The organism is Stappia sp. TSB10GB4 (assembly GCF_900185745.1).
In the GTDB taxonomy this organism is placed as follows: Bacteria; Pseudomonadota; Alphaproteobacteria; order Rhizobiales; family Stappiaceae; genus Stappia.
This window is the reverse complement of record NZ_FYAV01000030.1, coordinates 1-113,950: the sequence shown is the minus strand read 5'-3', so window position 1 is coordinate 113,950 and position 113,950 is coordinate 1. Positions and strand designations below refer to the sequence as shown.

The following is a 113,950-nucleotide window of genomic DNA, read 5'->3' as shown; positions in this document are numbered from 1 at the left end:
ATGGGCGCCGAGGCTCTGGTCGTCGTCGTTGGACCAGGCAATCGGATTGGTGCCGTAGAGGATCATCTGTTGCGCCTTCAAAGGGTCGAAGCGGGGTGAAGACTAGTCGACAAGGTTCTGTTTCTTCAGGGCATTTTCATAAGACGCACGGGCGGAGCGGACTGCATCCCGGATCGAGACCTCCGGCACCGCGACGTCCCACCAGTGGCCGCCGGCCTCGGTCGTCGCCAGCGGATCGGTGTCGATGACGATGACATGGCTGCGCTCCGACGCCCGCGCCCGCACCAAGGCTGCCTCCAGCCCGGCAATGTCGTCGACCTTCTCGGCGATGGCGCCCATCGAGGCGGCGTGGGCGGCGAAGTCGATGTCGCTCGGCACCACATGGCGGGCGGTGTCGAGCAGGTTGTTGAAGCTCTCGCCGCCGGTCGCCCGTTGCAGGCGGTTGATGCAGCCGAAACCGCGATTGTCGAGCAGCACGACAATGAGCTTCTGGCCAAGCATCACCGAGGTCGCGAGTTCGGAATTCATCATCATGTAGGAGCCGTCGCCGACCATGACGACGACCTCTCGCTCGGGCTGCGCCATCTTGGCGCCGAGCCCGCCGGCGATCTCGTAGCCCATGCAGGAGAAGCCGTATTCCATATGGTAGCCCATCGGCAGCGCGGCCTTCCAGAGCTTGTGAAGCTCGCCCGGCAGGCCGCCGGACGCGCAGAAAACCACAGCGTTTTCATCGACATGGCGCTGGACGGCGCCGATCACCTGGGCATCGCTCGGCAGCACGTTGCCGTCGGGCGGCGGGGCCGTCGCCGCATCCACGGCGGCAATCCACTCCCGCTTGAGATCGGCCGGCGGCGGCGCGAAACGCCTGTCGCCAAGCGCCCGGCTGAGGGCCTCCAGCCCGTCGCGCGCATCGGCGCACAGCGGCACTGCGCCATGCTTGGCCGCGTCATAGGGCGTGACATTAAGGCTGACGAGCTTGCGGCCCGGCCGCGCGAACAGCGACCAGGAGCCGGTCGTGAAGTCCTGGAAGCGCGTGCCGACGCCGATGACCACGTCGGCCTCGCGCGCCACCGCATTCGCCGCCGAGGAGCCGGTGACGCCGACCGACCCCAAGTTGAGCGGATGGTCCCAGGCGAGCGCCGATTTGCCGGCCTGGGTCTCGACAACCGGGATGCCATGGTCTTCAGCGAACCGGGCAAGTGCCTGATGCGCAAAGGAATAATGGACGCCGCCGCCGGCGACGACGACCGGCCGCTCGGCTACGCCGAGCAGGCGCGCCACCTCCTCCAGCTCGGCCGGGTCCGGCTGCGGCCGGCGCATCCGCCAGACCTTCGGCTCGAAAAAGCTCTCCGGCCAGTCGAAAGCCTCGGTCTGCACATCCTGGCAGAAGGCCAGAGTGACCGGGCCGCAGTCGGCCGGATCGGTCATCGTGCGGAAGGCGCGCGGCAGCGCGGTCAGCAGTTGCTCGGGCCGGGTGATGCGGTCGAAATAGCGCGAGACCGGACGGAAGCAGTCGTTGACGCTCAAGGTGCCGTCGCCGAAGTCTTCCAATTGCTGCAGCACCGGGTCGGGCGCGCGCCCTGCGAAGACGTCGCCGGGCAGGAACAGCACCGGCAGCCGGTTGACATGGGCCATCGCCGCGGCGGTCAGCATGTTGGTGGCGCCGGGGCCGATCGACGAGGTCACGGCCATCGCCCGGTGGCGGCCGAGCTGCTTGGCATAGGCGACGGCGGCATGGGCCATGCCCTGCTCGTTGTGGCCGCGCCAGGTCGGCAGCTCGTCGCGCGCGCCGTAAAGCGCTTCGCCAAGGCCGGCGACATTGCCGTGGCCGAAGATCGCCCAGACGCCGGCGATGAACGGCACCCCGTCCTCGTTCATCTGTCGGCAGAGATAGCGCACGGCGGCTTGCGCCGCCGTCAGCCGGATGGTCGTGGTCATGCCGCTCTCCCGTCTGCCGCCCTCGCCCGGTCCCAGGCCGCGCAAAGGATCTGGTATTTCGATGCCATCAGCGCGATCGCGCCCTCGTCGTCAAGCGTACCGCTCAGCCAACCCCGCGCCGCCTCGAAGAAAATGGTGCGTCCGACGGCAAAGCCCTTGACCAGCGGGAAGCGGGCGGCCTCGGCGAAGCTCGCCTCCAATTCCTCCAGCGGCGCGTCGAGGCCCAGGACGACGATGCCGCGAACATGCGGATCATTCTCGGAAATCGCCGCGCAGGTGGCCGCCCAGGCGGCGGCGGAGACGGACGGCTCCAGCTTCCACCAGTCGGGATAGACGCCGATCTCGTAGAAGCGGCGAATGAGGGCGGCGGTGGTGTCGTCGCCGACCGGCCCGACCTTCGACGGGATCACCTCCAGCAGGAATTCAAGTCCATTGGCGCGGGCCGCCCGGGCCAGCCGCAGCACCGTCGCTTCCTGACCCGTGCGCATCGCCTCGTCGTCGTCCGGATGGCAGAAGCACAGGACCTTGACCACATGGTCGGCCGGCCACTCGGCAAGGCCGGTGCCGTAATCCGGGCCGATCTCCAGCTCCAGCGGCCGGGAGCCGGGCAGTTCCACCGGACGGCCGATCCACAGGCCGGTGCCGGCGGCGGCGAACAGCGCCGCCTCGCCGAGCCGGCCGTCGCTCAGGATGCCGTAGCCGGGCCGGCCGGCCTGCACCCGGCGGGCGGCGGCAAGGCAGAGCGTCTTGAAGGCGGGAATGCGGGCCGGATCGGCGCCGAGCTCGGCGGCGAGATCCTCGAGCTGCTTGCGGTGGTCGAAGGCGAAGACGCGCATTTGCGGCCAGTCGCCCTTGCGGGTGGTCGACCAGTGGATCTGTTCCAGCTCCGCGTCCTTGCGCAGCGCCGGCACCCGCACGCCGCGCTGCAGGAAAAAGCACAGTTCTTCCCAGCTCGGATAGGACGGCGTGCAGCCGTGGCGCGAGACGGCGAGCGCGCCGCAGGCATTGGCATAGGTCAGCGCCCGCTCCCAGCCCTCGTCGCGCAGCCAGCCGCGCAAAAGGCCGGACATGAACCCATCGCCGGCGCCGAGCACGTTGAACACCTCGATGGGAAAGCCGGGGCCGGAAATGCCCTGGTCGAGGTCGCCGGGGATGGCGCCCTCGAAGGCGACGGCGCCCATCGGCCCGCGCTTGCACACCAGCGTCGCGGCGCAGACCGCCCGCACGGCACGGAGGGCTGCCAGCGTGTCGGTGCTGCCGCCGGCGATGTGGAACTCCTCCTCCGTGCCGACGATGAGGTCGAAGAGAGGAAGATGCGACTGCAGCTTGGCGGTGACGGCGCGCGATTCGATGAAGCGGCTTTCGCCGGCACCGTGCCCGGCAAGACCCCAGAGATTGGGCCGGTAGTCGATGTCGAGCGCGGTGCGGGCGCCGTTCTGGCGGGCAAGGCGCAGGGCCTTCAGCACCGCCGCCTCGGTGCGCGGGTTCGACAGATGCGTGCCGGTGACGGTGACGCAGCCGGTCTCGGCGATGAAGTCCGGGTCGATGTCGCCTTCCTCCAGCGCCATGTCGGCGCAGTTCTCGCGGTAGAAGATCAGTGGAAACTGCTCGCGGTCGCGAATGCCGAGCAGCACGAGCGCGGTCAGCCGCTCCGGATCGGTCTTGACGCCGCGCACGTCGACGCCCTCGCGCACCAGCTCCTCGCGGATGAAGCGGCCCATGTGCTCGTCGCCGACGCGGGTGATCAGCGCGGAGCGCAGGCCGAGCCGGGCGGTGCCCGCCGCCATGTTGGTGGGCGAGCCGCCGATATACTTGGCGAAGCCGCGCATGTCCTCCAGCCGGCCGCCGACCTGGGCGCCGTAGAGGTCGACCGAGGCGCGGCCGATGGTGATGACATCGAGCGGCCGCGCGTCCCGGCCCTGCTGCGAACTCATGGCAACCTCTCCCCGCCTGACCGATCCGGCCGATCGTCTCCGCACAGGTCCCGTCGTCCGACACTGGCAGAGTCAAAACGGAACATAAATTCCATTTTTGTCGTTCGCAACCGCTTTGTCGAGAGAAAGCCACGCGGCGGATAGGTGGAAAAGCGCGGACGCCGCAGGCAAGGACGGCGCGGGCGGACACCGGCCCTTGAGGTTTTCCGGTTTGTTCCCAACACCCTAAGGAGATCTTCCGATCACACTGGCGCGCCCCCGCCGGCGGCGTGGCTGCACTGGCGGATCGCCTCGGGCGGCGGCTCCGGCGAACGGGAGGATCTGGCCGGCGCACCGGTTTTCCGCTGGCAAAGACCCAGGCGACCGAGGGCACTCGCCCGATTGCACAGGCGTGCAGCGTCTTCATATGGAATTTTTGTTCCAAATCATATCGATCGGTTCCGCGCATGGTCCCGACGGCGATTTTCGTTGCATCGCAACATCAAACGTGGTCTATGCGTGGCAACGGCGTCCGCGTGGAGACACGAGCCTTTCGTGACCGGCGCCCCGACGCAACCTTCCTCCCGATCGTTGCCGACACCAAGCGCTGCTATCCGAGCGGCGGGCGACAAGGCCCGTTTCCGATGCCGGCGCCCCTCAAGGCAGCTCATCTGCGCAAGCTCCCTTCCCGACTGACACGGACCGCGACCGCGCGCCCATGATGGCGTGCCGGCGCGAGCAAGGAGTCCGCTTGACCACGTTCAACGACCTCGGCCTCGCCGAGCCGATCCTCAAGGCCCTTGTGGCCGAGGGCTATACCTCCCCGACGCCGATCCAGGCGCAGGGCATTCCCGCAATTCTGTCGGGCGCCGACGTGCTGGGCCTCGCCCAGACCGGCACCGGCAAGACCGCATCCTTCGTGCTGCCGCTGCTCCACCGCATCGTCGAGCAGGCCAGCCGGCCCGAGCCGAAGACCTGCGGCGCGCTGATTCTCGCGCCGACGCGCGAGCTCGCCGCCCAGATCGCCGACAGCATCCGCGCCTATGGGCAGAAGGTGCGCCATTCGGCCACCGTCGTCGTCGGCGGCGTCCGTCCCTTCCCGCAGGTGCGCAACATGGCGCGCGGCGTCGACATTCTCGTCGCAACGCCGGGCCGCCTGATCGACCATATGCAGGGCGGCGCCATCCGTCTCGACAAGACCACGACCGTGGTGCTGGACGAGGCCGACCACATGCTCGACCTCGGCTTCCTGCCGGCGATCCGCCAGATCCTGGCGAGCCTGCCGCGCGACCGCCAGACGGTGCTGCTGTCGGCGACCATGCCGAAGCCGATCCGCGCGCTGGCCGAGGACTTCCTGAACAACCCGCAGGAGATCGCGGTGGCTCCGGCCTCCAAGCCGATCGAACGCATCGAGCAGAAGGTTCTCCTGATCGAGCGCGACGCCAAGCGCCAGGCGCTGGTCGACGTGCTGCGCGACGACGAGATGGACCGCGCCATCGTCTTCACCCGCACCAAGCATGGCGCCGACAAGGTCACCAAGCAGTTGGAGCAGGCCGGCATCCAAGCCGCCGCGATCCATGGCAACAAGAGCCAGAGCCAGCGCCAGAAGGCGCTCGACAACTTCCGCTCCGGCCGCACGCCGGTGCTGGTGGCGACCGACATCGCCGCGCGCGGCATCGATGTCGACGGCGTGTCGCATGTCGTCAACTACGAGCTGCCGAACGTGCCGGAGGCCTATGTGCACCGCATCGGCCGCACCGCGCGCGCCGGCAAGAGCGGCATCGCCGTCTCGTTCTGCGACCGCGAGGAGCGTCCGTTCCTGCGCGACATCGAGAAGCTGATCGGCAAGGTGCTGGTCGAGCGCGAGGACGACGGCCCGGCACCGCGCAAGCAGTCGCGCGGCGGCGGCGGCCGTGGTCAGCAGCAGCAGCAGCGCCAGCCCTTCCGCCCGCGCGGCGAAGGCGGCGGCCGTGAGGACGGTCGCGGCGAGGCCCGTGGCTTCCGCGGCAATGGCAACGGCAATGGCGGTGCCCGCAAGGACAAGCCGGCCGGCCATGGCCAGCATGAGGGCCGCAGCGACGGCTTCCGTGGCGGCCAACAGCAGCGCAACGCCCGCCCGCAGGGCGCCAAGCCGCGCGACCACAGCGGCGAGCGCGGCCGTGTCCGCTCGTTCCAGCCCGCGTAACGCGGCAACGCCGAACCACGCTTGAAAACGAACGCCGGCGCGGGAACCTCCCGCGCCGGCGTTTTGCGTTTCGGCGTTTTGCGTTTCGGCAGCTTTTGGTCCAGGGGCCGCCCCTTCCCGCTTCAGTCGGCGGCGCGCACCAGTTGGGTCTGGGTGCCGAGGCCATCGATGCCGAGCGCCAGCCGGTCGCCGGCTTTCAGATAGACCGGCGACGGCTTGATGCCCATGCCGACGCCCGGCGGCGTGCCGGTGGAGATGACATCGCCCGGATGCAGGCTCATCATCTGCGACAGGTAGGAGATCACTTTCGCCACGCCGAAGATCATGGTGGCGGTAGAGCCGGTCTGCATGCGCGTGCCGTTGAGATCGAGCCACAGCGACAGCGCCTGCGGGTCGGCCACCTCGTCGCGGGTGACGAGCCAGGGCCCGAGCGGGCCGAACGTGTCGGCCGACTTGCCCTTGGTCCACTGGCCGGCGCGCTTGATCTGGAAGTCGCGCTCGGACACGTCGTTGGCAACGCAGTAACCCGCGACATGGGAGAGCGCCTCGGCCTCCGACACGTATTTGGCGTGGCGGCCGATGACGACGGCAAGCTCCACCTCCCAGTCGGTGGCGACGGAGCCGCGCGGCAGCTCAATCCCGTCGTCGGGGCCGCAGATCGCCGAGGTCGCCTTCATGAAGACGATGGGCTCGGGCGGCACGTCGAGGCCGGATTCGGCCGCATGGTCGGAATAGTTGAGGCCGATGCAGACGAACTTGCCGACCCCGCCGACGCAGGGGCCGATGCGCGCGCCCTCCTCGACCAGCGGCAGCACGGCCGGGTCGAGCGAGGCGATGCGGGCCAGCCCCTCGTCGGAAAGGGTCGCGCCGGCGATATCCTCGACATGGGCGGACAGGTCGCGGATGCGGCCTTGCGCATCGACAAGGCCGGGGCGTTCAGCGCCGGCGGGCCCGTAGCGGACGAGTTTCATCAAAGGTCTCCTCAAGTGACCGTACAAACGGCGTCGCGCGATCATAGGCGGTTGAGGAAAAACGGCAATCGCCGCACGGGCCCGATCTCAGCGGCGCTCCGGCAAGGCCTCCGGCGGGACCAACGAATAGCTGGTCGAGCGGCCGCCGCCGGGATCGCGGGTGAGGATGCCGCGGGCGACGAGGTCGATGATGTCGCGCAGCGCCGTATCGGGCGAGGTCTTCGTCAGCCTCGCCCATTTCGACGAGGTGAGCTTGCCGTCGAAGCCGTCGAGCAGCCGGTTCAGCACCTTGCGCTGGCGTTCACTGAGAGGCTCGCCGGCCAGCGTCTGCCAGAACGCCGCCTTGCGCAGCACGTCCTCGAGAATGCCGGCGGACTCATCGAGCGCGCGGTCGAGACAGGCGAGAAACCACAGCAGCCAGGGCGTGATGTCGAGGTCGCCCTTCTGGGTGCGCTCGAGGATCTCGTAATAGCCCTTGCGGTCCTGGCGGATCTGCGAGGAGAGGCTGTAGAAGCGCTGGCCGCTGCCTTCGGAGCGGGCGAGCGCCATGTCACCGATGGCGCGCGCGATGCGGCCGTTGCCGTCCTCGAAGGGATGGATGGTGACGAACCACAGATGCGCGAGCGCGGCCCGCAGGACGGGATCGAGCGGGTCCGGGCTGTCGAACCAGTCGAGAAAGGCCTCCATCTCGGACGCGATACGGGCAGCGGGCGGCGCCTCGAAATGGACCTTCTCGCGGCCGAACGGCCCGGAGACGACCTGCATCGGGCCGGCCGCCTCGTCGCGCCAGCGGCCGACGGCAATGCGCAGCATGCCACTGCGGCCCATCGGGAACAGCGCCGCGTGCCAGGCGAACAGGCGCTCGCTGGTCAGCGGCGCCTCGAACGCGCCGACCGCGTCGAGCGTCATCTCGACGACACCCTCGACAGTGCGGTCGACCGGCGGCAGGCCGCCGATATCCATGCCGAGCCGGCGGGCGATGGAGGAGCGGACCTGACTGCGCTCCAGGATCTCGCCCTCGATCTCGCTCGACTTGACGACATCGGCCGTCAGGGTCTCCAGAACCGCCTCGGCGCGCAGTGCGAAGCCGAGCGCGTCCATGCGCCCGGTGAGCCGGCCCTGCCGGTGACGGACCGCCGCCAGCGGGCCGGAGACCGAAGCATGGTCGAAGCGAAACGTTGGCCAGTCGCCGAGCTGATGGATATAGGTCGCCATTTACCGCATCCTTTGCGGCGAATATACCGCGCATTCGCCGCAACCGCAATTATTCGGCGCAAATCTTGCGGAGATAAGATCTCCTAATCACCGCAAGAGCAGGGCGTGCGGATCCCCGCACCACCCTTGCGAGTGATCGCTGCGACCTGCATTGTAGCCGGGCGAAACCCAAAGACCCCCGACAGCGACAGGGCCCCGCAGATGACCAGAGCACTCACCCACCTGATGTTTCAAGGCCATGCTCGCGCGGCACTCCGAACCTATGAGGCGGTGTTTCCGGATTTCACCATCGAAATGCTGGAACTCAACGACGAGAACACCGCTGCGGCCGGAACGGTGCGCATGGCAAAGGTATCGTTTGCCGGCCAGCGCCTCATCGTGATCGACAGCCCGATCCCGCACGACTTCGACTTCACGCCGTCCATGTCGCTGTTCGTCGAGATGGATAGCGTCGACGCACTGGACGGGGCCTTCGCCCAGCTTGCTGACGGCGGCACGGTCTTGATGCCGCCGGACAATTATGGCTTCAGCGACCGTTTCGGCTGGCTGACGGACCGGTTTGGCCTCTCCTGGCAACTGTCCCTGCCGCTATGAAGCACTCGGCCAAAGATTGCGAAGCAGCCCACCGGGCAACGCTGCCGCAGCGAGGCGGCCAAGGAGAGGGGCAGAGAGGACGGCGAAGCGGGCGGAGATGTGAGATGCCTGTTCTTGTCTTCGCAGTGTCGCTGCTGCTCGCCGCCTGCGCCTCGCCGCCGCCTGCAGACACCCATGTCTGTACCGAGACCCCGACCGGACTGGCCGAATGCCACCTGATCGAGCCGGCGCCGTAGGGCGAGATTTCCAGCCCGACGCGAACGGCAGGCGAGAAGGGTCGGCGCGTCAGCCGCGCTGGCGGCGGCCGAGATAGATCAGAAACACGCCCAGGGCGACCGGCAGAAACAGATACTCGACCGTCTCCAGGGTGAAGCGCGGAAGAACCCTGCTGCAGCCGCTGGTGTTCATCTCGCAGCCGAAGCGATCGAGAAGCCACCAGATCCCGATGGAGGCAACGATGATGCCGATGCCGATGATCCGCAGAATACGCCGCCCCATGTCCGCTCCTATGTCCGCTCGTCCTTGACCGGTGACTGACAGGCCCACCGGACCCGCGCAAGGAAGGCCGGCCCCTCCGCCGGGCCACGTCCACATCCCCAATGCGGGACCGTGCAGCAAAAGAGGCAATCCGACAAGGGGTTCGCCCAGGCGCCTGCGCCGCGCCGGCTATGCGGCCGGGCGCGGCGGGCCGATGCCGGAGGGCTCCGGCGAGGCTGGCTCCGCCGGGCCGGTGGCGAACCATGTCCGGCCGCGACCCTCGCGTTTTGCCCGGTAAAGTGCCTCGTCGGCACTGCGGATGACCGTTCTGGAGGTCAGCGCGTCGTCCGGCCACCAGGCAACGCCGATGCTGGCGCCGACAGTGGCGCTGCCGCCCTCGAAGACGATTTCCGAACAGATGCCGGCAACGATGCGCTCGCACAGCGCCAGCACCTCTCCCCGGCCGAGCCCCTCGCGCAGCAGCACGATGAACTCGTCGCCGCCGACCCGCGCGGCCATGCCGCGATCCCCGACCGCCGCCAGGATGCGACTGGCGACGGTCCGGATCACCAGATCGCCGACCGGATGGCCCCAGGTGTCGTTGACCTCCTTGAAACGGTCGAGGTCGATGCACAGGACCGCGCAGCGTTGCTGCTCGCTGTGCTGCAGCACCTGTTCGATCTCGCGTTCGAACTGCGCCCGGTTGGGCAGGCCGGTCAGGGCATCGTGATGGGCGAGAAAGCGGTTGCGCTCCTCGCTCTGCTGCAGCCGCAGAAGGCTGCTGCCGAACCGCAGGGCGACGAAGCCGAGGGCGATGGCGACCAGCAGCAGCCCCCCGGCGAGAAGCGGCAGCGCCTGGCGCCAGATCACCGATGAGGGATAGGTCCGCATCCAGGTCACGGCGATTGCATCGGCGCCCCTGCTGCGCCCGACCCGGATCCAGTCGGCATCGGCCGGCACGTCGGCTACCGGGAGAATGGCGAAATCCTGCAGACCGAGCTTGCGGCCGATCTCCGAAAGGATCGGAGCGGACAGCGGCTTGAAGGTCAGCAGAATGTTGGCGTGGCCGTCAGGCAGCAGCGCGTCGTCGTCGGGCACGATGGCCTGGGCGACGATCATGGTGAGCTGGCCGTCGACGGGACGGATATCCGACACGAAGAGCGGCTGGTGGGACCGCACCGGATTGTAAGCCACCCTGAAGCCGCCGCCGGCCGGCTGCCGGTGCGTCTTGTAGGCGTCCCGCGCGAGCGCGACCAGGTCGGCGGCCAGTTCCACATACTTCACCGCCTCCGCCTCGGCGCGGACGTCCTCCTCGAAGATCAGCAGGCGAGGATTGCCGTCCGGCCCGACGATGACCGTGGTCTGGATGCCGAAATCCTCCCAGTGCCACTCGATGATCTCGTCGCGGACGAAGTCCCAGTCGATATGCGCGATCAGCGCGCGCACCGCCTCATCCCAGTGGGAAATGCGCGCCTGATCGAACACCAAGATCTCGACCTGGCGGTCGATCTCGTTGCGCACCAGATGGCGTTCGTCCCCGGCACGGACATCGTCGGCAATGCGTCCGGCGCTGCCGAGCGTATGGGTGTTGGACAGCGCGAAGGCGATGACGACGGCCACGCAAAGGAGATAGACCGCAACCTTGAGGTTGCGTTTCCCCGTATCCAGCCAGTGCGCCATTGATGGGTTTCCCGTATTCTGCATGCGGCGACACTGGCAGGAAGACTTGAATCTTCGGCTAACCGACGTGGTTCCCGCCTCGTTAACGGCATCGCAACTGCGTCGACGTTGGAGCTTGATCTCGCGCAACGCGGGTCCTGCCTTGCTGTTCCACAATGTCGCCCGGCTGGGAAGGAACACGGCAACGGGGAGTCCAATGGGAAAGACGATGAAAGCCGCTGTGGTGCGCGCCTTCGGCGCGCCGCTCGACATTTGCGAGGTGACCAAACCGGAAGTGGCGCCCGGCAAGATCCTGGTGAAGATCGCCGCCAGCGGCGTCTGCCACACCGACCTGCACGCGGCCGAGGGCGACTGGCCGGTCAAGCCGCAGCCGCCCTTCATCCCGGGCCATGAGGGCGTCGGCACGGTCGCCGCGGTCGGGGCCGGCGTCACCAGCGTGAAGGAAGGCGACCGGGTCGGCGTGCCGTGGCTGCACACCGCCTGCGGCCATTGCCGACATTGCGTCGGCGGCTGGGAAACCCTGTGCTGCGACCAGCAGAACACCGGCTACAGCGTCAATGGCGGCTTCGCCGACTATGTGCTGGCCGATCCCAACTATGTCGGCCACCTGCCGGACGGGCTGGCCTTCGCGCCGGCCGCTCCGGTGCTGTGCGCCGGCGTCACGGTCTACAAGGGGCTGAAGGAGACCGAGGCGAAGCCCGGCCAGACCGTCGTCATCGTCGGTATCGGCGGGCTCGGCCACATGGCCGTGCAGTATGCCAAGGCGATGGGGATGCATGTCATCGCCGTCGACATTTCCGAGGAGAAGCTGGCGCTGGCCCGCGCCCTCGGCGCCGACATGGCGTTCAACGCGCTGACCGAGGATGCGGTCGCCGAAGTGCAGAAAGGTGGCGGCGCGGAAGGCGTGCTGGTGACGGCGGTGTCGCCCAAGTCGTTCAGCCAGGGCTTCGCCATGCTCGGGCGCGGCGGCACGATGAGCCTCGTTGGCCTGCCGCCCGGCGACTTCCCGCTGCCGATCTTCGACACCGTGCTGACGCGCAAGACGATCCGGGGCTCCATCGTCGGCACCCGCAACGATCTCTCCGAAGCGCTGGCCTTCGCCGCCGAAGGCAAGGTCGCCGCGCACTACTCCACGGATCGGCTGGAGAACGTCAACGCGATCTTCGACACGATGCGCGCCGGCAAGATCGACGGCCGCGTGGTGATGGAGATCTGACGAGAGCCGCTCAGCCGCGCTCCAGCGCGGTGAGCACGAAGGCGGCGCGCTCGGCGACCGGGGCTTTCGGCAGCAGCCGGGTCTCGTAGCCGAGCGCGGGCAATTCGTTCGCCAGGCGCTCGTATTCTTCGGTCGCGGTGGCAAGACCGTGCCGGCGCTCGGCATCGCCCGCGTGGATCTCCGGCCAGGGCGGCGCCAGAAACACCAGCGGGCGATAGCGGTAGCGGCGGGCGAGCGGTGCAAGCACCTTGCGCCCGGTCGCGACCTGGAAGGCCGAGGCGGCATCGATCACGCCGCGGTCGAAAAAGATCCAGTCCTCACCGCCTGGCCGGGCATGCGCGCGGCGCCAGTCGGCGACGGCCATGCGGATCGCCCGCCGGGCAAAGGCCGCAAGGTCGGTCCAGGGCAGCGCGCCGCCCTCTCCCGCCAGTTCCTCGCGGACGATGCGCCGGCCGGGTTCTTCCACCGTGCGGTGGCCGCGGCGGGCAAGCTCTTTGATCAATGTGGACTTGCCGCCGCCGGAACAGCCGGTGACGAGCACGAAACGCTGATGCATGGGAAGGCTCTCTTGGGGGAAACGGGGACGGTGCACCGCGTGCCCTGCCCCGCTCCCTGGAGCCTACATCGCGTCGTAGTCGAGCACCACCGTGTCGGAGACCGGGCGCGACTGGCAGGTGAGGACGAAGCCGGCCTCGATCTCCCAGGGCTCGAGCGAATAGTTCACCGCCATGTCGACCTCGCCGGCCTCGACCTTGGCGCGGCAGGTGCAGCACATGCCGCCCTTGCAGGAATAGGGAACCTCGACGCCGGCGCGCATCGCCGCATCGACGATGGTCTCGCCGGCGGCGACCGGAACCGTGACGCGGGCCCCGTCGATGATCAGTTCCGCGCGCGCCGCATGGGCGGTTTCGGCGGTCCTGTTCGCGGGCTTGGCCGCATGCGGGGCCGAGCCGTCGGCCGGCGTGAAGAACTCGCGGTGGATGCGCTCGCCCGCCACGCCGAGACGGGTGAGCACGGCGCTCGCCGTCTCGATCATCTCGCCCGGGCCGCAGAGGAAGACGCCGTCCGCCTCCGCCACCGGCAGCACGTGCTTGAACAGGCGCTCCAGCTTTTCCGCGTCCAGCCGGCCGGAAAGGATCTCCACGTCCTGGGTCTCGCGCGAGAGCACGTGGAACACGCCGAAGCGGGTCGGAAACAGGTCCTTCAGGTCCTCGATCTCTTCCTTGAAGATGATCGTCTGGGCGCTGCGGTTGCCGTAGAACAGGAAGAACTCGCTCTCCGGCTCGCGCGTCAGCACGGTGCGGATCATCGCCAGCACCGGGGTGATGCCGGAGCCGGCGGCGACCGCGACGAGCTGGCGCGGGCCGCCCTGATGCGCCGGCAGGACGAAACGGCCCGACGGGGTCATCACGTCGATCTCGTCGCCGGCGGCCACGTTCTCATTGGCGAACGCGGAAAAGACGCCGCCGTCGATCTTCTTCACCGCGACGCGCAACTCGCCGTCATCCTCGCCGGCGCAGATCGAATAGGACCGGCGCACTTCCTCGCCGCCGATGACGGCGCGCAGGGTGAGATACTGGCCGGCGGCGAAGCGATAGGCCTCGCGCAGGGGTTCCGGCACGTCGAAGGAAATCGACACCGCCTCGGGCGTCTCGCGCCTCACTTCGCGGACCTTCAGCGCATGAAATCGCGGCGACATGCGGTTCTCCCTCAAAAGCTTCCGGTGGCACCCGCTGCCCGCCGGACAAGACGCCAGCTCAGTGGCACTTGAAATAGTCGAACGGCTCGGCGCAGGAGCGGCAGCGCCACAGCGCCTTGCAGGCGGTGGAGCCGAACTCCGACACTTTCTCGGTATCAACCGAGCCGCAGCGCGGACAGGCGACCTCGTCGTCGCCGAACAGGGCACGGCGCGAGGCCTTACCGGCCGGCGGGGCGATGCCGTAGGCGCGCAGCTTCTCGCGCGCGTCCTCGCTCAGCCAGTCGGTGGTCCAGGCCGGCGCCAGCACGGTGTTGACCCGTACCTTGCCGAAGCCTTCCGCCATCAACGCGGTCTCGATGTCCATGGTGAAGACGGCCATCGCCGGACAACCGGTATAGGTCGGCGTGATGTCGACCTCGACCGTGCCGTCGGAGGTAATGCGCACATCGCGCAGCACGCCGAGATCGCCGATTGTCAGCACCGGGACTTCCGGGTCCGGCACCTTTGCGGCGACCTCGAAGGCACGCCGGCGGGCGCTCTCCCCCGCGATGTCGTGCAGGCGCGCGCCCATCTGCCTCACCACCTCAGGCCCGGCCAGGCCCGCTGCATGTACTGCATTTCGGACAGAAGGTGGCCGAAGCTCTCCGAATGACGGCCAGAGCGGCCGCCGGTCTGGAACCAGCCGTCGGGCGGCAGGCGCAGCGTCGCCTCGTCCAGCACCTGGCGCAAGGTGGCGTGCCACTCGTCGCGCAGGCTCGCCGGATCGACGGCGATGCCGGCTGCGACCAGCCGCTCGACCAGCCCGTCGACCTCGAACAATTCGCTCGTATAGGGCCACAGGTGATCGACGGCCGCCTGGGCGCGCTCATGGCTTTCGGTCGTGCCGTCGCCAAGGCGGATGGTCCACTCGGCGGAATGGCGCAGGTGATAGGCCGCTTCCTTCTCCGCCTTGGCGGCGATGGCGGCGAGGGTTGCGTCCTTCGAGGCCTTCAGCTCGCGCCACAGCGGCAGCATGAAGGCGGAGAAGAAGAACTGGCGCAGGATGGTCTGCGCGAAATCGCCGTTCGGTTGCTCGACCAGCAGGCAGTTGTTGAACTGGCGCTCGGGGCGCAGGAAGCAGAGCTGGTCCTCGTCGCGGCCCTCGCCTTCCACCTCGCCAGCGTAAGTGTAGAGCGCGCGTGCCTGACCGATATGGTCGAGCGCGACGTTGGCAAGGCCGATGTCCTCCTCCAGCGTCGGTGCATGGCCGCACCACTCGCCGAGACGCTGGCCGAGAATGGCCGCATCGTCGGCAAGACGCAGGGTGTAGGCGAAGAGATCGGCGGTCCGGTCGGTCGTGGTCATGGTGCCGCTCCCACTCACATGTTGCCGACTTCTTCGGGGATCTCGTAGAAGGTCGGATGCCGGTAGATCTTGGAGGCGGTCGGCTCGAACATCACGTCCTTCTCGGTCGGGTCGGAGGCGACGATCGCCGAGGACGGCACCACCCAGATGGAGACGCCCTCGCCGCGGCGGGTGTAGACGTCGCGCGCGGCCTGCAGCGCCATTTCCTCGTCGGCCGCATGCACCGAACCGCAATGGCGGTGGGCCATGCCGGTGCGCGAACGGATGAAGACTTCCCAGAGCGGCGTGTTCTTCTCGGTCATGGTTTTCTCCCTCGGGCTCGCGGGCGCATGGCCCTTGCGCAGCCTCATGTTCCTTCGGAACGTCGTTATGCCTTGCCCCCGGCGCGTGCCCCGCGCCGGGACCTCGCTCACTCGGCGGCGATGCGGGCCGCCTCGCGGCGGTTGCGGCGCTTTTCGGCATAGGCAAGGGCCGCCTCGCGCACCCAAGCGCCCTCGTCGAAGGCCTTGCGGCGGGCGGCGAGGCGCTCGCGGTTGCACGGGCCGTTGCCGGCGACGACGCGGGCGAACTCCTCCCAGTCGATCTCGCCATATTCCCAGTGGCCGGTGTCCTCGTTGAACTTCAGGTCCGGGTCGGGAAGCGTCAGGCCGAGATAATGCGCCTGCGGCACGGTCGCGTCGACGAACTTCTGGCGCAGTTCGTCATTGGTGAAGCGCTTGATCTTCCAGGCCATCGACTGGGCGGAGTGCTTGGAATCGGTGTCGGAGGGGCCGAACATCATCAGCGACGGCCACCACCAGCGGTTCAGCGCGTCCTGCACCATCTCCTTCTGCTCTTCCGACGAGCGGCACATCTCCAGCAGCAGTTCGTAGCCCTGGCGCTGGTGGAAGCTCTCTTCCTTGCACACGCGGATCATGGCGCGCGAATAGGGGCCGAAGGAGCACCGGCAGAGCGGGATCTGGTTCATGATCGCCGCGCCGTCGACCAGCCAGCCGATGGCGCCGATATCGGCCCAGGTCAGGGTCGGGTAGTTGAAGATGGAGGAGTATTTCGCCTTGCCGGACAGAAGCTGCTCGGTGAGCTCTTCGCGGGAAACACCCAGCGTCTCGGCGGCGGAATAGAGGTAGAGACCGTGGCCGCCCTCGTCCTGCACCTTGGCGAGCAGCGCCGCCTTGCGCTTCAGGGTCGGGGCGCGGGTGATCCAGTTGCCCTCGGGCAGCATGCCGACGATCTCGGAATGGGCATGCTGGGAGATCTGGCGCACCAGGGTCTTGCGATAGGCCTCCGGCATCCAGTCGTTGGGCTCGATCTTCTCTTCCGCATCGACGCGGGCCTGGAAGGCGGCGAGCAGCGCGGCGTCCTCGCTGCGCTCGTCGGACGCATCACGGGCGTTCAGGGCCTGGGTGTACATGCGATCAACCCCTCCTCGGTTGCCATGCGGGACGCGCAAGCGGCGCGCCTTATCTGCCTCGCATTATACGTGACGATATTTTTAGGTTTCAAGTATTTTTTGTCACACATTTGCGTATGCCAAACCGGTTCGCGCAAGTTGCTGATTTGACTGAATTCCAGGGCTCAGCCGGCGGAGAAGCGACGAGCCTCGCTGGCGTCGGGCGGCGGCAGCGGGCCGTCGCGGCCGCGCGCATGGGCGGCGATCCAGGCCTCGGCCGGCTTGCGCAACGCGCCGTAGAGACGGGCGGCCAGCCGGTTGGCGGCAAGGCCCGGCCAGTCGGCGGGCAGCAGCGCGGGCGGCAGCATCGGATCGCGCAGGATCAGCCGGCGATAGTCGTGGACCAGCAGGATACGGCAGACCATCGCCGTCTCCGGCGACAGCAGCGTGCGCCCCGCCCCATCCCGTCCGCTCTCCAGGGCCTCGGCCAGCGGCGCATAGCGCCGGCAGAAGGACTGATAGCGGCCGGCCAGCGGGGCAAGATCGAAGGCGCGGGCGACGAGGTCGGCATCGGAGCCGGCCAGCACGGAGGCCGCCAGCGTCACCGCACCGTCCGCCGCCCCTTGCGGAAACTCGGGCCCGTCGAGCGGTGGGCTGGCCGGGGTGCCGAGCAGGATGCCGGGCGCCAGCAAGCCGTAGCCGGCCTTGCGGGCCGCCTCGCGCAGACCGTTGCGGCCCTCCGTTTCGGACAGCACGACGAGCCGCAGCTCCACCGCCCGCCCCTCGCCCGCTTCCGGCGCAAGCCGGTAGATGCGCTGCGAAGCCGGGGTGAAGGTCGCGCGCCCGGCCGCCGACAGGGCGTAGAAGCTCAGCCGGCCCCGGCGCTCGCGCTCGACCCAGCCGTCGCGGGCAAGACGCGAGAGCGCGGCGCGCACCGCCGCCGCATCGATGCGCATCAGCCCGAGCAGATCCGACAGCGTGCCGGCCCAGACCTCGCCGCCGCGCGGGGCGACGAGATCGCCGAAGATCGTGACGATCAGCGACCAGACGCGCAGCGGCTGGGTCTCGTGCAGCCGGTCCAGCAGCGCGCCGGCGAGCGCCTCGACCTCCGCCGGAGCCTTGCCGGCCTCAGCCGGCGGCGTGGTGGGCATGCCAGTGCCAGGCGATGTCGATGCGCCGGGTGACCCAGACCTTCTCGTGCGAGGCGACATAATCGAGGAAGCGGGCGAGCGCGGCAGCGCGTCCCGGGCGGCCGACCAGACGGCAGTGCAGGCCGATATTCATCATCTTCGGCGCGCCGGCCTCGCCTTCCGCATAGAGCGTGTCGAACGTGTCCTTCAGATAGGTGAAGAACTGGTCGCCCGAGTTGAACCCCTGCGCGGTCGCGAAACGCATGTCGTTGGCATCGAGCGTATAGGGAATGACAAGATGCGGGCCGGACGGCCCTTCCACCCAATAGGGCAGATCGTCGGCATAGCTGTCGGAATCATAGAGGAAGCCGCCCTCCTCCATCACGAGGTCGCGGGTGAACTCCGACGAGCGGCCGGTGTACCAGCCGAGCGGACGCGAGCCGGTGACCTCCTCGTGGATGCGGATCGCCTCGGCCATGTGGCGCTTCTCGTCCTCGCGCGAGAAATCCTTGTAGTCGATCCACTTCAGCCCGTGCGAGGCGATCTCCCAGCCGGCCTCGTTCATGGCGGCGACCGCGTCCGGGTTGCGCTGCAGGGCGGTGGCGACACCGTAGACGGTGACCGGCATGGAGCGCTCGGTGAACATCCGCCACAGGCGCCAGAAGCCGGCGCGCGAGCCGTATTCGTAGATGGACTCCATGTTCATGTGCCGCTGGCGGTGCCAGGGGGCGGCGCCGACGATCTCCGACAGGAAGGCTTCGGAATGGCTGTCGCCATGGAGGAGGCAGTTCTCGCCGCCCTCCTCGTAGTTGATGACGAACTGGACGGCGACGTTGGCGTCGTTCGGCCACTGCGGATTGGGCGTCTCGCGTCCGTAGCCGACGAGATCACGCGGATAGGTGTCGCTCATTGGGACCGTCCGTTGCACGAGGGGATCAGGCCCGAAGCGGGCTGCTCAAGGCCGGAGGAAACCCAAAAGCGCGCGCCGATGCAAGGCTTTCGCGTCAGGAGCGGGGGCGGGCCGGCACGGATACGGGCACGGGCACCGGAGCGAGGGCCGGCTCGAGCGCGCCCTTGACGTCGAGGCGCATGCGGCGGCCGCTGTCGTCGCCCGGCTCGGAGGGCAGCGCCATGATCGCCGCGCCCATGGCGGCCGAGCACAGGGTGATCATCAGGCCCGCCAGCAGCACCAGGATCGGCAGCCAGGGCTGGTCGGAGGCCAGGATCAGGCTGCGCAGCCCGCCGGTGTCGAGCCACAACAGCCCGCCAAGAACGATGGCGGCGGCGAAAGCACCGATCAGCCAGTTGATGGCCAGGAGCCGGAAGAAGGGCTGCGCCAGCAGGCGGGAGACGCCGCCGGGCCGCCGGGAAGGTTGCATGTCTTGCATGTCGGTCATGGATCCGCACTCTCGTTCGCGGCGTAAAGGCTGTCGGGCCATCGCTCCGGCCCCTTTGCAGGCCACCGTTCCCCGAAGATGGCGCAGACGCCCGGAATGTCCACGCGGTCGACTGCCGCAGGCAGGGCTGCGCCCCGCCTTTCAAGGTCATCGGAAAAAGCTGCAGGCTACGAAAAATCCCTCACGGGCCGCTTGTGCCGCAGGGTCCGAAGCCTATATAAGGCGGAAGTATATCGATCCGATATATCCATAATCAAGAATATACCGAACCGGCACTGTCCGCAGCCAGCAGGCGCCCCCATCGGGCGAAAAACGCAAGCACGGTCGGGACGGACAGGCCATGAGAACGGAAGGACGGATCGCACCGCAAGGACCGCGACCCGCGACGGCCGGACAACAAGATCGCCCGCTTTTCGGCAGGGCGACGGGCCGCCATTCCCGGCGAGGGTGGAAGGGACCTGAGTATGAGCGTCAGAACACTGTGCCTTGCAATCCTGAATTTCGGAGACGCCACCGGCTATGAGATCCGCAAGCTCTCGACCGAAGGCAAGTACAGCTACTTCGTCGACGCCAGTTTCGGCTCGATCTATCCCGCGCTGGCGCGGCTGGAGGCCGAAGGGCTCGTCACGGTGCGCGAGGAGGCCCAGAGCGGCAAGCCCTCGCGCAAGGTCTATTCGATCACCGAGGCCGGCCGCGCCGAGTTCATCCGCGACCTCAGCCAACTGCCGGCGCCGGACATCTACCGCTCGCCGTTCCTGCTGGTCGCCATGTGCGCCGAAATGGTGGGGCCGGACGTCATCCGCAAGGCCATCGACGCGCGACTGGAGCATATGCGTGGGGATCTGGCCAAGCTCGAAGCCATTGCCGGCGAGCCCTGCGACCACCGTCCGGCAGCCCGCTTCATCCTGGAATACGGGCGCAGTTGCATGACCGAGGACATCCGCTTCCTGGAAGCGAACCGACACCGACTTGAAGACATCGCACGCGGCCTCCCTGCCCTCCCGCAGGCGGCCGAGTGACCGAAACCTCCCCGGAGATCACCGAATGAAGATCCGCTTCTCCTACGTTCTCGCGGTCGGCATCGTCGCCGGCGTCGCGGGCTGGATGTGGACGGGCACCTTTGTCGCCGGCGGCCTCGCCGATTCGCCGAATGCAACGCCGCCCCCCTCGCAGCGCGCGGAGGAAGCGGCGGCAAAGCCGTTCCGCGTCGCCGTGCGCGACATCGTCGCCGAACCGCGCCGCTCGGTCCTGGTGATCCGCGGCCGCACGGAGGCCGATGCCAAAGTCGAGGTCCGAGCGGAAACCAGCGGCCGGGTGGCCGAAAGGCGGGTCCAGGAAGGGCAGCGGATCGCCAAGGACGACGTGCTTTGCGTGCTCGACAAGGGCGCGCGCGAGGCCAAGGTGCTGGAAGCCAAGGCGCTGCTTGCCCAGGCGGAGCTCGACCACACCGCCGCGACCCAGCTCAAGGAGAAGGGCTTCACCGCCCAGACCCGCGTTGCCGCGCTGCGCGCGGCGATGGACGCCGCCAGCGCCAAGCTGGAGGAGCAGGAGCTCGAGCTGGCCCGCACGATCATCAAGGCGCCGATTTCCGGCATTGTCGAGAGCCCGATGGTCAGTGTCGGCACGGTCCTCGCCATCGGCGGCATCTGCGCCACGATCATCGACGCCGACCCGATCCTGGCGATCGGCCAGGTGTCGGAGCGCGACGTGGGCAAGCTCGAGATCGGCCAGGAGGCAGAGGTGGAACTCGTCGCGGGCGGCACAGCCACCGGCAGGATCCGCTACATCGCGCCGGCCGCCGACTCGTCCACCCGCACCTTCCGTGTCGAGATCGTCATCGACAACAAGGATGGCGCGATCCGCGACGGCATCACCGCGACTGCCAGAGTGCCGCTGCGCGAGGAACGCGCCCACCAGCTCAGCTCCGGCGTCCTGACGCTGAATGACGCCGGCACGCTCGGCATCCGCGCCGTCGACGAGGAGAACCGCGTGGTCTTCCACCCGGTGATCGTGCTCGGCGGCGACATCGACGGCCTGTGGGTCGGCGGCCTGCCCGAGCAGGTGCGGCTGATCGTGACCGGTCAGGACTACGTAACCGACGGCCAGGTGGTCGAACCGGTGACCAGCACGGCGGAGGCCACGCAATGATCTCGATGCTCGAGACTGTCCTGCGACGGCCGAAGACCGTCCTCACCCTGATGGTGGTGATGGTCGCGGCCGGCATCATGGCCTATATCGGCGTGCCGAAAGAGGCCGATCCGGACATCGACATCCCGGTGTTCTACGTGTCGATCACCCAGCAGGGCATTTCGCCCGGCGACGCGGAGCGTCTGATCGCCAGGCCGATGGAAACCTCCCTGCGCGGCCTCGACGGGCTGAAGGAGATCACCACGATCTCCGGCGAAGGCCATGTCGGCGTCCTGCTGGAGTTCAACATCGACTTCGACAAGACCAAGGCGCTCGCCGACGTCCGGGACAAGGTCGATCAGGCCAAGGCGGAGCTGCCGTCGGAAGCCGACGAGCCGACCATCACCGAAACCAACTTCGCCTTGATGCCGACGATCTTCGTCACCCTGTCGGGCGACGTGCCGGAGCGCACGCTGTACCGGCACGCGCGGCGGCTGAAGAACGACATCGAGGCGATTCCGACCGTGCTGAAGGCGGACCTTTCCGGCCATCGGGAGGAACTGCTGGAAGTCATCATCGACAGCATGAAGCTGGAATCCTACCAGGTCACCCAGCAGGAACTGCTGACCTCGCTGGCGAACAACAACCAACTGGTGCCCGCCGGCTTCCTGGACAACGGCCAGGGCCGCTTCAACGTCAAGGTTCCGGGCCTCGTCGAGACCGCGGCCGACGTCTACACCCTGCCGATCAAGCAGAGCGGCGAAGGCGTCGTGACGCTCGGCGACATCGCCGAGATCCGCCGCACCTTCAAGGATCCGACCAGCTTCACCCGCGTCAACGGTCATCCGGCGATCTCCATCGACGTGGTCAAGCGCAAGGGCACCAACATCATCGAGAACAACGCGGCGGTGCGCGCGGTCGTGGCCTCGGTCACGAAGGACTGGCCGGAGACGATCCGGATCGACTTCATCCTCGACAAGTCGGAGGACATCTACGAAATCCTCGGCTCGCTGGAGGCCTCGATCCTGACCGCCATCTTCCTGGTGATGGTGGTCATCATCTGGGCGCTCGGCATCAAATCGGCGCTGCTCGTCGGCATCGCCATTCCCGCCTCCTTCATGGTCGGTTTCCTGATCCTGCAGTCGGTGGGCATGACGGTGAACACGATGGTGATGTTCGGCCTGGTGCTGACCGTCGGCATGCTGGTCGACGGCGCCATCGTCATGGTCGAGTATGCCGACCGCAAGGTCGCCGAGGGCATGGAGGCGCAGGAGGCCTATATCCGCGCCTCGAAGCTGATGTTCTGGCCGATCGTGTCTTCGACGGCGACGACGTTGGCCGCCTTCCTGCCGATGCTGCTGTGGCCCGGCGTTGCCGGCGAGTTCATGAGCTACCTGCCGATCATGGTGATCATCGTGCTCAGCGCCTCGCTGCTGACCGCGCTGGTCTTCCTTCCCGTCACCGGCGCGGCCATGTCCGGCGCCATCTCCTGGGTCGGCCGCAATGCCGAATGGGTGATGGCCTTGCTGGTCGGGGCGGTGGTGGCCGTGCTGCTCGCCCATCCGGCGACGGCAGGCCTGCTGCCCCTGCCCTCGATGCTGGTTCTGCCGGTCGCCGCCGGCGCGGGCCTTGCGGCGGGACTTGCCGCCTATCGCGGCCTGGCGCCGCTGATCCGGCTGTCGCGCCGCCGGGCCCGGCGGATCGCGGCGGAAGAGCAGCACATGGCCCGGCTGCTGTCGGCGGGCGAGAAGTTCGACCCGCGCAAGATCCGTGGCTTCACCGGCCTCTATGTCCGGATGCTGGGCTTCTGCGCCGGTCGGCCGATCGGCAACGTGGTGACGCTGGTCGGTCTGGTGCTGCTGTCCGGCGGCATCCTGACCTACTTCATGGCCAACTCGCAGGGCGTCGAGTTCTTCGTCGAGGAGGAGCCGAACTCGGCCATCGTTCTGGTCTCGGCGCGCGGCAACTTCTCCGCCCGCGAGGCTCTGAACCTGGCGCTCGCCGTCGAGCGCGAGGTGATCGACGTCAAGGGCATCAAGAACGCGGTGATGTCGGTGACCACCGGCAGCAGCAGCGGCGGCGGCATGATGGGCGTGCAGGACAAGCCCGCCGACGTGATCGCCCAGATCAACCTGGAGTTCTCCGACTATTGCTGCCGGCGGAACTGGAAGCAGATCTCCGCCGAAATTCGCGAGCGCACGGCGAGCCTGCCGGGCATCTTCGTGGAAACCCGCGAGATCGAGGGCGGCCCGCCGACGGGCAAGGACGTCCGCCTGCAGATCACCTCCACCAGCTACAACGACCTGACGGCGGCGGTGGCCAAGGTGCGCAGCCATGTCGACACGATGGAAAGCCTGCAGGACCGCGAGGACAGCCGCCCCCTGCCGGGCATCGAATGGCAGATCTCCATCGACCGCGAGCAGGCGGGCCGGTTCCAGGCCGGCATCGGCTCGGTCGGCTCGATGGTGCAGCTCGTCACCAACGGCGTGCTGATCGGCAAGTACCGGCCGGACGATTCGGAAGACGAGGTGGACATCCGCGTCCGCCTGCCGGAGACGGAGCGCACGCTCGACCGGTTCGATTCCCTGCGCCTGCAGACGCCGCTCGGCCAGGTGCCGCTGTCGAACTTCATCGACCGGGCACCGCAGCAGAAGGTGACGACGATCACCCGCCGCGACGGGCTCTATGCGATGGACGTGAAGGCCAATGTGGTGATGACCGACACGATCACCACAGCGGACGGCGTCACGCGGCCGCTGACCGCCAACGACAAGGTGGCGGAGTTGCAGGCCTGGCTCGACACCCAGCAATGGCCGGACAACGTTTCCTTCCGGTTCCGCGGCGCCGACGAGGACCAGAAGGAGTCCGGCGAGTTCCTGATGAAGGCGATGGTCGGTTCGCTGTTCCTGATGTTCATCATCCTGGTGACGCAGTTCAACAGCTTCTACCAGACGTTCCTGACGCTCTCGACGGTGATCATGTCGATCTTCGGCGTGTTGCTCGGCATGGCGCTGATGGGGCAGAAGTTCTCGATCATCATGACGGGAACGGGCGTGGTGGCGCTGGCCGGCATCGTGGTGAACAACGCCATCGTGCTGATCGACACCTACAACCGCTTCCGCGAGGACGGGATCGAACCGGTGGAAGCCGTGCTGAAGACCTCGGCGCAGCGTATCCGGCCGGTGCTTCTCACCACCATCACCACCATCGCCGGCCTGGTGCCGATGATGACCCAGCTCAATCTCGACTTCTTCAACCGGGTGGTCGCGCTTGGCTCGATCACGGCGGTGTGGTGGGTCCAGCTTTCGACGGCGGTGATCTTCGGTCTCGGCTTCGCCACCATCCTGACGCTGATCGTCATCCCGACCATGCTGGCGATGCCGACGGTATGGATGCGGATGTTCGCCTCCTGGCGGGGCGGAAAGGCGGACGCCGCAACGGCCTCCGATGCCCTCGAAGAAGAGGAGCGGGACGGGCCGCAGCAGCAGCCGGCAGCGCCCGTGGCGCCGGCCTCGGCGGTCTTCGGCGCGCCGGGATCGGCGACAGTCACCGCAATCGGCCCGCGCAAGGACGAGCGCAGGGCTCCGCCCGACGGCCTGCCGCAGGCTGCCGAGTGAACCCATAAGGAAAGAGCCCGCGGGACCCCATCCCGCGGGCTCTTTCGCATCCTTCGGCTTCTGTCGTCCCATCCTCGGGACGGCCGGTCGCCCCCCCTTCTTGGCAGGGGTCAGAGCTTCGCTAGATCGGCGAGGCCGGCCTCGGTGTCGTCCTTGCGCAGACCGGACGGACGGCGCAGGGCGGGGAGGATCTCGGCGACGCTGGTCGCCACCCGGTAGTCGACCTCGAAACCGGCGCGGATGAAGCCTTCCGCCCGCATATGCACCAGCATGTCGATGAGGGGGCGCCAGAAGCCGCCGATGTCCGCCAGCACCACCGGCTTGCAATGCTGGCCGAGCTGCCCCCAGGTCAGCATCTCCACCACCTCTTCCAGCGTGCCGATGCCGCCGGGCAGCGCCACGAAGCCGTCGGCGCGCTCGAACATGGTGCGCTTGCGCTCGTGCATGTCGCGCGTGACGATCAACTCGCTGACCGCCTGCATCATCACCTCGCGCTCCTCCAGGAAGCCGGGGATGACACCGGTGACATGGCCGCCGGCCTCCAGCGCGGAGCGGGCGACCGCCCCCATCAGCCCGAGCGAGCCGCCGCCATAGACGAGGTTCAGCCTTTCGGCGGCAAGCGTGCGGCCAAGCTCCCGCGCCGCCGCCATATAATGGGGTTCGGTCCCCTCGCCGGTGCCGCAATAGACGCAAACGGAGGACAGGCGGCGGACCTCGGTCTCGCCGCAAGGTGTCGTATGATCCTGTTTCATGCCTTTAGATGTGCCGTCCCTGTCCCTCCGGGTCAAGCATGCAGCGTCCGGCGCGTGCCTGGACGGGACCGACGCGAAAACGCTGCGAAACGGTGCAGATCAGAGGGCCGGCTTGCTTGCCGGCTGGCGCTTTAGCGTATAGTCATGCGGTGGAATTCCGGGGCCTGCGGCACATATTATATCGTACCGGGAACCGCAGGGTGCGAATCGCGGGGAGCGCGGGGTCTTCATGTCGCAGAAACTCATCATCCAGTTGCTTGTCCTGCTCGGCCTTGTCGGTGCCGGCGCGGTTGGCTACCACCTGTCGCAGAAGGACGATGGCCCTGCCAGACAGACGGCGGAGGCGCCGGCGACCGGTGAGGCGGCGACACAGACCGCCGCAACCGAAGCACCTGCCAAGACCGAAGAGCCGCAGGCGGCCGCAACGCCCCAGGACACCACCGATATCGGCGGCAAGACGGCGGATGAGCGGATCGCCGCGCTTCCCTCGTTCGACCTGATGCGGGTCGAACCGGACGGCTCGGCCGTCGTTGCCGGCCGCTCCGAGGCCGGGGCGATCGTCGCGCTGCTGGCGAACGGCCAGGTGGTCGGCAGAGGCATCGCCAATGCCGCCGGCGAATTCGCCATCGTGCTCGACGAGCCGCTGCCCCCCGGGGCCCATGCGGTGACGCTGGAAACCCGTGACGCCGACGGCAAGGTGCTCAACGAATCGAGCCAGTCGATGGCCGTCTCCGTGCCGCAGGACCGGTCGGCCGGCGAAGTGCTGGTCATGCTCAACGAGCCCGGCGCGCCGTCGCAGATCCTTCAGAAGCCGCAGCAGATCGCCGACGCCGGCGCTGCCGCCGATCAGGCGACATCCGGACAGGCGGCGCCCCAACAGGCGACGTCGGACCAGCCGGGCGACGCTCCGGCCGGCACGCAGGACGTCGCCGCCGCGCCGCAAGCCGCGACCGGCAGCGAGAGCGAACAGGCGTCGGCGGGACAGGGCGCCCCGGCGCAGGACCTGCCGCAGAGCGATGCTCCGGCACAGCCGCAGCTCGCGGACGCCGCCCCCTCCGGGACCGGAACGACGGAGCCGGCAGCGGCCGGCGCGCAGCAGACGGCCGAGGCTCCCACGCCCGCCGAAAGCGTCGATACACCTGCCGCAGGCGCTGCTGCCGAGGCACTCGCCGGGACGGTACCGGCCGACAGCGATGCCACGCCGACCGTCACGGTCGAGGCCGTCGAAGCGGAAGGCACGAAGGTCTTCGTCGCCGGTTCGGGCCAGCCCAACAGCAACGTGCGCGTCTATCTCGACAACCAGTTGGTCGGCGAGGCGAGGACGGATGCGCAAGGCCGCTGGCTGCTGGAAACGCAAGGCGAGGTCAACCCGGGCGAGGTGGCCCTGCGCGCCGACCAGGTGACGGCCGGCGACGGTGCGGTGGCCGCCCGTGCCGAGGTGACCTTCGAAAAGGCCGCCGACGAGGCCGTCATCCTGCGCCCCGTGGCGCTGTCGGGCGAGGCCGGTGCAGGCTCGGGCGCCAGCGGCGATGCCGGCAGCCGGCAGATCCCCAGCGTGATCATCCGCACCGGCGACAATCTGTGGACCATCTCGCAGCGCCGCTACGGCGCCGGCATCCGCTACACGACGATCTACCAGGCCAACAAGGACCAGATCCGCAATCCGGACCTGATCTATCCGGGCCAGGTCTTCATGCTGCCGGAGGGTGACCGCAACTGGCCGGCCGAACGGTCGACCGGCGGCTAGCGCCGCACAGCCAGACCAGACAGGCGGCGTGCCGTCGGCGCCGGCTCTCAGCCGGCGAGGCTGCGCGCGCCGTCGAGGATGAGGCGAGTGGCGATGCGGGCGTAGTCGGAGCGGCTGACCGGGCCACCCTCGCGGAACCAGAGATAATGCCAGTTGACCATGCCGAAGAGGCTCATGGTCACCGGTTTCAGCAGCGCCGAGCCGGGTTCGGAGAGCTGCGGCACCGCCTGCGCCAGGGCGCCGGCGAAGAGCTGCACCAGGCGGCGCTCGCGCGCCTTCAGCTCCTCCTGCTGCTCGGCCGGCAGCCGCTTCATCTCGTTGATCTGGATCTTGTGCTCGGCATTGGCGTCGCGATAGGCGTCGAGCAGCGCCGAGACATAGCCGAGCAGCAGCTCCTCGCCGGCAAGATCGGGCGAGCCGCCCTCCTCCACCGCGGCGATCAGCTCGTCGAGATGATCGCGGATGATGTCGAAGAGCAGCGCGTCCTTGTTGGCGTAGTAGTGGTAGAGCAGCGCCTTGGAAACGCCGCAGCCGAGCGCGATCTGGTTCATCGAAGCGCGGTCGAACCCGTGTTCGGCAAAGAGCTCCGCCGAGGTCTTCAGGATCGCCTTGCGCTTGTCGTCATAGTCCTCGGCGCGCGGGCGTGCCATGTCGTCCAGTCCCCCGGTGGTCCGGTCGCGGAAGGTCCCGCGACCGCTGATCCTGTTGTTGCGGCCGCCGGCCTATCAGGCCTTCGGCCGGTTGTCGATCACCCGCTTCGCCTTGCCCATGGAGCGCTCCAGCACGCCCGGATCGGAGACGGCGATACGGGTGCTGATCCCGATGACGTTCTTGATATGCGTTCTCAGCTCGGCCGCGGAGGCGGCGCGCTGCGCGTCGTCGGCATGGGTGGGAAGCGCCTCGACATGGACGGTCATTTCGTCCATCCGGCCCGAGCGTGTCAATTCCACCTGATAGTGCGGGGCGAGCCCCTCGACCCGCAGCAACTGCTCCTCGATCTGGGTCGGGAAGACGTTGACGCCGCGCAGGATCATCATGTCGTCGGAGCGCCCCGTCACCTTCTCCATCCGCCGCATCGAGCGGGCCGTGCCCGGCAGCAGGCGCGTCAGGTCGCGGGTGCGGTAGCGGATGACCGGCATCGCCTCCTTGGTCAGCGAGGTGAAGACGAGTTCGCCGATCTCGCCGTCGGGGAGCACCTCGCCGGTCACCGGGTCGATGATCTCGGGATAGAAATGGTCTTCCCAGATGTGCAGTCCGTCCTTGGTCTCGACGCATTCATTGGCAACGCCCGGCCCCATCACCTCCGACAGGCCGTAGATGTCGACCGCATGCATGTCGAACGCCGTCTCGATCTCCTGGCGCATGGCGTTGGTCCAGGGCTCGGCGCCGAAGACGCCGACCTTGAGCGAGGTTTCGCGCGGATCGATGCCGCGCGCGCGGTACTCGTCGAGGATCGCCAGCATGTAGGACGGCGTCACCATGATGACGTCGGGGCGGAAGTCCTCGATCAAGGACACTTGGCGCTCGGTCATGCCGCCGGAGATCGGCACGACGGTCATGCCCAGTTCCTCGGCGCCGTAATGGGCGCCAAGACCGCCGGTGAACAGGCCGTAGCCATAGGCGACATGGCAGATCATGCCCGGCCGGGCGCCGGCGGCGCGCAGCGAGCGGGCCATCACCGTCGCCCAGGTCTTGATGTCGTTGCGGGTGTAGCCGACGACGGTCGGCTTGCCGGTCGTGCCGGAGGAGGCATGGACACGCGCCACCTGCTCGCGCGGCACGGCATACATGCCGAAGGGATAGTTGTCGCGCAGGGTCTGCTTGTGGGTGAAGGGGAACCGGCCGAGGTCCGCCAGCGTCTTCAGGTCGTCCGGATGGACGCCGGCCTCCTCGAAGCTCTTGCGGTAATGGGCAACGTTGTCATAGGCGTGACGCAGCGACCACCTGAGCCGGTCGAGCTGCAGGGCCGCGATCTCGTCGCGCGACGCGGTTTCGATAGGGTCGAGATCGCCCGGCTTCGGCGCCAGATCGAACATGCGTGTCATCCTCCCCGGATTGTCCTGTGCCGTCGCGGGGCTCCGCCGCGCGCGGCCAATGCTCTTGTTGAAAGCCGTCGCCCCCGCGGGTCACCCGGTCGGCAGATGGGTGCCCTTGATGGTGCGGGAATTGCCGCGAAACTCGGCCAGCACCTCGCCCGCCGCATTGGTCACGGTGACGTCGGTGATGCCGGAGCGCCCCTCGCGCCAGCGCTCGACAGCCGCCGCGACGAGCCGCTCGCCGAGCCGTCCGGGCCGCAGGAAGCTGACCGCGCAATGGCTCGCCACCGTGTTCTGGTTGTGGCTGTTGCAGGCAAAGGCGAAGGCCGAATCCGCCAGCGTGAAGATATAGCCGCCGTGGCAGATGCCATGGCCGTTGACCATCGCCTCGGTGACGGTCATGGCAATGACCGCGCGGCCCGGCCCGACCTCGAGGATCTCCATGCCGAGACCCTGGCTCGCCTTGTCGCCGGCCCACATGGCCTCGGCGCAGGCGCGCGCCAGCTCCTCCGGGCTCATGCTGCTGGCCGGCCGTGCGGTTTGCGTGTCGGTCATGGTCATGCCTCCCCATCCTGGCCCGCGCCCTTCGGCGGGCGGCCGGTGAAGACGGGCGCGCGCTTGGCCATGAAGGCGGCGACGCCTTCCGCGTAGTCCGGGGAGCGTCCGGCCAGCCCTTGCAGATCGCGCTCCAGGTCGAGCTGCGTATCGAGATCGTTGCCGAAGGAGGCTTCCAGCGCCTGCTTGACGAGGCCGAGGCCGAAGGTCGGCGCGGCGGCGAGTTCTCCGGCAAGCCGGCGCGCCTCGCCCATCAACTCGCCATCCGGCAGGGCCTTCCAGATCATGCCCCAGTCCTCCGCCTGGCGGGCGGAGACCGGGGTGGCAAGCAGCGCCAGCGCCTTGGCGCGGGCAAGGCCGACCAGGCGCGGCAGCGTCCAGGTGCCGCCGGAATCGGGCACCAGGCCGATCTTCGAGAAGGCCTGGATGAACTTGGCGCTCTCGGCGGCGAGAACGATGTCGCAGGCCAGCGCGATATTGGCGCCGGCGCCTGCGGCAACGCCGTTGACAGCGCAGACGACCGGCTTCGGCAGCGCCTTCAGCCGGCGCAGCAGCGGATTGTAGTTCGCCTCGATGGTGCGGGTGAGGTCCGGCGGGGCATCGCCCGGCGCGGTGACGCGGTCGCTGAGGTCCTGGCCTGCACAGAAGCCGCGCCCGGCGCCGGTCAGCAGCACGCAGCGGATGTCGGCATCGCTCTCGGCAATGTCCATCGCCTCGCGCAGCGCGGCGTGCATCGCCTCGTTGAAGGAATTCAGCTTGTCCGGCCGGTTCAGGGTGACGACGAGGACGCCGCCCTCGCGCTCGACCAGAACGGGCGCGGGCTCCGCCCCGCCGTGAGCCGCAGAAGTCTCGGTTTGCATGCGCCCTCCCGTTGCGCCGGTGCCGCCGCCGCGACGTGGTTCCACCCTCAAGGTGCCCTCCCCCGTCGTGACGCGTACCGGTCGCCCTCGTGATTTTTCACTTGACTGACCAACCGGTCGGTCAATTATTATGATCGTCAATCGGGCGCTGTCAATCACGTCCGGACCAACGAACCGACCCGCCCCCGTGGCATCGCGATCAGGCCGAAGTCTGGACGCGACCGGAGAGGCGGGCAAGACACAGGCGGCGCGTCCGCCGGGAGGACAACGCCAGCGGAGCCCGCGAGACGGGCCCCTGTCGGCGTGCGCCCGGCCAGCGCGTCCCGCAGGGAGACGGTCATGGCCGCATTCTTCGACACGCACAAGGCGACCCTCGACACGGCGGTGGAGACGATCCATAGCCGCGGCTACTGGTCCGCCTATCCCGAGGTCCCCTCCGGCAAGGTCTATGGCGAGAGCGCGAAGGACGACGGCGAGGCCGCCTTCAAGGCCCTGCTCGGCAAGCCGTTCGAGCTGGACCAGCCGACGTCCGGCGGGCAGGTCGGCCACGAGGTCAGCCCCTTCGGCCTCGACCTTGCCGTCACCTATCCCGAGACCACGCCGGACATGGCCGTTGCCGCGGCGAAGGCCGCGATGGACGGCTGGGGCAAGGCGAGCGCGGAAGCGCGCGCCGGCGTCTGCCTGGAGATTCTGCAACGCATCAACCGGCAGAGCTTCCTCTTCGCCAATGCGGTGATGCACACCTCCGGCCAGGCCTTCATGATGGCGTTCCAGGCCGGCGGCCCGCATGCGCAGGACCGGGGGCTGGAAGCCGTCGCCTATGCCTATGACGAGATGAGCCGCATTCCCGGCGCGGTGCGCTGGGAAAAGCCGCAAGGCCCGAAGGACCCCTTGGTGCTGGACAAGCAGTTCCGCATCGTGCCGCGCGGTCCGGCGCTGGTCATCGGCTGCGCCACCTTCCCCACCTGGAACAGCTATCCGGGCCTCTTCGCCAGCCTTGCGACCGGCAATCCGGTGATCGTCAAGCCGCATCCGGGCGCGATCCTGCCGCTGGCGCTGACCGTCAAGATCGGCCGCGAGGTGCTTGTCGAGGCCGGCTTCGATCCGAACGTGCTGCAGCTCGCGGCGGACACCGCCGACAAGCCGCTGACCAAGGAGCTGGTCACCCATCCCGACGTCGCGATCATCGACTTTACCGGCTCGCCGGCCTTTGGCGCCTGGGTGCGCGAGAACGCGAAGGGCAAGCTGGTCTATACCGAGGAAGCCGGCGTCAACTCCATCGTCATCGCCGGCACGCCGTCGATGCGCGGCATGGCCGGCAACATCGCCTTCTCGCTGTCGCTCTATTCCGGGCAGATGTGCACCGCGCCGCAGAACATCTTCGTGCCGCGCGATGGCATCGACACCGACGAGGGCCACAAGAGCTTCGACGAAGTGGCCGGCGCCATCGCCACCGCCGTCGACAAGCTGCTGGGCGATCCGCAGCGCGCGGCCGGCGTGCTCGGCGCGGTGCAGAGCGAGGCGACGCTGCAGCGCGTGGCGGAGGCCCGCAAGCTCGGCAAGGTGCTGCGCGACAGCACCCCGGTCGAGGGCATGGACGGCGCCCGCTCGGCGACCCCGCTCGTGCTGGCGGTCGATGCGAAGGACGAGGCGGCCTATCTGGAGGAGCGGTTCGGGCCGATCAGCTTCGTGATCGCCACCGACAGCGCCGAGGAGGCGATCGCCCGTGCGGCCGGCTCGGCCAAGGCGCGCGGCGCGATCACCGCGGCGCTCTACGCGACGGACGAAACCGTGATCGACAAGGCGGCCGATGCCTTCGCCGAGGCCGGCGTGGCGCTTTCGGTCAACCTGACCGGCGGCATCTTCGTCAACCAGTCCGCCGCCTTCTCCGACTATCACGTCACCGGAGCGAACCCGGCCGGCAATGCCTGTCTGTGCGACAGCGCCTTCGTCGCCAACCGCTTCCGCGTGGCAGCCATGCGCCGCCCGGTCGCGGCGTAGGAACGGACGGGCCGGCGGCGACGCGTTTGCCCCGGCCCCTGTTTTCGAACGGGAGACCGGAAACAGACTGCACTGGACCTGTGGGAGGAAACAAGAATGGCAGTTTTCGGAAAATGCATCCGTGGCGCGGCCCTGCTGGCCGGTGTCGCCATGGTCTGGGCCGCCCCTGCGGCGGCCGACACGATCAGGATCGGCGCACCGCTGTCGGTCACGGGCCCCGCGTCCTTCCTCGGCGATCCCGAGGCCAAGACGCTGGAAATGTATGTCGAGAAGCTGAACGCCGAAGGCGGCGTCAACGGCAAGCAGTTGCAACTGATCGTCTATGACGACAGCGCCGACGCCAACAAGGCGCGCACCTTCGCCACCCGTCTGGTCGAGGACGATCAGGTCGTCGCGGTTGTCGGCGGCTCGACCACCGGCACGACGATGGCGATGATCCCGGTCTTCGAGGATGCGGGCATTCCCTTCATCTCGCTCGCCGGCGCCGTGGTCATCATCGATCCGGTGAAGGAGTTCACCTTCAAGACCCCGCATACCGACCGCATGGCCTGCGAGAAGATCTTCGCCGACATGCAGACCCAGGGGATTGCCAGGATCGGCATGATCTCCGGCACCGGCGGCTTCGACAAGTCGATGCGCGAGCAGTGTCTTGAGGTGGTGGGCAATTACGGCATCGAGATCGTCGCGGACGAGACCTATGGTCCGAGCGATTCCGACATGACGCCGCAGCTCACCAACATCAAGAACGCCGCCGGCCTGCAGGCGGTCGTCAATCCCGGCTTCGGCCAGGGTCCGGCGATCGTGACCCGCAACTACAAGCAGCTCGGCATCGACGTGCCGCTCTACCAGAGCCACGGCGTTGCCTCGAAGTCCTTCATCGACCTTGCCGGCGATGCCGCCGAGGGCGTGCGCCTGCCGGCCTCCGCGCTTCTGGTTGCCGAAAAGCTGCCGGACGACGACCCGCAGAAGGCCGTCGTCGTCGAATACAAGACGACCTACGAGGAAAAGACCGGCCAGCCGGTGTCGACCTTCGGCGGCCATGCCTATGACGGGCTGATGATCCTGGTCGAGGCGATGCAGCGCGCCGGCTCCGAGGACCCCAAGGCGATCCGCGACGAGATCGAGAAGACCTCGGGCTTCATGGGCACCGCCGGTGTCGTCAACATGTCGCCGGACGACCATATGGGCCTCGACCTGACCGCCTTCCGGATGCTGGAGATCCGCGACGGCGACTGGACGCTGGTCGAGTAACGCGCAAGCACTGCCCCGCCGCGCGCGCCGGTTCGCTCCGGCGCGCGCGGCGGCTACCCACTGCACCCGACATTGTAGGCCCCCGGCCCGGCCGCCGCGACGGCGCGGGCAAGCTGACGGCGGACCCATGCCCGAGTTGCTGCAATTCTGTGTTTCCGGCCTGACGGTCGGCGCGGTCTACGCGCTGGTCGCGCTCGGTTTCACCATCATCTACAACGCCTCCGACGTGGTGAACTTCGCGCAAGGCGAATTCGTCATGATCGGCGGCATGACCACGGTCTTCGCCACCGCCGCCGGCGTGCCGCTGCCGCTGGCCGCGCTCGGTGCGGTGCTGGTCGCGATGGTCGTCGGCCTGCTGCTGCACCGGCTGGCGATCGAGCCGGCGCGCGGCGCCTCGCCGGTGACCTTGATCATCATCACCATCGGCGCCTCGATCTTCCTGCGCGGCCTCGCGCAAGTTGTGTTCGACAAGCAGTTCCACTCTCTTCCCGCCTTTTCCGGCAACACGCCGATCCGCTTCGGCGGCGCCGCGATCCTGCCGCAGAGCTTCTGGGTGCTGGGCGGCGCGGCGGTGATCGTCGTGCTGCTCTGGGCCTTCTTCAACCGCACGCTGATCGGCAAGGCCGTGCTGGCGACGGCGGCTAACCGGCTGGCGGCCCGCCTCGTCGGCATCAACACCTCCTTCGTGATGGGCCTGTCCTTCGTCATGTCGGCGGCGATCGGCGCCATCGCCGGCATCCTCGTCACCCCGATCACCCTGACCAGCTACGATGTCGGCATGCTGCTGGCGCTCAAGGGCTTCGCCGCGGCGATGCTCGGCGGCATGGGCAACCCGCTCGGCGCGGTGGTCGGCGGGCTGGCGGTCGGCCTGCTGGAAGCGCTCGGCGCCGGCTACATCTCCTCCACCTACAAGGACGCCATCGCCTTCATCGTCATCCTGATCGTGCTCTTCGCCCTGCCGGGCGGGCTGTTCGGCAAGGCCAGCGTGGAGCGCGTGTGACCATGGGCAGGCTCCTCTCCCACCGGCTCGCCGTGCCGCTCGTGATCGCGCTGCTGGTCGTCGCGCTGTCCTTCGCCATGCCCTCCAACTTCTATTACCGCGTCGCCGCCTTGGTCTGGATCTCGGCGCTCGCCGTGATCGGTCTCAATCTCTTGATGGGCTATGCCGGCCAGGTGAGCCTCGGCCATGCCGGCTTCTTCGGCATCGGCGCCTATGCGGTCGCCGTGCTGCCGGCGCAATTCGGCCTGCACCCGCTCGTCGCGGCCCTTGTCGGCGCTTTTGCCACCGCCGCCCTCGCCTTCCTGGTCGGCCGGCCGATCCTGCGGCTCAAGGGGCATTACCTCGCCGTCGCCACCCTCGGCTTCGGCATCCTCATCGCCATGACGATTTCCAACGAGGCCTGGCTGACCGGCGGGCCGGACGGCATGCCGGTGGAGCGGCTGACGCTGTTCGGCTGGCGGGTGCGCGGCGCCGACACCTGGTACTGGATCACCGGCGGCCTTCTGGTCATCGGCGCCTGGATCGCCTGCAACCTCGTCGCCAGCCCGACGGGCCGGGCGCTCAGGGCCCTGCACGACTCCGAGGTCGCCGCGCGCGTCGCCGGCATCGACGTTGCCCGCGCCAAGCTCACCGTCTTCGTCATCTCGGCGGTCTATGCCTCGGTCGCCGGCTCGACGCTGGCGCTGCTCAACGGCTTCGTGACGCCGGACAAGGCCAATTTCCTGCATTCCATCGAACTCGTCACCATGGTCGTGCTCGGCGGCATGGGCTCGATCCTCGGCTCGCTGGCGGGCGCTGCGATCCTCGTCGTGCTGCCGCAGGTGCTGACCGGCTTCCACGACTACGAACACATGATCCTCGGCCTGATCATGATGGTGATCATGATCGTGCTGCGCGCCGGCATCGTGCCGAGCCTTGCGGCGCTCTTCAAGGGGAGGTGGAAGACGTGACAGCGACGACGCCCCTCCTCGAGGTCAACGAGATCGGCATCGCGTTCGGCGGCGTGCGCGCCGTCGACAATGTCAGCTTCTCGGCACGGGCCGGCGAGGTGTTCTCGATCATCGGCCCGAACGGCGCCGGCAAGACCACGCTGTTCAATCTGGTCTCCGGCATCTATCGGCCGAAGTCCGGCAGCGTGCGGCTGGCCGGCGAGCCGGTCACCGCGCTGGAGCCGAACCGGCTGGCGGAGCGCGGGTTGTCGCGCACCTTCCAGAACCTGCAGGTGTTCTTCCGCATGACCGCGCGGGAGAACGTGATGGTCGGCCGGCACCTGCGCGAACAGCGCGGCCTCCTCGCCCACCTGTTCGCCCTGCCCTCGACCGGGCGCCAGAACCGCAAGAGCGCGGCGGTCGCCGATGCCCTGCTGGAGCGCGTCGGCCTTGCCGCGCTGGCGGACATCGCAGCCGCGAACCTGCCCTATGGCGCGTTGAAGCGCCTCGAAATCGCTCGGGCGCTCGCCGCCGAACCGAAGGTGCTGCTGCTCGACGAGCCGGCGGCCGGCTGCAATCCGGTCGAGACCGAGGAGATCGAGAAGCTGATCCGCAAGATCGCCGACGACGGCGTCGCGGTGGTGCTGGTCGAGCACGACATGAAACTGGTCATGCGCATCTCCGACCGGATCCTGGTGCTCGACCAGGGCCGGATGCTGGCGGAGGGATCGGCGGCCGAGATCCGCTCCAATCCGAAGGTGATCGAGGCCTATCTTGGAACCCACGGCACGCGGGAGGCCAACCTTGCACTCGACTGAGCCGCTTCTGCGCGTCGAGGCGCTGCGTTCCGCCTATGGGCGGATCGAGGCGCTGCACGGCGTGTCGCTGAGCGTCGCCGCCGGCGAGATCGTCGCGCTGGTCGGCGGCAACGGCGCCGGCAAGACCACCTTGCTCCGCACCCTGTCCGGCGTGCAGCCGATGACCGGCGGCAGCCTCTCCTTCCAGGGGCGCGACATCTCGCGCGCCAGCCCGCATGCGCGGGTCGCGGCCGGCATCGCCCAGGTTCCGGAGGGCCGGCAGATCTTCGCGCCGCTCGCCATCGAGGACAATCTGCGGCTCGGCGCCTATCTGCGCAAGGACGCGGAGATCGCCGCCGACCTTGAGCGGATCTACAGCCTGTTCCCGGTGCTGAAGGAGCGGCGGAGGAACCCGGCCGGCGGCCTGTCCGGCGGTCAGCAGCAGATGCTGGCGATCGGCCGCGCCCTGATGAGCCGGCCGAAGCTGCTGCTGCTCGACGAGCCGTCGATGGGCCTGGCGCCGGTGCTGGTCGACCAGGTGTTCGAGATCATCCAGCGGCTGAACCGCGAGGACGGCGTCACCGTGTTCCTGGTGGAGCAGAACGCCTTCGCGGCGCTCTCCATCGCCACGCGCGGCTATGTCATCGAGACCGGCGAGATCGCCATCGAAGGCAAGGGCGAAGCGCTGCTGGCCGACGAGCGGGTGCGCGAGGCCTATCTCGGCGTTTGAGGCAACAACCTCAGAAGATGCCGTTGGCCCGCTGCAACGTCCGCACATAGGCGATGATCGCGGCGATGTCCTGCAGGCTCGCCTCGGGCACGGGCGGCATGTCGCCGAAGGTCCAGTGATGCTGGCGCACGCCCCGCGTTGCCGCCAGTAGGAACGCGCCGTCGGCGTGGTGTCCGGTCTCGTAGATGACATGGACCAGCGGCGGCCCGATGCCCTCCCGGCCGGCAGCGTTCTCGCCGTGACAGCTCGCGCAGAAGGCGTCGTAGGCGCGCGCGCCCTCGGTGGCAAGGCCCGCGAGCTCCGGCACGGTGACCTCCACCATGGCGGACGCCGCTCCCCGATCCGGCGCGTCCTGCGGCCGCAGAACCACCGCCAGCGCGGCGATCAGCCCGGCAGCGCCGATCAGAACGAGGCCCGTTCGCGGGGTCATCGATGCCCACCGCAGAGGGAAGCGCCGCCGGCGAGATCCTCCAGGATCGGGCAGTCGGGCCGGGCGTCGCCATGGCAGGACTCCACCAGGCGGGTGAGCGTCGCCTTCATCGAGCGCAACTCGGCGATCTTGCGGTCCACCTCGCCGATCTTTTCCATCGCCACAGCACGGACATCGGCGCTGGCGCGGTGCTCGTCCTCGTAGAGCGACAGCAACATGCGGCACTCCTCGATGGTGAAGCCGAGGCTGCGCGCGCGCTGCAGGAACTGCAGGCGGTGGATATCCGTCTCCGAATAGTCGCGATAGCCGTTGCCGGCCCGCGCCGGGTGGATCAGGTCGATCTCTTCGTAATAGCGGATCGTCTTGGGCGGCAGGCTGGCAAGGGCCGCGGCCTCTCCGATGTTCATGACGCGCCTCCGATCGAGCAGGCGAGCGCGCAGGCGGCCCGCCAGTCAACGTTTGGACGTCATCATGCACCTTCCAGCAGGCTGGCAAGGGCCGCGGCCTCTCCGATGTTCATGACGCGCCTCCGATCGAGCGGGCGAGCGCGCAGCCGGCCCGCCAGTCAACGTTTGGACGTCATCATGCACCTTCCAGCAGGCGGAAGGTCAAGCGCGGGTGAATCCTCACGCCAGCGAGGGCGAGGCCGAAAGGGGGGATTCCCGACACTTAGACGGAAGAGCCGTCATATCGCCGGAAACATCGACCAATCCGACGCGATGCGTTCTGACATCCGGACAAAGGCTCTCCTATCCTCGAGCAACAACACCCAGAGGAGATTGCCTTCATGACTGTCTGGCCGGTGCTCATCGTCGGTGCGGGAAAGATTGGCCGCACCATCGCCGCCCTGCTCGCCGCAACGGGCGACTATCGTGTGACCATTGCCGACCGGGACGCCGCCGCGCTCGCTGCCGCCCGGCGGCCGGATGTCGCCACCGTCGAGGTCGACGTCGCCGACGAGGACGCGCTGGTCGAGGCGCTTGCCGGCCACCGCGCCGTGCTGTCGGCCGCCCCGTTCTTTCTGACCCAGACCATCGCCCGTGCCGCAAAGCGCGCCGGCGCGCACTATCTCGACCTCACCGAGGACGTCGCCTCGACCAAGGCCGTCAAGGCGCTGGCCGAGGGCGCGCACACGGCCTTCGCGCCGCAATGCGGCCTGGCGCCGGGCTTCGTCTCCATCGCCGCGCATGACCTTGCCGGCCGCTTCGACGCGCTGGAGAACCTCACCCTGCGGGTCGGCGCCCTGCCCCGCTACCCGACCAATGCGCTGAAATACAATCTCACCTGGTCGACCGACGGCTTGATCAACGAGTACTGCAACCCCTGCGAGGCGGTGCTGGACGGCGAACGGGCGCTGCTGCAGCCGCTGGAGGGCTACGAGACCTTCTCGCTCGACGGCGTCGACTACGAGGCGTTCAACACCTCCGGCGGCCTCGGCTCGCTGGCCGAAACGCTGGAAGGTCGCGTGCGCAACCTGCGTTACCTGACCGTGCGCTATCCCGGCCACCGCGACATCATGCGGCTGCTGCTCACCGACCTCGGTCTGAAGGACCGCCGCGACCTGATGCGCGACGTGCTGGAAACCGCCGTGCCGATCACCCGCCAGGACGTGGTGCTGGTGTTCATCACCGCCTCGGGCCAGCGCGGCGACCAGCGCGAGCAGATGTCGGCGGTCTACCGGGTCACCGCGCAGGAGGTGGCCGGCGAGATCTGGAGCGCCATCCAGATCACCACCGCCTCGGGCATCTGCGCGACACTGGACATGCTGCGCGACGGCACGCTGCCGGGACGCGGCTTCGTCAAGCAGGAGGCGATCCCGCTCGCCGCTTTCCTCGCCAACCGCTTCGGCCGCGCCTATGGGCAGGACGGCGGCGCGCTGCACCCGATCGCGACGCGGGAACGCCTCGCCGCCGCGTGAGGCGCGAAACATTTTTGAAAAATGCGCGTGGCGGTGCCTGGCACCGCCATTTTTTTAACTCCTATCAATACAATACCCATGTTCCGCCGCGCTTCGGGCGCGATTTGCCGATAACCGAGAGGTCATCACGGTCCAGACATGGCGCGGACCCGCCGCGCGCCGGAGATTGCCCGCCCATGTTCGAAACGCTCAACCTGCTGATCCTGATCGCCGCCGGGCTCGTCGCCCTTTCGGTGTTCACGTCGCTGGTGAGCTTCCGGATCGGCGCTCCGTTGCTGCTGGTGTTCCTGGTGGTGGGCCTTGCCGCCGGCGAAGACGGACCCGGCGGCATCGCCTTCTCCGACACACGGGCCGCCTACTTTATCGGCTCCATCGCCCTCACCTTCATCCTGTTCGACAGCGGCTTTCGCACCCGGCTCGCGACGTTTCGCCTGGCGGCGGCGCCGGCATTGGCGCTGGCGACCATCGGCGTCGCCCTGACGGCCGGCGTCGTCGGCGCGGCGGCGCATTACCTGTTCGGCTGGGCCTGGACGGACGGCTTGCTGCTCGGCGCCATCGTCGGCTCGACCGACGCGGCGGCGGTGTTCTTCCTGCTGCGGGTCGGCGGGGTGAACCTGCGCGAGATGATCTCCGCGACGCTGGAAGTCGAATCCGGCTCGAACGACCCGATGGCGATCTTCCTCACGGTGACGCTGATCGGCATGATCACCGCCGGCTCGATGGAAGCGGATGCGGCGGCCGGCGCCGAACTGATCCTGGAGTTCGTCCGCCAGATGGGCCTCGGCCTCATCGCCGGGCTCGCCGGCGGCTATCTCATGGTGCAGATCGTCAACCGCCTCAAGCTGGAGCCGGCGCTCTACCCGATCCTGGTGCTGGCGCTGGCGCTGGTCCTGATGGCGGTGACCACGCTGGCCGGCGGCAGCGGCTTCCTGGCGGTCTATGTCGCCGGCATCCTGTGCGGCAATGTCCGCATGCGTCAGCAGCCCTCGCTGAAGAAGTTCCAGGGCGGCACCACCTGGCTCAGCCAGATCGGCATGTTCGTCACGCTCGGCCTTTTGGCCTCGCCCTCGCAGTTCGGCCAGGTCGCGCTGGAGGGCTTCGGCCTTGCCGCCGTGCTGATCTTTCTCGCCCGCCCCTTCGCGGTCTGGCTGTGCCTGATGCCCTTCGGCTTTTCCCGCGGCGAGATCGCCTTCGTCTCCTGGGTGGGCCTGCGCGGAGCGGTGTCGATCCTGCTCGCCATCCTGCCGCTGATCGCCGGCCTGCCGAACGCGCAGGAGATCTTCAACGTCACCTTCCTGATCGTGCTGACCTCCTTGGTGCTGCAGGGCTGGACGATCCGCCCGATGGCGCGCAGGCTGAAGCTGACCGTGCCGCCGCGCATGGGACCGGTCGACCGGATCGAGCTGGAGCTGCCCGGCGGTCAGGATCACGAACTGGTCGGCTACACGATCCATCCCGCCAGCCCGGTGGCGCGGGGCGAGCGCATTCCCCGCTGGGCGCGCCCGGTGCTGATCCTGCGCGACGGGCACAGCATCCGCCTGCAGAAGGCCGGCAAGCCGCAGCCCGGCGACCGGCTCTACATCCTCGCCAGTCCGCGCCAGGTGCCGGTGCTCGACACGCTGTTCGCCGCCGTGACGAAGGAGGAGAACGATCCGGCGCTGTTCGGCGATTTCGACCTCGACCCCGACACGCAACTGGCGGAACTGGGCGCCCTTTACGGCTTCCATGTGCACAAGGCGGACGCGGAGCTGACCTTGCGCGCCTTCATGAAGCGCGAACTCGGAGACGATGTCGAGCCGGCCGATCGCGTCGCCTATGGTGATATCGACCTCGTCGTGCGCGCCATCGACAGCGACCACGTCATCACCGCCGTCGGCCTTGCCGTCGAACATATCGACCCGGCCGAGCCCACCCTGCCCTTCTTCTTCTCCCGCGAGGACTTTTCGAGGGTCGCACGCCGGCTTGCCAACCGGATCAGGCGCCGCCGTGCCCGCGCCAAGGTGATGGCGCGGCGCCGGCAAGCCTATGACAGGAGGGATGACACGGCACCGACAGAGGCGGCAGCGGCCACCGCATCGACGGCGGTCGCCTCCCCCGACGCCGAGCCCTCCCGGATGCCCGAAGAGGCGCCCCGAAAGGCGGGCTCAAGTGCACCCGGCCCGGCCGGCCAGGCACAGGCCAAGGCCCCGCCTGTCAAGGACAAGGCCACGAGGGGCAAGGCCACGACGGGCGAGACGACGACGGGCGAGAGCGACGACGACGCGGAGGACTGGCGCAGCAGTTCGTCGCGGGACAGCCGCGACGAGGAGGATGAAGCCCCGCGCATTGCAGCGGCAAGCCACGGCTCCACCGGCTGACGGCGGCGCGCGGGCACGCCTATTCGCTCTTGCCGAAGCGCGCCCGCAGGCTCTCGCAAGGATCCCCGCGCTCTTGGCGCGGCGTGAACCAGAGATAGTCGTAAGGCGGCGGCACGTCCGCCGTACCGGCGGCATAAAGGGCGGGCTCCGTCCTGTCCTCCACCACCTCGACGAAGCCGACCGCAACGCTCGCTGCATCCGGCTCCCGCCACTCCAGATAGCGCGGGACGCCGAGGTCCTTGCGGACATGGCCGGAGCCGGCGATCAGCACCGCCACCTCCCCAGCCGCTGAGATCATCGCGTCGGCCAGCGTCGCATCGCGCAGCCGCTGTACGGCAACGAGCGGGGTCAGCGCCTCGCGCGGCATCATTCCGCAATGCCCGTCGAACAGGATGTCGAGCAGCACCGCATCGGCCGCCTCGCCCAAGGGCTCGGACAGGCGCAGCGCGGCGATCCGCTCCGCGCCCAGCACCTCCGCCCCTTCGGCGGCGACCCTGCGCCGCTCCTCGCGCGGCGTGTCGCCGGCAATGATCGGCAGATCCCGCTCAACGGCGACCTCGATCACCGGCCGGTAGATTGCATAATCCGGCCAGCCCGACTGAGCCCAGCCGAGCGCCGCGCCGAAGCCCTCCGCCGTCGCCTGCCCGTCGGCGAGATAGGCATCGACATCGCCCTGGCGGTCGCGCGCCAGCATCTCCAGCACCACGGCGGGCCTGCGCCCTCCTTCGCTCGCCGCGGCCAACAGATGCGCCTGCAGCGCGTGATGATCGGGATTGTCGTGGATTTCGCCCAGCAGCACGAAGCGGGCGCCGGCCACCGCCGTTTCCACCTCGGCCGGCTCGACGAAGGCGGCCCTGGCGACCGACCAGATACGCCCGGCGAGCGGATGGTCTGCGCCGTCAGTGAGGCTGAAGGCGGAGGGCTCCCCCGCCTGCGCCACGGCGGCGGACGGCAGCAACAAGAGGGCGGCGGCAAGCCGCAGGAAAGCAAGGCGCATGTCCGCCAGCCTCGATCGTCGACAGCGGGTCACCCGGTCACATGGGATGGCGGCCGGGAATGGAAAGGGCGCGGCCGCCGGCACGAGAGGGAGAGCATCAGTCGGCGTTGAGGTTCTCGACGGCGAGCGCGATGCCCTGGCCGCCGCCGATGCACATGGTGACGAGGCCGTAGCGGCCGCCGGTGCGCTCCAGCTCGTAGAGCGCCTTGACGGTGATGAGGCACCCCGTGGCACCGACCGGATGGCCGAGCGCGATCGCCCCGCCATTCGGATTGACCCGGTCGGAAGGGAAGCCGAGCTCGCGCATCACCGCGCAGGCCTGGGCCGCGAAAGCCTCGTTGGATTCGATCACGTCGAAGTCGGCCGCCGTGAGGCCGGTCTTCTCGAACAGCTTCTGCACGGCCGGGATCGGCCCGATGCCCATCATGTCCGGCTCGACGCCGGCATGGGCATAGCCGACCAGCCGCGCCATCGGCTTCAAGCCGCGCGCCTCGGCAAGGCCGCGCTCGGCCAGCACCACGGCGGCCGCGCCGTCATTGATGCCCGAGGAATTGCCGGCCGTCACCGAGCCGTCCTTGCGGAACACCGGGCGCAGGCCGCTCAGCGTCGCGTGCGAGGTGTCGGCGCGGACATGCTCGTCGGTGTCGAAGGTCACCGTGTTGCGGCCGGCCTGGATCTCAAGCGGCAGGATCTGCTCCTTGAAGCGCCCGTCGCGGATGGCAAGCGCCGCCCGGTGCTGGCTCTCCACGGCAAGCGAATCCTGCGCCTCGCGGCTGATGTTGTGGCGGGCGGCGACGTTCTCCGCCGTGATGCCCATATGGCCGCCGCCGAACGGATCGTTGAGGGCGCCGAGCATCATGTCGTACATCACGGCCTCGCCCATCTTGACGCCGAAGCGGGCGCCGGGGCTGGAGAACGGGGCACGGCTCATGGATTCGGCACCGCCCGCCAGCGCATAGTCGGCATCGCCGAGCAGGATCGACTGCGCCGCCGAGACGATGGCCTGGGCGCCCGAGCCGCAGAGCCGGTTCAGCGTCAGCGCCGGGGTCTCGACCGGGATGCCGGCATCCACTGCCGCAACGCGCGCCAGATACATGTCGCGCGGCTCGGTGTTGATGACATGGCCGAAGACGACATGACCGATCTCCTGCGGCGCAATGCCGGAGCGGCGCAGCGCTTCCGCCGCGACCTTGGCACCGAGCTCCGTCGGCGGCACGGATTTCAACGCTCCGCCGAACGACCCGATGGCCGTGCGGACGCCCGACAGGAACACCACTTCACGCTTCGACATTGATCTACTCGCTTCCGTGTTGCCCGACCTTTGCGGTTTCCGTCTACAGTCGGCCGGACCGGGGAATGCGCCCTTGATGCCAACCAGTTTGCCCCAGCACGACACGTAAACTAGCCTCGGCATACTTAGCAAGACGACTTATCGCGGAGCGGCCGGCCTGCGCATCGCATCGGCGCGTGTTTGCAAACCGCGACATGCCTGCCACCGCCGGATCCCCTCCTCGCGCAAACAAAAAACCCGCCTCGGCCAGGCCGGAGCGGGTTTCGCAATGTTATCGGGTGGCGGTCGTGGCGCAGGCTGACGCCCGCTTACCCTCGACCGCGTTCGCCCCTGCCATCGCCCCTCACATTGGGCGACTGCCTTGCGCGACGAGCGGTCAATGCCGCTCTGGCAAGGCAGCCGGCGATGGCTCGGGCTGCGCCCGACCGGGTTGCGGGCTCGACGCGGGCTGGCGCCCGCTTACACTCGACCGCGTTCGCCCCTGCCATCGCCCCACTGGGGCGATGGCTCGGGCTGCGCCCGACCGGGGCTCACTTCATCGTCGGAATGACGAACTCGGCGCCGTCCTTCAGACCCGACGGCCAGCGCGAGGTCACCGTCTTGGTGCGCGTGTAGAAGCGGAACGCATCCGGGCCGTGCTGGTTGAGATCGCCGAAGCCGGACTTCTTCCAGCCGCCGAACGTGTGATAGGCGAGCGGCACCGGGATCGGCACGTTGATGCCGACCATGCCGATGTTGATGCGGCTGGCGAAGTCGCGGGCCGTGTCGCCGTCGCGGGTGAAGATCGCGGTGCCGTTGCCGTATTCGTGGCTCATCGGCAGCTCGAGCGCCTCGTCATAGTCCTTGGCGCGCACGACCGAGAGCACCGGGCCGAAGATCTCTTCCTTGTAGATCGCCATGTCCCTGGTGACGTGGTCGAACAGGCAGCCGCCCATGAAGAAGCCGTTCTCGTAACCCTGCATGGTGAAGTTGCGGCCGTCGACGGCGAGCGTCGCGCCTTCCTTCACGCCCTGGTCGACCAGCCCCTTGACGCGGGCCAGCGCCTGGGCGGTGACGAGCGGGCCGAAGTCGACGTCGTTGCCGGCGGTGTAAGGCCCGATCTTCAGCGCCTCGACGCGCGGGATCAGGCGCTGCATCAGCGCGTTGGCGGCTTCCTCGCCGACCGGGACGGCGACCGAGATCGCCATGCAGCGCTCGCCGGCGGCACCATAGCCGGCGCCGATCAGCGCGTCGGCCGCCTGGTCCATGTCGGCATCCGGCATGATGATCATGTGGTTCTTGGCGCCGCCGAAGCACTGCGCGCGCTTGCCGTTGGCGGTGGCGCGCGAATAGACATAGGCCGCGATGGAGGTGGAGCCGACGAAGCCGACCGCCATGATGTCCGGATCGTCGAGCACGCCGTCGACCGCTTCCTTGTCGCCGTTGACGACGTTGAGGATGCCGGCCGGCAGGCCCGCCTCGATCATCAGTTCGGCCAGCATGATCGGCACGGACGGATCGCGCTCCGACGGCTTCAGGATGAAGGCATTGCCGGCGGCGATCGCCGGGCAGAACTTCCACATCGGGATCATCGCCGGGAAGTTGAACGGCGTGATGCCGGCGACGACGCCGAGCGGCTGGCGCATCGAATACATGTCGATGCCGGGGCCGGCGCCTTCCGTGAACTCGCCCTTCAGCAGGTGCGGCGCGCCGATGCAGAACTCGGCAACCTCAAGGCCGCGAATGACGTCGCCCTTGGCGTCCGGAATGGTCTTGCCGTGCTCGCGCGACAGCGCCTCGGCGAGCTTGTCCATGTCGCGGTGCAGCAGGTCGACGAACTTCATCAGCACGCGGGCGCGCTTCTGCGGGTTCTGGGCGGCCCAGGCCGGCTGGGCGGCGGCGGCATTCTCGACGGCGGCGCGCAGTTCGGCCTGCGAGGCGAGCGCCACCTTGGCCTGAACCTCACCGGTGGCCGGATTGTAGACGTCGGCGAAGCGACCCGAGGTGCCCTCGACATGCTTGCCACCGATGAAATGTCCGATTGTCTTCATGGGTCGTTTCTCCCTTTTGGCGCAGCCCGCACGATGGAGCGCGCACCTTTTCGCGGCCAGATGCCACGTTCGAGGCTGCCCCTGTCATGCCTTCGTTTTTTGTTGCGCACAATAGGCGGAAAGCCGCATCCGTTGTGCGAAATTTATAGCCATGCTAGCTCTGATCCGAGCTTTGCCCCCGCAGCCTGCCGGAGAGCGCGCATGAACTGGGACGATACACGCATTTTCCTCGCCGTGGCGCGCAGCGGCCAGTTGCTCGCCGCCGCAAGGGCGCTCAGCGTCAACCATGCGACGGTCGCGCGCCGCCTCAGCGCGCTGGAGGACGATCTCGGCGTCAAGCTGGTCGACCGGCGCACCACCGGATCGGCGCTGACGACGGCGGGCGAGCGGTTCCTCGCCACCGCCGAGCGGATCGAGGCGGAGATGCTGGAAGCGCGCGCGGAGATCGGCGACGCGGATGTCGCCGTCTCCGGCACGGTGCGGATCGGCGCGCCGGACGGCTTCGGCGTCGCCTTCCTCGCCCCCCGCCTCGGCACCCTGACCGAGCGCCATCCGGCCCTGACGCTGCAGCTCGTCCCCGTTCCCCGCGCGGTCTCGCTGTCGCGGCGCGAGGCGGACATCGCCATCACCGTGGAGCGGCCGGACCATGGCCGGCTGGTCGCCCGCAAGCTGGTCGACTACACGCTCGGCCTCTATGCCTCGCGCGATTATCTCGCCCACGCCGGCGCGCCGCAGACCGCCGCCGACCTCAAGGCGCACGCGCTGGTCGGCTATGTGGAGGATCTCGTCTATTCCGGCGCGCTCGCCTATGCCGAGGAGATCGACCGCACCTTCCAGCCGCGTTTCGAGATCGCCTCGGCTCTCGGCCAGACCGAGGCGGTGCGCTCTGGTGCCGGCATCGGCATCCTGCATGCCTTCATCGCCCGGAGCGACCCCGACCTGGTGCAGGTGCTGCCCGAGCGAACCATCGCCCGCAGCTACTGGCTGGTGCTGCATGAAAGCGTGCGGGACCTGGGGCGGGTGCGGGTGGTCGCCGATTTCATCTCCGAGGCGGTGGCGAGCGAACGCGGCATCTTCTCCTGAGCCCGCGTCAGGCGTGGCGACGGGCGCCAACGACACAGGCCACGACGAAGACGGTAACGGCGATCATCGACGGGGCAACCGGCTCGCCGAGCAGCAGGCCGGCCAGCAGCAGGCCGAAGAAGGGCTGCAACAGTTGCAACTGACCGACGCCGGCGATGCCGCCGAGCGCCAGGCCGCGATACCAGAAGAAGAAGCCGACCAGCATCGAGAAGACCGAGACATAGGCAAGGCCGATCCAGGCGGGCGGCGCGATACCGGCAAGGGTCTGCGGCTGGACGGCCAGCCCCAGCGCGGCCATTGGCGGCAGGGAGAAGACCAGCGCCCAGCAGATCACCTGCCAGCCGCCGAGACGGCGCGCCAGCCTTGCGCCTTCCGCATAACCGAAGCCGCAGACGAGGATCGCGGCGAGCATCAAGAGATCGCCGACCAGCGAGACCTCGCCATTGCCTTGCAACGCGAAGAGGGCAACGGCGAGCGCACCGGCGCCGGAAAAGGCCCAGAACAGCGGGCGCGGGCGCTCGCCGCCGCGCAGCACACCGAAAATCGCCGTCGCCAGCGGCAGCAGGCCGATGAAGACGATGGAATGGGCCGCCGTGACATGCTCCAGCGCCATCGCGGTGAGCAGCGGGAAGCCGACGACGACGCCGAGCGCGACCAGCACCAGCGGCAGCACGTCGCCCGCCGCCGGGCGCTTCTGGCGCAGCACTAGCAGGATCGCAGCCGCCAGCAGCGCCGCCAGCACGGCGCGCGCCGAGGTGAGAAACAGCGGGCTGAAGCCGCCGACCGCAACACGGGTCGCCGGCAGCGAGCCGCTGAAGATCAGAACCCCAAGGAGCCCGTTGCCCCAGGCGGCGAGAGGTGCGTGCATGTCGGTGTTCCTGTCCATCCTCCGCAAGGTGTGGCGCGGGAGCGCTGGCGGAGACAGATACAGACCAGTACAATCTCTCCGAACTGTACCGATCCGGAAGACCATACAGATGGCGACAGAATGACCCGCGGCACCCGCACGCAAACCGTGATGGCGACGATCCGCCGGCGGATCGAGACGCGGGCGCTGGCGCCGGGCGAGCGGCTGCCGTCGATCCGCGGGCTCGCCGCCTCCCTGCAGGTCTCGCCGTCGACCGTCGTCGAGGCCTATGACCGGCTGGCGGCCGACGGGCTGATCACAGCCCGGCGTGGCTCCGGCTTCTTCGTGCTGGGCACGCCGCCGCCCTTGCAGGTCGCCACGGCGGGAGCAAAGCTCGACCGGGCCATCGATCCGTTCTGGATCTCGCGGCAGGCGCTGGATGCCGATCCCGCCGCGCCCAAGCCCGGCTGCGGCTGGATGCCGGCCGAGTGGATGCCGACGGATGCCCTGCGCCGCGCCCTGCGCAGCTTGTCGCGGGTGGAGGCGGCAACGCTCGCCGACTATGGCAGCGCGCAAGGACAGGGCGAACTGCGCCGGCTGATCGCCCGCGATCTTGCCGAGCAGGGGCTGGAGGTGTCGCCCGACCGCATCCTGCTGACCGGTTCGGGGACGCAGGCAATGGACCTGATCTGCCGGCTGCTGCTGCGCCCCGGCGACACGGTGCTGGTCGACGATCCCTGCTATTTCAACTTCCAGGCCCTGCTGCGGGCGCATCAGGTACGGATCATCAGTGTTCCCTACACTCCGCAAGGCCCCGACACGGAGCGGTTCGAGGAAGCTCTGGCGCGGACGAAGCCGCGGCTTTACCTGACCAACTCCGCCCTGCACAACCCGACCGGCGCGACCCTCTCCGCGCCCGTGGCGCACCGCCTCTTGGTGCTGGCCGCCCAGCACGACCTCACCATCATCGAGGACGACATCTTCGCCGCCTTCGAGCCGGAGCCCTCCCCCCGCCTTGCCGCACTCGACGGGCTGGAGCGGGTGATCCGCATCGGCAGCTTTTCCAAGACGCTGTCGGCCTCGGCGCGCTGCGGTTATATCGCCGCCCGCCCCGACTGGATCTCGGCGCTGATCGACTTGCAGGTGGCGACGAATTTCGGCGGGCCGAGCCCGATGGCGGCGGAGCTGCTGCGCTGCGTGCTGGCCGACGGCGGCTATCGCAAGCATGTCGCGGCCCTGCGCGGCCGCCTTGCCAAGGCGCGGCGGCAGGTGGCCCTGCGGCTCGGCGCGCTCGGCATCACCCCCTGGCTGGAGCCGCGCGGCGGCTTCTACCTGTGGTGCCGGCTGCCGGAAGAGCTGGACGCGGCGGACGTTGCCCGTGCCGCGCTGAAGCGGGCAATCGTGCTGGCGCCGGGCAACGCCTTCAGCGCGGCGCAGACGCTACCTGCCTTCATGCGCTTCAACGTCAGCCAGATGGGCGGGCCGCAGGTCGATGCGGTGCTGAGGCAAGCGCTGTCCGAAGCCCGCGAGATCCGCGCGCTGGCAGGCTGATCAGCCGACCTCCTCCCAGCCGCCGCTTGCGAAGGACCGGGCGGCGGCATGCACCGTGCGCTCGATCTCGATACCTTCCTCGAAGGTGATGAGGCTAGCCGGCTCGCCGCGAATGAGGCGGATCAGCTCGCGGCACTCGATCACCTTGAGATCGTTGAAGCCGAGGCCATGGCCCGGCGCCGGCACGAAGCTGGCATAGGGCGGATGCGCGGGGCCAGCCAGAATGCGGGTATAGCCCTGGCGCGCGGGGTCGCCGGTCGCGCGGTAGAGCTCGATCTCGTTCATCCGCTCCTGATCGTAGAGGATGGAGCCCTTCGAGCCGAAGACCTGCAGCGCGATGCGGCCCTTGCGGCCCCAGGCCGAACGGTTGACCAGGAGGCTCGCCTGCAACCCACCGGAAAAGCGCAGCAGGACGTTGGCCATGTCGTGGGTTTCCACGGCGCGGCGGCCGCCCTCGGCCAGCGGCCGGGTGGCATAGGGTTTCGCCATGTCGCAGAACACCCGCTCGGCCTTGCCGAACAGCCGATGCGCCAGCGACAGCGGATGCACGGCGAAATCGTCGAGCGCGCCGTAGCCGGAACTCGCCTCGCTCTTCCAGAAGAAAGCCTGCTCCGGATCGGCCATGAAGTCCTCGTCCATCTCGGCGCGGAACTGGATGGGCTCGCCGATGGCGCCGTCGCCGATCATCCGGGTGATCTCGCGAAAGGCCGGGTTCTGGATGTAATTGTAGCCGAGCACGGCGATGCGCCCGCTGCCGCGCGCCGCCGCCAGCATGGCTTGCGCATCGGCAAGCGCCGGCGCCATCGGCTTTTCGCACCACACATGCTTGCCGGCCTGCAACGCGGCGATCGCCATTTCCGGGTGGAACGCATTCGGCGTCGTGATCGACACCACATCGACCGCCGGATCGTTCACCAGCGCCCGCCAGTCGGACGTTGCGCGGGCAAAGCCGAAGGCCAAGGCGCGCTGGCGGGCCAGATCCTCGCTGACCTCTGCCAGCATCTCCAGCCTCGGACGCGCGACATCGCCGAAGACGGCGCGCACCGCATTCCAGGCCAGCGCGTGGCACTTGCCCATATAGCCGGTGCCGATGAGACCGACGCCAAGCGAACCGTCCGGACTGGTCATCGCATCGCCTCCCTGCGACAGCGTCGCACCTGCGGGACGGCAAAAACCGGTGCGTAACGCCCGGATCTCACTCGCCACCGGCCTGCGCGATCTTGCATCAATGAAACGCAAATTCTATGATCGCGTCAATATGGAATAAACATTCCCTGAAAGGAGGGGAGCCTTGCTGTCAGTAGCAGTCATCGGCGCGGGGCGGATCGGCCAGATCCACGCCGCCAACCTGGCCGCGCGCGCGGCGCAGACCAACGACGTCAAACTGGCCGGCATCTGCGATGCGATGGAGGTCGCCGCCGCGACCCTTGCAACGCGCCTCGGCGCGCCGGTGATCTCGCTCGACGAGGCGCTGGAGGGCAAGGGCTCGAACGCGGTGCTGATCGCCTCGCCGACCGACACGCACGCGGATTTCATCGAGCGCGCCGCCAGGGCCGGCAAGGCGATCTTCTGCGAAAAGCCCGTCGACATGTCGGCGCAGCGCATCGAAGGCGTGCTTGAGGTGGTGGAGGCGGCCGGCGTGCCGCTGTTCATCGGCTTCAACCGCCGCTTCGATCCGAACTTCGCCTCCCTGCGCGCCCGCATCGCGGAGGGGCGCATCGGCGAGGTCGAGCTGGTGACGATCCTGTCGCGCGACCCCTCCCCGCCGCCGGTCTCCTATATCGAGCGCTCCGGCGGCCTGTTCCGCGACATGATGATCCACGACTTCGACATGGCGCGCTTCCTGCTCGGCGACGAGCCGGTGGAGGTGCACGCGGTCGGCTCCGCCCTTGTCGACCCTGAGATCGGCAAGGCGGGCGATGTCGACACCGCCGCGGTGCTGCTGAAGACCGCGCGCGGCAGGATCTGCCAGATCTCCAACTCGCGCCGCGCCACCTATGGCTACGACCAGCGGGTGGAGGTGCACGGCTCGCTCGGCCTGCTGCGCGCCGGCAACCAGCACGAGACCACGGTGGAACTGGCGACCGCGTCGGGCTTCACCGCCGATCCGGTGCAGAACTTCTTCCTGGAGCGTTATGCCCAAGCCTATCGGCTGCAGCTTTCCGCCTTCATCGACTGCGCCCGCGGCACCGCCGCCCCCTCGCCGAGCGGGCATGACGGGCTGATGGCGCAGCGGCTCGCCGATGCGGCAACGCTCTCGGCACAGAGCGGCCAGCCGGTCCGGCTTTAGGGGGAGCTCTGGAGACCGGCTGCTTTGCGCCGGCCTTCCTTTTCGTTATTCCGGCCAAGCGAAGCGCGAGCCGGAACCGGGGAGGCACGGCACTGCCTCCTCCTCGGCCGTCATCCCGGCCGCAGGCGAAGCCGGAGCGCCGGGATCCATTGGCGCCCTCAGCCGGCGTGAGGCGTCGTTGGTCGTGCGATCCTGCGAAGTGTCCTTGATGGGAAGCGCGGCGTACCAACGCCGCCGCTCTGGCAACCAATAGGCCCCGGGTCGCGCTCCGCTTGCCCGGGGTGACGGCCGAGAGGATGTGAGGCACCGCCTCCTCCTCGGACGTCAATCCCGGCCGGACCGAGGAGCCACGGCGCTGCCTCCTCCTCGGCGGTCATCCCGGCCGCGCGCAGCGCAGAGCCGGGATCCATTGGCACCCTCAACGGATATTTGTCGCACATGCCTCTCCCCGCGTCTTCCCGGACGAGGCCGAAGGCCGACGATCCGGGACCGGAGAGCCACGAACGTTCGTGGGAACGGCCGGGCGCGCACCCCATAGGCCCTCGGCTCTCCGGTCCCGGGTCGCGCTTCGCTTGCCCGGGAAGACGCCGGGCAGGTCCATCGCCGGCCAGGTCCATCGCCGGCCAGGTAGATCGCCGGTCAGGTCGATCACTGGCCAGGTCCATCGCCGGTCAGGCCGATCGCCCGACATGTCGCGCCATCCGGCCGATTTGGTCCACCGTCTCAATTTCGGCCGATTTCGAGAGCGATTTTTGCAAAATCCGTCTCGAAATTTGCGCGAGCAATCCGGCTAAAATAACCTAAGTATATCAACGATATAAATCGAAAATTCCGAACGGCGGCGCAAAATTTCGAGACACCGTTCTCAATCTCGTTTCGCCGCTTATCCCCCGCCGCCGGTGACGCCTATCCCCGTTTTGCGGTCCCCCGCCGGACTGCGCCAAGCCCCCGCCGCCGGAGCCTGCTCGCCTCGACCCAGGCAGTCCCGCCGCGCGTTCGCACCGCCCCAGCAACGACAAACGAAAGGGGCGGAGCGACGTTCCGGTCGCTCCGCCCCTTCTTCATTTGCAGTCCCGGCGTCCCCGCGATCAGGCGTCCGCCTTGACGATCTCGATGGCGATCTCGCTGCCGCCGACCTCGTGCGCGGCGCGGAAGGCGCCGTCCAGCGCGCCGCCGATGGTCAGCTCCAGCGCCAGCGTGTCCTGGGCGATGCGGGCGCGGTGCTCCTCCACCGCCTGGACCAGCGCCTCCGGCAGCATCAGGTTGAGGCGGATGCGGTCGGTCACCTGCAGGCCGCCGTCCTTGCGGGTCTGCTGGATAAGGCGGACCACGTCGCGGGCATAACCCTCGCGCTCCAGCTCCGGATAGATCCGCGTGTCCATCACCACCACGCCGCGGCTGGCATCGAAGAGGCCGGTGTCCGACCCTTCCGGCGCCATGACCCGCATGGTGTAGTCTTCGGGCGGCAGTTCGACCCCGGCCAGTTCGACGATGCCGTCGGGCCGCAGCGTCCAGTTGCCGGTCTTGGAGGCGGTCATCACCTCCTTCATCTTCTGGCCCAGGCGCTTGCCGATCTGCGGCTTGACCACCAGGCTGTGCTCGCCGACCGACAGCGGATCGGCCTCCAGCACCAGCTCCTTGACGTTGACCTCGTCGGCGATGAGCTGCGAATAGGGGCGCAGATCCTCGATGTCCGCATGGGCGACGGTCAGCGTCTTCAGCGGCAGACGGGCACGCAGGCGCTTGGCTTCGCGCAGCGACATCACCGAGTTGCAGACGTCGCGGATCAGGTCCATCCGGCGCACGAGATCGGAATCGCTCGGCATCCTGGCCGCCTCCGGCCAGTCGGCCAGATGCACGGACAATTCGCCCGTCAGGCCCTTGTAGATGCGCTCGGTGACGAAGGGCATCATCGGCGCCAGCACGCGCATCAGGTGCGTCAGCACCGTGTAGAGCGTGTCGAGCGCGTCGCGCTTGTCGTCGTCGAGATCCTCGCCCCAGAAGCGCGACCGCGAGCGGCGGATGTACCAGTTGTTGAGCGCGTCGATATAGCCCGGCACATGCGAATAGGCGGCGGGGATATCATAGGCGTCGAGCGAGCCCTCGATCTGCTCGATCAGCTCGCGGGTCTTGGCGAGGATATAACGGTCCAGGAGGCCCTTCTGGTCGAAACGGACCTGTGCCTGGTACTGGTCGGCATTGGCGTAGAGCGTGAAGAAGTAATAGGCGCTCCAGATCGGGATGATCGCCTGGCGCAGCGCCTGGGCGATGCCGCGGCCGTCCTTGGCGACCGCCAGGTCGCCGCCGACCAGCAGCGGCGAGGACAGCATGTACCAGCGCAAGGCGTCGGCGCCATAGGTGTTGAAGACGCCGACCGGGTCCGGATAGTTCTGCAGCCGCTTGGACAGCTTCTGCTTGTTCTCGTCCAGCACCACGCCGTGGCAGACCGCGTTGCGGAACGGCGCACGGTCGAAGATCGCCGTCGACAGGACCATAAGCGTGTAGAACCAGCCGCGGGTCTGGGCGACATATTCGACGATGAAGTCGGCCGGGAAGTTCCGCTCGAAATGCTCCTTGTTCTCAAACGGATAGTGCTGCTGGGCGAAGGGCATCGAGCCGGAATCGAACCACACGTCGAGCACTTCCGGCACGCGGCGCATCATCGCCTTGCCGGTCGGATCGTCCGGGTTCGGACGCACCAGCTCGTCGATCATCGGCCGGTGCAGGTTGTCCACCTTGACGCCGAAGTCGCGCTCCAGCTCCTCCAGCGAGCCGTAGACATCCATGCGCGGATGGTTCGGATCGTCGCTCACCCAGACCGGGATCGGGCAGCCCCAGAAGCGGTTGCGCGAGATGTTCCAGTCGCGGGCATTCTCCAGCCACTTGCCGAACTGGCCGTCGCGCACATGCGAAGGGATCCAGTCGATCTGCTGGTTGAGCTCGACCATCCGGTCCTTGAACTGCGAGACGGCGACATACCAGGCGTCGATCGCCTTGTAGATCAGCGGCGTGTCGGTACGCCAGCAGTGGGGATAGTCGTGCAGATAGGTCTCGTGGCGATAGACGGTATCGCCGCGCGCCTTGAGGTCGCGGATGATGTCCTTGTTCGCCTCGATGACGTTCTGGCCGGCATAGTCGGCGACCTCGGCGGTGAAGTTGCCGGCCTCGTCGACAGGCACGACCAGCGGGATGCCGCGGTCGCGGGCGAGCTCAAAGTCGTCCTCGCCGAAGCCCGGCGCGATGTGCACGCAGCCCGTGCCGTCGCCGGCCTCGACGAAAGCGGCGGCAAGCACGGCGAAGGCGTTCTCCGTGCCCTTGAAATAGGGGAAGAGCGGTTCATAAGCGGTGCCGGCCAGCTCCGCGCCGGTCAGCGCGCCGACCGTCTGCCACTCGCCGAACTCACGCTCGTAGCGCTCCAGCGCCGCCTCGGCGAGGATCACGCGCACGCCGTCCTTTTCCAGGATCGCGTAGTCGAGATCCGGCGACACGGCCAGCGCAAGGTTCGACGGCAGGGTCCAGGGCGTCGTCGTCCAGGCGAGCAGGCGCGTCGGCACCGAGGCGAAGCGCTCGCCCTTGAGCAGGAAGCCGACGGTCAGCGCCGGGTCCTGGCGCTCGCGATAGGAGTTGTCGAGGCGCGTCTCGAAGTTCGACAGCGGCGTCTGCACGGCCCAGGAATAGGGCACGACGCGGTAGCCGCGATAGACCAGCCCCTTGTCCCAGAGCTGCTTGAAGCCCCAGATCACGCTCTCCATGAAGGAGAGGTTCATGGTCTTGTAGTCGTTCTCGAAGTCGACCCAGCGGCCCTGGCGCTCGACATAGTAGCGCCACTCGTTGGTGAAGCGCATGACCGAGACCGAGCAGTGCTCGTTGAACTTGCCGATGCCGTATTCGAGGATCTCGTTGCGGCCCGAGATGCCGAGTTCCTTCTCCGACGTCAGCTCCGCCGGCAGGCCGTGGCAGTCCCAGCCGAAGCGGCGCTCGACGCAGTCGCCGCGCATGGTGCGGTAGCGCGGGATCAGGTCCTTGACGAAGCCGGTGGCCAGGTGCCCGTAATGCGGCAAGCCGTTGGCGAAGGGAGGGCCGTCATAGAAGATGTATTCGCCCGCCCCGTCCTGGTTGCGGCGGCTCTCCACCGAAATCTCGAAAATCCGGTTTTCCTGCCAGAACTTGAGGATGTCTTCCTCGAGCTTGGGAAAATTGGGATTCGGATCGATGGCTTCGTACATCACAGATGTCCCGTTCTGATTTGGTCGCCGGGCGAGGAACCGCAGAGCCGCCCGCAACATGTCGTTGCGTGGGTTAGCCGACCGGCGGGGAAAATACAATCGTCACGGCCGGCATGGCGGGCATGCCGGCGTCTGGCATGGCCTCAGGCGCGCGTCACTTTCGGCTCGCTCGCCGGGTAGCGGCCGCGCGTGTCGACCACCAGCTTCGCCCTGTCGAGGATCATCGCGTAGTCGAAGGCGTCGTGATCGGTGGCGATGACGACGGCATCCTGGCGCGCGATGGTCTCGGCATCCACCTCGACGGATGCGAAGGCATGGCCGCTTTCCAGCGAGAGCTGCGGCACGAAGGGGTCGGCATAGGTGAGTTCCCCTCCCCGCGCGACGATCCGCTCCATCACCATCAGGCTCGGCGACTCGCGAATGTCGTCGATGTTCTTCTTGAAGGCGGCGCCGAGCACCAGCACCCTGGCGCCGTTGAGCGCCTTGCGGTGGCCGTTCAGCGCGTCCATCAGCTTCTCGACGATAAAGTCCGGCATGTAGCGGTTGATCTCGCCGGCCAGCTCGATGAAGCGGGTGTGCAGGCCGTATTCGCGCGCCTTCCAGGTCAGATAGAACGGATCGACCGGGATGCAGTGGCCGCCGACGCCGGGGCCGGGATAGAAGGCGGTGAAGCCGAAGGGCTTGGTGGCGGCGGCGCGGATAACCTCGAAGATGTCGATGCCCATGCGGTCGGCGAGCGTCTTCATCTCGTTGACGAGGCCGATATTGACCGCCCGGTGGATGTTCTCCAGCAGCTTGGTCATCTCGGCAACGCGGGTCGAGGAGACCGGCACGAGCTGGTCGACGGCCGAGCCGTAGAGCGCCTCGGCCGCGGCCAGGCAGGCGGGGGTGACGCCGCTCACCACCTTGGGGATTTCGCGGATGCCATAGCGGGCATTGCCCGGATCCTCGCGCTCGGGCGAGTAGACGACGAAGACGTCCTTGCCGACCACCAGATCCTCACGCGCCATCGCCGGCAGCATGTCGTCCTCGGTGGTGCCGGGATAGGTGGTCGATTCCAGCGCGATGACCTGGCCGGGCCGCAGATGCGGGCGGATGGCGCGGGCGGCATCGAGGATATAGCCGATATCCGGATCGTGGAAGCGGCCGAGCGGCGTCGGCACGCAGATGATCAGCGCATCGCAGTCGGCCGCGCGCGCGAAGTCCGTCGTCGCCTCGAAGGGGCCGGCGAACCGCACCTCCTCGCGCCGGTTGCCGACATAGCGGGGAAAACCGCGATCCGCGTTGAGCCTTGCGATCTTGGCCGGATCGACGTCAAAGCCGACGATGGGGTGGCCGATCTGCGAAAAGCGCAAGGCGAGCGGCAGGCCGACATAGCCGAGGCCGATGACGCCGATGACGGCGGAGCGGTCGGCAAGGCGGGCGCACAGGCTGGCAAGGGCGTCGGAAGGGGCGGTGTCCGCGGCCATGATCGGATCTCGGTCGGTTCGATGAAAGAGAAACGGCATGCGGAGGAGGGTCCGCATGCCGTTTCGTGTCGCACAGGCTTTAAGGCGCGGCAAGCCCCGGCGACGAGAGTTCTCCTCCGCCGGGCGCTCGCTCTATCCCTCGGTCACACGAAGGCGAAGTCGCTGGCCGAGACGAGCGCGTGATCGAAGTTCTGCAGGATGATCGTGTTGGAACCGAAGGTCAGGTGCGTGTCCGCCCCCACATCCGTCACCGTCACTTGCGAAAAATTCGTCACCCCGAGGCCGATCCGGATCGTGTCAATCCCCGCCTCGAAATCGGTGATCGTGTCGATATCCCCGGCCGACAGGAAGACGAAGGTGTCGGCACCGGCACCGCCGGTCAGAATGTCGTTGCCCTGGGCACCGTCAAGCCAGTTATTGCCGGAATTGCCACGGATGACGTTCGCCTGCATGTTGCCGATGCCCGACAGGTTCGCTGTCCCCGTCAGCGTCAGGTTCTCGAGGTGGTGGCTGTGGCGCCAAAGCTCGAACGAGATCGAGCTGATCACCGTGTCGATGCCCTCGCCCGCAAGCTCAATGATCGTGTCGCCGACATTGTCCACCACATAGGTGTCATTGCCCGCACCGCCGATCATCGTGTCCGCGCCCTGTGCCCCGTCGATCCAGTTGTTGCCGGAATTGCCACGGATCACATTGTTCTGAATGTTGCCGATGCCGGTCAGATTCGCCGTTCCGGTCAGCGTCAGATTCTCGAGATGCTGGCTGTGACGCCACAACTCGAACGAGATCGAGCTGATCACCGTGTCGATGCCCTCGCCCGCGAGTTCAATGATCGTGTCGCCGACATTGTCGACGATATAGGTGTCGTTGCCCGCCCCGCCGATCATCGTGTCGGCGCCCTGCGCCCCGTCGATCCAGTTGTTGCCGGAATTGCCCCGGATGACGTTTGCCTGCATGTTGCCGGTCGCAAACAGGTTCGCCGATCCGGTCAGCGTCAGGTTCTCCAGATGCTGGCTGTGGCGCCAAAGCTCGAACGAGATCGAGCTGATCACCGTGTCGATGCCCTCGCCCGCGAGTTCAGTGATCGTATCGCCGACATTGTCCACGTAATACGTATCGTTGCCCGCGCCACCGATCATCGTGTCCGCGCCCGCACCGCCATTCAGAACATTGTTGGCGCTGTTGCCGATCAGCGTGTCATTGCCGGATCCGCCGACCGCGTTCTCGATGATGGTGCCACGAGCGATGGCGAGATTGCCGATCAGGCCGGCGACATTCGAATAATGCTCCGGGCGAAGGTCGATGAGCTGGTTGGCGCTCTCTCCGCTGAAGTTGATCGTGTCGATGCCGCCATTGTCGTAGATGGTCATGGCGACGTTGTTGCCGAAACTGACGAAGTTGTCGATGTAGCCCCCGGCGGTGGATGCATTGCCATATGTCGTGTTGCCGGTGCGAATATTGGCTGGAGTTCCGTAGAGATTCTGGATCGCGATGATGTCCGCAATCATCGGCGTGATGATATAGGCGTAGCTCGCATCGATATACGTGTTTTCGACCTGGTCAAAGTACGACATGACCGTGGCCTGCCAGGAATCGTTCCTGTAGTGATTGTCTAGGCCGTAGGTCGCCGAGCTGTTGTAGTTGCCGGCGTGCCCAAGCCCCAGCGCATGACCAATCTCGTGGATGTAGGTCTGGAAGGAATAGCTGTCGATCGTCGTGCCGGAGTTCGCCAGCCACGCTGTCGAGACGTTCACGAAGGACGAAAGAATGCGACTGCCGCTGGTCGTCGACTGGTTGTAGGCGCCGCTGTCGTTGTCGTCGAAGGTGATGTGCGCCGAACCGGTGATGAAGCTGAAGTTGATCCCGGTCACGTTGGTCCAGGCGGCCAGGGCCTGGGTCGCAAGATACTGGCCTTCGGTCGTAAGCCCGGTGATGTTCACGGTCAACGTGCCGCCGGCCGACACGTCGAAGGACCGCTGCGAGCGTCCGGTCGAGTTCCAATAGCCGTCGGTCAGTTGCGCAGCGATCTGGTCGTTGGTGAAGACCGGCATCGGCGGAGCCGCCGCGATCGACATCGTATAGGCACCCGTCGAGAAATCGTTCCACGCGCCGGCGCTCAGATAGTAGTACCCGCTGGCCGATGCGGTGAAGGAGAGTGCGGAGTTCGTTCCCGCGCCGCCGTCGTCATTGAAGGCGACCTCGGTACCGACCGAATTGTGGACGCGCAGATAGGCATCGAGGGAGCTGCCGCTCGCCGCGTTGAGAGCGATGTTGTAGGTCTGCCCCGCTTCAAGCGCGACACGTACCCAGTCGCGATCTCCGTTGAAGCCAATGGTTCCGTTGAAACTGTCGCCGACATTGATCGTATAGGAGGTAGAGGTGTTGGCGGCGGCGTCGGCCCCCTCCGTGATCACCGCGAAGTCGGCGCCGGGAGAGAATGTCTCGTCGCAGCTATAGCCAGCAACAACGGGAACTTCAGGATCCCGATAGGTCATCGCACAGAGATCGCACATGTTCTTTCACCCTCTCGGCCCTTACCGGGGCTCCAAATCCATACGAATCGGATACTCGCTCAATATCAATCTTTAAGGAAGCTGTCCGCCAACACCCGCCCGAAAGGCCCCGCGTCGGAGAGCCTGACCTGCCTGTCGTTCACGGAGAATTCGATCACCGGCCCGGCGACGGCAACCGTCTCCCCGTCCTTCCGCCAGGACAGCCGCGCCATCACGAACGTGTCGGCGGATCGCACCCATTCCACCGCCACTAGCAGTATCCCTGCGCCGGCCGCCTGGTCCGAGACCCGGACCCCGGCCCCCGTCATCTCCCGCAACCGTTCCGCCAGGCCGTCGCACGCCTGCCGGCGCCAGACATCCTCATCGGCGGTACACGCAACGACGATTTCCTCAACACCTGGTCCGCACACCGGAACACCCGCTTCTTCGTTGACCCCGGCCGCTCGAGGGCGGCCGCGCTCCTATTGTCCGACAGAACAGCAAGATCCGGAAACCGGCAAGTCTGCCGAGGTCGATGTCCAGCCCGCCACCTGCATCGTTCACTCCCGCAAGCACCCTGCTCCGGCTTCTCCTTGCGGCACTCTCCACCAGCTTCGTGAAACTTCCGTGATATCGCGCCGACGGCCGCTCAGCCGCAGACCCGGTTGAGCTCGGCGATGGCGCAGACGAGATGGTAGAGGGAACTCGCCGGTGCCGGTTCCTCGATGAAACGCCCGTCCGCGGCAAGGCGGTCGCGCCAGAGACCGCGCGGCTGGACATCGAGATAGCGCTCGACGGCAGCAGCGGCGGCGACGGCGGCGGCGGCGGCCTCGCGTTCACGCGCAGCGTCCCCGGCCTCGCGCGCCTCTTCCATCATCACCAGCGACGCCTTCAGCCATTCCGTCTGGGACCACAGCCGCGCGACCGGCTCGCGCGGGGTGAGGTCGTCGCCGATCTCCAGCATGACGACGCCGCGATCGGGACAGATGCCGTGCCTGGTCCCGGCGGCATACAGCCGCGCGGCAGCCGCGAGCGCATCCTCCCGGCCGGCGCGGCGGCCCCATGTGGTCAGCAGCCAGCACCATTCGAAGAGGTGCCCCGGATCGACCTTGTGTCCGGCCTCGCCCGCAGCCGGCGACCAGTCGCCGTCGAAATACTCGCGCAGCACGCCGAGGTCGGGATCGATGAAGCGGTGCAGGGCAAGGTCGGCGATAGAGCGCGCCATCTCGCCCCAGCGCGGGCTGCCCGACAGATGCGCCCAGGCGAGCGCCGCCTCGAACAGGTGCATGTTCGGGTTGGCCCGCAGCGGCAGGCGGCGGGGAACGTCTTCCTCGAACCCTCCGTCCGGGTGGCCGAGCGTCTCGACCAGCAGATCGCGCAGCCGCCGGGCATCCGCGACGACCTGCTCGCGCAGGCCGGCAACGGCCCCGGCGATGCTGGCATAGGCGAACAGGGCAAAGGCCTGGTCATAAAGGTCGAAGGGGCGCGACCCGTCCGCTGTCCTCGGCCGCAGGCTGCCATCGGCCTGGAGGAAATCCTCGTGGAACGCGGCGAGCCCCCGGCGCGCGATATCCGCCGCCGGCCCCGGCCAACCGAGCCGCGCCCCCTCGATAAAGGAATAGATCTGCCGGGGCGGGACGCGCGGACGCGCCGGTGCAGACGAGGGCTGCGCCGTTTCCAGCGTCAGGCTTTCGGCGAAGCGTCCACTCGCCTCGTCGTAGCCCGCTCTCGCCCAGAGCGGCAGGGCGTCGCGCACGAGCCAGTTCTTCAGCCGCTCGCGAACCACCATCAGTTCGGAGGCAGGATCCTCGGACCGTGTCGCGCGCACCACCGCCTCCTCCTTCCAAAAGACCGCCGACGCCGCGTCAGAGCGTCTGGTTGTAGTCGCCGACTTCCGGATTCTCCCGCAGCACCGCGTCGACCGCCTTGAACATGGCGTGCAGCCGCTCCTCGGAGACCGGGCTTTCCACCACGACGACGAGTTCCGGCTTGTTGGACGAGGCGCGCACAAGGCCCCAGGTGCCGTCCTCGGCGACGACGCGAATGCCGTTGACGGTGACGAGATCGGCAATGCCGTGGCCGGCAATCGTCTCGCCGCGCTCCTTCATCGCCGTGAAGCGCGCCACCACCCGCTCTACGACCTCGTATTTGATCTCGTCGGCACAGTGCGGCGACATGGTCGGCGAGCCCCAGGTGCGCGGCAGCGCGCGGCGCAGATCCGCCATCGACCGGTCCGGGTTGCGATCCAGCATGTCGAGGATGGCGATGGCCGAGACGAGACCGTCGTCGTAGCCCCGGCCGATCGGCGCGTTGAAGAAATAATGGCCGGACTTCTCGAAGCCGACCAGCGCGTCCAACTGGTTGACGCGGCGCTTGATATAGGAATGGCCGGTCTTCCAGTAATCGGTCACCGCGCCGTTCTGCTGCAGCACCGGATCGGTGGCGAAGAGGCCCGTCGACTTGACGTCGACGACGAAGCGGCAGCCGGGATGCAGCGCCGACAGATCGCGGGCAAGCATCACGCCGACCTTGTCGGCAAAGATCTCCTCGCCCTCGTTGTCGACGACGCCGCAGCGGTCGCCGTCGCCGTCGAAGCCGAGCCCCACCTCGGCGCCGCTCTCCAGCACCTTGTCGCGGAGCGCATGAAGCATCTTCATGTCCTCCGGATTGGGATTGTAGCGCGGGAAGGTGTGGTCGAGTTCGCAGTCGAGCGGGATGACGTCGGCGCCCAGCGCCTCAAGGACACGCGGCGCGAAGGCGCCGGCCGTGCCGTTGCCGCAGGCGGCGACGACCTTGATGGGACGGGAGAGGCGCGGCCGGTTGGTCAGGTCCGCGATATACTGCTCGGGGAAGTTCTCGACGAAGCGGTAGCTGCCGGAGCCTTCGCGGAAGCTCGCGGTGAGCACGATCTCCTTCAGTCGCCCCATCTCGTCCGGGCCGAAGGTCATCGGGCGCTCGATGCCCATCTTGACGCCGGTCCAGCCATTGTCGTTGTGCGAGGCGGTGACCATGGCGACCGCCGGCACGTCGAGGGTGAACTGCGCGAAATAGGCCATCGGCGACAGGGCAAGGCCGATGTCGTGGACGCGCACGCCGCCGGCCATCAGGCCGGTGACCAGCGCCATCTTGATCGAGGCGGAATAGCCGCGGAAATCATGGCCGACGACGATGTCGGGGCGCACGCCGCGCTCGTGCATCAGGGTCGCAATGCCCATGCCGAGGGCCTGCATCCCCATGAGGTTGATTTCCTTCTCGAACAGCCAGCGGGCATCGTATTCGCGGAAACCGGTGGCCTTCACCATGGGCCGGGACTCGTAGGCATAGGTGTTCGGCTTCAGTTCGGCGACGGGCACTGGCAGCATGTGTCTTCCTCAGGATCTGATGCGGGGCGGCATAGGCGGGACTGGACGGCGAACCCGGACCTACTCCGGCGAAAGGGGCGCTCCCGCCTCGTCGTAACGGATAATGTCGTCGTCGCCTATATAGGCGCCCGACTGGATTTCTATGACACGCGCCGGCACCCGGCCCGGATTGGCGAGGCGATGGCGGGCGCCGACCGGAACGTAAGCCGACTGGTTCTCGGTCATCAACCGGGTCTCGCCGTCGATCTCGACGGCAAGCGTGCCGGAGACCACCACCCAGTGCTCGGCCCGGTTGACATGGCTTTGCCGGGACATGCTCTCGCCCGGCTTGATCTCGATTTCCTGCACCTGGAAGCGGCCGCCGACGGCGATCTCCTCGCGCCAGCCCCAGGGCCGGTACAGGCGTCGATGCTCGCGCGTCTCGCGGCGCCCTTCCGCCTGCAGCCCCTCTACCACGGACTTGACGTCCTGGGCATGGGCCTTGTCGGCGACGAGGACGGCGTCCTTGGTCGCAACCACCATGACGTGGTCGAGACCGACCACCGAGACCAGCGCGCCGTCGCTGACGACGAGATTGTCCCGTGCCTTCACGAAACGCGCCTCGCCCAGAACGCTGTTGCCGTCATCGGATTTCTCGAATGCTTCCCATACCGCCGACCAGGAACCCAGATCGCTCCAGCCCGGTTCCATCGGCACGCAGGAAATCCGCTCCGACTTCTCCATGATCGCATAGTCGATGGAGATGTTCGGCACCTTGGAGAACAGCCCGGCATTGAGGCGCAGGAAGTCGAGGTCGCGGGTCGCCGCGCCCAGCGCCTCGCGCACCCGGTCAAGGACCTCGGGCGCGTGGCGCGCGAACTCCTCCAGCATGGCGCGGGCGGAGAACAGGAAGATGCCGGCATTCCAGACATAGGTTCCGGCATCAAGAAACGCGCGGGCGCGCGCAAGGTCCGGCTTCTCGACAAAGGCCTCGACGGCACACGGCCCCTCGCCGGCCTCCGCCAGGCGGATATAGCCATAGCCGGTGTTGGGCTCGGACGGTTTGATGCCGAAGGTGACGATGCGCCCGGCCCTTGCGGCCGGAAGCGCGCGCTCGACGGCGGCGGCGAAGGCGTCCGTATCGCGCAGCAGATGGTCGGAGGGCGCCAGCAGCACCAGCGCGTCCGGGTCGCGCGCCTGCGCCAACAGCGCGGCGATGGCGGCGGGGGCCGCCGTATTGCGGCCGACCGGCTCCAGCACGATGGCAGCCTCATCGGCGGGGACGCGGGCCTCGGCCATCTGCTCGCCGACAAGGAAGCGGTGCTCGGAATTGGCGATGACGATGGGGGCGGCGAAGGCAGGGCCGGCGAAGCGCTTCAGCGTCTTCTGGAACAGGCTCTCGCCATCGAAGATCGGAAGGAACTGCTTGGGACGGGCGGAGCGCGACAGCGGCCAGAGCCGCGAACCGGAGCCACCGGACAGGATGCAGGGAATGATCACGCGAGGTCTTTCGTCGCCAGGGTCTGCCGCACCGTGCGGAGGAGGTTCCCCTCTTTTGCCAAATCCCGGACTGACAGGAGGTTAACCCGAAACCCCAAGGCTGCGAAACAGCCGAGACGCCGCCCGCAGCTCACATGTGCGGGCCGGCCGGTTGCCAGCGCCGCGCCTCAGCCGGTCCCAGCCGCAGCAGATCGACGGCCCGCGCGGCGATCTCGGCCACCGCGTCGGCCAGCGAGGCGGGCTGCAGATAGAAGGCAGGCACCGGTGGCAGGATGATGGCACCGGCCTCGGTCGCCAGCACCATATTGCGCAGGTGCACGAGCGACAGCGGCGCCTCCCGCGCCAGCAGCACCAGTGGCCGGCGCTCCTTGAGCTGGACGGAGGCCGCGCGCGTCAACAGGTTGTCGTCGAGGCCATGGGCAATAGCGCTGAGCGAGCGCATCGAACACGGCGCGACGATCATGCCGGCAACCGGACAGGAGCCGGAGGCGATCTGCGCCCCGATATCGCCAATGGCATGCTCGCGCGCGGCCAGGGCGGACAGCTCCGCCCGCGCGGCAAGACCGTCCTCCAACGCAAACGTCCGCTCTCCCCCGGCGCTGACCACGAGATCGATCGACGCGCCCCGCCGGGCGAGATGACGGGCGCAGGCGAGCGCCAGCATTGCCCCGGACGCGCCGGAGACGCCAAGCACCACCCGGGTCATGCCAGCCCCTCCGCTTTCAGGATGCGCTCGGCCGCGCTCTCCGCCTCCGGCGACAGGCGCATCACCTCGCCGAAGGCGCGGGCCGTCTCGGACCCGATCTTCACCGTCGCGTCGAGGCCGATCTTGCCGGCAAGCCCTTCCAGCGGCGAGGCGAAGTCGAGATAGTCCATCGGCGTGCGGTCGAGTTGCATCGTGTCGCGCGCCGGGTCGTAGCGGGTCGCCAGCGCCCAGGCGATATCGTCCCAGTTGCGCGGGTCGATGTCGGCGTCCACCACCAAGATCATCTTGGTGTAGCTGAACTGCGGCAGCAGGCCCCACAGGGCGAGCATCACCCGGCGCGCCTGGCCGGGATAGCGCTTGTCGATCGCGATCACCGCGATCCGATAGGAGCAGGCGGCGGGCGGCAGCCACAGGTCCACCACTTCCGGGATCTGCTGGCGGATGACGGGAAGCGCGAGATCGTTGAACACCTCGCCGATGATCGAGGGCTCGTCCGGCGGGCGGCCGGTCCAGGTGGAGAGGTAGAGTGGATCGCGGCGATGGGTGATCGCGCTCACCCGCATCACCGGGAAGGGCTCGACCGAGTTGTAATAGCCGGTGTGGTCGCCGAACGGGCCTTCCGGTGCCGTCTCGTGCGGATGCACCCAGCCCTCCACCACGATCTCGGCGCTCGAGGGAACCAGCATGGGCACGGAGACGGCCGGCGCGAGCGAGGTGCGGGCCCCGCGCAGGACGCCGGAAAAGGCAATCTCCGACACGGTCTCCGGCAGCGGCAGGGCGGCCGCCAGCAGCGTTGCCGGATCGGCGCCAAGGGCGATGGCGACCGGCATCGGCTCGCCCTGGCGCTGCCAGCTCCGATGGTGGGCGGCGCCGCCCCGATGCGGCAGCCAGCGCAGGATCAGGCGGTCCTTTACCAGCACCTGCGCCCGGTAGATGCCGGCATTGTAGCGCCCGCTGTCGCTCGCCTGCGACCCCGCGTCGCGGGTCAGCACCACCGGCCAGGTCATCAGCGGACCCGCGTCTCCCGGCCAGCAGGTCTGCACCGGCAGGCGGGACAGATCCGGCTCGCTCATCCGCTCTTCCTGCGAGACGCCCTGACCCACCACCCTGACACGGGCGCGCAGCGCCGCCGCCATCTGCGGCCAGCGCGACAGCGCATCGCTGACGCCCTGCGGGGGCACCGGAGCACGCAGAGCCGCGAGAAACGCGCCAAGCGCCGGGATATCGGCGGGCTCGATGCCAAGGCCGGCCGCGACGCGGCGCCGGGTGCCGAAGAGATTGGCGACGAGCGGGATGTCGGACACCGTCCCGTCCGCCGAGACCGGCCGGTCGAATCGAAGGACCGGGCCGCCCGCCAGCAGTACCTTGCGATGGATCGCGGTGACCTCCTCGACCAGCGACACCGGATGGCCGAGGGTGCGCAATTCGCCGGCCGCGTCGCACCAGCGAAGGAAGCTGCGAAGGTCCGGAAAGGCTGGCAGACGGCGCATGGCGGCTCCTGTTGCAACCGGTGAGCCATAGCAAAGCCGATCGACCGCGAAGTTGATACGGATCAACAACGGCGCCAGGTCGCGCTTCTATGGTGCGGGCTGTCCGCCACGCCTGCCGGGAGCGCCACATGCCCGAAGCCCTCGCCCCTTTGCCGGAACACCGCGCGATCCCGCGAATGCCGCCGCTGCTCGCACTCGGTGTCCGGCTGGCCCCCTCTCCTCCCGGCGACATGCTGCTGACGCGGCTTGCCCGCAAGATCCTCGCCCGCAATCCGGGGGTTCTGGAACGTCTGGGCTCCTATCGCCGATCGCGGTTCGTGCTCACCGCCAGCGACGTGCCCGTCTCCTTCCTGCTCGACCTGACGCGCGAACTGCCGGTGGTCAGCCTGCACCGCGACCCGCCAGCCGGCGATGCGCGAATCTCCGGCTCGCTTGCGGTGCTGATCGGCCTCGTTCATGGGGTCTGGGACGGCGACGCCCTGTTCTTCTCGCGCGACCTCACGGTAGAGGGCGACACCTCCGCGGTGCTGGCTCTACGCAACGCCATCGACGACGCGGAACTCGACCTCGGTCAGGAACTGGCGTCCTTCGCCGGTCCGCTGTCCGGGCTGGCCCGGCGGCTGATCGAAGGGGTGGAGCGGGCCACCGGCGTGCCGCTGACCCGGTCCGGAGCGGTGCGATGATGGAACTCGTCTGCCCGGCCGGGACACCGGCCTCGCTGCGCGTGGCGGTCGATGCCGGCGCCCACGCCATCTATTGCGGCTTCGCCGACGACACCAATGCCCGCAACTTTCCCGGCCTCAATTTCTCGCGCCGCGAAATGGCCGAGGGCATCGCCTATGCCCATGCGCGCGGCGCCAAGGTGCTGATCGCCATCAACACCTTCCCGCGCGCCGGCGAGATGGAACTGTGGCACCGGGCGGTGAGCGATGCCGCAACGCTCGGCGCGGACGCGGCGATCCTCGCCGATCTCGGGCTGATCGCTCACGCGGCCGAGCGCCATCCCGCGCTGCGCCGGCACCTCTCCGTGCAGGCGGCCGCCGCCAATCCGGATGTCATCAACTTCTATGCCAGCGCCTTCGACGTGAAGCGCGTGGTGCTGCCACGGGTGCTCAGCGTCGAGGAGATCGCCACCATCAACCGCGACATCGACGTGGAGACGGAGGTCTTCGTGTTCGGCGGGCTCTGCGTCATGGCGGAGGGGCGGTGCTCGCTGTCCTCCTACATCTCCGGCAAGTCGCCGAACATGAACGGCGTCTGCTCGCCGGCAAGCCACGTGTCCTATGTGGAGGAGGACGGCGATCTCGCCGCGCGCCTTGGCGGCTACACCATCCACCGCACCCCGGCGCAGGCGCCCGCCCCCTATCCCACCCTGTGCAAGGGCTGCTTCAAGGTCGGCGCGCGCACCGGCTATGTGTTCGAGGACCCGGCGAGCCTGGACGCCTCGCAGCTCCTACCCGCCCTGTCCCGCGCCGGTGTCACCGCCTTGAAGATCGAGGGCCGCCAGCGCTCGCGCGCCTATGTCGCGCAGGTGGTGCGCAACTTCCGCCAGGCGGTCGAGGCGCTCGCGGAAGGCCGCGAGGTGCCCGTCGGAGCGCTCGCCCGGCTGACCGAGGGACAGGCGGCGACGGCCGGGGCCTACAACAAGATCTGGAGATGAAGGCATGCAACTGACCGTCGGCCCGATCCAGGGCTTCTGGGACGCGGGCCTGTGGAGCGCGTTCTACGAGCGTCTCGCGGAAACGCCCGGCATCTCCCGCGTCGTCCTCGGCGAGCTTGTCTGCTCGAAGCGGCTGCCCTTCTACCAGACGCGGCTGCCGGACGCGGTCGCCCAGCTCGTGGCCGGCGGCAAGGACGTGGCGTTGACCAGCCTTGCCCTCATCACGCCGCTGAAACGGGAGCGGCGCATGGCGGCCGAACTCGCCGCGATGGAGCTGGAAGTCGAGGTCAACGACCTCACCATGCTGGCCTATCTGCCGGAGGGCGCCCGCTTCTCGATCGGCCCCTTGGTGAATGTCTACAATGAGGGCACGCTGGCGGTGCTCCAGCGGCGCGGCGCGGTCGGCGTCTGTCTGCCGCCGGAACTGTCGGTCGCCTCGGTGCAGCGGATCTGCGCCGCCACCGACATGCCCGTCGAGGTCTGGGGCTGGGGGCGCCTGCCGCTCGCCATCTCCGGGCGCTGCTACCATGCCCGCTATCACGACCGGGCCAAGGACCAGTGCCAGTTCGTCTGCGCCGAAGACCCGGACGGGCTGGCCGTCGACACGCTCGACGATCAGCAGTTCCTGGCGATCAACGGCTTGCAGACCCTGTCCGGCCAATGCGCCAACATGGCCCACCACCTGCCGTCCCTGCGCCAGGCAGGGGTCGCCAGCCTGCGCCTGTCGCCGCAGACCACCGGCTTCTTCGAGGTCATCGACCTGTTCGCGGATCTGACGTCGGGCCGGATCGATGCGGAGGAGTTCTGCGCCAAGGCGCTGCCGCATGCGCCGGGTGGCGCCTTTTGCGACGGCTTTCTCGACGGGCCGACCGGCGTCGCCTGGTCGGGCGCGCGGGATGCGGTCAGGACGCAGCCGGCCGGAACGCCTTGAGGCGGGCCGGATCGGTGTCGATGCGCGCCGCACCGATCAGATCGAGGCAATAGGGCACGGCGGCGAAGACCGCATTCAGCGAGGTGGCGATGCTGGCCGGCTTGCCCGGCAGGGTGATGATGAGGCTTGCCCCCCGCACCGCCGCCTCCTGGCGCGACAGGATCGCCGTCGGCACCTCGGCAAGGTTCGCCCGCCGCATCGCCTCGCCGAAGCCGGGCAGAAAGCGCGTCGCGACCTGCGCCAGAGCCTCGGGCGTCTCGTCGCGCGGCGCCGGTCCCGTGCCGCCGGTGACCAGCAGCAGGTCGCAGCCTTCCACATCGCATAGGTGACGCATCGCGCCGGCGACGCTGTCGGCGCCATCGGGAACGATGCGGCTGACGAACTCCCAATCGCCGACAAGATGCTGCCGCAGCCAGTCGAGCGCCGCCGGCCCGCTGCGATCTTCATAGATGCCGGCGCTGGCGCGGTCCGAAACGGTGAGAATGCCGATGCGTGCCATTGGGTGTGACCTGCCTGTCATGGGACCTCGCTTGAGGAGAATGCCGTCAAGGACGGTTGCGGGAAAGGGCGATCAGCCGACGAGATGGGCCGTCGTGAACACGGCACCGATGGTGCCGCCCAACGCGGCAACGAGAGCGATGAGGCCGTAGCGCCAACCGGCCGGCGCCTCGCGCAGGCCGAGAAACTCGGTCAGCACGATCCACGCCTTGGCGATGGACAGAGCGAGGATCGCCCAGACGAGTATGGGCGCCGACCCGCCCGCAACCTCGAGCGAGACGACGGCGAGCAGCGCCAGGGCAACGGCGGCAAGATGCAGGCGGGCCATCAGGATCAGCCGATCAGGTAGACGACGGGGAAGACCAGGATCCACACCAGGTCGACCATGTGCCAGAAGGCGGTGCCGGTCTCCAGGTTCTCCAGGCTGTTGCGCCAGGCGACCACGGCCAGCAGCACGATACCGGCGACCACATGCAGCGCATGGAAGCCGGTGACGAGATAGTAGAGTTCGAAGAAGGTGCCGCTGTCCGGACCGTGGCCGGCTTTGAGCTTGGCGGCGTATTCGATCCCCTTCACCACGAGAAACGCCGCCCCGAGCGCCATTGCCGCGACGAGTTGCGGGCGGCCCGAGCCGTTGCTCCTGCGCCGCTGCACGGCCAGTGCCGCGCACCAGCCGCTGGCGATCAGCACCAAGGTGTTGAGGCCGCCGAGCCGCACGTCCAGCACGGCCTGTCCCGCGGCGAACTCCACCGGGTTCAGCATCCGCGCCACCGAGAAGCCGACGAGCAGGGCGCCGAAGACGGCGAGTTCCCCGAGAATCAGGATCCACATCATCGGATTGCCGGGCAACCCGTCGAGCGGCCCCCATCCCTCGTCGGGCGTCTCGCCCGCAACGTCGTCATGCATGCTCGCGCCTCCTGTTGGAGCGGACCCTATCAGCCGCCCGCGGCGCGAAGTTTGAGCCGCCGCAAACTCTTGGCGAGGTGGCTTCTGCAGAGTTTGCGCTGGAACAACGTCCGCCGGCGGGCTTGGTCCTAGCTCTTTCTCCACTGTCGGCATCCGCCAGCAAACTGGAGAGCATACATGTCCGGACCAAGCGAGCCGCATCGACCGCCGGTCGAGCGTTTCACCAAGTCGGCCGCCAGGAACATCTTCTACGGTGGTTCGATCTTCTTCTTCGTCGTCTTCGTCGCCCTGACCGCGCACAGTCATTGGTACATCGTCACCACTTCCACGGACGAAGCCTCGATGACCGCGTCGGTGATCCGCGGCAAGCACGTCTGGGAGAAGCACTCCTGCATCAACTGTCACTCGATCCTCGGGGAAGGTGCCTATTTCGCGCCCGAGGTCGGCAATGTCTGGGTCCGCTACGGCGGCCGCGACGATGCGGAAGGCGCAAGGGAGGGCCTGATCGCCTGGATGGAGGCGCAGCCGACCGGCATCGAGGGCCGCCGCCAGATGCCCCAGTTCCACCTGACCGAACAAGAACTGAACGACCTCGTCGACTTCCTCGAGTGGACGAGCCGGATCGACACGCAGGGCTGGCCGCCCAACGACGCGGGCTGAGGAGCACACCCCGATGAAATACGCTTCCCAAAGAGTGGCCTACTGGTACTTCGTCTGTGCCATGGTCCTGTTCGGCGTGCAGATCCTTGCCGGCGGCCTTGCCGGTACGGTCTACGTCCTGCCGAATACCCTCGCGGAACTGATGCCGTTCAACATCATCCGCATGATCCACACCAACGCGCTCATCGTCTGGCTGCTGATGGGCTTCTTCGGCTGCGCCTACTACCTGATCCCGGAAGAGGCGGAGCGCGAGATCGAGAGCCCGTTCCTCGCCTATCTGCAGCTCGTGCTGCTGATGGTCGGCGCGCTGGCCGCCGTCATCGGCTACACGCAAGGCATCCATGGCGGGCGCGAGTTCCTGGAGCAGCCGCTGTGGATCAAGATCGCCATCGTCGTGGTGGCGCTGATCTTCCTCTACAACGTGTCGATGACCGTGCTGAAGGGCCGGCGCACCGCCGTCACCAGCGTGCTTCTGCTCGGCCTGTGGGGCATCGCCGTGTTCTGGCTCTTCGCCTTCTACGCGCCGGACAACCTGTCGCTCGACAAGGTCTACTGGTGGTACATCGTCCATCTGTGGGTGGAGGGCGTGTGGGAACTGGTGATGGCCGCGGTCCTTGCCTTCCTGCTGATCAAGCTGACCGGCGTCGACCGGGAAGTCATCGAGAAGTGGCTCTACTCCATCGTCGGCCTTGCCCTGTTCTCGGGCCTGCTCGGCACCGGCCACCACTATTACTGGATCGGCGCGCCCGGCTACTGGCAGTGGGTCGGATCGATCTTCTCCGCGCTCGAGGTCGCGCCGTTCTTCGCGATGGTGGTCTTCGCCTTCACGATGGTGTTCCGCGGCCGCAAGGACCATCCGAACCGGGCCGCGGTGCTGTGGTCGCTCGGCTGCACGGTCGGCGCCTTCTTCGGGGCCGGCGTGTGGGGCTTCCTCCACACCCTGTCTTTCGTGAACTACTACACGCACGGAACGCAGCTCACCGCCGCCCACGGGCATCTCGCCTTCTACGGCGCCTATGTGATGCTGAACCTGGCGCTGATCTCCTATGCCATGCCCTATCTTCGCGGCAAGGCGCCCTATCACCAGACGCTGAACATCGTCTCCTTCTGGCTGATGAGCGGCGCCATGACCGTGATGACCTTCGCCCTGACCTTCGCCGGGGCCGTGCAGATCCATCTGCAGCGCGTGATGGGCATGTCCTACATGGAGGTGCAGGACGAGATCGCTCCGTTCTACTGGGTGCGCCTCGGCTCCGGCGTCCTCGTCGTCATCGCCGCGCTGATGTTCCTGTGGGCGGTGTTCGGCCCCGTCCGCGAACGCCGCAGGGTCGCTCGCCAGGACCGCGCTGCCGCGCTGCAGGCTGCCGAGTGACACAAGGCCGGGCGCCGCACCCTCGGCGCCCGGCCCTTCGCCTTCTCCGCCCTTTTGCAGATGCGCCCTCACCGGGCGCTTCAAGGAGTGACCTTCGATGACCCCCGCGACCCATTCCGCCGCCGTCCGCAGCCCGGCCCCCGACCTGCCCTTTTATGCAGCCGCCGGCGACGAGTGCCTGCTGTTCGAACAGGCCTGGCGCCACCGGTTGCCGGTGCTGCTGAAGGGGCCCACCGGCTGCGGCAAGACCCGCTTCGTCGCCCATATGGCGGCGCGCCTCGGCCGCCCGCTCTACACCGTCGCCTGCCATGACGACCTCACCGCCGCCGACCTGACCGGGCGCCATCTGCTGAAGGGCGGCGAGACGGTGTGGGCCGATGGGCCGCTGACGAGGGCAATGCGCGAAGGCGCCATCCTCTATCTCGACGAGGTGGTGGAGGCCCGCAAGGACGTGACCGTCGTGCTGCACCCGGTCACCGACGACCGGCGCACGCTCACGCTGGAGCGCACCGGCGAGACGCTGGTCGCGCCGCCCGAGTTCATGCTCGTCGTCTCCTACAATCCCGGCTATCAGAACGTGCTGAAATCGCTGAAGCCCTCCACGCGCCAGCGCTTTGTGGCGATGGAATTCGGCTATCCGGACCCGCAGACGGAAACGGCCATCGTCGCCAGCGAAAGCGGGCTTGCGGCGGAGCGCTGCGTGCCGCTGGTGCGCATCGCCAACGCGCTGCGCGACCTCAAGGGGCAGGATCTCGACGAGGGCGCCTCGACCCGGCTTCTGGTCTATGCGGCCACCTTGATCCATGCCGGGATGAAGCCGGCGCCGGCGATCGAGGCGGCGCTGCTGCAGCCGCTGAGCGACGACCCGGACGTGCAGGCGGCCCTTGCCCGCGTCGCAGACCTGGCGTTGGGGTAGCATCATGTCGCTGTTCGAGCCGGAGGAATTCGTCGGGTCGCACTGGCACAGGCTGGTCGGCGGCCTCACCACCCTGCCCCATCATCCGGATGCGGCGGTGACGCTTGCCGGCCTGCGCGGCCGGCTCGGCGTGCTGTTTCGGGCGATGGGCGGCAACGGCGCGCTGCGCCTTGTCGAGAGCGCTCCGACGGTGTCCGCGCACCGGCTGTCGCTGCTGCGGCGCGTCGGGCTCGGCGCCGAACGGATGGATGTTGCGATCCTCGACAGCTCGACGCTGCGGCTGCCGGCCGTCATCGACAGCTTTCCCGAGCGGACGGACAATGTCGCCCTGTACGAGTGGCTGGTCTGCTGGTTCGCCCATGCCGGAGCGGGGGCGGCACGAAGCGGCGATCCGCTGGTCGACGACCTGCTGCGGCTGCGCCAGTCCATCGCCACCACCCGCGCCACCCTGCAGGCGTGGCCCGGTCTGCGCCCGCTGTTCCACCGGTTGCGCGCGGCGGCCCTTGCCGTTCGCCCGCAGCGTGCTCTCCCTGCGGCCGAGCTGCGCGTCGAACAGGCGATCCGCGCCCTGCTCGCCGGACAGCGCGGCGATGCCGGAGAAGATCTCCTCGCTCTCATCGAGAACCCGGACGCGGATCTTGCCGGTGTCAAGGCCCCGCGCGGCTACCGCACCTATCTGCCGGTGCCGCTGTTCGGCGAGATCCGCGAGGAGACCGGCACGCCCCGCCCCGACGATGCCGACGAGCCCTCCGGCACCTCAATTGCCGTCGACGCCCGCCGCCGCCAGGCCGAGCGGCGCGACACCGACATGAGCGACCGCGGCGATCCGCTCTACTTCCACCGCTTCGAGACGATCTTCTCGCTGGCCGAGATGGTCAACGTCAACCGCCGGGTGGACGACGACGACGAGGACGGCGCCCGGCAGGCGGCCGACGACATCAGCGAACTGACCATCGGCAGCAATCGGCAGAAGGCCGGCGTCCGCCTCAAGATGGATCTCGACCTTGCTCCGTCCGAGGCCGAGGACGGAAGCCTTGCCGAAGGGCTGACCTATCCGGAATGGGACTGGAAGCGGCGGGCCCACCGGCCGGACCACTGCCGCGTCATCGCCGCGCGCGCGCCCGAGACCGGCGAGGTCTGGCTCCCCGACGACGGCTTGCGGCGGCGCATCCGCGCCGTGCGGCGGCAGTTCGAGGCCCTGCGGCCGCGGCGCCTCGTGCTGCACGGCCAGCCGGACGGCGACGAACTCGACCTTTCCGCCCTGGTGCGCGCCGAGGCCGACCGGCGGGCCGGCAGTGCGGGCAGCGAGAACGTCTTCACCTGCGGCCGCGCCGTGGAGCGGGACCTCTCCGTCGCCGTGCTGATGGATGTGTCGCTGTCGACCGACGCCTGGATCGGCGGGCACCGCGTCCTCGATGTCGAAAAGGCGGCGCTGCTCGCCCTCACCCACGGGCTGACCGCCTGCGGCGACGAGCACGCGGTCTATACCTTCACCTCGCGCCGGCGCCAGAGCGTGCGGGTCGACACGGTGAAGACCTTCGACGAACCGCTCGGGTCCGCCGTCGAGCGCCGCATCGCGGCCTTGCGGCCCGGCCAGTACACCCGCATGGGCGCGGCGATCCGCCATGTCGCCCGGCAGCTCGTCGAGCGGCCGCAGCGCCACCGCCTGCTGCTGCTGCTGACCGACGGCAAGCCGAACGACATCGACTATTACGAGGGGCGCTACGGGATCGAGGACACGCGCGAGGCGATCCGCGAGGCGAGGCGGGAGGGCCTCACCGTCTTCGGCGTCACCGTCGACGAGGCCGCGCGCGATTACTTCCCCTACCTGTTCGGCAAGGGCTCCTACGCGATCATCGCCGATCCGGAGCGGTTGCCCGGCGCCCTGCCGGCGATCTACCGGCGGCTCGTCTCGTAAGGCTCACGCGTCGCCGGTCCCTCCGGCGACAAGGCGCGCCCAGAACCCGGCGACCGCCGTCCGGTCGCCGAGCCGGCGGCTGAGCGCGATGCCGCCTTCCGCGATCGCCCGCGCCTTCGCCCTGTCGCGGACGAGCGCCAGCACCGCATCGCGGAACGCCGCAGGCTCATGCGCGGCAAAGAGGCCGCTGTGGCCGTCCTCGATCACCGGACCGAACACCGCCGTCGGCGTATAGATGCCGGCGGCGCCCGCCACCGCATGCTGATGCAGCTTGATGATCGAGCGCCCGTCATTGACCGGATTGACGGCGTAAGGCGCCAGCGCCACATGGTGCCGCGCCCTGTTCAGCCAGCGCTGAAAATCCTCCAGCACCATCGGCGCCCTATGCGCGACCTGCCGCGAGGCCGGCAGCAAGGCCTCGCCCTTGCCTCCCAGGAAGGTCTCGAGGCGCAGGCCCGGCTCGGCGCTGAGCGCTTCGGCAAGACCGGAGGCGACAGCCGCGAAGTCCTCCGCATGGGTCGCCGTGCCGAGGAACAGGACGCGGGTCTCGCCGTCCTCCCTGTCGAAATGCGAAAGATCGTCGGTCGGCGCAAGGTCGGCCGGATGCAGGAAGGCGCCCGGTACCGGCGCCAGCCGCTCGAGCAGCCGGCGGTTGGGCGCGACCGCCACGTCGACGAGATCGCGCAGCCTGGGGAAGAGGGTCGCGAGGAACCGCGCCATCCGCCCCCGGTAGCGGGGATCGAGGCGCGTGTCGCTGGCCATCGCCCACAGATCGTCGTCGAGGAGATAGGCGATCCGCCCGCCCTTGGCGCGAAACGCCGCCAGCAGCCGCAGGTCGCGCGCCGTCACATAGCGCACGACCACGGCAAGGCTCCGGCCCTCCCCGTCGGTCAGCATCAAGCCGTGCTGGCCGATGCGCCCGAGCCGCAGCCCGGCCGCCGCCAGTTCGGCTGCGCAGATCTCCACATAGTGATAGCGCGTCGGATAGGCGGTCTTCGGCCGCCCCGTGAAATGGTCGAAGGCGGTCGCCAGCGCCGCCTTGCGCAACAGGTTCGGACGAAGGGTCACGCGGTGCTCCCTTGCGAGAGTTCCGCGAGCCGTTGGCGCGCAAGGTCATTGTCGGCAAACAACTGTACGGTCTCTTCCAGAACCGAGCGGGCCATATCGTGCTCTCCCGAGCGCCGCAGCAGATGCGCCAGCGTCACCCGGTAGCCCGCAACGCCGGGGGCACGTTCGACCGCCCTGCGCTGAAGGGCGACAGCTTCCGCAAGGTGCTCCGGACGACGGGAGAAGATCCAGGCCGCGAGTACCATTCCTCGATCCCGGTCGGGAAACCGCGCGACGAGCCCGCGCGCCAGATCCACAACCGCTGGACTTGATCCTTCCACTGAAAACCTGGCCCTTGCATGTTCATGCGCCGCATCGAAATGCGACGGGTCTTCCGCCTCGGCAATGCGTGCCCATCGCGTTGCCTCTTCCGCGTTGCCAAGACGCTGGAGAACTCTTGAGCGATGATAGCTGCGCGAAGGCAGCAGTTCCCCTGCGGCCTTCTTGCGGATGATCACCATCTTGGCGGGGCCGGTGGACAGGCCCGCCTCGTTGACGAACGTCACGCCGGCAATCTGCGAGGCCACCTCCAGATAGCGCTCTTCGGGAATGTCTCCTGTTTCCGCGAACCTGCCATCCAAAAGATAGCGGGAGAAAAGCTCTACCGTTTTGGGTACCTGCCGCAGGTTTTCGATCTGCTCCGGCTGCCAGTGGAGATCCTCGATCACGTAGGTGCCGCCTGGAACGAGCGCCGGAAACAGCTCGATGAACGCCGTCTGCTGATGCCACGAGGCATGCGATCCGTCGTCCACCACGACATCGAAGCCCTCCGGACACGCACCCCGCAGTCGCGCAAGGTCCACAGGGTCTCCCATATCCCCCTGCACGAACGTGAAACGCTCAAGCGAAACGGCCGAGAAATCGGAGATGTCGAAGCCGAAGACCTGTGCATTCGGCAGATAGTCCAACCACATCCTGACCGACGGTGCATCGACGGTCTCGCGACGGGCACTGCCGCCCGTCGCCTCCGGCCCACCGACCAGCAGTCCGATCTCAAGGAAATTGAGCGGCTCGGCCCTGCGATGGGCAAGCAGCAGGTCATATACGGCGGTATAGCCGTGCGCGTCGCGGTTGCGATAGCCCTTGTCCGAACCGTATCTGTCCGCGAGCGCACCCAAGTCGGGGGGCTGACCTTGCATGGTCATTGTGAGGCTCCTGCTCGTCGGGTTGTCGGCAACCATACCTAGACCAGCGGGCAAGCGACTACCAGTTCCCGAGCGGGCAATGGGCAGTTTCCACATCTCAAACCGGATTGCCGTCGCGCAGCTTCAGCCATTGCGACCCGTCGGAATAGGCGAATTGCGCCCCTCCGGCCGCATCCGAGACATAGGCGAGCGTGCCGGCCCCGACACTCGCGGCGGACGGCAGCGCGGCCTTGAGATAGGACCCGGTGCGCACCGGCCCCGCCACGTGCAGCCGCGCCGTCGGCGTTGTCGTTCCGACACCGACCTCGCCGCCGCTGGCGATCCGGATCCGCTCGCTGCCGCCGGCGAAAAGCCGGTGCGAGCGCGTCGGCGTGTCGTACATCGACATGATGTCCACTTGCGAGCCGTAGATATAGAAGGCCGAGCGGTTCCAGTCCGGGATGCCGATCCAGGCCTGGGTTCCGCTGGTCCCGCTATTGATCAACTGGAGAAAAACCGCAGTCGAAGACGTCCCGCGAATGCCGCCGGACACCTCCAGCCGCACGGGGCCCGGCGCCTTGCCGATGCCGACATGACCATTGGCGCGATCGACCGTGACGGCCTGAACCCATTCCGTGCCATCGGCGGACACTTTCAACTGCAGATCGTCCGAGCCGAGAAGCCCCAGTTCCGCCCGTCCCGAATAGCCGGACTGGAACATCACGCCGGCGGCGTTGCCCGTCGCCGCCTTGCTCACCTTGAGGGAATGATCGCCTGATCCCCCATCGAACAGGCTTGCCGGACCGCGCACCGCCAGCCGGTTGGTTGCGTCCGCCGTGGCATTGACACCGAGCATGCCGAATGCGGCGGGAAGATCGCCCCACCCCTCACCGTCATGCAGGAGCAGGCGCTCCTCGTCCACCACCCAGGCGAGCCAGCCGGCGCGGGGCGTGTGGAACGCCCAGGCGCCTGCGTGCCTGCGGGCCAGCTTGCCGCCCTGGCCCGCCCATTCTCCCTGGCCGGCCCCGGCGATCACGTATCGCGCGCCGTCGCCGGGATCGGTTGGCGGCGTGTCCTGCGACCTCGACAGCACCGCCAGTTGGACGAGACCGTCGAGGATCAGCAGCGCCTCGTTCTGCGTAATGTGCTTCTGCGCCTGCGAAGCCTGCAGCAGAGGAAGAGACAGATTGAGGGAAGCGTCGGCCATCCAGCGGCTCCTTTGTCCTGCACCTGCGTCAGGATAACAGCCGCTGCCTATGTCGAGGATAATTCGCCCGAAATGGTGACAGTTGAGCCTCGATCCTCTACACGTGTCGACAACAGTTTGCACGCTGGCGAGCCCCCCTGCCATCGACGCTTCAACGCCTGAATACGCCTGGAAAGGACCTGCCTGTGAGTGAAGAACAGCTCCGCACGAACGTCTACGCTGCACTCAAGACTTTTCAGGACAATCTTCGAACCTATCGTCGTGAGACCGGCTCCCCTCCCGAGTTCCTGATCAGCGGTGCGTCACCGGCAATCCCCCGGGAGCTTCTCGCAGGCTGCAAGGTGCTTCCGCGCAGAGAAGACATCATTGCGGATCTTCCCAAGGGGGGGATCGGCGTCGAGGTTGGAACGCAGACCGGTCGCTTTGCCAGAACCTTGATGGATCTGGCGAAGCCGCAAAAACTCTACCTGCTTGATATCGACTACACCCCGTTCCGCAAGGAGCATGTCGAGCAGGAATTGGAGGCCGGCACGGTCGTCACTCGCGAAGGCTCTTCCTGGGATCTCCTGGAAGAATTCGAGGACGAATATTTCGACTTTGCCTATATCGATGCCGGGCACGGATACGAGATGGTCAAGAAGGACCTGGCCGCCTCCTTGAAAAAGGTCAAGAAGGGCGGATACATCCTGTGCAATGACTTTGTTGTCTGGAGCGCTCTCGAAGCGATTCCATATGGCGTGCACAAAGCAGTTTGCGAGACGGTTTCAAGCAACAAGCTCCAGGTCACCCACTTCGCTTTCCATCCTTATGGATATAGCGATATCGCGTTCAGAAACTCCTAACCGTTCGATTCCGTGATTTGCAGCCGCTCTCACAGCAAGATCTGAATCTGGTATCGTAACCATGGAAACCACCAGAACCATTCTCGTGGAGAGAGGCCCCTTTGAAACAATTCAAGGCAACTATTATTTATAACCGTGCCTGCATATAATAGTAGCCTCTCATCAACGCGTAATCTCCGTAACAATACTCAACAAGATTTCTTTGCGCGCGATGGCCAAGATCCTCAAACTTGATCTTGTCGCCTCCCACCTGCTCGCGGCCGAGCTCTAGGGGGTGACCGACCGCATTGGACAAAAGCTCGACCAAGCCTCCGATGTCCTCGATACGAAACACGCGGTGGTAATAGGCAAGGTCCGGACCAAGAAACGCGGATACCGGATCCGTGTGATGCTTGATGGAGCCGGAAAGAATACGGAACTTGCCGATATTGTTGAAGAAATGATCAGGTGACGGATTGGGATGGACGCCCAGGCGCGATGCCAGATCGGCATCGATATGATCTTCCGAAAGCTCCCGATGGAACGCCACGCGATTGCTGTAGGCCGAGAGCAGACGGGCGATCGGATCGCGAATGACCGCAAGACGTGTCATGCCGGCAAAAGGGGCTCTGTCCACATCGATGAACGATGGCGTTCCGTAAGCAGCGTTATGGATGTGCTTGAGAACGCCGTCCTCTTCATACATCTCGAACTTGCGCCCATTGTTCAACTCGAACATGAGCATCTTCAGGGAGGTACACGCTGTCTTGGGAACCGGGAAATAAACGATATTATGGTTATTCAGAACGACAGCCATTCTCTTTCCCTGGTTCTTCTTGCGGCAAAAAGCTCAACTCACCCCACATTCCACAGTCGATAGCCTTCCGGGGAGCGATCCGTCAAGGCAGTGCTGGTCGCGGTGGCGCCATAATTCGCCGCGATCCGCAGCCGGCCGATCACCTCGATCTCGTCGCGGGACGGCCGGCTGAGCAGCCGGTCGAGGCCGCGGAAGGCATCGGCCGGATCGAGCGGCTGCGGGCCGAGGCGGGGATTGGCGAGCATCTCCTCGACAAAGGCGAGCGCGGCCCGCTGGATCGGGCCGATGGCTTCCGCATGCTGGCGCTCCTCGTCGGGGCGCTCTTCGCACACCGCGGTGATGCCATCCGCCGTGCGGCGATAGCCGGCCGTCGAGCCGTGCCCCGCTGTGTGCAGCAGTTCGACCAGGCTCGGGCTCTTGCGCAGGGCCTGTGCCCGCAAGGTCCCGTCGAGCGAGAAGAGATAACCGGCCGCGTCGAACCCGGCGAGCGTCGCCCTGTCCAGGAAAAGACCGAGATAGCGTCCCGACAGCCGGCCATGCCAGCCGCGTGCGCGCAGCACCTCGCCAAGCCCCTTCTGCAGCGAGCCGTGCCAGCCGATATCGACCAGCGTCACCGCCTCGGCGCCCGTCACGCCTTCCTGCGCCAGATAGTCGGCGAAGAGATCCGCATGCGCCTCGTTGGCGGCCTGCAGCGCTTCGCGGCACGCCTCGAACAGCTTGGCGAACCGCCCTGCCCCGGCCTTGTCGCCGATCGCCACCACGTCCTGCGGCGACGAGAAGCCCGCAGCCCGGATCTCAGCCGCGAAGGCGTGCGGGTCGAGCCCCCAGCGCGCCAGCGCGTCGGCCGGGGTCAGGCGGGCCCAGTTCTGGGCGAACAGCGCGGCCGCCGCCTCCGGCTCGCTCACCGCGCGGGCCCGGTAGATCGCCTGGCGCGACACCATCAGGTAGCGGCTTTCCGTCCTCGTGCCGAAGCGGCGGCGGAACAGGTCGAAGGCCTGCTTCATCACCAAGCCGTCGCGCGAGCAGAAATGCAGCGCCGGCGTCTCGTTCGCCTGCGCCTCCCGGTGCAGCCAGCCGGCCATGCCGAACAGCAGCGGCCCGAGGCATTCGCGCCCGACCCGCTGCAGCACCGGCATGTGCTCCGGCTCGCGCGGCGCGATGCCGGAGCCGAAGAGGTCGTCCGCAACGCTGGCGAACACCGCGCTGGAGGGCTGCGGGCTCGGATTGCGCCAGTCGATCCGCCAGCGTCCGACAAGTCGGCCCGCCGGATTGGCGACCCGCAAATGCGCGATGCCGGCCTGCAGCGCCCGCGAGCCGTCCGACCACGGATTGTCGCCGACATGGGCGATCTGCCGCGGCGCCACGCCCATCTCCTCGCAGACATGGGCGTAGAGATCGCCGTGATGCTTGGTGTGGTCGATGTCGCAGGAGACGAACAGCCGCTCGTGCCCCTCATAGCCGTTGCGCGAAAGCGCCGCGTTGATGAATTCGGCGGAGGAGTAGAAGTCCGAGACGAGGACGACGCGCTTTCCGGCCCTGACCGCCCAATGGTAGATCGGCTCGACGCCCGGGACGGGGCGCAGGTGCTCCAGTTCGACCTCCTGCTCGATCCGCTGCGCCGCCTCCAGCGCCGCCTGCGCCACGCGCGGCCGCCCGAGGGTCGGCAGCAGCGCGTCCATGCGCGCGTACATCTCCGCGAGCGTCACCTCCCGGCCCCGCCGCTGTTCCAGCGCGCAGCGCGCCTCGCGCTCGCTGCGCATCCGCAGGCGCGCGAAGTCCGCGGCCGAAAGGCCGAGCAGCGGCCCCGCCCGCTCGCCGATCGTCAGGAACAGGTCGATGGGCCGGAATATCCCCTCGCGCCGCAGCAGGGTCTCGAAGACATCGAAGGAAATCACGTCGAAAGGCGCAAGCCGGCGCAGGACGTGCGGCAGGCCATCGCTCGCACCGTCCTCCCTTGCCGCCACCGCTGCAACGGGCAGGCTCCCCGCGTCCAGATCGAGATAGTTCAGGGTCATGGGCGTTGCCTTCGCGGGTGCCGGATCAGCGCTTGCGGGTGATCAGCTTCTCGATATGCTTCATGTGGTCGCCCCGGTCGATCAGCAGCTTCTCCAGCCAGTGCATGTGCTGGCGCATCTGCCGGAGCTCGTCCGTCACCTCCCGGTGCAATTCGCCCATGTAGAGCATCTGGCTGTCCGCGCCGCCCCGGCCACTCGCCAGTCCCTCGCGCATGTGCCGGTTGATGTAGAGCGCCCGCTGGATCCGGTGCACGTCCTTCTGGGCCACCACCGTATTGCCGTACTGGCTGGTGGTCCCGGCGGAGCGGTGGTGATAGAACGCCAGCGGCTCGCGCAGCACGTCGATGCGGAACCGCTCGGCGGCGCGCAGGTGGAAGTCCCAGTCGCCGAGCACCGGCAGCTCGCCGTCGAACAGGCCGACCGTCTCCATCACCACCCGGCGGAACAGGAAGGAGATCGGCGGGAACTGGTTCTCCACCGACAGCCGCGTCAGTTCCAGCGCCTCCATGTCCTTGAACAGAAAGCGCTTGCGCTCGATGACGTTCTCGCCCTCGATATCCTCGATCACCACGGTCGCATGGGTGACGACGCCGCCGACATCGGGCGGCGAGGTGTCGAGATGGGCGATGCAGCGTTCCAGGAAGGTCGGATCCCAGGCGTCGTCGTCGTCATGCACGACGAGGAACTCGCTCGCCGAATTGGTGACGCCGGCGTTCGAGGCGTTCTCCATGCCGGTCGAGACGGGATTGTTGATCACCAGCACCCGCCCCTGGAAGGCGGCGCGGCGCGCCTCCACCAGCCGGCGCACCGGCTCGGGATCGCCGCCGTCGTTGACCACCACCAGCGCCCAGTCGGTATAGGTCTGCGCCAGCACGCTGTCGAGCGCGCGCCGCAGCAGGAGCGGCCGGTCCTTGGTGCGCATGATCACGGCGACGCGGCCATAGGCCACCCGTCCGGCAACGGCGAGCCCCTTGCGGGCCGGCAGGTGCGGCGCGACCGCCGGCTTGTCCCAGCGCTGGGTCAGGCCCTGCGCCAGCATCAGCATGCGGTGGATGCCGTGCGGCAGCTCGTGCGAATAGGCGCGGATGTTGCGCTGGAAGTCGACCTGGGCGCTCTCGCGGCCGCGCAGCATGCTCTGCGCCGCGACCCGGTACCAGAAATGCGCCCGGTTCAGCAGCTCGTGCCGCAGGCCGAGCGTGCTGGCCCTCGCGAACAGTTCCCAGTCCTCGTGGCCGCGGCCGAAGTCCTCGGTGAACCCGCCGATCGTCTCGAAGGCGGCCCGGGTGATCAGCATGTTGGCATCGCCGAAGCAGTTGGACAGCACGCCGACGGCAAGATCGGGGACCAGCGGCACGCCGATCTCGCGCGGGATGTCGTGCCCCGGCTCGATCGCGTCGGTGCCGTCGAACATGGCAAAGCGCGAGGTGACGATGTCGGCGCCCGTCGCCAGATGCGCGTCGACAAAGGCGTCGATCATGCCCGGATGGGCGAGGTTGTCGTCGTCCATGAAGACGATCAGCTCGCCGGTCGAATTGCGCACCGCCGTGTTGCGGGCCGCGCCCAGATAGCTGTTCGGCTGGCGCACGATCCTGCCGTTGACGGCGGCAAGCTCGGCCTCGATCTCCGCCAGTTCTCCGGCGATCCCCGGCACGGCGCTGCCATCGTCGACGACGACGATCTCCAGCTCCGGGTAGCCGCAGGCCAGCACCGAGGCGAGCGTCTGCCGCAGCAGGCTGGTGCGGTTGAAATGGCTGATGCAGACGCTGACGCGCGGGCGCGGCGCAGCGCGGGCGGCCTCAGCGACCTGCGGTGCGGCAGATGCGATCTCCCGCGCCAGCGCGGCGCCGATGTCACCGCCGACGGTGCCTGCCGGCAGCACGGGCCGGCTGCCGTCGAGTGCGGCTTCCAGCGCGTCGGCAAGGTCGGTGGCATTGCCGGCGCGTACGGACGACAGGTCGGCGGCGGCGAGCCCGGCGGAGACCGCCATCGCCTCCCAGACGGTGCCCTCGACCGCCGGAAGGCGTACCGAGAGGCCGTTTTCGGCATAGGCGCCGAGAAGGCCGGCGAAACTGTCGAGCGTCAGGTCGAGATGGATGCGCAGGTCGAAGCGCCATTTGCGGGCCCGGTCGCGCAGATAGGCGCCGGCGCGCCGGCCGCGCAGCCAGTCCTCGGTGCCGGCAAAGACGATGCCGAGCCTTTCCGGGTCGATGCCGGGCCGCCGCATCAGGCGGTCCAGCGCGTCGCACATCTGCACGAGCCCGGAGCGCGTGCGCAAGGGCGCGGCGAAGACCAGCCAGCGGCGCTCGCCCGTCTCCCGCGGGGCGCCGCTGACGCCTGCCGCGGAGCCGATCTCCACTGGGACGACGCGCGCGCGCTCGGCGATCGACGGCTCCAGGGCGGCGCAGGTCCCCAGCACCTCGGCCGAGGGAGCAAGGACGCGGGTGCAGGCGGCGAGCGCGGCCTTTTCCAGCGCCTCTTCCATCAGCAGGTCGGACCGGTCCAGCAACTGGTCGCGGTCGAGCAGATCCTGCACCGCGAAGGTGTCGGCCAGCACCACCACCTGCGTCGTCGCCGGCAGCAGGCCCTGGCGGCGCGAGGTGGCGCAATAGGCGAGGATGCCGGACCGGCTGGTGCCGGCGATCAGCGAGAAGGCATTGGCCCGCGCCCACAGGTCCAGCGCATAGGCCCGCTCCTGCGCGCCGCCGGCCGTCGACGGCAGCACCGCCGGCGGCAGCGGCACGAAGGCGGCCGAGGCCAGCAGGCCGGCATTCTCCCGGCCGACCAGATCCACCACCAGCGGCTCGAGATCGCCGCTCGTCCCGCGCAGCGAGGCGCGGTGGCCGCAGGACACGATGGTGAACGGGGCAATCCCGGCGCGGGCGGCGGCGACGGCTGCCAGCAGCACGGCGCGCGCCTCCTCGCGCGACTGCGCATTGGCGAGAGGATCGGGCAGCACGAAGCAGGCGCCGGTGCGGCTGTGGCCGGCATCTTCCAGCCGGAAGGCACCGCCCGTCAGCGCGAGCGCCTGCTCCAGCAGCACCCGGCCCTGGTAGGACGCACGCACCTGGATGGCGGAGCCGGGCGCCAGACGGCGCTCGAAGCGGAAGCCATGCGCGTCGGTGAGGAAGCTCTCGGCGGCAAGCTGCGGATGCGGATCGCCGGCCGCGCGCGTTTCCACCACCTTGCCGTCGACGATCAGCGACACCTCGGCGACGGCCTCGCCGTCCCAGGGCAGCAGCACCCAGCCGCAGACGGCGCCATCGACCTGCTCGACCCGCGCCAGCGCATTGGTCTTCGGCTCGCCCGCCTGGAACAGGATCGGCCGCTCGGGCCAGCGACGCGCGTCGCCGACGATGCGCGCCTCGACCCGATGCGGCAGCCCGTCGCGCCAGCGCGCCGAAATGCCGACGGAGAAGCGGCCGATGCCGGCCTCGTCGTCCGGCAGACCGCGAGCGATCTCGATCGCCACCGGCTTGTCGTCGATCAGGATCTCGACCGCCGTCTCGCGGTTGGCCTGCCAGCGGTCGGTGACCACGCCGGCAATGCGGTCGTCGGCGATGTCGAGGGCAAGATCGAAGCGCTGGAACGCAAGCTCCCTGGCAAATGCCTTGACCGGTGCCGCGCCATCCGCGCCGGCCACATCGATGCGAACGGCATGGGTGCCGTCCTCCAGGTGCAGCGCCGGCACGGCGACATCGAAGGCAAAGCCGGGCGCGGCGGGCAGATCCGCCACCTGCCGCTCGCCCACCCACAGGCCGCAAGTGCCGTTCGTTGCCGTCAGCAGCAGCCCCTGCCCCGCGATCCTGCGGTCGGAGATCTCCTGCACCACCAGCGCCAGCGCACCGTCCGCCGCGACCGTGAGCAGCACGCGCGCCGAACTCACCTGCTGGCCATTGGCGAGAACGGCGACCCGCACCTGGACCAGGCCGTCCTTGCCCGCCGTCTTCGCCAGCGCGGCGATATCGCCCGGCTGCGCGCGCCAGGAGAAGGCGTGCAGCGCGTCCGTCGTACCCTGGTGGACGATCTTGCCGTCCAGCGAAATCTCGATCTCCACCGCCGCGCCGGAATTCTGCGGCAGCCAGGCCGCACCGTCGACGGCGAGCGGCGTCAGCAGCGTCAGGTCGCAGCGGATCTTGGCGAAGCTGCGGCTCTCGACCACGTGGAAGGGCTTGGGCCGCCCCTTGCAGCGCAGTTCGATGGTGTGCGGGCGCCCGTCGCGCAGCACGGCCGGGATGGCGAAACGGAAACTGCAGGAGCCGCCCGCCTTGCCGGCATCGGCAAGGTCCTGGCGGTAGATGTCGGCGACGGTTTCGGCCAGCACGACGCCGTCCTCGACCAGTTCCAGCGGCAGCCGCTTTTCCGGCGTCGAGGGCGCCCAGATCCAGCCGACGACCCCCTCGTCATCGACCGCATCGACATGGAAGTCGAGCGCGGCGGCGGCCGCTGCCTGCGGGAAGATGTGGAAGGGCACGCGGGCCCCGGCGAGGCGCAGGCTGAGCCGCCCCGGCGGCGTCTTCGCCACCTCCTCCGGCAGCACCAGGGCGAAGGCATGGGCGCCATCGCCCTTGCCGGCGAGCTTCAGGTCCTCGCGATAGGCATTTGCCGTGGTGCTGGCGACCACCCGTCCGTCGGCCACCGCCTCGATATGCGCCCGCTCGCCGGGGCGCTTGGGCAGCCAGGCCCAGCCGGTGATGCGGCCCGGCGTCTTGCTGTCGATGTGGAATTCGACCTTGCCGGTGGCAACGCGCGGCGCCTGCCAGAACGGGCGGCGCGCGCCCTTGCAGCGCAGGCCGAGCCGCCCGGTCGCGCCCGGCTCCGGCAGGGTGACCGTGAAGCCGTGGGCGCCGTCGCCCTTGCCGGCCTTCATGAGGTCGTCGCGGAACTGGCTGGCTTCCACCGTTGCCAGCACCTGCGTGCCGTTGAGGATTTCGATGGTGATCCGCTCGCCCGGCCGATGCGGCCACCAGGCCCAGCCGGCCACGAGCACGGGACCGGCCTTGTCGACATGGAAGTCCGGGCGCGGCCCACGCCAGAAGGCGAGGTTTGCCAGCAGCTTCTTCTTCGCAGGCCTGTTCGTCCCAGTGTTCAACATCTCTGTCCCGATCTGAAAGTTCTGCCGATCAATCACTTCGAATAGGCGCCGCGCTGGTGCCAGCGCCAGGCATCCGCAATCATCTCGTCGAGGGCGGAGCGCTGCGGATCCCAGCCCAGTTCCGTGCGCGCGCGGGTGGAGCCGCAGACCAGTTGCGTCGCGTCCCCGGCGCGGCGCGCACCTTCCTTCACCGGCACCGCCTGGCCGGTGACGCGGGTGGCCGCCTCGATCACCTCACGCACGGAGAACCCGCGCCCGGTCCCCAGGCAGAAGACGCGGTTGGGCTTCCCCTCGCGCAGCCAATTGAGCCCCGAAAGATGCGCATCGACAAGATCGCAGACATGCACATAGTCGCGGATGCAGGTGCCGTCCGGCGTCTGGTAGTCGGTGCCGAAGATGGTGATGGCGTCGCGCCGGCCGCTGATCGCGTCGAGCACCAGCGGGATGAGGTGGGTTTCCGGCACGTGGCATTCGCCGATCTCGCCGTCCGGATCGGCGCCGGCCACGTTGAAATAGCGGAAGATCGTGTGGCGCAGGCCGGCCGAGACGGAGAAGTCGCGCAGCATGTCCTCGATCGCCCGCTTGGAGGCGCCATAGGCGTTGATCGGCGCCTGCGTCGTGTCCTCGTCCAGCACCACCCCGTCCTGCTCGCCATAGGTGGCGCAGGTCGAAGAGAAGACGAAGTCGAGGCAGCCGGCGGCAATCGCCGCCTCCACCAGGGTCAGCGTGGCGCCGACATTGCCGCGCCAGTAGCGCTCGGGGTGCTGGATCGACTCGCCGACCTGCGACAGGGCGGCGAAATGCATGACGGCAACCGGCTGCCAGCGGGCGAAGACCTCGTCGAGCCGCGCCCGGTCGGCGAGATCCCCCTCCTCCACCGGCCCGAAGCGCACGGCCTCGCGCCAGCCGGTGGCGAAATTGTCGAAGGCCACCGGTTGATAGCCGGCGCGGCGCAGAGCCTTGCAGCAATGGGAGCCGATATAGCCGCCCCCACCCGTCACCAGAACAGTTTCCTCGGCCATGCCCTGAGTCCCGTCGCTTCCGATTGTTGCAGCGCATCATGGCCAGCCGTCGCAGCAACATTATGACGCGCGTCACAAGGTTGCCTTTCCCGCTGCCATCGGTCCCGGCTCCCTGCAATCAGGGAGCCGGGGCCGGTGTTCAGATCAGGTCATTCGCCTCCAGATAGGCGATGATCTCGTCGACGATCTCCTCCGGATCGCGGCCGAGGGTGCGGATGTGGAGTTCCGGGTTTTCCGGCGCCTCGTAGGGGCTGTCGACACCCGTGAAGTTGCGCAGCTCGCCCGCATCCGCCTTGCGATAGAGGCCCTTCGGGTCGCGCCGGCGGCACTCCTCGATGGGCGTGTCGATGAAGACCTCGATGAAGCGCCCGTCCGGGAACAGTTCGCGCGCCATGGCGCGCTCGCTGCGGAACGGCGAGATGAACGAGACCAGCGTCAAGAGGCCGGCATCGACGAATAGCCGCGCCACCTCGCCGACGCGCCGGATGTTCTCCACCCGGTCGGCATCGGTGAAGCCGAGGTCGCGGTTGAGCCCGTGGCGCACATTGTCGCCGTCCAGCGTGTAGGTGTGGCGGCCGCGCACATGCAGCTTCTTTTCCAGAAGCGAGGCGACCGTCGACTTGCCGGATCCGGACAGGCCCGTGAACCACAGCGCCGCCGGGATCTGGCCGAGGCTCTGCGCGCGCGCCGCCTGGTCCACTTCCAGCGCCTGCCAGTGGATGTTGGTCGCCCGGCGCAGGGCGAACCAGACCATGCCGGCACCGACCGTCGCATTGGTCAGCCGGTCGATCAGGATGAACGAGCCGGTGGTGCGGCTCGCTTCATAGGGGTCGAAGGCGACCGGCACCGTCAGCGCCAGATTGGCGAAGGCGATCTCGTTCAGCTCCAGCGTCTTGGCCGCGACCCGCTCGAAGGTGTTGACGTTGATCTTGTGCTTGATCTCGGTCACCGAGGCGGTGACCGTCCGCGTGCCGATCTTCAGCAGATAGGAGCGGCCCGGCAGCAGCGCGTCCTCCGACATCCAGATCAGATGCGCGGCGAACTGGTCGGCAACGTCCGGACGGGCGGCGGCGGAAGCGATCACATCGCCGCGCGAGGCGTCGATCTCATCGGCGAGCACCAGCGTCACCGCCTCGCCGGAGGCTGCGCTTTGCGCCTCGCCCACCTGCGACAGGATGGTCTTCACCGTCGAGGTGCGGCCCGAGGCGGCCACCACGACCTCGTCGCCGACGCTGACGCGGCCGCCGGCAATGGTGCCGGAAAAGCCGCGGAAGTCGAGGTTCGGGCGGTTCACCCACTGGACGGGGAAGCGGAACGGACGGGCAGCGTCGTCGCGGCCGACCTCGACCGTCTCCAGATGCTCCAGCAGCGTCGGCCCCTGATACCAGGGCATGTTGTCGCCCGGGGCGGTGACATTGTCGCCGTAGCGGGCCGACAGGGGGATCGCCACCAGCGTCTCGAAGTCGAAGCCTTGCGCGAAGGCGCGGAACTCGGCCTCGATCTCGCGGAACCGCTCCTGCGAATAGCCGACGAGGTCGATCTTGTTGATCGCCAGCACCACGTGGTGGATGCCGAGCAGCGAGGCGATGAAGGCGTGCCGCCGCGTCTGGGTCATCAAGCCGTTGCGGGCATCGACCAGCAGCACGGCGAGATCGGCGGTCGAGGCGCCGGTCGCCATGTTGCGGGTGTATTGCTCGTGGCCGGGCGTGTCGGCGACGATGAACTTGCGCCGGTCGGTGGCGAAGAAGCGATAGGCGACGTCGATGGTGATGCCCTGCTCGCGCTCGGCCTCCAGCCCGTCGACCAGCAGCGCCAGGTCGATGTCGTCGCCGACCGTGCCGTGGCGGGTGGAGTCGCGCTCCAGCGCGGCGAGTTGGTCCTCGAAGATCAGCTTGGTGTCGTAGAGCAGCCGCCCGATTAGGGTCGATTTGCCGTCATCGACGCTGCCGCAGGTGAGGAAGCGGAGCTGGTCCTTGTTGACCTGGGACAGGATGTACTCGCGCACGGCCTCGTCGGAGGTGGTCGGATCCGGGTTGAGCATGGTCAGAAATACCCCTCGCGCTTCTTCTTTTCCATCGAGGCGCTGTCGTCGTGGTCGATCAGGCGGCCGGAGCGTTCGGAGGTGCGGGCGATCAGCATCTCGCGGATGATCGCCGGCAGAGTATCGGCGTCGGACTCGATGGCCCCGGTCAGCGGGTAGCAGCCGAGCGTGCGGAAGCGCACCAGCAGCTCCTCGACCCGGTCGCCCGGACCGATCGGCATGCGCTCGTCGTCGACCATGATCAGCATGCCGTCGCGGCGCACCACCGGCCGCCGCTTGGCATAGTAGAGCGGCACGATCGGGATGTTCTCCAGCAGGATGTACTGCCAGATGTCGAGCTCGGTCCAGTTGGACAGCGGGAAGGCGCGGATCGACTCGCCCTTGGCGATGCGCCCGTTATAGAGGTTCCACAGTTCCGGGCGCTGGTTCTTGGGGTCCCAGGCATGGGCCTTGCTGCGGAAGGAGAAGACGCGTTCCTTGGCGCGGCTCTTCTCCTCGTCGCGGCGGGCGCCGCCGAAGGCCGCGTCGAAGCCGTATTTGTCGAGCGCCTGCTTCAGCGCCTCGGTCTTCATCACGTTGGTATGCACGGAGGAGCCGTGGCTGAACGGGCCGATGCCCTGCCGGATCCCCTCCTCGTTGGTGTGCACGATCAGGTCGGCGCCGATGCGCCTCGCCGTCTCGTCGCGGAAGGCGATCATCTCGCGGAACTTCCACGTCGTGTCGACATGCATCAGGGGAAACGGCAGGCGCGAGGGCGCGAAAGCCTTCATCGCCAGATGCAGCAGGACGGAGGAATCCTTGCCGATCGAATAGAGCATGACGGGATTGCGGAACTCGGCCGCCACCTCCCGGATGATGTGGATGCTTTCCGCCTCGAGCGTCCTGAGATTGTCGAGGCGGCCGGGTGCCATTCCGTCCATTTGCAAGTTCGACCCTTCCTGATGCATCACGCGACCTCGCGCCCCGCCGAGGCCCCGTTCGAAACGAGGCCGGCACGGTATCCCGCAAGGCGAGCCGCTCCCTGGCTGCCGGTTTGTCTGTTATGGCTCTTTCGGCCTTTTTCGCCCCCGTCGGCCGAAATCTGGCACGACCCGATCGGGCTCCCTGGCGAACGGATGAACCGGCGGCAAACACCCGCGTCGACACTCATTCCGTCAGCTCCTTCTAGTTGCTCGCAGCGGCGCGATCAAGCCGTTGACGTCAGGTCCGCAAGGGCCGCCGGAGCCCCTGTCCCGCCGTCAGAGACGCCGCAGCACCGCCCCCGTCTGGCCGAGCCGGCCCTGCGGCACGATCTCGCGGTTGCCGTCGATATAGCTCTCCACCGCGAAGCCGAGCTTCTCCGCCCAGAGCTCGATGACGTTGCGCTCGATGAACATGTTGAGCACCGGCTTGGTGCCGTTTCTCTGCTGCTCGACACTGCCGGCGAACACCGGGAAATGGCCGATACTGCCGAACTCCAGAAACGAGAACAGGAACGTCCCGCCCGGCCGCAGCACCCGCTGCACCTCCTGCATGTAGAGATAGCTCTCCTCGTGCAGCAGATGGGTGAACAGGCTGAACGAATAGACGATGTCGGCGGAGGCATCCTGCGCCGGGATCGTCAGGTCGGTGGAGATGTGGAAGCGGTAGTCGGCCGGGGTGTGGGCGCGGGCATAGTCGATGAGGTCCTTGACCACGTCGATGCCGAGATAGCGATAGCTGCCGTTCGCGGCGAGCTGGCGCGCGGTGCGGCCGCTGCCGCAGCCAAGGTCGATCAGGCTGTCGCCGTCCTTCAGCCCGAGCGAGCGCAGCAGTTCCAGATGGATGCGGCCCTGGATGTCGTAATGGCCGCCGACGGCCAGCGACATCGCCTCGTCCAGCGGATGGCTGTCCTTCAGCTTGCGGACATGGCGCTCGTAGTCGCGCTGGAAATGCGGCTTGTCCGCCTCCTCGCGCGCCTTGCTGCCGGTCAGCGCGCCTGCGATCCGCTGCAGGATCCCGGCCATCATGCGCCCTTCCGCTTTCTGGCGACGAAGGTCAGCGCAGGCCCGTTGACATGGGCCGGGTCGTCCTTGCCGATCTCCACGTCGAAGCCGAGCGCATCGAACAGGCGCAGCAGCGAAGCCTTCTCCACCCAGCGGGTCACCCGCTCGGCGCCGCCGCAAAAGCCCTTCCAGTCGAGCACCTGCTGCACATAGGTCTGCCGGCTCATGGTCACCGGCACGCCGCGATGCTGGATCGTCTCGGGCGCGGCGAAACGGCCGGCATAGACCGGATGGCGGGAGATGATGTCGTGGTCGTAATAGTGGCTCCAGATGCCGATGGCATCGGCGCTCCGGCACATCGCCTCGATCAGCGCCACCGGATCGCTCATGTGGTAGAGCACGCCGCTCGCCACGATCGCGTCGAACCGGCGCGGCTCCTCGTCCAGGTATTTCAGGAAGTCGCCAAGCAGGAACTGGGCCTTGTCGAGCCGATAATTGTTCTTGACGATCAGGCACTTGAAATAGGCACGGGTGTTCGCCTCGATGGAGGTGATCGAGGCCGCACCCTTCTTCTGCAGCATATAGGTGTGGCTGGCCTCCAGCGGCCCCAGTTCCAGCACGCTCTTGCCCGTGTAGCCGCCGCAGGCGCGCTCGAAGAAGTCGATGCGCGGATCGGTGAAGAAGGCCGGCTTGCCGTTGGAGGGCAGGTCCGGCAGCGCGCCGGACCATTCGCCCTCGAACAGGTCGATGGCGTTCTCGGGCCGCGCCACCCGCATGTCGTAGCGGTCGTCGAGCGCCTTGTCCTGCGCGGCCCGCGCCTGCGGCAGCACCACCGCGCGCCGCGCTCCCGAGACCGTGTTGATGAACCGACGGAACAGTCGTCTTGCCATGGGTGTCGACCCCGTCCTCAAATCGAGCCGTAGCGGAACAGGACTTTCTTGAAGCCCTTGTAGTAGCGCCCCATCCCCTTGCTGCGGATGTCGACGCGGATGTCCTCGGCGAAGGGCAGGTCGAGATCGTCGATGATCTTGTTGATCTGCTCGAACGTGTAGACCCCGCGATAGACGAGGTCCCGCTTCAGGATCGGGATGCCGAGGAACTTGTAGTAGAGAAATCCGCCGAAATGGATCTGGTTGCGCTCGGTCATCAGCTTGACGTAGCCCTCGATGAACTCCGCCACCTTGAAGTCGCTGAGGTTGCGCCGGCTCTGGAAGTCGTAGCGCAGGTCCAGCGCCTTGGTGACGTCGTCGTCATCGGCGAGCGAGGTGCCCTTGGCCCGCGCGGTGTTGACGAGATCGGCGAAGCGCTCGATGAATTGGCCCTGGGCCAGCGCCTCCTCCGAGATCGCCTGGCTGGAGCGCAGCTCGATCAGCTTGTAGAGCTGCTTGCGCAGCAGGTTCCTGTTGCGGAACGGCACCAGGTCGATGGTCGACTTGAGCTCGCCGAAATCCATGCCGACGAGGATGTTGTAGACCTCGACCGGGTTGACGATGATATGCGGACCCTGGCCGACCTTGCGCAGCACGCATTTGGTCAGCCCCACCTCGCCCTTGTGCACCGACCAGCGGCGGGTGCTGATCGGCAGGTACTTGTCCCAGTATTCCAGGAAGGCCGGCGCCTCGATCACCTCGCGGTTGAAGGCCAGCAGGAACGACTGGACGTGGTAGTGGTGCTCGAACACTTCCGTCAGGCCGATGAACGGCTCGTCCGCGTCCAGCCTGGCGAAGATCTTGTCGAGACCGTTCGGCAGGTAATAGACGCTGTCGTTCATCAGGATCAGCTTGTCGATCACCGGCTCGCGCTGGCGCAGCAGGCTGAAGCCGTCCTTGTAGGCGCCGAAGTCGCGGCCGAGGTTCTCGCGCTCGATCAAGAGATGGCAATTGTCGAGCAGGTCCTCGCGCACGCTGCCGCTCGCCCGCATGTTGGTGACGAAGACGATGTTGATGCCGCGGGCGTTCAGCGCGTCGATCGCCGTGCGCGTGAACACCTGGATGTCGGCCTTGGTGTAAATCACGAAGATCGCGAAGCGCTTGCCCTCATGCGAGCGGCGCCCTTCGGTGACGCCGAGGATGCGGCGCTTTTCCGAATAGAGCTTGGGGTCGAGCCGGCAGACGAAGCGGGCATAGACCTCGTAAGGCATGATGACGAGGAAGTACCAGTACAGGTACCAGATCCGGTTGAGGATCCTGTAGAAGAAGAAGATGACTGGGTGGATGACCTGCCCGAGCATGTTCCGTCTGGCCTATTTTCGTCCGCTGATCTGCAGGAGGTACTCGCCATACAGCGTCTTGGCGAGCGGCTTGGCGAGTTCGGCGACGTCTTCCGGAGCGATCCAGCGGTTCACCATGGCGATCTCTTCCAGGCAGGCGACCTTCAGCCCCTGCCGGTGTTCGATCGCGCGGATGAACTCCGAGGCCTCCATCAGGCTGTCATGGGTGCCGGTGTCGAGCCAGGCAAAGCCCCGGCCCAGCTTTTCCACCGTCAGTTGCCCCGCCTCCAGATAGCGGCGGTTGATGTCGGTGATCTCCAGTTCGCCGCGGGCGGACGGGCGCACCTGGTGGGCGTGTTCGACCACCTCGGCGTCGTAGAAATAGAGCCCGGCGACCGCCCAGTTGGATTTCGGGTTTGCCGGCTTTTCTTCCAGTGACACCGCCCGTCCCGCCTCGTCAAACTCGACGACGCCGTAGCGCTGCGGGTCCTGCACGTGATAGGCGAAGACCTTGCCGCCGGCGGTCAGCGCCGAGGCCTTGACCAGCCGTTCCGACAGGCCGTGGCCGTAGAAGATGTTGTCGCCCAGCACCAGGGCGCAGGGGCTTCCGTCGATGAAGCGCTCGCCGAGGATGAAGGCCTCGGCCAGACCGCGCGGCTCCTGCTGCACCACATAGGAGAGCTTGATGCCCCACTGGCTGCCGTCGCCGAGCAGCGCCTCGTAGCTCGGCAGGTCGCGCGGGGTGGAGATGATCAGGATCTCGCGGATGCCGGCCAGCATCAGCACCGACAGCGGATAATAGATCATCGGCTTGTCGTAGACCGGCAGCAACTGCTTGCTGGTCACCAGCGTCAGCGGATAGAGCCGGGTGCCGGAGCCGCCGGCGAGCACGATCCCCTTCACGCCAGGTGCCCCTTCTCGGCCATGTAGTCCTCCAGCGCCTCCTGCCAGGGGCGCGGCGCGCCGATGACGGAGGCGAGCTTGTCGTTCGACAGCACCGAATAGGCCGGCCGGCGCGCCGGCGTCGGAAACTCCGCCGAGGGGATCGGCTCCACCGTCGCGGCGATCCCGGCCTTGCGGACGATCTCTTCGGCAAAGCCGTGCCAGGTGACCGATCCCGAATTCACCACATGCCAGATGCCCGAAGGCACATCCTTGCGCAGCATCTCCAGCAGCGCGGCGGCAATGTCCTTCGTCGAGGTCGGCGACATCTGCTGGTCGGCGACGACGCGCAGGTGGCCGCGCTCGCGGGCGAAGCGGATCATCGTCTCGACGAAATTGCCGCCCTTGCCGCTGGCCCCGGCGATGCCGAACAGCGAGGCGACCCGCAGGATTGTCGTGGTCTCGCAGGCGAGCCGGGCAAGATCCTCGCCCATCGCCTTACTGGCGCCGTAGACATTGACCGGCGCGCGCGCATCGTCTTCCAGCAGCGGGCTGCGCTTGTCCTGGCCGCCGAACACATAGTCGGTGGAAACATGGACGAAACGCGCCGACTTCGCCTGCGCCAGTTCGCCAAGGAGCGCAACCAGATGGGCGTTGATGGTGAAGGCGTGCTGCGCGTTGCTCTCGACCTCGTCGGTCTTGTGATAGCTCGCACAGTTCACCAGCACGTCGAATTCGGCGGCGGACAGCAATTCGCGCACCCCGTCGAAATCGCCGAGATCGAGCCGGTCGCGGTCGACGGAGACGATGTCGAGCGGGCTGCCCGCGGCCTCGTTCACCCGGCGGATATCCGTGCCGAGCTGGCCGCCGGGACCAAGGAGGATCGTTTTCATGGGAAGCCTCAGATGCGCAGCATGCCGCCGTTGAGCTCGAGCTCCTTGATGCGCTCGTGCCAGCTCACCAGTTCCTTGTACCAGGCAAGCGTGATGGTCTGGGTCGTCTTGTCGGTGCGCCCGTCCTCCAGCGCCGCCAGCACGTCGCGCACGCCGTCGACCGCCGTCAGTTCGGCCTTGAAGCCCAGCGCCTCGATCTTGTCGAAGGCGACCCGGTAGGAGCGATGGTCGGGATCGCCGTACCACTCGATGGCGACCTCGTTCGGCAGGGTGTCGGCGACGATCTGCGCCAGCGGGCCGATCTGGTAGTTGTTCTCGTCCGAGCCGACATTGAAGATCTGGCCGTTGACCTTGTCGGCCGGGGCGCTCAGCATGAAGATCTGGGCGCGCGCGGTGTCGCGCACATGCACCATCGGCCGCCACTGGCTGCCGTCGCGCATCAGGGGCAGCTTGCCGGTCTTCCAGGCGCCGAACACCATGCCGTTGATGGCAAGGTCGAAGCGCATGCGCGGGCTGTAGCCGTAGACCGTTGCCTGGCGCAGCACCACCACCGTGAAATCGTCGGAGGCGAGCGGCAGCACGCCGTGCTCGGCCATCTCGTTGGCGCGCGCATAGGCGGTCAGCGGGTTGGTCGGCGTCGTCTCGTCGGCGATGACGCCGGGCTCCTGGAAGCCGTAGAGGCTGCAGGAGGACGGCAGCACGTAGCGCTTGACGCCGGCCTCGCGGGCGAGCCTTGCGGAGCGCACGCGCGAGACGTGGTTGATCTGGTCGGTCTCGCGGCTGAATTCCTCGCCGGACGGATCGTTGGAGATGGCGACAAGGTCGATCACATGATCGATGCCGGCAAACAGCGCCGGATCGATCAGGCGCGTGTCCTGTCGTACGATCTCCAGCCGCTCATGCTCGGGGAGAAGCTCGCGACCGAAGAAGAACCGGTCGACCGCGCGGACCGCGTAGCCTTCCTCCAGCAGCATCGGCACGAGGGTGGTTCCGATATAACCGCCCGCACCCGTGACCAGTACAGTTTCCATGCAAACACCGACCGCGTTCGAGTTGTGGGCCGGCGGCACTCCACCAGCCCCTTAGCAATTCCAGGAAGGCCTCCTGCCCCGGATGCCCTCGTCCCTGCCCCGATCCTAGGTCCATGCGGCGTCGCCACCGGCGGCGCATTTTGCAGCCCAAGGCGAGGCGATCAAGCCGCATGTACGAAAATATTGATTAAATTGCGGGCGCACCCGCCTTGGAAACCGTCACTCCCGTCAGAACCAGTGGACCACATCCTTGAAGAAGGGCTGCGCGCGGTCCTTGTCGGACAGGATCACCTTGTCCTCGTCGATCCCCCAGTCGATGGCCAGGTCCGGATCGTTCCAGCGAATGCCGAAATCATGGGTCGGCGCGTAGTGGCCCGTCACCTTGTAGATGATCTCCGTATCCGGCTCCAGCGTCAGGATCGCATGGGCAAAGCCCACCGGCACCAGGATCTGGTTCCACTCGGCGGCGGAGATCTCCGCCGACACCCATTTGCCGAAGGTCGGCGACGCCTTGCGGATGTCCACCGCCACGTCGAGGATGCGGCCGCGCACGCAGCGCACCAGCTTGTCCTGGGCGAATTCGCCGCCCTGATAGTGCAACCCGCGAAGGGTGCCGACCTCCGCCGAATAGGAATGGTTGTCCTGGATGAAATCGAGCTCGATCCCGGCTTCCGCAAAGGCCTTCTTGTTGTAGACCTCGGAGAAAAACCCGCGATGATCGCCGAATTTCCTTGGCCGGATAATCTTTACTTCGGGAATTTCAAGGCTGGTAACGTCAACGGCCATGGAAATGAATGCCTGTCCTTGAGAGTTCGAAAAACGGAACGGACCCGCCGTTGTATAGAAGACCCAGCCGCGACGAACAAGAGCGCAGTAGGGCCTCGATCCGCTTCCTGTTGCGATGACCCCGGCGATGGCCTAAGCGACGTCACACGCAATTGCGGCGGTTTGCCGGCAGCCTGGGCCGGCAGCTTGGGCCGGCAGCTTGGGCCGGCAGCTTGGGAAGGAGCGGGGGATGGATGTCGAGACGGTGGTGATCGGGGCCGGGGTGATCGGCCTTGCCGCCGCGCGCGAGCTCGCCTTGCGCGGGCGCGAGGTGATGGTTCTCGAACAGGATCCGATCATCGGCTCGCAGACCAGCGCCCGCAACAGCGAGGTGATCCATGCCGGCATCTATTATCCGGCCGGCAGCCTCAAGGCGCGCGCCTGCCTGGCCGGGCGCGAGATGCTCTACAGCTTCTGCCGGGAGCACGGCGTTGCCCATCGCCGGCTCGGCAAGCTGATCGTCGCGACCGCGCCCGAGCAGGTCGCCACACTCGCCGAGATCCAGGCGAAGGCGGCGGCGAACGGCGTCGATGACCTGCGTTTTCTTCCCCGCGCCGAGGCGCTGGCGCTGGAACCGCGGCTGGCCTGCGAGGCGGCGCTGCTCTCCCCCTCCACCGGCATTCTCGACAGCCATGCCTTCATGCTGGCCCTGCAGGGCTCCCTGGAGGCATGTGGCGGCCAGGTGGTCTGCGGTGCAGAAGTGACCGGACTTGCGCCCGTCGACGGCGGCTACCGGCTGACGGTGGCGGACGGCACCGACGGCTTCGCCCTCACCTGCCGCTCCCTCGTCATCGCGGCCGGCCACGGCGCGCCCTCGCTCGCCGGCCAGCTTGCCGGCACGCAGGCACCGCAAGCCTATTTCGCCCGCGGCTGCTATTTCTCGATTGCGGGGCGCGCGCCGTTCTCGCGGCTGGTCTATCCGGTGCCCGAGCCCGGCGGCCTCGGCGTCCACCTGACGCTCGACATGGGCGGCCAGGCCCGCTTCGGCCCGGACGTGGAGTGGATCGACAGCCTCGACTACACGGTCGACCCGCGCCGCGCCGACGGCTTCTATGCCGAGATCCGCAAATACTGGCCGGGGCTGGCCGACGGCGCGCTGCGGCCGGACTACAGCGGCATCCGGCCGAAGATCTCCGGCCCCGACGCGCCGGCGGCGGATTTCCGCATCGACGGACCTCGCGAGCATGGCCATGCCGGCCTCGTCGCGCTGTACGGCATCGAATCGCCCGGCCTCACCTCGGCGCTGGCGCTGGCCGGGATCGTCGCCGACAGGCTGGAGGCATGACGAGATTGCCCCGCGCGCCCGGACATGCCATGGAATCGTCGCGTTCCCCGGTCAATTGTACCGCAGCGCAACATGCGCAAGCGGAACCGGAAGCTTCGGGAGTGACATGACGACGTCCTTCGTCGCCGCCCTGGCCAACCAGAAGGCCGTGATGGGCGCGCTCATCCTGCGCGACATGCGCACCCGGTTCGGGCGTACGGCGATCGGTTTCGTCATCGCGGTCGCGTGGCCGCTCACCCACCTGCTGGCGATGCTCGGCGTGTGGGTGGCGCTGGGGCGCGCCGTGCCGCTCGGCACCAACAACGTGGTGTTCTTCGGCACCGGCATCATGCCCTATATCCTGTGCCTCTATCCGGGGCGGATGATGATGATGGCGATCCAGCAGAACAAGCCGATGCTGCTGTTTCCGGTGGTCAAGGTGATCGACATCATCCTGGCGCGCGCGGTGCTGGAGATGATCACCGCCATGTGCGTGCTGATCGCCTTCTGCGCGATCCTCTACATCGCCGGCGTCGACTTCCTGCCCAACCGGCCGGAGATCGCCATCGCCGCCATTGCCGTCACGGTGCTCTACGGCATTTCCGTCGGCCTGTTGAGCTGCGTCATCCTGGTGCTGTTTCCCATGTGGGTGGCGATCTTCATCCTGATCATGATCGCCCAGTGGATCACCTCCGGCGCGCTCTACCTGCCGAGCATGATGCCGTCCTGGGTGCTCGACTACATCGTCTACAACCCGCTGTATCACTGCATTTCGTGGCTGCGCACCGCCTATTACGACGGCTATGCGGAAGGGACGCTCGACCCGCTCTATGTGGTACAGGTCTCGCTCTTCACCCTGTTGCTCGGCTTTGCGGCGGAGCGGGCGGTGCGCGGAAAGCTCTTGATGAAATGATCAGGTTCCAGAACGTCTTCAAGTTCTACCGCGCGCAGAAGACGCTCAAGATCGTGCTCGACCATATCAGCTTCCGGCTGGACAAGGGCGTCAGCTACGGGATCATGGGCATCAACGGCGCGGGCAAGTCGACCCTGATGCGGCTGATCGCCGGCACGGAGATGCCCAACAGCGGCCGCATCGTGCGGGACTCGCGCGTGTCCTGGCCGCTCGGCTTCGCCGGCGGCCTGCACCCGGCGCTGACGGGCCGCGAGAACATCCAGTTCGTCGCCCGCGTCTACCGGCAGGACATCCGCAAGGCGGTGCGCTTCGTGGAGGATTTCGCCGAGCTCGGCCCGTTCATCGACGCGCCGTTCGGCACCTATTCCTCCGGCATGCAGCAGCGCCTCGCCTTCGGCCTGTCGATGGCGATCGACTTCGACTGCTATCTGATCGACGAGGTGATGGCGGTGGGCGATTCCCGCTTCCAGCAGCGTTGCCGGGACGAATTCAACAAGCGCAAGCAATATTCGGATATGATCATGATCTCGCACAGCATCGAGCTTGTGCAGATGTATTGCGACCGTGGCATCGTGCTCGCCGACGGGAAGATGTATTTCTTCGATTCGGTCTCGGATGCGGTCGAGATGTACAAACAGTTGAACATGTAGCGGCGGCGGGCGAAAGGCTCGCCGCGAATGGCGGAGAAGATGTCGGACGCGCTCATAGACGTGGTGCTCGGCGGCGGCGGCGACGTGGTCGCCGAGGCACCGAAGACCGGCAGGCGCACGGACGCGATCTCGGCGGCCCTCAAGGAGGCCAGCCGGCGCATCCGCTCGAACCGCCGCGTCATCGGCGGCGGCGGCTTCCGTCGCCGGCGCGGCGAGCGGCTGTTCCTGCTGTCGATCATCGCCAGCGGGCTGCTGGTGGTGCTGGTTCCGGTGCTGGTCGCCGGCCTCTATTTCGGCCTCATCGCCTCGGATCGCTACGAGTCCGAGATGCAGTTCTCGCTGCGCAACTTCAAGGCTTCGGCGCCGGCCGCCTTCATGTCGCTGACCGGACTGCCGACCGGCAACCTCATGCAGGAGGCCAAGGTCGTCCAGAGCTACGTGCACAGCCGCGCCCTCGTCGATCACCTGCTGGAGCGGACCGACCTGTTCGGAAAGTTCAACTCGCCCGACATCGATGTCTTCTCGCGCTTTCCGCAAGGCGATCCGATCGAGGATTTCATGGAGTATTGGCGCGAGCGGGTCGGGGTGCATGTTGAAACCCTGTCGGGCATCGTCACCGTCACGGTGCAGGCCTTCTCGGCGCAGGACGCGCAGGAGATCAACAGCCTGATCCTGGAGGCCGTCGACCAGCTCGTCAACGAGCTGTCGGCCCGCGCCCGCGCCGACCTGCTGCAGTTCAACCGCCAGGATCTCGACCAGGCGCAGGAACGGCTGAAGGCGCTCAGCGAGGACCTCGCGGCGCTGCGCAACAGCACCGGCCTGCTCGATCCCGAGCTCTATGCCAAGTCGATCTCGGCGGTGGCGACGGAGCTGGAGGTCCGCCTCTCCGACATGCGGGTGCGCCAGCGCGCGGCGCTCGGCTCGATGAATGCCGACACGCCGCAGATGCGCTTCCTCGCCCGGCAGATCGAGACGCTGGAGAGCGAGATCGTGCGGCTGCGCCAGGAGATCGCCTCGCCGGGCAGCACCGGCGAGACGCTGTCGACCACCAAGGCGCTGTTCGACCGCTACCTGCTCGACCAGGAGATCGCCCGCAAGCAGTACACCCAGGCGAGCCTGGAATACGAGCGGGCGCGGCTGGACGCTGACCGGCGGCAGGTCTATACGGCGGTCGTGATGCAGCCGACCCTGCCGGAGGACGCCGAATATCCGCGCCGGATCTGGTCATGGACCGTGGTCCTGGTGCTGTGCATCTCCGCCTGGGGCGCACTGGTCGGCCTTGCGGTGCTCATCCGCAACCATCTGGCGGCATGACGATGGACGCGAGGCGCTGGACGTGACGATGCAAAGACTGCTTTCGCGCCTTCCCGGCACCAGGGAACGGCCCCCCAAGGCACAGGGGCCGAAGTCGCAGGGAAATGCCGGCGAGCGCAAGGCGGCGCGTCCGGAAGGCGTTGCCGCCCGCGCCGTCAAGGTCACCGGCGGCAGCAGCGACACCGAGGGCCTTGCCCCGCGCTCGCGCGGGCCGCTGGCGCGGGCCGGCACGAAGGTCACCGGCCTGGTGCGCAGCGTCCGCGAGGACCTGAAGGAGCTGCGCGAGACCGACACGTCCGGCCGGCGCGGCGGCGGGCTCTGGCGCAGCTTCGGCATCTTCGTGATGATCCCGACGGTGCTCGCCGCGCTCTACTTCCTCGTTATCGCCTCCGACATCTTCGCCTCCGAAACCCGCTTCATGGTGCGCAGCGGCGACACCCAGCAGGAGGTCGGCAGCGGCGCGCTCGCCATGGTCGCCAAGGTCGCCGGCGTCTCCGGCACCAGCCCCGACAGTTTCGCCGTGCTCAACTATGTCAAGAGCCGGGCGATCATCGAGGATATCGGCGGCAAGGACACCGTCTTCCGTCTGTTCAACCCGGATCGTGGCGACTATTTCGCGACGCTGGAGCGGGACGCGACCTGGGAGGACATCGTCGACTACTGGCACCGCCGCGTCACCGCCTCGCTCGACACCCAGTCGGGCATCATCACCGTCGAGGCGACCGCCTTCTCGGCCGAGGAGGCGGAGTGGCTGGCCCGGCAGGTGGTCGAGAAGAGCGAGACCCTCGTCAACGAGATCTCCCGCCGCGCCCGCGAGGAGGCGCTGCGCGTGGCGCTGGCCGATGTCGAGCTTGCCCGGGGCAGTCTTGCCGAGGCGCGCGAGGCGCTGCGCCTTTACCGCAATGTCAGCGAGACCATCGACCCGACGATGACGGCCGAGTCCATCGGCCAGGTGCTGTCGCAGCTCATGCTCAAGCGGATCGAGCTGGAGGCGCGGCTGGAGACGACGGCGGCGATGCTCGACCAGGATTTCGCGCCGCGGCAGGTGCTGGAGCGCCAGTTGGCCGAGGTCAAGGCGCAGATCGCCGCGCAGGAGGGCCTGCTCGCCTCGCAGGGGCGCAGCGAGGGCACCGTGTCCGACGTGGTCGCCAGCTTCGAGAACCTGCGGCTGGAGGAGGAGTTCGCCGCCAACCGCTATTCCATCGCCGTCTCCTCCTACGAGAAGGCGCGCCAGGAGACCGAGCGCCAGCAGCTCTACCTCGTCGAGATCGTCCGTCCCGCCGTGCCCGACACCGCGCTCTATCCGCGCGTTGCGGCGGGCATCTTCATGATCTTCTTCATTTCCTTCGTCCTGTGGGCGATCGCCTCGCTGATCGTCGCCTCGGTGAAGGACCACGCGATCTGACGGGACAGCCCCGGGAGAGCCGGCACAGTGCAGTTTCATATCGACAGACAGGCCAACGGCGTCCTTTCCGGCTGGATCGTGCCCACCAATCCGGGCGGCACGCCGCATGTGAAGGTGATCGTCAACGACGAGGAAATCGCCGTCGTCGGCCCGAACGTGAACCGCCAGGACATCAAGGACCTGGGGCTTCACACGACCGGCTTCGTCGGCTTCCATATCGACGACAAGGTGGTGAAGGGCATCCAGAAGGCGGAGAACGTCCAGCTCGTCGAGCAGGAAACCGGGCTGATGGTGCACCGGCATACCGCCTCGCCCTACCGGATCGAGAAGCGGGTGATGTTCTTCAACCTCTGCGTCGTGCCGCAGATCCGCATGCGCAACATGGCGAACGACCTGTTCAGCCTGACCTATACCAACAGCGAGCGCATCACCTTCGCGACCATCTCCAGCATCCTGATCAACCACAATGCCCATTCGCTGTTCGTGATGGGCCGCAGCAATCACAACCGCATCGCCGAGTTCCTGCTGAGCCGCGACTATATGCGCTTCGCCCTGCTGCGCGACCCCGTCGTCGAGCTCGCCGAGCGGCTGGTGATGATCAAGCAGATCTCCCGGTCCACGAACCGCAAGCTCTTGGAAAACCTCGTCGCCGGTCTCGAGAACCTGTTCGGCCTGTGCGAGACCATCGACCTGGAGAACGAGGACTCCCTGCACGACGCCTTCACGCGGCTGCGTCCGCAGCAGATCCAGGCGATTGCCGACCCGTTCCTGCGCGCGCTGGTCTGCGACCAGGGCGACGAGCCGGAGGAACGGCATATCAGCATCGCGCTGGACCGGCTGGCCGAGTTCGACGCGGTCGGCGTCGAGGAGCGGATCGACGAGTTCAACACCTGCGTCGAGGAGGCCATCGGCCGCAACCTGTTCGCCGGCTACGAACCTTACGTGCTGCCGGGCACGATGGAGCTGGCCGAGCGGCTGCAGCAGATCGACAAGGTGCAGGAATATCTGGAGTTCGACGTGGTGCTCTATCGCGAGCTGCGCGACGTCATCGACACCGAGTTCGGCAGTCCCCGCACCGCCCCGGCTCCCGCGAGCGGCGTGCCGCAGGCGGCCCAGCGGCGCTGACCACCCTCGCCCTCAGCGCTTGACGCAGCAGACCGCGTAGTCGAGGCGGCGGCCGTCGACATATTCCTGGTAGCGCATGGTGCCGGGCATGTCGGCCCAGTCGAGCGCGTAGTCGCGGAACGGCCAGGGCACCCGGTTGATCAGCTCGCGCCGGCGCGGCACGTCCTCGGCAATCGCCGCGAAGACGTTTTCGGTGATGTCGACCACCTTGTGCACGTCGAGCCCGTTCTTCTCGCAGAGCGCGTCGACGATCTCCCGCTGGTCGGCGAAGTCCTTGTCCGTGTAGCCGACCGAGAAGCTGAGGACGCCGCCGGGGCGCAGCACGCGCGCGGCCTCCTGCATGAAGGCGTCCATGCCGACATAGCTCGCCGCGCCGACGCTGAAGATCATGTCGAACGAGCCGTTGGCCAGCGGCAGGTCGCGTGCATTGCCCTGCAGGATGCGGATGGAGGGGATGTGCTGCAGCCGCTTGCGGCCGACGCTCACCGCGCTGGTATTGACGTCGACGCCGGTGATCCGCGCCTGCGGGAAGCGGTGATGGGCCACCTGCACGCCGCCGCCGAGGCCGCAGCCGATGTCGAGGATGTCGGCCCAGTCGGCGCCATCGGCCCCTCCCCCTCCGGCGGCCTCGCGGGTCAGTTCCCACAGCACCTTGTCGTAAAGCGTCGCCTGCAGCGGCTCCCTGTCGAAGGGCGCAAGCTCCGTCCACGGCGCTTCCGCCGGCGAATAGCCGCTGTTGAAGAAGTTCTGGTGGCGGGCCGGCGACAGCCGGTAGAGCGCGAAATAGATCGCCTCCTGGAGCTTGCGCTGGAGCGGCTTGGGCAGGTTCCGCTGGATGCGGCGCTTCAGGACATAGAGGAACGACATGCAGGTCTCCGGCGGCTGGTGCCGACCGTGTTACAGGCTCGCGCGCCGCTTGCCTACACCCCGCAAGGCCTCCGGCGGCAGGTTCCGCCGGAGTGTTGCGCCGTTGCGCTACAGGCGAGTGCCGGCGATCAGTTGCGGCCCGAGCGGTGCGCCCAGCCGGTCATGCGCATCTCCAGCCAGGCCATCGCCGCATACATGACGATGCCGAGCACGGCGAGCGCCACGAGGCCGGCCCAGACCAGCGGCACGTTGAACTGCGACTGCGCCGCCAGCATCATGTGGCCGATGCCGGCATTCGCGGCCACGGTCTCGGAGATCACCGAGCCGACGAAGGCCAGCGTGATGGCGATCTTCAGCGAGCCGAAGAAATAGGGCATGGAGCGCGGGATGCCGACCTTCAGCATGATGTCCATCTTCTTCGCGCCGAGCGCGCGCAACACGTCCTCCATCTCCGGTTCGATGGTGGCGAGCCCGGTCGCCACGTTGACGACGATGGGGAAGAAGGCGATCAGGAAGGCGGTCAGCACCGCCGGCACCGTGCCGATGCCGAACCAGATCACCAGGATCGGCACGACGGCGACCTTCGGAATCGAGTTGAAGCCGATCATCAGCGGGTAGAGCCCGGCATAGATCGCCCGGCTCCAGCCGATGGCAAGGCCGAGCGCCAGCCCGCCGACCACCGCCAGCAGGAAGCCGACCGTCGTCGTGAACAGCGTCTGCAGCGAGTTCTTCCAGATCGGCGACCAGTATTTGACGATGGCCGCCCAGATGTCGGTCGGCGCCGGCAGGATGAAGACGGCGATGTCGAGGCCCTTGCACGCCGCTTCCCAGACGACGAACAGGCCGATCGTCCACAGCCAGGGGGCGGCCTTGATCCAGCGTTCGTTGGTCATGCGGCGGCCCTCGCCTCGGCAATGTGTCCGCGCAATTCGTGGACGATGTCGTTGAAGTCCCCGTCATAGGTCAGGTCGATCGGCCTCGGGCGCGGGAACTCGACCTGGCGCTCGACGATGATGCGGCCGGGGCGCGCGCTCATCACGAAGACGCGGTCGGCGAGGAACACCGCCTCGCGCAGGTCGTGGGTCACCAGAATGACGGTGAAGCCCTTTTCCGCGTGCAGGTCGCGCATCACCTGCCACAACTCCTCGCGGGTGAAGGCGTCGAGCGCGCCGAACGGCTCGTCGAGCATCAGGAGCGCCGGGTCGTGGATCAGCGCGCGGCACAGGTTCGCGCGCTGCTGCATGCCGCCGGAGAGCTGCCAGGGGAACTTGTCGCCGAAGCCCTTGAGGCCGACCACCTCCAGCAGGCTTTCGGCGCGGGCAACATAGCTCTCATACTCGCTCTTCAGCCGGCGCCGGTGCGGCTGGACGATTTCCAGCGGCAGCATGACGTTCTTCAGCGTCGTGCGCCAGGGCAGCATCGACGGGTTCTGGAAGGCCATGCCGGCGACGGAGACGGGCCCGTCCACTTCCTTGCCGGCGACCTCGACGGTGCCGGCCTGCGGCCGGATCAGCCCGGTGGCGAGCTTCATCAGGGTCGACTTGCCACAGCCCGAGGGGCCGACGACGGCGGCGAATTCGCCCTTCTGCACGGCCATGGTCAGGCCATCGAGGGCGAGCGTGCCGTCGCCGCCGTCATAGGCAAGGCGGATGTTGTTGAGATCGACGAAACCGGTCACGGCGGGGCGATACTCCGAGAGATGATGCGGCCTTCGCGGGCTGCAGGACGGGCGGTGGCACCCGGCGCGAGGCGCCATGCGGGGCTGGCGCCGACAAGCCTGAGGAAACGACGCCCGCGCCTCCCCTTCCCGTCTCGCGAGACGAGGAGAAACGGCGCGGGCGCAGGCCTTACTTGATCATCCGCTCCTCGACCGGCGGCAGGTAGGAGGCGTCGAACACCCGTTCCGGCGCCGGCGGCGTGTCGCTCACGCCCATCGAGGCCTTCAGATACTCCATCGACTGGGCGAGCTTGGCCATGTCGATGCCGCCGAAGCCGTTGGCCTTCACCGCCGGGGTGGCGATGGAGCCCTCGACGGCCATCAGGATGCGGTCGATCTCGGTCGCCTCGTCCAGCACCTCGTTGCGCTTCAGAACGTAGGGCACGGAGGCTTCCGGATCGGCGATCGTGTCGAGGAAGCCGCGCACCAGCGCCTTGACGAAGCCCTTCACCGCCTCCGGATTGCTCTCGGCGAAGTCGGTGTTGACCATCACCACGTTGCCGTAGAGGTCGAGCCCGTTCTCGGCCATCAGGATCGTGGCGATGTCGTCCATCGGCACGCCCTGCGACTTCAGGTTGATCACCGAGGAGAAGGAGAAGCCGAAGATCGCGTCGACCTGGCCCTGCGCCAGCATCGGCTCGCGCACCGGGAAGCCGACATTCTCGATGGTCATGCCGGAGGTGTCGAGGCCGGCGACATCGACGAAGGCCGGCCACTGGCCGAAGGCGGCGTCCGGCGGCGGGGCGCCGAGCTTCTTGCCCTCCAGCGACTTCGGATCCTCGGTGACGCCCAGGCTCTTGCGGCCGATCACCGCGAAGGGCGGGCGCTCATAGGCCATCATCACCGCCTTGACCTTGAGGTCCGGCTGCTCGTCCATCAGCTTGATCAGGGCGTTGATGTCGCCGAATCCCATCTGATAGGCGCCGGTGGCGACGCGCGGGATCGATTCGCGCGAGCCCGCGCCCGTGTCGATGGTGACGGCAAGGCCTTCCTCGGCGAAATAGCCCTTATCCTGGGCGATGAAGAAGGGCGCGGCCGGGGCCTCGAACTTCCAGTCGAGGGTGAACTTGATCTCGGTCTGCGCCATCGCCGCCGGCGCGGCCAGCGTCAGGGCGAAAGCAATGCCAAAAAGTCTCCGCATGGTGTCCCCACTGGTGTTTTTATGAAGGGTCACCGGAGAGACTGCCCCGCAATTGCCCAAGCATCAAGCAATTTTGGCCTGCGCTCAATTCGCGGGCAAGGCCGCCGAAAAAGACGGCAAAACCGGCCGGACGCGCGTCGTCCGGCCGGTTTTTTCAGCATAGGCCTCAAGCTCTACAGGCCGAGATAGCGGATCACCTCGTCGGCCAGTTCCTCGGCCGGACGCGCCACCGTGTCGAGCACCAGTTCGGCCCCCTCCGGCGCCTCGTAAGGACTGTCGATGCCGGTGAAATTGCTGATCTCGCCGGCCCGCGCCTTGCGGTAGAGACCCTTGGGATCGCGCGTCTCGGCGACGTCCAGCGGTGCGTGCACATGGATCTCGACGAACTCGCCCGGCGCGAACAGATCGCGCGCCATCTGCCGGTCCGAGCGGAACGGCGAGATGAACGACACCAGCGTGATCACGCCGGCTTCCGTGAACAGGCGCGCCACCTCGCCGACCCGCCGGATGTTCTCCACCCGGTCGGCCTCGGTGAAGCCGAGGTCGCGGTTGAGCCCGTGGCGCACATTGTCGCCGTCCAGCAGGAAGGTCAGCCGTCCTTGCGCGTGCAGCCGCTGCTCCACCAGGTTGGCGATGGTCGACTTGCCGGCGCCCGACAGGCCGGTGAACCACAGCACCCGCGGCGTCTGCCCGGTCAACCGCGCGCGCGCCGCCCGGTCGATGTCGAAGGCCTGGCGGTGGATGTTGTCCGCCTTCCTGAGGCTTGCCCAGATCAGGCCGGCGCCGACCGTCTGGTTGGTCAGCGGGTCGATCAGCACGAAGGAGCCCATCTCGCGATTGACCTCATAGGGGTCGAAGGCGATGGGCGCGCTCAGGTGGATCTCGCAGAAGCCGATCTCGTTCAGCGCCAGCGTGCTCGCCGGCAGGTGCTTCAGCGAGTTGACGTCGATGCCGTGCTCGATCCGCGCCACCACGCCGGTGGTGCTGCGCTTGCCGGCCTTGATCACGTAGTTGCGGTCGGTGCGCAGCCCCTGGTCGCCCATCCAGATCACATGGGCGCTCAGCCGGTCGGAGACCTCCGGCCGGCTTTCCGGCGGGCTCAGCACGTCGCCGCGCGAGATGTCGACCTCTTCCTGAAGGGTGATGGTCACCGCATCGCCCGCCACCGCCTCGTCCAGGTCGCCGTCCATGGTGGCGATGCGCGCCACCGTGGCGACACGTCCGGAGGCGGCCACCGCCACCTTGTCACCGGGGCGGATCGCACCGCTGACGATGGTGCCGGCATAGCCGCGGAAGTCGAGATTCGGCCGGTTCACCCATTGCACCGGCATGCGGAACGGGCCGAGGCGATCCTCGCCGGCGACCTCCACCGCTTCCAGATGCTCCAGCAGCGTCGGGCCGTCGTGCCAGTCCATCGCCGCGCTGCGGCGGGTGACGTTCTCGCCCGTCAGCGCCGACATCGGGATCACTTCCAGCGTCTCGAAGCCGAATCCTTGCGAGAACGCCTCATACTCCGCGCGGATGCGTTGCAGCACCTCGCGGTCGTAGCCGACCAGGTCCATCTTGTTGACGGCCACCACCACATGGCGGATGCCCAGCAGCGAGACGATGAAGGAGTGCCGGCGGGTCTGCTGCAGCACGCCCTTGCGCGCGTCGATCAGGATGATCGCCAGATCCGAGTTGGAGGCGCCCGTCGCCATGTTGCGGGTGTATTGCTCATGGCCCGGCGTGTCGGCGACGATGAACTTGCGCTCCTCAGTGGCGAAAAAGCGATAGGCGACATCGATGGTGATGCCCTGCTCGCGCTCGGCCTCCAGCCCGTCGACCAGCAGCGCGAAGTCGAGCTCCTCGCCTTGCGTGCCGTATTTGCGCGAGTCCTTCTGCAGGGCCGCCACCTGGTCCTCGAACAGCCGCTTGGTGTCGTGCAGCAGCCGGCCGATCAGCGTCGACTTGCCGTCGTCGACGCTGCCGCAGGTGAGAAAGCGCAAGAGCCCTTTCCGTTCGTGATCGCCGAGATGGTCGAGCGCCTGGCCGGCGAGGGAAGGCAATGCCTGGTTCATGGGTCGATCCTCAGAAATAGCCTTCGCGTTTCTTCTTTTCCATCGACGCCGCCTCGTCGTGGTCGATCAGCCGGCCGGAGCGCTCCGACGTGCGGGCGATCAGCATTTCGGTGACGATCTCGTCGAGGGTGGTGGCGGCGGAGTCGATCGCCGCCGTCAGCGGATAGCAGCCGAGCGTGCGGAACCGCACCTGGCGCCTCTGCGGCACCTCGCCGGGGCGCAGCGGCAGGCGCTCGTCGTCGACCATCACCAGCATGCCGTCGCGCTCCACCACCGGGCGCTCGGCCGCGTAGTAGAGCGGCACGATGGGGATGTTTTCGGAGCGGATGTATTGCCAGATGTCGAGCTCGGTCCAGTTCGACAGCGGGAAGACGCGCAGCGATTCGCCCGGACGCACCCGCGTGTTGAAGATCGACCACAGTTCCGGGCGCTGGTTCTTCGGGTCCCAGCCATGCGAGGCGGTGCGGAAGGAGAACACCCGCTCCTTGGAGCGCGACTTCTCCTCGTCGCGCCGGGCGCCGCCGAAGGCCGCGTCGAAGCCGTAATGCGACAGCGCCTGCTTCAGCGCGTCGGTCTTCATCACCTGGGTGTAATAGGACGAGCCGTGGTCGAACGGGTTGATGCCCTCCGCCAGCCCCTGCCGGTTGGTATGGGTCAGCAGCTCCATGCCCGCTTCCGCCGCCATGCGGTCGCGGAAGGCGATCATCTCGCGGAACTTCCAGGTCGTATCGATATGCAGCAGCGGAAACGGCGGCGGCGCCGGGTAGAACGCCTTGCGCGCCAGATGCAGCATGACGCTCGAATCCTTGCCGATCGAGTACAGCATCACCGGTCGCGACATCTCGGCGACGACCTCTCGGATGATCTCGATGGATTGCGCCTCGAGACGGCGCAGATGGCTTCCCCGGTTGGACACGGATGTCTCCTCGTGCACGAGGCCGGGAGATGCGCGGCGGCGGCCGGAGCGCCCTCGGCGCGACCGTCCCGTCCGCTGCTCCCGGCAGCTATCGTTCACGACTTACGCAGCCGCGCGCCCCAGCGCGAGAAACAGGATTGCCGACAAACGGCCGTCGTTAAAAAATCTCTGTCATTTCGCAGCTTTTGCGGATGCCTCAACGACCTTCGCGGCCGGGACGGCCTCCGAGGGAGAGGCGCGACCTCGCATCCCCTCAGCCGTCACCCCGAGAAAGAAGCACGGCCTCGCATCCTCTCGGCCGTCACCCCGGCCGCGCGCAAGCGCAGAGCCGGGGTCTATTCGTTCCCAGAGCGGCGGCGGAGGCCCGCCAATCTCTCCTCGCGTCATCCCGCACGAAGCGTAAGCGGAGATGCGGGATCGGAGAGCCGAGAGCCTCACGAAGGCACTCCCGAACGACGCCCCGACCGCCGTGCCTCCCCGGTCCCGGATCTTCGGCCTTCGGCCTCGTCCGGGAGGACGCCAAGGAGAGGCCTGAGCGACAGGAACGGCGGAAACGACACGCCGACGCGAACCCCACCCGCAGGATGTCGTCCCGGTTTCGGCGTAGCCGAAGACCGGGAACCAGTAACCTCGAACGGTTTGAGTGAGGACTCAACATTGCCGCCGGAAGGCGGAAAGCTTCTGCCTTCGCGCCGCCATAGGCCGCAGCGGATACTGGATACCTGCCTTCGCAGGTATGACAGCCGAGGAGGTGGCGGTGCGTCCCGCCTCGCGCCTGCTGAGGGCGCCAATGGTTCCCGGCTCTCCGGCTTCGCCTGCGGCCGGGGTTGTTCGTCTGAAGAGGTGGTAGAGTTTGGGCGGTCTCCCGGCCTGAACCGCCGGGAGACCAGTGGCAGGCGACCGGACCGGGGTTGGGCTTTCGCCCGTCGTCATCAGGGTCCCTGCCGCTTCCTTTTCCCGCTTGGAGAGTTGATGGGGCCTCTGGCCGACACCACGCCCGCGAACAATCCGAAGCACGATCAGGATACCACTGCCATGGCCTTTCTGGAACATGCCCCGTCCCACGTCGTCGGCATCGACGTGTCGAAGCTGACCCTT

At 67.7% G+C, this 113,950-nt stretch carries 95 protein-coding genes (1 of these 95 cut by a window edge); 33 read left to right on the top strand and 62 right to left on the bottom strand.

From position 1 onward, the window contains the following. The 3 genes in view from iolE to iolC are tightly spaced (at most 36 nt apart) and all read right to left on the bottom strand, a layout consistent with a single transcriptional unit that may run on beyond the window. Nucleotides 1-66 carry the 5' portion of a myo-inosose-2 dehydratase gene (gene iolE / locus TSB10GB4_RS04775; RefSeq protein WP_186394776.1) on the bottom strand. 834 nt of this gene lie to the left of the window's left edge, so the window shows 66 of its 900 coding nt (coding positions 1-66); its start codon is at nt 64-66; its stop codon lies off the left edge, out of view. A 36-nt stretch (nt 67-102) separates the two neighbouring features. Continuing rightward, nucleotides 103-1,938: a 3D-(3,5/4)-trihydroxycyclohexane-1,2-dione acylhydrolase (decyclizing) gene (gene iolD, locus TSB10GB4_RS04770; RefSeq protein ID WP_186394775.1), complete on the bottom strand. Its 1,836-nt coding sequence runs from the start codon at nt 1,936-1,938 to the stop codon at nt 103-105. Next, nucleotides 1,935-3,872 carry a 5-dehydro-2-deoxygluconokinase gene (iolC, locus tag TSB10GB4_RS04765; RefSeq protein ID WP_186394774.1) on the bottom strand — a complete coding sequence of 646 codons (1,938 nt, stop codon included), beginning with the start codon at nt 3,870-3,872 and terminating at the stop codon, nt 1,935-1,937. The genes iolD and iolC overlap by 4 nt, the downstream gene beginning before the upstream one ends. Before the next feature lie 730 nt (nt 3,873-4,602). On the opposite strand from iolC, the gene TSB10GB4_RS04760 reads away from it, so the two are divergent. Beyond that, nucleotides 4,603-6,036: a DEAD/DEAH box helicase gene (locus tag TSB10GB4_RS04760; protein WP_186389720.1), complete on the top strand. Its 1,434-nt coding sequence runs from the start codon at nt 4,603-4,605 to the stop codon at nt 6,034-6,036. 122 nt (nt 6,037-6,158) lie between these two features. Here the strand turns inward: TSB10GB4_RS04760 and TSB10GB4_RS04755 are convergent, their stop codons facing one another. Further along, a complete protein-coding gene (locus tag TSB10GB4_RS04755; protein ID WP_186394773.1) occupies nt 6,159-7,007 on the bottom strand; it encodes a fumarylacetoacetate hydrolase family protein in 849 nt (282 codons plus the stop codon). An 87-nt stretch (nt 7,008-7,094) separates the two neighbouring features. Continuing rightward, nucleotides 7,095-8,222 (bottom strand): Fic family protein, encoded by a 1,128-nt coding sequence (locus TSB10GB4_RS04750; protein WP_186394772.1) that lies wholly within the window; start codon nt 8,220-8,222, stop codon nt 7,095-7,097. A gap of 201 nt (nt 8,223-8,423) precedes the next feature. Between TSB10GB4_RS04750 and TSB10GB4_RS04745 the strand changes: the two genes are divergently transcribed. Next, complete coding sequence (locus tag TSB10GB4_RS04745; protein ID WP_186389723.1) at nt 8,424-8,816, top strand: VOC family protein; 393 nt, start codon at nt 8,424-8,426, stop codon at nt 8,814-8,816. Between the two features lie 104 nt (nt 8,817-8,920). Further along, nucleotides 8,921-9,052, top strand: coding sequence for a hypothetical protein (locus TSB10GB4_RS23945; protein ID WP_256376456.1), 132 nt, complete (start codon nt 8,921-8,923; stop codon nt 9,050-9,052). A 49-nt stretch (nt 9,053-9,101) separates the two neighbouring features. Here TSB10GB4_RS23945 and TSB10GB4_RS04740 read toward each other — a convergent pair whose 3' ends face one another. Beyond that, a complete protein-coding gene (locus tag TSB10GB4_RS04740; RefSeq protein WP_186389724.1) occupies nt 9,102-9,314 on the bottom strand; it encodes a hypothetical protein in 213 nt (70 codons plus the stop codon). 168 nt (nt 9,315-9,482) lie between these two features. After that, entirely contained in the window at nt 9,483-10,973 is a 1,491-nt protein-coding gene (locus TSB10GB4_RS04735; RefSeq protein ID WP_186394771.1) for a diguanylate cyclase domain-containing protein, read from the bottom strand. Between the two features lie 196 nt (nt 10,974-11,169). On the opposite strand from TSB10GB4_RS04735, the gene TSB10GB4_RS04730 reads away from it, so the two are divergent. Beyond that, nucleotides 11,170-12,189 (top strand): zinc-dependent alcohol dehydrogenase, encoded by a 1,020-nt coding sequence (locus tag TSB10GB4_RS04730; protein WP_186389726.1) that lies wholly within the window; start codon nt 11,170-11,172, stop codon nt 12,187-12,189. Nucleotides 12,190-12,199: 10 nt separating this feature from the next. On the opposite strand, the gene TSB10GB4_RS04725 is transcribed toward TSB10GB4_RS04730, so the two are convergent. The 9 genes from TSB10GB4_RS04725 to TSB10GB4_RS04685 form a co-directional block, all read right to left on the bottom strand. Then, nucleotides 12,200-12,745, bottom strand: a complete 546-nt coding sequence (locus tag TSB10GB4_RS04725; RefSeq protein ID WP_186394770.1) for an AAA family ATPase — start codon at nt 12,743-12,745, stop codon at nt 12,200-12,202. Between the two features lie 63 nt (nt 12,746-12,808). Further along, complete coding sequence (gene paaE / locus TSB10GB4_RS04720; protein ID WP_186394769.1) at nt 12,809-13,888, bottom strand: 1,2-phenylacetyl-CoA epoxidase subunit PaaE; 1,080 nt, start codon at nt 13,886-13,888, stop codon at nt 12,809-12,811. Nucleotides 13,889-13,946: 58 nt separating this feature from the next. Then, entirely contained in the window at nt 13,947-14,459 is a 513-nt protein-coding gene (gene paaD / locus TSB10GB4_RS04715; protein WP_186394768.1) for a 1,2-phenylacetyl-CoA epoxidase subunit PaaD, read from the bottom strand. Nucleotides 14,460-14,464: 5 nt separating this feature from the next. Beyond that, entirely contained in the window at nt 14,465-15,232 is a 768-nt protein-coding gene (gene paaC, locus TSB10GB4_RS04710; protein WP_186394767.1) for a 1,2-phenylacetyl-CoA epoxidase subunit PaaC, read from the bottom strand. Nucleotides 15,233-15,246: 14 nt separating this feature from the next. Continuing rightward, nucleotides 15,247-15,534 carry a 1,2-phenylacetyl-CoA epoxidase subunit PaaB gene (gene paaB, locus TSB10GB4_RS04705; RefSeq protein ID WP_067341684.1) on the bottom strand — a complete coding sequence of 96 codons (288 nt, stop codon included), beginning with the start codon at nt 15,532-15,534 and terminating at the stop codon, nt 15,247-15,249. A 107-nt stretch (nt 15,535-15,641) separates the two neighbouring features. After that, on the bottom strand, nt 15,642-16,643 hold the full coding sequence (gene paaA / locus TSB10GB4_RS04700; protein ID WP_186394766.1) for a 1,2-phenylacetyl-CoA epoxidase subunit PaaA: 1,002 nt from the start codon (nt 16,641-16,643) through the stop codon (nt 15,642-15,644). A 164-nt stretch (nt 16,644-16,807) separates the two neighbouring features. Next, complete coding sequence (locus TSB10GB4_RS04695; protein ID WP_186394765.1) at nt 16,808-17,773, bottom strand: PaaX family transcriptional regulator C-terminal domain-containing protein; 966 nt, start codon at nt 17,771-17,773, stop codon at nt 16,808-16,810. Then, a complete protein-coding gene (gene puuE / locus TSB10GB4_RS04690; RefSeq protein ID WP_186394764.1) occupies nt 17,751-18,662 on the bottom strand; it encodes an allantoinase PuuE in 912 nt (303 codons plus the stop codon). Before puuE ends, TSB10GB4_RS04695 begins: the two co-directional genes overlap by 23 nt. Nucleotides 18,663-18,756: 94 nt before the next feature. Beyond that, the gene (locus TSB10GB4_RS04685) at nt 18,757-19,149 is read right to left on the bottom strand and encodes a hypothetical protein (protein ID WP_186394763.1); all 393 of its coding nucleotides are present in this window, start codon (nt 19,147-19,149) and stop codon (nt 18,757-18,759) included. A 464-nt stretch (nt 19,150-19,613) separates the two neighbouring features. On the opposite strand from TSB10GB4_RS04685, the gene TSB10GB4_RS04680 reads away from it, so the two are divergent. The 3 genes from TSB10GB4_RS04680 to TSB10GB4_RS23770 are packed head-to-tail and all read left to right on the top strand — an operon-like array spanning nt 19,614 to nt 24,893. Next, complete coding sequence (locus TSB10GB4_RS04680) at nt 19,614-20,168, top strand: PadR family transcriptional regulator (RefSeq protein ID WP_186394762.1); 555 nt, start codon at nt 19,614-19,616, stop codon at nt 20,166-20,168. Nucleotides 20,169-20,193: 25 nt separating this feature from the next. Then, a complete protein-coding gene (locus tag TSB10GB4_RS04675; RefSeq protein ID WP_186394761.1) occupies nt 20,194-21,297 on the top strand; it encodes an efflux RND transporter periplasmic adaptor subunit in 1,104 nt (367 codons plus the stop codon). Beyond that, a complete protein-coding gene (locus tag TSB10GB4_RS23770; protein ID WP_186394760.1) occupies nt 21,294-24,893 on the top strand; it encodes an efflux RND transporter permease subunit in 3,600 nt (1,199 codons plus the stop codon). The genes TSB10GB4_RS04675 and TSB10GB4_RS23770 overlap by 4 nt, the downstream gene beginning before the upstream one ends. A gap of 110 nt (nt 24,894-25,003) precedes the next feature. Here the strand turns inward: TSB10GB4_RS23770 and TSB10GB4_RS04665 are convergent, their stop codons facing one another. Next, nucleotides 25,004-25,645 carry a TIGR00730 family Rossman fold protein gene (locus tag TSB10GB4_RS04665; protein ID WP_186394759.1) on the bottom strand — a complete coding sequence of 214 codons (642 nt, stop codon included), beginning with the start codon at nt 25,643-25,645 and terminating at the stop codon, nt 25,004-25,006. Between the two features lie 229 nt (nt 25,646-25,874). Here TSB10GB4_RS04665 and TSB10GB4_RS04660 point away from each other — a divergent pair, with 229 nt between their 5' ends. Next, nucleotides 25,875-27,392: a LysM peptidoglycan-binding domain-containing protein gene (locus TSB10GB4_RS04660; RefSeq protein WP_186394758.1), complete on the top strand. Its 1,518-nt coding sequence runs from the start codon at nt 25,875-25,877 to the stop codon at nt 27,390-27,392. Nucleotides 27,393-27,439: 47 nt separating this feature from the next. Here the strand turns inward: TSB10GB4_RS04660 and TSB10GB4_RS04655 are convergent, their stop codons facing one another. The 4 genes from TSB10GB4_RS04655 to paaG all read right to left on the bottom strand — a co-directional run bounded on the left by TSB10GB4_RS04655 (nt 27,440) and on the right by paaG (nt 30,843). Next, nucleotides 27,440-28,042, bottom strand: a complete 603-nt coding sequence (locus TSB10GB4_RS04655) for a TetR/AcrR family transcriptional regulator (RefSeq protein ID WP_186394757.1) — start codon at nt 28,040-28,042, stop codon at nt 27,440-27,442. 75 nt (nt 28,043-28,117) lie between these two features. Beyond that, on the bottom strand, nt 28,118-29,428 hold the full coding sequence (gene paaK / locus TSB10GB4_RS04650) for a phenylacetate--CoA ligase PaaK (protein WP_186394756.1): 1,311 nt from the start codon (nt 29,426-29,428) through the stop codon (nt 28,118-28,120). 90 nt (nt 29,429-29,518) lie between these two features. Next, nucleotides 29,519-29,983: a hydroxyphenylacetyl-CoA thioesterase PaaI gene (paaI, locus tag TSB10GB4_RS04645; RefSeq protein WP_186394755.1), complete on the bottom strand. Its 465-nt coding sequence runs from the start codon at nt 29,981-29,983 to the stop codon at nt 29,519-29,521. 2 nt (nt 29,984-29,985) lie between these two features. Then, nucleotides 29,986-30,843 carry a 2-(1,2-epoxy-1,2-dihydrophenyl)acetyl-CoA isomerase PaaG gene (paaG, locus tag TSB10GB4_RS04640; RefSeq protein ID WP_186394754.1) on the bottom strand — a complete coding sequence of 286 codons (858 nt, stop codon included), beginning with the start codon at nt 30,841-30,843 and terminating at the stop codon, nt 29,986-29,988. Between the two features lie 339 nt (nt 30,844-31,182). Between paaG and paaN the strand changes: the two genes are divergently transcribed. The 6 genes from paaN (at nt 31,183) to TSB10GB4_RS04610 (ending at nt 37,551) form a co-directional block, all read left to right on the top strand. Then, entirely contained in the window at nt 31,183-32,844 is a 1,662-nt protein-coding gene (gene paaN / locus TSB10GB4_RS04635) for a phenylacetic acid degradation protein PaaN (protein ID WP_186394753.1), read from the top strand. A gap of 150 nt (nt 32,845-32,994) precedes the next feature. Then, the gene (locus tag TSB10GB4_RS04630) at nt 32,995-34,095 is read left to right on the top strand and encodes an ABC transporter substrate-binding protein (RefSeq protein ID WP_244296479.1); all 1,101 of its coding nucleotides are present in this window, start codon (nt 32,995-32,997) and stop codon (nt 34,093-34,095) included. 127 nt (nt 34,096-34,222) lie between these two features. After that, nucleotides 34,223-35,095, top strand: coding sequence for a branched-chain amino acid ABC transporter permease (locus tag TSB10GB4_RS04625; RefSeq protein ID WP_186394751.1), 873 nt, complete (start codon nt 34,223-34,225; stop codon nt 35,093-35,095). A 2-nt stretch (nt 35,096-35,097) separates the two neighbouring features. Beyond that, nucleotides 35,098-36,045: a branched-chain amino acid ABC transporter permease gene (locus TSB10GB4_RS04620; protein WP_186394750.1), complete on the top strand. Its 948-nt coding sequence runs from the start codon at nt 35,098-35,100 to the stop codon at nt 36,043-36,045. Beyond that, nucleotides 36,042-36,842, top strand: coding sequence for an ABC transporter ATP-binding protein (locus tag TSB10GB4_RS04615; protein WP_186394749.1), 801 nt, complete (start codon nt 36,042-36,044; stop codon nt 36,840-36,842). The genes TSB10GB4_RS04620 and TSB10GB4_RS04615 overlap by 4 nt, the downstream gene beginning before the upstream one ends. Continuing rightward, complete coding sequence (locus tag TSB10GB4_RS04610) at nt 36,829-37,551, top strand: ABC transporter ATP-binding protein (protein ID WP_186394748.1); 723 nt, start codon at nt 36,829-36,831, stop codon at nt 37,549-37,551. Before TSB10GB4_RS04615 ends, TSB10GB4_RS04610 begins: the two co-directional genes overlap by 14 nt. A 10-nt stretch (nt 37,552-37,561) precedes the next feature. On the opposite strand, the gene TSB10GB4_RS04605 is transcribed toward TSB10GB4_RS04610, so the two are convergent. Together TSB10GB4_RS04605 and cueR are read right to left on the bottom strand one after the other, a co-directional pair. Then, nucleotides 37,562-37,981, bottom strand: a complete 420-nt coding sequence (locus TSB10GB4_RS04605) for a cytochrome c (protein WP_186394747.1) — start codon at nt 37,979-37,981, stop codon at nt 37,562-37,564. Continuing rightward, entirely contained in the window at nt 37,978-38,388 is a 411-nt protein-coding gene (cueR, locus tag TSB10GB4_RS04600) for a Cu(I)-responsive transcriptional regulator (RefSeq protein ID WP_186394746.1), read from the bottom strand. The genes TSB10GB4_RS04605 and cueR overlap by 4 nt, the downstream gene beginning before the upstream one ends. Before the next feature lie 380 nt (nt 38,389-38,768). Here cueR and TSB10GB4_RS04595 point away from each other — a divergent pair, with 380 nt between their 5' ends. Next, nucleotides 38,769-39,899 (top strand): saccharopine dehydrogenase NADP-binding domain-containing protein, encoded by a 1,131-nt coding sequence (locus tag TSB10GB4_RS04595; RefSeq protein ID WP_186394745.1) that lies wholly within the window; start codon nt 38,769-38,771, stop codon nt 39,897-39,899. Nucleotides 39,900-40,075: 176 nt separating this feature from the next. Next, nucleotides 40,076-42,256: a potassium/proton antiporter gene (locus tag TSB10GB4_RS04590; protein WP_186394744.1), complete on the top strand. Its 2,181-nt coding sequence runs from the start codon at nt 40,076-40,078 to the stop codon at nt 42,254-42,256. A gap of 19 nt (nt 42,257-42,275) precedes the next feature. Here TSB10GB4_RS04590 and TSB10GB4_RS04585 read toward each other — a convergent pair whose 3' ends face one another. The 3 genes from TSB10GB4_RS04585 to TSB10GB4_RS04575 form a co-directional block, all read right to left on the bottom strand. After that, entirely contained in the window at nt 42,276-43,253 is a 978-nt protein-coding gene (locus TSB10GB4_RS04585) for a ChaN family lipoprotein (RefSeq protein ID WP_186394743.1), read from the bottom strand. A gap of 97 nt (nt 43,254-43,350) precedes the next feature. After that, complete coding sequence (locus tag TSB10GB4_RS04580) at nt 43,351-44,544, bottom strand: acetyl-CoA C-acyltransferase family protein (protein WP_186394742.1); 1,194 nt, start codon at nt 44,542-44,544, stop codon at nt 43,351-43,353. Nucleotides 44,545-45,074: 530 nt separating this feature from the next. Next, complete coding sequence (locus TSB10GB4_RS04575; protein WP_186389757.1) at nt 45,075-46,574, bottom strand: CoA-acylating methylmalonate-semialdehyde dehydrogenase; 1,500 nt, start codon at nt 46,572-46,574, stop codon at nt 45,075-45,077. Nucleotides 46,575-46,775: 201 nt separating this feature from the next. On the opposite strand from TSB10GB4_RS04575, the gene TSB10GB4_RS04570 reads away from it, so the two are divergent. Beyond that, a complete protein-coding gene (locus TSB10GB4_RS04570) occupies nt 46,776-47,657 on the top strand; it encodes a LysR family transcriptional regulator (protein ID WP_186394741.1) in 882 nt (293 codons plus the stop codon). A 7-nt stretch (nt 47,658-47,664) separates the two neighbouring features. Here TSB10GB4_RS04570 and TSB10GB4_RS04565 read toward each other — a convergent pair whose 3' ends face one another. Next, nucleotides 47,665-48,525, bottom strand: a complete 861-nt coding sequence (locus TSB10GB4_RS04565; protein ID WP_186394740.1) for a DMT family transporter — start codon at nt 48,523-48,525, stop codon at nt 47,665-47,667. Between the two features lie 120 nt (nt 48,526-48,645). On the opposite strand from TSB10GB4_RS04565, the gene TSB10GB4_RS04560 reads away from it, so the two are divergent. Then, nucleotides 48,646-50,055 carry a PLP-dependent aminotransferase family protein gene (locus TSB10GB4_RS04560; protein ID WP_186394739.1) on the top strand — a complete coding sequence of 470 codons (1,410 nt, stop codon included), beginning with the start codon at nt 48,646-48,648 and terminating at the stop codon, nt 50,053-50,055. Here the strand turns inward: TSB10GB4_RS04560 and TSB10GB4_RS04555 are convergent, their stop codons facing one another. Then, nucleotides 50,056-51,183, bottom strand: coding sequence for a Gfo/Idh/MocA family protein (locus TSB10GB4_RS04555; protein ID WP_186394738.1), 1,128 nt, complete (start codon nt 51,181-51,183; stop codon nt 50,056-50,058). Between the two features lie 163 nt (nt 51,184-51,346). Between TSB10GB4_RS04555 and iolG the strand changes: the two genes are divergently transcribed. Next, the gene (gene iolG, locus TSB10GB4_RS04550; RefSeq protein WP_186394737.1) at nt 51,347-52,345 is read left to right on the top strand and encodes an inositol 2-dehydrogenase; all 999 of its coding nucleotides are present in this window, start codon (nt 51,347-51,349) and stop codon (nt 52,343-52,345) included. 1,088 nt (nt 52,346-53,433) lie between these two features. Here the strand turns inward: iolG and ileS are convergent. The 9 genes from ileS to TSB10GB4_RS04505 form a co-directional block, all read right to left on the bottom strand. Further along, on the bottom strand, nt 53,434-56,571 hold the full coding sequence (gene ileS, locus TSB10GB4_RS04545) for an isoleucine--tRNA ligase (RefSeq protein WP_186394736.1): 3,138 nt from the start codon (nt 56,569-56,571) through the stop codon (nt 53,434-53,436). Nucleotides 56,572-56,714: 143 nt separating this feature from the next. Then, nucleotides 56,715-58,040: a nucleotide sugar dehydrogenase gene (locus tag TSB10GB4_RS04540; RefSeq protein WP_186394735.1), complete on the bottom strand. Its 1,326-nt coding sequence runs from the start codon at nt 58,038-58,040 to the stop codon at nt 56,715-56,717. Nucleotides 58,041-58,183: 143 nt separating this feature from the next. Next, a complete protein-coding gene (locus tag TSB10GB4_RS04535; RefSeq protein ID WP_186394734.1) occupies nt 58,184-60,553 on the bottom strand; it encodes a M10 family metallopeptidase C-terminal domain-containing protein in 2,370 nt (789 codons plus the stop codon). Between the two features lie 65 nt (nt 60,554-60,618). After that, a complete protein-coding gene (locus TSB10GB4_RS04530; protein WP_208984435.1) occupies nt 60,619-60,861 on the bottom strand; it encodes a hypothetical protein in 243 nt (80 codons plus the stop codon). A gap of 320 nt (nt 60,862-61,181) precedes the next feature. Then, the gene (locus TSB10GB4_RS04525) at nt 61,182-62,360 is read right to left on the bottom strand and encodes an AGE family epimerase/isomerase (RefSeq protein WP_186389767.1); all 1,179 of its coding nucleotides are present in this window, start codon (nt 62,358-62,360) and stop codon (nt 61,182-61,184) included. A 37-nt stretch (nt 62,361-62,397) separates the two neighbouring features. Further along, a complete protein-coding gene (locus TSB10GB4_RS04520) occupies nt 62,398-63,894 on the bottom strand; it encodes a phosphomannomutase/phosphoglucomutase (RefSeq protein WP_186394732.1) in 1,497 nt (498 codons plus the stop codon). A 60-nt stretch (nt 63,895-63,954) separates the two neighbouring features. Continuing rightward, a complete protein-coding gene (locus TSB10GB4_RS04515) occupies nt 63,955-65,373 on the bottom strand; it encodes a mannose-1-phosphate guanylyltransferase/mannose-6-phosphate isomerase (protein ID WP_186394731.1) in 1,419 nt (472 codons plus the stop codon). 130 nt (nt 65,374-65,503) lie between these two features. Next, nucleotides 65,504-66,079, bottom strand: coding sequence for a UbiX family flavin prenyltransferase (locus TSB10GB4_RS04510; RefSeq protein WP_186394730.1), 576 nt, complete (start codon nt 66,077-66,079; stop codon nt 65,504-65,506). Beyond that, the gene (locus TSB10GB4_RS04505; RefSeq protein ID WP_186394729.1) at nt 66,076-67,569 is read right to left on the bottom strand and encodes a UbiD family decarboxylase; all 1,494 of its coding nucleotides are present in this window, start codon (nt 67,567-67,569) and stop codon (nt 66,076-66,078) included. The genes TSB10GB4_RS04510 and TSB10GB4_RS04505 overlap by 4 nt, the downstream gene beginning before the upstream one ends. 128 nt (nt 67,570-67,697) lie before the next feature. On the opposite strand from TSB10GB4_RS04505, the gene TSB10GB4_RS04500 reads away from it, so the two are divergent. The 3 genes from TSB10GB4_RS04500 to TSB10GB4_RS04490 are packed head-to-tail and all read left to right on the top strand — an operon-like array spanning nt 67,698 to nt 70,160. Beyond that, on the top strand, nt 67,698-68,252 hold the full coding sequence (locus TSB10GB4_RS04500; RefSeq protein ID WP_208984433.1) for an SCP2 domain-containing protein: 555 nt from the start codon (nt 67,698-67,700) through the stop codon (nt 68,250-68,252). After that, complete coding sequence (locus tag TSB10GB4_RS04495) at nt 68,252-69,229, top strand: peptidase U32 family protein (RefSeq protein WP_186394781.1); 978 nt, start codon at nt 68,252-68,254, stop codon at nt 69,227-69,229. The genes TSB10GB4_RS04500 and TSB10GB4_RS04495 overlap by 1 nt, the downstream gene beginning before the upstream one ends. 4 nt (nt 69,230-69,233) lie before the next feature. After that, a complete protein-coding gene (locus tag TSB10GB4_RS04490) occupies nt 69,234-70,160 on the top strand; it encodes a U32 family peptidase (RefSeq protein ID WP_186394728.1) in 927 nt (308 codons plus the stop codon). Here the strand turns inward: TSB10GB4_RS04490 and mog are convergent. The 3 genes from mog to TSB10GB4_RS04475 form a co-directional block, all read right to left on the bottom strand. Beyond that, a complete protein-coding gene (mog, locus tag TSB10GB4_RS04485; protein WP_186394727.1) occupies nt 70,132-70,659 on the bottom strand; it encodes a molybdopterin adenylyltransferase in 528 nt (175 codons plus the stop codon). The two genes, TSB10GB4_RS04490 and mog, sit on opposite strands and share 29 nt — an antisense overlap. Nucleotides 70,660-70,731: 72 nt before the next feature. Beyond that, entirely contained in the window at nt 70,732-70,986 is a 255-nt protein-coding gene (locus TSB10GB4_RS04480) for a cytochrome C oxidase subunit IV family protein (protein ID WP_186394726.1), read from the bottom strand. Nucleotides 70,987-70,991: 5 nt separating this feature from the next. Next, entirely contained in the window at nt 70,992-71,564 is a 573-nt protein-coding gene (locus TSB10GB4_RS04475; RefSeq protein ID WP_186389775.1) for a cytochrome c oxidase subunit 3 family protein, read from the bottom strand. 177 nt (nt 71,565-71,741) lie between these two features. On the opposite strand from TSB10GB4_RS04475, the gene TSB10GB4_RS04470 reads away from it, so the two are divergent. From TSB10GB4_RS04470 to TSB10GB4_RS04455, 4 genes are all read left to right on the top strand, one after another. Next, on the top strand, nt 71,742-72,224 hold the full coding sequence (locus TSB10GB4_RS04470; protein WP_186394725.1) for a cytochrome c: 483 nt from the start codon (nt 71,742-71,744) through the stop codon (nt 72,222-72,224). A 13-nt stretch (nt 72,225-72,237) separates the two neighbouring features. Further along, on the top strand, nt 72,238-73,596 hold the full coding sequence (locus tag TSB10GB4_RS04465; protein ID WP_186389777.1) for a cbb3-type cytochrome c oxidase subunit I: 1,359 nt from the start codon (nt 72,238-72,240) through the stop codon (nt 73,594-73,596). 97 nt (nt 73,597-73,693) lie between these two features. Then, nucleotides 73,694-74,512: a CbbQ/NirQ/NorQ/GpvN family protein gene (locus TSB10GB4_RS04460; RefSeq protein WP_186394724.1), complete on the top strand. Its 819-nt coding sequence runs from the start codon at nt 73,694-73,696 to the stop codon at nt 74,510-74,512. Nucleotides 74,513-74,516: 4 nt separating this feature from the next. Further along, a complete protein-coding gene (locus TSB10GB4_RS04455) occupies nt 74,517-76,430 on the top strand; it encodes a nitric oxide reductase activation protein NorD (protein ID WP_186394723.1) in 1,914 nt (637 codons plus the stop codon). Between the two features lie 3 nt (nt 76,431-76,433). On the opposite strand, the gene TSB10GB4_RS04450 is transcribed toward TSB10GB4_RS04455, so the two are convergent. The 3 genes from TSB10GB4_RS04450 to TSB10GB4_RS04440 all read right to left on the bottom strand — a co-directional run bounded on the left by TSB10GB4_RS04450 (nt 76,434) and on the right by TSB10GB4_RS04440 (nt 79,868). Beyond that, complete coding sequence (locus TSB10GB4_RS04450) at nt 76,434-77,498, bottom strand: hypothetical protein (RefSeq protein ID WP_186394722.1); 1,065 nt, start codon at nt 77,496-77,498, stop codon at nt 76,434-76,436. Then, entirely contained in the window at nt 77,495-78,682 is a 1,188-nt protein-coding gene (locus tag TSB10GB4_RS04445; protein ID WP_186394721.1) for a hypothetical protein, read from the bottom strand. The genes TSB10GB4_RS04450 and TSB10GB4_RS04445 overlap by 4 nt, the downstream gene beginning before the upstream one ends. 97 nt (nt 78,683-78,779) lie before the next feature. Then, nucleotides 78,780-79,868, bottom strand: a complete 1,089-nt coding sequence (locus TSB10GB4_RS04440; protein ID WP_186394720.1) for a DUF2793 domain-containing protein — start codon at nt 79,866-79,868, stop codon at nt 78,780-78,782. A gap of 185 nt (nt 79,869-80,053) precedes the next feature. Here TSB10GB4_RS04440 and TSB10GB4_RS04435 point away from each other — a divergent pair, with 185 nt between their 5' ends. After that, a complete protein-coding gene (locus TSB10GB4_RS04435; RefSeq protein ID WP_186394719.1) occupies nt 80,054-80,710 on the top strand; it encodes a class I SAM-dependent methyltransferase in 657 nt (218 codons plus the stop codon). Nucleotides 80,711-80,837: 127 nt separating this feature from the next. On the opposite strand, the gene TSB10GB4_RS04430 is transcribed toward TSB10GB4_RS04435, so the two are convergent. From TSB10GB4_RS04430 to rfbC, 13 genes are all read right to left on the bottom strand, one after another. After that, the gene (locus tag TSB10GB4_RS04430; RefSeq protein WP_186389784.1) at nt 80,838-81,506 is read right to left on the bottom strand and encodes a sulfotransferase family 2 domain-containing protein; all 669 of its coding nucleotides are present in this window, start codon (nt 81,504-81,506) and stop codon (nt 80,838-80,840) included. Nucleotides 81,507-81,544: 38 nt separating this feature from the next. After that, nucleotides 81,545-83,521 (bottom strand): HAD-IA family hydrolase, encoded by a 1,977-nt coding sequence (locus TSB10GB4_RS04425; RefSeq protein ID WP_186394718.1) that lies wholly within the window; start codon nt 83,519-83,521, stop codon nt 81,545-81,547. A 25-nt stretch (nt 83,522-83,546) separates the two neighbouring features. After that, on the bottom strand, nt 83,547-88,613 hold the full coding sequence (locus tag TSB10GB4_RS04420; protein ID WP_186394717.1) for a glycosyltransferase: 5,067 nt from the start codon (nt 88,611-88,613) through the stop codon (nt 83,547-83,549). Nucleotides 88,614-88,645: 32 nt separating this feature from the next. Next, nucleotides 88,646-89,635, bottom strand: coding sequence for a UDP-glucose 4-epimerase GalE (galE, locus tag TSB10GB4_RS04415; protein WP_186394716.1), 990 nt, complete (start codon nt 89,633-89,635; stop codon nt 88,646-88,648). A 139-nt stretch (nt 89,636-89,774) separates the two neighbouring features. Beyond that, nucleotides 89,775-91,676, bottom strand: coding sequence for a sulfate adenylyltransferase subunit CysN (cysN, locus tag TSB10GB4_RS04410; RefSeq protein ID WP_186389788.1), 1,902 nt, complete (start codon nt 91,674-91,676; stop codon nt 89,775-89,777). Between the two features lie 2 nt (nt 91,677-91,678). Next, a complete protein-coding gene (cysD, locus tag TSB10GB4_RS04405; protein ID WP_244296477.1) occupies nt 91,679-92,596 on the bottom strand; it encodes a sulfate adenylyltransferase subunit CysD in 918 nt (305 codons plus the stop codon). A gap of 318 nt (nt 92,597-92,914) precedes the next feature. Further along, complete coding sequence (locus TSB10GB4_RS04400) at nt 92,915-93,664, bottom strand: class I SAM-dependent methyltransferase (protein ID WP_244296472.1); 750 nt, start codon at nt 93,662-93,664, stop codon at nt 92,915-92,917. Next, complete coding sequence (locus TSB10GB4_RS04395; RefSeq protein WP_186389791.1) at nt 93,661-94,530, bottom strand: bifunctional 2-polyprenyl-6-hydroxyphenol methylase/3-demethylubiquinol 3-O-methyltransferase UbiG; 870 nt, start codon at nt 94,528-94,530, stop codon at nt 93,661-93,663. Before TSB10GB4_RS04395 ends, TSB10GB4_RS04400 begins: the two co-directional genes overlap by 4 nt. 17 nt (nt 94,531-94,547) lie before the next feature. Beyond that, entirely contained in the window at nt 94,548-95,870 is a 1,323-nt protein-coding gene (locus tag TSB10GB4_RS04390; protein WP_186394715.1) for a rhamnan synthesis F family protein, read from the bottom strand. Between the two features lie 12 nt (nt 95,871-95,882). Beyond that, complete coding sequence (gene rfbA / locus TSB10GB4_RS04385) at nt 95,883-96,752, bottom strand: glucose-1-phosphate thymidylyltransferase RfbA (protein ID WP_186394714.1); 870 nt, start codon at nt 96,750-96,752, stop codon at nt 95,883-95,885. Then, on the bottom strand, nt 96,749-97,624 hold the full coding sequence (gene rfbD / locus TSB10GB4_RS04380) for a dTDP-4-dehydrorhamnose reductase (RefSeq protein WP_186394713.1): 876 nt from the start codon (nt 97,622-97,624) through the stop codon (nt 96,749-96,751). Before rfbD ends, rfbA begins: the two co-directional genes overlap by 4 nt. A gap of 8 nt (nt 97,625-97,632) precedes the next feature. Beyond that, nucleotides 97,633-98,655 carry an NAD(P)-dependent oxidoreductase gene (locus tag TSB10GB4_RS04375; RefSeq protein WP_186389795.1) on the bottom strand — a complete coding sequence of 341 codons (1,023 nt, stop codon included), beginning with the start codon at nt 98,653-98,655 and terminating at the stop codon, nt 97,633-97,635. Nucleotides 98,656-98,883: 228 nt separating this feature from the next. Next, nucleotides 98,884-99,441, bottom strand: coding sequence for a dTDP-4-dehydrorhamnose 3,5-epimerase (gene rfbC / locus TSB10GB4_RS04370; protein WP_186394712.1), 558 nt, complete (start codon nt 99,439-99,441; stop codon nt 98,884-98,886). Nucleotides 99,442-99,670: 229 nt separating this feature from the next. Here rfbC and TSB10GB4_RS04365 point away from each other — a divergent pair, with 229 nt between their 5' ends. The 6 genes from TSB10GB4_RS04365 (at nt 99,671) to TSB10GB4_RS04340 (ending at nt 106,151) form a co-directional block, all read left to right on the top strand. Then, nucleotides 99,671-100,765 (top strand): NAD(P)/FAD-dependent oxidoreductase, encoded by a 1,095-nt coding sequence (locus tag TSB10GB4_RS04365; RefSeq protein WP_186394711.1) that lies wholly within the window; start codon nt 99,671-99,673, stop codon nt 100,763-100,765. A 106-nt stretch (nt 100,766-100,871) separates the two neighbouring features. Beyond that, nucleotides 100,872-101,657: an ABC transporter permease gene (locus tag TSB10GB4_RS04360; RefSeq protein ID WP_186389798.1), complete on the top strand. Its 786-nt coding sequence runs from the start codon at nt 100,872-100,874 to the stop codon at nt 101,655-101,657. Continuing rightward, entirely contained in the window at nt 101,654-102,307 is a 654-nt protein-coding gene (locus tag TSB10GB4_RS04355; protein WP_186394710.1) for an ABC transporter ATP-binding protein, read from the top strand. The genes TSB10GB4_RS04360 and TSB10GB4_RS04355 overlap by 4 nt, the downstream gene beginning before the upstream one ends. A gap of 27 nt (nt 102,308-102,334) precedes the next feature. Continuing rightward, entirely contained in the window at nt 102,335-103,621 is a 1,287-nt protein-coding gene (locus TSB10GB4_RS04350; RefSeq protein WP_186394709.1) for a hypothetical protein, read from the top strand. A gap of 28 nt (nt 103,622-103,649) precedes the next feature. Beyond that, nucleotides 103,650-105,026 (top strand): hypothetical protein, encoded by a 1,377-nt coding sequence (locus TSB10GB4_RS04345; protein WP_186394708.1) that lies wholly within the window; start codon nt 103,650-103,652, stop codon nt 105,024-105,026. A 27-nt stretch (nt 105,027-105,053) separates the two neighbouring features. Then, complete coding sequence (locus TSB10GB4_RS04340; protein ID WP_186389802.1) at nt 105,054-106,151, top strand: hypothetical protein; 1,098 nt, start codon at nt 105,054-105,056, stop codon at nt 106,149-106,151. A gap of 12 nt (nt 106,152-106,163) precedes the next feature. Here TSB10GB4_RS04340 and TSB10GB4_RS04335 read toward each other — a convergent pair whose 3' ends face one another. The 6 genes from TSB10GB4_RS04335 to cysD (TSB10GB4_RS04310) form a co-directional block, all read right to left on the bottom strand. Continuing rightward, on the bottom strand, nt 106,164-107,018 hold the full coding sequence (locus TSB10GB4_RS04335; RefSeq protein ID WP_186394707.1) for a class I SAM-dependent methyltransferase: 855 nt from the start codon (nt 107,016-107,018) through the stop codon (nt 106,164-106,166). Between the two features lie 128 nt (nt 107,019-107,146). After that, on the bottom strand, nt 107,147-107,911 hold the full coding sequence (locus TSB10GB4_RS04330) for an ABC transporter permease (protein ID WP_186389804.1): 765 nt from the start codon (nt 107,909-107,911) through the stop codon (nt 107,147-107,149). Beyond that, the gene (locus TSB10GB4_RS04325; RefSeq protein WP_186389805.1) at nt 107,908-108,696 is read right to left on the bottom strand and encodes an ABC transporter ATP-binding protein; all 789 of its coding nucleotides are present in this window, start codon (nt 108,694-108,696) and stop codon (nt 107,908-107,910) included. The genes TSB10GB4_RS04330 and TSB10GB4_RS04325 overlap by 4 nt, the downstream gene beginning before the upstream one ends. 169 nt (nt 108,697-108,865) lie before the next feature. Next, nucleotides 108,866-109,876 (bottom strand): ABC transporter substrate-binding protein, encoded by a 1,011-nt coding sequence (locus TSB10GB4_RS04320; protein WP_186394706.1) that lies wholly within the window; start codon nt 109,874-109,876, stop codon nt 108,866-108,868. A gap of 173 nt (nt 109,877-110,049) precedes the next feature. Next, nucleotides 110,050-111,936, bottom strand: coding sequence for a sulfate adenylyltransferase subunit CysN (gene cysN, locus TSB10GB4_RS04315; RefSeq protein WP_186394705.1), 1,887 nt, complete (start codon nt 111,934-111,936; stop codon nt 110,050-110,052). 10 nt (nt 111,937-111,946) lie between these two features. Then, a complete protein-coding gene (gene cysD, locus TSB10GB4_RS04310; RefSeq protein WP_371328852.1) occupies nt 111,947-112,870 on the bottom strand; it encodes a sulfate adenylyltransferase subunit CysD in 924 nt (307 codons plus the stop codon). Nucleotides 112,871-113,950: the final 1,080 nt, after the last annotated feature.

Excerpts from the sequence above, each read along its gene's own strand:
- TSB10GB4_RS04595 (WP_186394745.1), top strand. The coding sequence starts at position 38,769 with ATGACTGTCTGGCCGGTGCTCATCGTCGGTGCGGGAAAGATTGGCCGC.
- TSB10GB4_RS04735 (WP_186394771.1), bottom strand. The coding sequence starts at position 10,973 with ATGGCGCACTGGCTGGATACGGGGAAACGCAACCTCAAGGTTGCGGTC.
- TSB10GB4_RS04695 (WP_186394765.1), bottom strand. The coding sequence starts at position 17,773 with ATGCCCACCACGCCGCCGGCTGAGGCCGGCAAGGCTCCGGCGGAGGTC.
- TSB10GB4_RS04625 (WP_186394751.1), top strand. The coding sequence starts at position 34,223 with ATGCCCGAGTTGCTGCAATTCTGTGTTTCCGGCCTGACGGTCGGCGCG.
- TSB10GB4_RS04730 (WP_186389726.1), top strand. The coding sequence starts at position 11,170 with ATGGGAAAGACGATGAAAGCCGCTGTGGTGCGCGCCTTCGGCGCGCCG.
- paaC (WP_186394767.1), bottom strand. The coding sequence starts at position 15,232 with ATGACCACGACCGACCGGACCGCCGATCTCTTCGCCTACACCCTGCGT.
- TSB10GB4_RS04355 (WP_186394710.1), top strand. The coding sequence starts at position 101,654 with ATGATCAGGTTCCAGAACGTCTTCAAGTTCTACCGCGCGCAGAAGACG.
- TSB10GB4_RS04375 (WP_186389795.1), bottom strand. The coding sequence starts at position 98,655 with ATGGAAACTGTACTGGTCACGGGTGCGGGCGGTTATATCGGAACCACC.
- TSB10GB4_RS04395 (WP_186389791.1), bottom strand. The coding sequence starts at position 94,530 with ATGGCAAGACGACTGTTCCGTCGGTTCATCAACACGGTCTCGGGAGCG.
- mog (WP_186394727.1), bottom strand. The coding sequence starts at position 70,659 with ATGGCACGCATCGGCATTCTCACCGTTTCGGACCGCGCCAGCGCCGGC.
- cysN (WP_186389788.1), bottom strand. The coding sequence starts at position 91,676 with ATGCTCAACCCGGATCCGACCACCTCCGACGAGGCCGTGCGCGAGTAC.
- paaN (WP_186394753.1), top strand. The coding sequence starts at position 31,183 with ATGGCCGCATTCTTCGACACGCACAAGGCGACCCTCGACACGGCGGTG.
- TSB10GB4_RS04590 (WP_186394744.1), top strand. The coding sequence starts at position 40,076 with ATGTTCGAAACGCTCAACCTGCTGATCCTGATCGCCGCCGGGCTCGTC.
- cueR (WP_186394746.1), bottom strand. The coding sequence starts at position 38,388 with ATGAACATCGGAGAGGCCGCGGCCCTTGCCAGCCTGCCGCCCAAGACG.
- TSB10GB4_RS04665 (WP_186394759.1), bottom strand. The coding sequence starts at position 25,645 with ATGAAACAGGATCATACGACACCTTGCGGCGAGACCGAGGTCCGCCGC.
- TSB10GB4_RS04675 (WP_186394761.1), top strand. The coding sequence starts at position 20,194 with ATGAAGATCCGCTTCTCCTACGTTCTCGCGGTCGGCATCGTCGCCGGC.
- TSB10GB4_RS04460 (WP_186394724.1), top strand. The coding sequence starts at position 73,694 with ATGACCCCCGCGACCCATTCCGCCGCCGTCCGCAGCCCGGCCCCCGAC.
- TSB10GB4_RS04360 (WP_186389798.1), top strand. The coding sequence starts at position 100,872 with ATGACGACGTCCTTCGTCGCCGCCCTGGCCAACCAGAAGGCCGTGATG.
- TSB10GB4_RS23945 (WP_256376456.1), top strand. The coding sequence starts at position 8,921 with ATGCCTGTTCTTGTCTTCGCAGTGTCGCTGCTGCTCGCCGCCTGCGCC.
- TSB10GB4_RS04320 (WP_186394706.1), bottom strand. The coding sequence starts at position 109,876 with ATGCGGAGACTTTTTGGCATTGCTTTCGCCCTGACGCTGGCCGCGCCG.
- TSB10GB4_RS04495 (WP_186394781.1), top strand. The coding sequence starts at position 68,252 with ATGGAACTCGTCTGCCCGGCCGGGACACCGGCCTCGCTGCGCGTGGCG.
- TSB10GB4_RS04470 (WP_186394725.1), top strand. The coding sequence starts at position 71,742 with ATGTCCGGACCAAGCGAGCCGCATCGACCGCCGGTCGAGCGTTTCACC.
- galE (WP_186394716.1), bottom strand. The coding sequence starts at position 89,635 with ATGGCCGAGGAAACTGTTCTGGTGACGGGTGGGGGCGGCTATATCGGC.
- TSB10GB4_RS04585 (WP_186394743.1), bottom strand. The coding sequence starts at position 43,253 with ATGCGCCTTGCTTTCCTGCGGCTTGCCGCCGCCCTCTTGTTGCTGCCG.
- TSB10GB4_RS04685 (WP_186394763.1), bottom strand. The coding sequence starts at position 19,149 with ATGACCGACATGCAAGACATGCAACCTTCCCGGCGGCCCGGCGGCGTC.
- TSB10GB4_RS04680 (WP_186394762.1), top strand. The coding sequence starts at position 19,614 with ATGAGCGTCAGAACACTGTGCCTTGCAATCCTGAATTTCGGAGACGCC.
- TSB10GB4_RS04445 (WP_186394721.1), bottom strand. The coding sequence starts at position 78,682 with ATGACCATGCAAGGTCAGCCCCCCGACTTGGGTGCGCTCGCGGACAGA.
- TSB10GB4_RS04535 (WP_186394734.1), bottom strand. The coding sequence starts at position 60,553 with ATGTGCGATCTCTGTGCGATGACCTATCGGGATCCTGAAGTTCCCGTT.
- TSB10GB4_RS04725 (WP_186394770.1), bottom strand. The coding sequence starts at position 12,745 with ATGCATCAGCGTTTCGTGCTCGTCACCGGCTGTTCCGGCGGCGGCAAG.
- TSB10GB4_RS04565 (WP_186394740.1), bottom strand. The coding sequence starts at position 48,525 with ATGCACGCACCTCTCGCCGCCTGGGGCAACGGGCTCCTTGGGGTTCTG.
- ileS (WP_186394736.1), bottom strand. The coding sequence starts at position 56,571 with ATGTACGAAGCCATCGATCCGAATCCCAATTTTCCCAAGCTCGAGGAA.
- paaD (WP_186394768.1), bottom strand. The coding sequence starts at position 14,459 with ATGGGCGCGCGCCTGCACGACATCGCGGGGGAGAGCGCCCGCCGGCGT.
- paaI (WP_186394755.1), bottom strand. The coding sequence starts at position 29,983 with ATGACCGACACGCAAACCGCACGGCCGGCCAGCAGCATGAGCCCGGAG.
- TSB10GB4_RS04750 (WP_186394772.1), bottom strand. The coding sequence starts at position 8,222 with ATGGCGACCTATATCCATCAGCTCGGCGACTGGCCAACGTTTCGCTTC.
- TSB10GB4_RS04520 (WP_186394732.1), bottom strand. The coding sequence starts at position 63,894 with ATGCTGCCAGTGCCCGTCGCCGAACTGAAGCCGAACACCTATGCCTAC.
- TSB10GB4_RS04430 (WP_186389784.1), bottom strand. The coding sequence starts at position 81,506 with ATGGCTGTCGTTCTGAATAACCATAATATCGTTTATTTCCCGGTTCCC.
- TSB10GB4_RS23770 (WP_186394760.1), top strand. The coding sequence starts at position 21,294 with ATGATCTCGATGCTCGAGACTGTCCTGCGACGGCCGAAGACCGTCCTC.
- TSB10GB4_RS04660 (WP_186394758.1), top strand. The coding sequence starts at position 25,875 with ATGTCGCAGAAACTCATCATCCAGTTGCTTGTCCTGCTCGGCCTTGTC.
- TSB10GB4_RS04655 (WP_186394757.1), bottom strand. The coding sequence starts at position 28,042 with ATGGCACGCCCGCGCGCCGAGGACTATGACGACAAGCGCAAGGCGATC.
- puuE (WP_186394764.1), bottom strand. The coding sequence starts at position 18,662 with ATGAGCGACACCTATCCGCGTGATCTCGTCGGCTACGGACGCGAGACG.
- TSB10GB4_RS04620 (WP_186394750.1), top strand. The coding sequence starts at position 35,098 with ATGGGCAGGCTCCTCTCCCACCGGCTCGCCGTGCCGCTCGTGATCGCG.
- TSB10GB4_RS04575 (WP_186389757.1), bottom strand. The coding sequence starts at position 46,574 with ATGAAGACAATCGGACATTTCATCGGTGGCAAGCATGTCGAGGGCACC.
- paaK (WP_186394756.1), bottom strand. The coding sequence starts at position 29,428 with ATGTTCGATCTGGCGCCGAAGCCGGGCGATCTCGACCCTATCGAAACC.
- paaE (WP_186394769.1), bottom strand. The coding sequence starts at position 13,888 with ATGTCGCCGCGATTTCATGCGCTGAAGGTCCGCGAAGTGAGGCGCGAG.
- TSB10GB4_RS04630 (WP_244296479.1), top strand. The coding sequence starts at position 32,995 with ATGGTCTGGGCCGCCCCTGCGGCGGCCGACACGATCAGGATCGGCGCA.
- TSB10GB4_RS04490 (WP_186394728.1), top strand. The coding sequence starts at position 69,234 with ATGCAACTGACCGTCGGCCCGATCCAGGGCTTCTGGGACGCGGGCCTG.
- TSB10GB4_RS04455 (WP_186394723.1), top strand. The coding sequence starts at position 74,517 with ATGTCGCTGTTCGAGCCGGAGGAATTCGTCGGGTCGCACTGGCACAGG.
- TSB10GB4_RS04580 (WP_186394742.1), bottom strand. The coding sequence starts at position 44,544 with ATGTCGAAGCGTGAAGTGGTGTTCCTGTCGGGCGTCCGCACGGCCATC.
- TSB10GB4_RS04605 (WP_186394747.1), bottom strand. The coding sequence starts at position 37,981 with ATGACCCCGCGAACGGGCCTCGTTCTGATCGGCGCTGCCGGGCTGATC.
- paaB (WP_067341684.1), bottom strand. The coding sequence starts at position 15,534 with ATGACCGAGAAGAACACGCCGCTCTGGGAAGTCTTCATCCGTTCGCGC.
- TSB10GB4_RS04440 (WP_186394720.1), bottom strand. The coding sequence starts at position 79,868 with ATGGCCGACGCTTCCCTCAATCTGTCTCTTCCTCTGCTGCAGGCTTCG.
- rfbD (WP_186394713.1), bottom strand. The coding sequence starts at position 97,624 with ATGAAAACGATCCTCCTTGGTCCCGGCGGCCAGCTCGGCACGGATATC.
- iolC (WP_186394774.1), bottom strand. The coding sequence starts at position 3,872 with ATGAGTTCGCAGCAGGGCCGGGACGCGCGGCCGCTCGATGTCATCACC.
- TSB10GB4_RS04540 (WP_186394735.1), bottom strand. The coding sequence starts at position 58,040 with ATGGCCGCGGACACCGCCCCTTCCGACGCCCTTGCCAGCCTGTGCGCC.
- rfbC (WP_186394712.1), bottom strand. The coding sequence starts at position 99,441 with ATGGCCGTTGACGTTACCAGCCTTGAAATTCCCGAAGTAAAGATTATC.
- TSB10GB4_RS04510 (WP_186394730.1), bottom strand. The coding sequence starts at position 66,079 with ATGACCCGGGTGGTGCTTGGCGTCTCCGGCGCGTCCGGGGCAATGCTG.
- TSB10GB4_RS04465 (WP_186389777.1), top strand. The coding sequence starts at position 72,238 with ATGAAATACGCTTCCCAAAGAGTGGCCTACTGGTACTTCGTCTGTGCC.
- TSB10GB4_RS04475 (WP_186389775.1), bottom strand. The coding sequence starts at position 71,564 with ATGCATGACGACGTTGCGGGCGAGACGCCCGACGAGGGATGGGGGCCG.
- TSB10GB4_RS04335 (WP_186394707.1), bottom strand. The coding sequence starts at position 107,018 with ATGTCGTTCCTCTATGTCCTGAAGCGCCGCATCCAGCGGAACCTGCCC.
- TSB10GB4_RS04745 (WP_186389723.1), top strand. The coding sequence starts at position 8,424 with ATGACCAGAGCACTCACCCACCTGATGTTTCAAGGCCATGCTCGCGCG.
- TSB10GB4_RS04740 (WP_186389724.1), bottom strand. The coding sequence starts at position 9,314 with ATGGGGCGGCGTATTCTGCGGATCATCGGCATCGGCATCATCGTTGCC.
- iolD (WP_186394775.1), bottom strand. The coding sequence starts at position 1,938 with ATGACCACGACCATCCGGCTGACGGCGGCGCAAGCCGCCGTGCGCTAT.
- paaG (WP_186394754.1), bottom strand. The coding sequence starts at position 30,843 with ATGCAAACCGAGACTTCTGCGGCTCACGGCGGGGCGGAGCCCGCGCCC.
- cysN (WP_186394705.1), bottom strand. The coding sequence starts at position 111,936 with ATGAACCAGGCATTGCCTTCCCTCGCCGGCCAGGCGCTCGACCATCTC.
- TSB10GB4_RS04400 (WP_244296472.1), bottom strand. The coding sequence starts at position 93,664 with ATGATGGCCGGGATCCTGCAGCGGATCGCAGGCGCGCTGACCGGCAGC.
- TSB10GB4_RS04330 (WP_186389804.1), bottom strand. The coding sequence starts at position 107,911 with ATGACCAACGAACGCTGGATCAAGGCCGCCCCCTGGCTGTGGACGATC.
- TSB10GB4_RS04425 (WP_186394718.1), bottom strand. The coding sequence starts at position 83,521 with ATGACCCTGAACTATCTCGATCTGGACGCGGGGAGCCTGCCCGTTGCA.
- TSB10GB4_RS04420 (WP_186394717.1), bottom strand. The coding sequence starts at position 88,613 with ATGTTGAACACTGGGACGAACAGGCCTGCGAAGAAGAAGCTGCTGGCA.
- TSB10GB4_RS04570 (WP_186394741.1), top strand. The coding sequence starts at position 46,776 with ATGAACTGGGACGATACACGCATTTTCCTCGCCGTGGCGCGCAGCGGC.
- TSB10GB4_RS04755 (WP_186394773.1), bottom strand. The coding sequence starts at position 7,007 with ATGAAACTCGTCCGCTACGGGCCCGCCGGCGCTGAACGCCCCGGCCTT.
- TSB10GB4_RS04505 (WP_186394729.1), bottom strand. The coding sequence starts at position 67,569 with ATGCGCCGTCTGCCAGCCTTTCCGGACCTTCGCAGCTTCCTTCGCTGG.
- paaA (WP_186394766.1), bottom strand. The coding sequence starts at position 16,643 with ATGTACACCCAGGCCCTGAACGCCCGTGATGCGTCCGACGAGCGCAGC.
- TSB10GB4_RS04345 (WP_186394708.1), top strand. The coding sequence starts at position 103,650 with ATGCAAAGACTGCTTTCGCGCCTTCCCGGCACCAGGGAACGGCCCCCC.
- TSB10GB4_RS04480 (WP_186394726.1), bottom strand. The coding sequence starts at position 70,986 with ATGGCCCGCCTGCATCTTGCCGCCGTTGCCCTGGCGCTGCTCGCCGTC.
- TSB10GB4_RS04560 (WP_186394739.1), top strand. The coding sequence starts at position 48,646 with ATGACCCGCGGCACCCGCACGCAAACCGTGATGGCGACGATCCGCCGG.
- TSB10GB4_RS04390 (WP_186394715.1), bottom strand. The coding sequence starts at position 95,870 with ATGCTCGGGCAGGTCATCCACCCAGTCATCTTCTTCTTCTACAGGATC.
- TSB10GB4_RS04350 (WP_186394709.1), top strand. The coding sequence starts at position 102,335 with ATGGCGGAGAAGATGTCGGACGCGCTCATAGACGTGGTGCTCGGCGGC.
- cysD (WP_244296477.1), bottom strand. The coding sequence starts at position 92,596 with ATGGACGGAATGGCACCCGGCCGCCTCGACAATCTCAGGACGCTCGAG.
- TSB10GB4_RS04365 (WP_186394711.1), top strand. The coding sequence starts at position 99,671 with ATGGATGTCGAGACGGTGGTGATCGGGGCCGGGGTGATCGGCCTTGCC.
- TSB10GB4_RS04530 (WP_208984435.1), bottom strand. The coding sequence starts at position 60,861 with ATGACGGGGGCCGGGGTCCGGGTCTCGGACCAGGCGGCCGGCGCAGGG.
- TSB10GB4_RS04555 (WP_186394738.1), bottom strand. The coding sequence starts at position 51,183 with ATGACCAGTCCGGACGGTTCGCTTGGCGTCGGTCTCATCGGCACCGGC.
- TSB10GB4_RS04500 (WP_208984433.1), top strand. The coding sequence starts at position 67,698 with ATGCCCGAAGCCCTCGCCCCTTTGCCGGAACACCGCGCGATCCCGCGA.